The sequence below is a fragment of the Planctomycetia bacterium genome (assembly GCA_021413845.1).
In the GTDB taxonomy this organism is placed as follows: Bacteria; Planctomycetota; Planctomycetia; order Pirellulales; family PNKZ01; genus PNKZ01.
In genome coordinates, this window is sequence record JAIOPP010000067.1 from 1 (window position 1) to 85313 (window position 85313).

Annotated in this window: 72 protein-coding genes; 24 read left to right on the forward strand and 48 right to left on the reverse strand. The window is 61.4% G+C overall.

Going from position 1 to position 85313, the window contains the following annotated elements; genetic code table 11:
* A partial coding sequence (locus K8U03_11775) for an alkaline phosphatase family protein (protein MCE9605562.1) occupies nt 1-1383 on the reverse strand: 1383 nt, incomplete at its 3' end.
* A 170-nt stretch (nt 1384-1553) separates the two neighbouring features.
* Between K8U03_11775 and K8U03_11780 the strand changes: the two genes are divergently transcribed.
* Both K8U03_11780 and bfr read left to right on the forward strand, forming a co-directional pair.
* Nucleotides 1554-2840, forward strand: a complete 1287-nt coding sequence (locus tag K8U03_11780) for a PQQ-like beta-propeller repeat protein (protein MCE9605563.1) — start codon at nt 1554-1556, stop codon at nt 2838-2840.
* A 386-nt stretch (nt 2841-3226) separates the two neighbouring features.
* Nucleotides 3227-3712, forward strand: coding sequence for a bacterioferritin (gene bfr, locus K8U03_11785; protein ID MCE9605564.1), 486 nt, complete (start codon nt 3227-3229; stop codon nt 3710-3712).
* 156 nt (nt 3713-3868) lie between these two features.
* Here bfr and K8U03_11790 read toward each other — a convergent pair whose 3' ends face one another.
* The 5 genes from K8U03_11790 to K8U03_11810 all read right to left on the reverse strand — a co-directional run bounded on the left by K8U03_11790 (nt 3869) and on the right by K8U03_11810 (nt 10053).
* Nucleotides 3869-4156, reverse strand: a complete 288-nt coding sequence (locus K8U03_11790; GenBank protein ID MCE9605565.1) for a (2Fe-2S)-binding protein — start codon at nt 4154-4156, stop codon at nt 3869-3871.
* A 193-nt stretch (nt 4157-4349) separates the two neighbouring features.
* Entirely contained in the window at nt 4350-5372 is a 1023-nt protein-coding gene (tdh, locus tag K8U03_11795; protein MCE9605566.1) for an L-threonine 3-dehydrogenase, read from the reverse strand.
* Nucleotides 5373-5505: 133 nt separating this feature from the next.
* Entirely contained in the window at nt 5506-6696 is a 1191-nt protein-coding gene (locus K8U03_11800; GenBank protein MCE9605567.1) for a glycine C-acetyltransferase, read from the reverse strand.
* Between the two features lie 28 nt (nt 6697-6724).
* Entirely contained in the window at nt 6725-8509 is a 1785-nt protein-coding gene (locus tag K8U03_11805) for an Nramp family divalent metal transporter (GenBank protein MCE9605568.1), read from the reverse strand.
* Between the two features lie 173 nt (nt 8510-8682).
* Nucleotides 8683-10053 carry a Gfo/Idh/MocA family oxidoreductase gene (locus K8U03_11810; GenBank protein ID MCE9605569.1) on the reverse strand — a complete coding sequence of 457 codons (1371 nt, stop codon included), beginning with the start codon at nt 10051-10053 and terminating at the stop codon, nt 8683-8685.
* A gap of 303 nt (nt 10054-10356) precedes the next feature.
* Here K8U03_11810 and K8U03_11815 point away from each other — a divergent pair, with 303 nt between their 5' ends.
* Nucleotides 10357-11868: a Gfo/Idh/MocA family oxidoreductase gene (locus tag K8U03_11815; GenBank protein ID MCE9605570.1), complete on the forward strand. Its 1512-nt coding sequence runs from the start codon at nt 10357-10359 to the stop codon at nt 11866-11868.
* A 163-nt stretch (nt 11869-12031) separates the two neighbouring features.
* Here the strand turns inward: K8U03_11815 and K8U03_11820 are convergent, their stop codons facing one another.
* A complete protein-coding gene (locus K8U03_11820) occupies nt 12032-13042 on the reverse strand; it encodes a Gfo/Idh/MocA family oxidoreductase (GenBank protein ID MCE9605571.1) in 1011 nt (336 codons plus the stop codon).
* Nucleotides 13043-13433: 391 nt separating this feature from the next.
* Between K8U03_11820 and K8U03_11825 the strand changes: the two genes are divergently transcribed.
* On the forward strand, nt 13434-13844 hold the full coding sequence (locus K8U03_11825) for a thioredoxin family protein (GenBank protein ID MCE9605572.1): 411 nt from the start codon (nt 13434-13436) through the stop codon (nt 13842-13844).
* A gap of 99 nt (nt 13845-13943) precedes the next feature.
* Here the strand turns inward: K8U03_11825 and K8U03_11830 are convergent, their stop codons facing one another.
* Nucleotides 13944-15044, reverse strand: a complete 1101-nt coding sequence (locus K8U03_11830; GenBank protein ID MCE9605573.1) for a Gfo/Idh/MocA family oxidoreductase — start codon at nt 15042-15044, stop codon at nt 13944-13946.
* Between the two features lie 146 nt (nt 15045-15190).
* Complete coding sequence (locus tag K8U03_11835) at nt 15191-17221, reverse strand: sigma 54-interacting transcriptional regulator (protein ID MCE9605574.1); 2031 nt, start codon at nt 17219-17221, stop codon at nt 15191-15193.
* Between the two features lie 391 nt (nt 17222-17612).
* Here K8U03_11835 and K8U03_11840 point away from each other — a divergent pair, with 391 nt between their 5' ends.
* Entirely contained in the window at nt 17613-18437 is an 825-nt protein-coding gene (locus K8U03_11840; protein ID MCE9605575.1) for a hypothetical protein, read from the forward strand.
* A 360-nt stretch (nt 18438-18797) separates the two neighbouring features.
* Nucleotides 18798-20189 carry a DUF1598 domain-containing protein gene (locus K8U03_11845; protein MCE9605576.1) on the forward strand — a complete coding sequence of 464 codons (1392 nt, stop codon included), beginning with the start codon at nt 18798-18800 and terminating at the stop codon, nt 20187-20189.
* Here K8U03_11845 and K8U03_11850 read toward each other — a convergent pair.
* Together K8U03_11850 and K8U03_11855 are read right to left on the reverse strand one after the other, a co-directional pair.
* Nucleotides 20186-20827: a hypothetical protein gene (locus K8U03_11850; protein MCE9605577.1), complete on the reverse strand. Its 642-nt coding sequence runs from the start codon at nt 20825-20827 to the stop codon at nt 20186-20188. The genes K8U03_11845 and K8U03_11850 overlap by 4 nt on opposite strands.
* A gap of 1 nt (nt 20828) precedes the next feature.
* Nucleotides 20829-22877, reverse strand: a complete 2049-nt coding sequence (locus tag K8U03_11855; protein MCE9605578.1) for an ATP-grasp domain-containing protein — start codon at nt 22875-22877, stop codon at nt 20829-20831.
* Nucleotides 22878-23019: 142 nt separating this feature from the next.
* Between K8U03_11855 and K8U03_11860 the strand changes: the two genes are divergently transcribed.
* The gene (locus tag K8U03_11860) at nt 23020-24093 is read left to right on the forward strand and encodes a hypothetical protein (GenBank protein MCE9605579.1); all 1074 of its coding nucleotides are present in this window, start codon (nt 23020-23022) and stop codon (nt 24091-24093) included.
* A gap of 46 nt (nt 24094-24139) precedes the next feature.
* Here the strand turns inward: K8U03_11860 and K8U03_11865 are convergent, their stop codons facing one another.
* The 8 genes from K8U03_11865 to K8U03_11900 all read right to left on the reverse strand — a co-directional run bounded on the left by K8U03_11865 (nt 24140) and on the right by K8U03_11900 (nt 31201).
* The gene (locus K8U03_11865; protein MCE9605580.1) at nt 24140-24712 is read right to left on the reverse strand and encodes a metal-sulfur cluster assembly factor; all 573 of its coding nucleotides are present in this window, start codon (nt 24710-24712) and stop codon (nt 24140-24142) included.
* 260 nt (nt 24713-24972) lie between these two features.
* The gene (gene sufD, locus K8U03_11870; protein MCE9605581.1) at nt 24973-26325 is read right to left on the reverse strand and encodes a Fe-S cluster assembly protein SufD; all 1353 of its coding nucleotides are present in this window, start codon (nt 26323-26325) and stop codon (nt 24973-24975) included.
* Nucleotides 26326-26400: 75 nt separating this feature from the next.
* Entirely contained in the window at nt 26401-26814 is a 414-nt protein-coding gene (locus K8U03_11875; protein ID MCE9605582.1) for a hypothetical protein, read from the reverse strand.
* Nucleotides 26811-27131, reverse strand: a complete 321-nt coding sequence (locus K8U03_11880) for a hypothetical protein (GenBank protein ID MCE9605583.1) — start codon at nt 27129-27131, stop codon at nt 26811-26813. The genes K8U03_11875 and K8U03_11880 overlap by 4 nt, the downstream gene beginning before the upstream one ends.
* Nucleotides 27132-27317: 186 nt before the next feature.
* Nucleotides 27318-28733, reverse strand: a complete 1416-nt coding sequence (gene sufB, locus K8U03_11885; GenBank protein ID MCE9605584.1) for a Fe-S cluster assembly protein SufB — start codon at nt 28731-28733, stop codon at nt 27318-27320.
* A gap of 92 nt (nt 28734-28825) precedes the next feature.
* On the reverse strand, nt 28826-29680 hold the full coding sequence (gene sufC, locus K8U03_11890; protein MCE9605585.1) for a Fe-S cluster assembly ATPase SufC: 855 nt from the start codon (nt 29678-29680) through the stop codon (nt 28826-28828).
* A gap of 150 nt (nt 29681-29830) precedes the next feature.
* Nucleotides 29831-30448, reverse strand: coding sequence for an NADH-quinone oxidoreductase subunit B (locus K8U03_11895; GenBank protein ID MCE9605586.1), 618 nt, complete (start codon nt 30446-30448; stop codon nt 29831-29833).
* Between the two features lie 135 nt (nt 30449-30583).
* On the reverse strand, nt 30584-31201 hold the full coding sequence (locus tag K8U03_11900) for a MarR family transcriptional regulator (GenBank protein ID MCE9605587.1): 618 nt from the start codon (nt 31199-31201) through the stop codon (nt 30584-30586).
* Nucleotides 31202-31356: 155 nt separating this feature from the next.
* On the opposite strand from K8U03_11900, the gene K8U03_11905 reads away from it, so the two are divergent.
* Genes K8U03_11905 through K8U03_11915 form a run of 3 tightly spaced genes read left to right on the forward strand, consistent with a single transcriptional unit; the run spans nt 31357 to nt 33574 of the window.
* Complete coding sequence (locus K8U03_11905) at nt 31357-32916, forward strand: sodium-dependent transporter (GenBank protein ID MCE9605588.1); 1560 nt, start codon at nt 31357-31359, stop codon at nt 32914-32916.
* Nucleotides 32917-32924: 8 nt separating this feature from the next.
* The gene (locus tag K8U03_11910; GenBank protein MCE9605589.1) at nt 32925-33089 is read left to right on the forward strand and encodes a hypothetical protein; all 165 of its coding nucleotides are present in this window, start codon (nt 32925-32927) and stop codon (nt 33087-33089) included.
* A 56-nt stretch (nt 33090-33145) separates the two neighbouring features.
* A complete protein-coding gene (locus tag K8U03_11915; protein ID MCE9605590.1) occupies nt 33146-33574 on the forward strand; it encodes a universal stress protein in 429 nt (142 codons plus the stop codon).
* Here the strand turns inward: K8U03_11915 and dusB are convergent.
* Entirely contained in the window at nt 33495-34670 is a 1176-nt protein-coding gene (gene dusB / locus K8U03_11920) for a tRNA dihydrouridine synthase DusB (GenBank protein ID MCE9605591.1), read from the reverse strand. The genes K8U03_11915 and dusB overlap by 80 nt on opposite strands.
* Before the next feature lie 189 nt (nt 34671-34859).
* On the reverse strand, nt 34860-37661 hold the full coding sequence (locus K8U03_11925) for a hypothetical protein (GenBank protein MCE9605592.1): 2802 nt from the start codon (nt 37659-37661) through the stop codon (nt 34860-34862).
* 184 nt (nt 37662-37845) lie between these two features.
* Here K8U03_11925 and K8U03_11930 point away from each other — a divergent pair, with 184 nt between their 5' ends.
* Nucleotides 37846-38475, forward strand: a complete 630-nt coding sequence (locus tag K8U03_11930) for a hypothetical protein (GenBank protein ID MCE9605593.1) — start codon at nt 37846-37848, stop codon at nt 38473-38475.
* Between the two features lie 19 nt (nt 38476-38494).
* Here K8U03_11930 and K8U03_11935 read toward each other — a convergent pair whose 3' ends face one another.
* Both K8U03_11935 and K8U03_11940 read right to left on the reverse strand, forming a co-directional pair.
* On the reverse strand, nt 38495-39202 hold the full coding sequence (locus tag K8U03_11935; protein ID MCE9605594.1) for a (5-formylfuran-3-yl)methyl phosphate synthase: 708 nt from the start codon (nt 39200-39202) through the stop codon (nt 38495-38497).
* Nucleotides 39199-39756 carry a hypothetical protein gene (locus K8U03_11940; protein MCE9605595.1) on the reverse strand — a complete coding sequence of 186 codons (558 nt, stop codon included), beginning with the start codon at nt 39754-39756 and terminating at the stop codon, nt 39199-39201. The genes K8U03_11935 and K8U03_11940 overlap by 4 nt, the downstream gene beginning before the upstream one ends.
* 325 nt (nt 39757-40081) lie before the next feature.
* Here K8U03_11940 and K8U03_11945 point away from each other — a divergent pair, with 325 nt between their 5' ends.
* Nucleotides 40082-41680 (forward strand): sodium:proton antiporter, encoded by a 1599-nt coding sequence (locus tag K8U03_11945; protein ID MCE9605596.1) that lies wholly within the window; start codon nt 40082-40084, stop codon nt 41678-41680.
* Between the two features lie 93 nt (nt 41681-41773).
* Nucleotides 41774-42961: an HRDC domain-containing protein gene (locus K8U03_11950; GenBank protein ID MCE9605597.1), complete on the forward strand. Its 1188-nt coding sequence runs from the start codon at nt 41774-41776 to the stop codon at nt 42959-42961.
* A gap of 68 nt (nt 42962-43029) precedes the next feature.
* Here K8U03_11950 and K8U03_11955 read toward each other — a convergent pair whose 3' ends face one another.
* Nucleotides 43030-45690, reverse strand: a complete 2661-nt coding sequence (locus K8U03_11955; GenBank protein MCE9605598.1) for a DUF11 domain-containing protein — start codon at nt 45688-45690, stop codon at nt 43030-43032.
* Nucleotides 45691-45955: 265 nt separating this feature from the next.
* Complete coding sequence (locus tag K8U03_11960) at nt 45956-46531, reverse strand: hypothetical protein (protein MCE9605599.1); 576 nt, start codon at nt 46529-46531, stop codon at nt 45956-45958.
* 194 nt (nt 46532-46725) lie between these two features.
* Here K8U03_11960 and K8U03_11965 point away from each other — a divergent pair, with 194 nt between their 5' ends.
* On the forward strand, nt 46726-47079 hold the full coding sequence (locus K8U03_11965) for a hypothetical protein (GenBank protein ID MCE9605600.1): 354 nt from the start codon (nt 46726-46728) through the stop codon (nt 47077-47079).
* A 57-nt stretch (nt 47080-47136) separates the two neighbouring features.
* Here the strand turns inward: K8U03_11965 and bioB are convergent, their stop codons facing one another.
* Nucleotides 47137-48204 carry a biotin synthase BioB gene (gene bioB / locus K8U03_11970; protein MCE9605601.1) on the reverse strand — a complete coding sequence of 356 codons (1068 nt, stop codon included), beginning with the start codon at nt 48202-48204 and terminating at the stop codon, nt 47137-47139.
* Nucleotides 48205-48625: 421 nt separating this feature from the next.
* Here bioB and K8U03_11975 point away from each other — a divergent pair, with 421 nt between their 5' ends.
* Nucleotides 48626-49165 (forward strand): hypothetical protein, encoded by a 540-nt coding sequence (locus K8U03_11975; protein ID MCE9605602.1) that lies wholly within the window; start codon nt 48626-48628, stop codon nt 49163-49165.
* Nucleotides 49166-49215: 50 nt separating this feature from the next.
* A complete protein-coding gene (locus K8U03_11980) occupies nt 49216-50589 on the forward strand; it encodes an amidase (protein ID MCE9605603.1) in 1374 nt (457 codons plus the stop codon).
* Here the strand turns inward: K8U03_11980 and K8U03_11985 are convergent.
* The 10 genes from K8U03_11985 to K8U03_12030 all read right to left on the reverse strand — a co-directional run bounded on the left by K8U03_11985 (nt 50586) and on the right by K8U03_12030 (nt 60513).
* On the reverse strand, nt 50586-51323 hold the full coding sequence (locus K8U03_11985; protein MCE9605604.1) for a lamin tail domain-containing protein: 738 nt from the start codon (nt 51321-51323) through the stop codon (nt 50586-50588). The two genes, K8U03_11980 and K8U03_11985, sit on opposite strands and share 4 nt — an antisense overlap.
* Before the next feature lie 192 nt (nt 51324-51515).
* On the reverse strand, nt 51516-51839 hold the full coding sequence (locus tag K8U03_11990; GenBank protein ID MCE9605605.1) for a hypothetical protein: 324 nt from the start codon (nt 51837-51839) through the stop codon (nt 51516-51518).
* A gap of 134 nt (nt 51840-51973) precedes the next feature.
* Nucleotides 51974-53002 carry a hypothetical protein gene (locus tag K8U03_11995; GenBank protein ID MCE9605606.1) on the reverse strand — a complete coding sequence of 343 codons (1029 nt, stop codon included), beginning with the start codon at nt 53000-53002 and terminating at the stop codon, nt 51974-51976.
* Nucleotides 53003-53114: 112 nt separating this feature from the next.
* Nucleotides 53115-54245, reverse strand: coding sequence for a c-type cytochrome (locus tag K8U03_12000; protein ID MCE9605607.1), 1131 nt, complete (start codon nt 54243-54245; stop codon nt 53115-53117).
* A gap of 228 nt (nt 54246-54473) precedes the next feature.
* Entirely contained in the window at nt 54474-55067 is a 594-nt protein-coding gene (gene leuD / locus K8U03_12005; GenBank protein ID MCE9605608.1) for a 3-isopropylmalate dehydratase small subunit, read from the reverse strand.
* 18 nt (nt 55068-55085) lie between these two features.
* Complete coding sequence (locus K8U03_12010; GenBank protein MCE9605609.1) at nt 55086-55994, reverse strand: hypothetical protein; 909 nt, start codon at nt 55992-55994, stop codon at nt 55086-55088.
* A complete protein-coding gene (locus K8U03_12015; protein ID MCE9605610.1) occupies nt 55995-56438 on the reverse strand; it encodes a hypothetical protein in 444 nt (147 codons plus the stop codon).
* A 15-nt stretch (nt 56439-56453) separates the two neighbouring features.
* Complete coding sequence (gene leuC / locus K8U03_12020; GenBank protein ID MCE9605611.1) at nt 56454-57875, reverse strand: 3-isopropylmalate dehydratase large subunit; 1422 nt, start codon at nt 57873-57875, stop codon at nt 56454-56456.
* 195 nt (nt 57876-58070) lie between these two features.
* Complete coding sequence (locus K8U03_12025) at nt 58071-59735, reverse strand: serine/threonine protein kinase (GenBank protein ID MCE9605612.1); 1665 nt, start codon at nt 59733-59735, stop codon at nt 58071-58073.
* A gap of 238 nt (nt 59736-59973) precedes the next feature.
* Nucleotides 59974-60513, reverse strand: a complete 540-nt coding sequence (locus K8U03_12030) for a class I SAM-dependent methyltransferase (GenBank protein ID MCE9605613.1) — start codon at nt 60511-60513, stop codon at nt 59974-59976.
* A gap of 279 nt (nt 60514-60792) precedes the next feature.
* On the opposite strand from K8U03_12030, the gene K8U03_12035 reads away from it, so the two are divergent.
* A complete protein-coding gene (locus tag K8U03_12035) occupies nt 60793-61206 on the forward strand; it encodes a hypothetical protein (GenBank protein ID MCE9605614.1) in 414 nt (137 codons plus the stop codon).
* Between the two features lie 70 nt (nt 61207-61276).
* Here the strand turns inward: K8U03_12035 and K8U03_12040 are convergent, their stop codons facing one another.
* The gene (locus K8U03_12040; GenBank protein ID MCE9605615.1) at nt 61277-62314 is read right to left on the reverse strand and encodes a hypothetical protein; all 1038 of its coding nucleotides are present in this window, start codon (nt 62312-62314) and stop codon (nt 61277-61279) included.
* Between the two features lie 15 nt (nt 62315-62329).
* The gene (locus tag K8U03_12045; protein ID MCE9605616.1) at nt 62330-63454 is read right to left on the reverse strand and encodes a Xaa-Pro peptidase family protein; all 1125 of its coding nucleotides are present in this window, start codon (nt 63452-63454) and stop codon (nt 62330-62332) included.
* 173 nt (nt 63455-63627) lie between these two features.
* Between K8U03_12045 and K8U03_12050 the strand changes: the two genes are divergently transcribed.
* Nucleotides 63628-63783 carry a hypothetical protein gene (locus K8U03_12050; GenBank protein ID MCE9605617.1) on the forward strand — a complete coding sequence of 52 codons (156 nt, stop codon included), beginning with the start codon at nt 63628-63630 and terminating at the stop codon, nt 63781-63783.
* Between the two features lie 169 nt (nt 63784-63952).
* On the opposite strand, the gene K8U03_12055 is transcribed toward K8U03_12050, so the two are convergent.
* The 6 genes from K8U03_12055 to K8U03_12080 all read right to left on the reverse strand — a co-directional run bounded on the left by K8U03_12055 (nt 63953) and on the right by K8U03_12080 (nt 71193).
* Entirely contained in the window at nt 63953-64633 is a 681-nt protein-coding gene (locus K8U03_12055; protein MCE9605618.1) for a transposase, read from the reverse strand.
* 161 nt (nt 64634-64794) lie between these two features.
* Nucleotides 64795-66714, reverse strand: coding sequence for a B12-binding domain-containing radical SAM protein (locus tag K8U03_12060; protein ID MCE9605619.1), 1920 nt, complete (start codon nt 66712-66714; stop codon nt 64795-64797).
* A gap of 3 nt (nt 66715-66717) precedes the next feature.
* Complete coding sequence (locus tag K8U03_12065) at nt 66718-67494, reverse strand: DUF1080 domain-containing protein (GenBank protein ID MCE9605620.1); 777 nt, start codon at nt 67492-67494, stop codon at nt 66718-66720.
* 207 nt (nt 67495-67701) lie between these two features.
* Nucleotides 67702-70017, reverse strand: coding sequence for an FdhF/YdeP family oxidoreductase (locus K8U03_12070; protein MCE9605621.1), 2316 nt, complete (start codon nt 70015-70017; stop codon nt 67702-67704).
* 33 nt (nt 70018-70050) lie between these two features.
* The gene (locus K8U03_12075) at nt 70051-70608 is read right to left on the reverse strand and encodes a Uma2 family endonuclease (protein ID MCE9605622.1); all 558 of its coding nucleotides are present in this window, start codon (nt 70606-70608) and stop codon (nt 70051-70053) included.
* 27 nt (nt 70609-70635) lie between these two features.
* Nucleotides 70636-71193 (reverse strand): Uma2 family endonuclease, encoded by a 558-nt coding sequence (locus K8U03_12080; GenBank protein ID MCE9605623.1) that lies wholly within the window; start codon nt 71191-71193, stop codon nt 70636-70638.
* Nucleotides 71194-71401: 208 nt separating this feature from the next.
* On the opposite strand from K8U03_12080, the gene K8U03_12085 reads away from it, so the two are divergent.
* The 3 genes from K8U03_12085 to K8U03_12095 all read left to right on the forward strand — a co-directional run bounded on the left by K8U03_12085 (nt 71402) and on the right by K8U03_12095 (nt 76268).
* A complete protein-coding gene (locus K8U03_12085) occupies nt 71402-71866 on the forward strand; it encodes a transposase (protein MCE9605624.1) in 465 nt (154 codons plus the stop codon).
* Between the two features lie 146 nt (nt 71867-72012).
* Nucleotides 72013-74754 carry a PSD1 and planctomycete cytochrome C domain-containing protein gene (locus K8U03_12090; protein ID MCE9605625.1) on the forward strand — a complete coding sequence of 914 codons (2742 nt, stop codon included), beginning with the start codon at nt 72013-72015 and terminating at the stop codon, nt 74752-74754.
* A 56-nt stretch (nt 74755-74810) separates the two neighbouring features.
* A complete protein-coding gene (locus tag K8U03_12095) occupies nt 74811-76268 on the forward strand; it encodes a DUF1501 domain-containing protein (protein ID MCE9605626.1) in 1458 nt (485 codons plus the stop codon).
* 170 nt (nt 76269-76438) lie between these two features.
* Here the strand turns inward: K8U03_12095 and K8U03_12100 are convergent, their stop codons facing one another.
* The 3 genes from K8U03_12100 to surE form a co-directional block, all read right to left on the reverse strand.
* Nucleotides 76439-76738, reverse strand: coding sequence for a hypothetical protein (locus K8U03_12100; GenBank protein ID MCE9605627.1), 300 nt, complete (start codon nt 76736-76738; stop codon nt 76439-76441).
* Between the two features lie 157 nt (nt 76739-76895).
* The gene (locus tag K8U03_12105) at nt 76896-77396 is read right to left on the reverse strand and encodes a hypothetical protein (protein ID MCE9605628.1); all 501 of its coding nucleotides are present in this window, start codon (nt 77394-77396) and stop codon (nt 76896-76898) included.
* A 63-nt stretch (nt 77397-77459) separates the two neighbouring features.
* A complete protein-coding gene (surE, locus tag K8U03_12110; protein ID MCE9605629.1) occupies nt 77460-78239 on the reverse strand; it encodes a 5'/3'-nucleotidase SurE in 780 nt (259 codons plus the stop codon).
* A gap of 474 nt (nt 78240-78713) precedes the next feature.
* Here surE and guaA point away from each other — a divergent pair, with 474 nt between their 5' ends.
* Both guaA and K8U03_12120 read left to right on the forward strand, forming a co-directional pair.
* Nucleotides 78714-80297, forward strand: a complete 1584-nt coding sequence (gene guaA / locus K8U03_12115; GenBank protein MCE9605630.1) for a glutamine-hydrolyzing GMP synthase — start codon at nt 78714-78716, stop codon at nt 80295-80297.
* A 314-nt stretch (nt 80298-80611) separates the two neighbouring features.
* Nucleotides 80612-82576: a hypothetical protein gene (locus K8U03_12120; GenBank protein MCE9605631.1), complete on the forward strand. Its 1965-nt coding sequence runs from the start codon at nt 80612-80614 to the stop codon at nt 82574-82576.
* A 24-nt stretch (nt 82577-82600) separates the two neighbouring features.
* Here K8U03_12120 and K8U03_12125 read toward each other — a convergent pair whose 3' ends face one another.
* Nucleotides 82601-83428 carry an FkbM family methyltransferase gene (locus K8U03_12125; protein ID MCE9605632.1) on the reverse strand — a complete coding sequence of 276 codons (828 nt, stop codon included), beginning with the start codon at nt 83426-83428 and terminating at the stop codon, nt 82601-82603.
* 374 nt (nt 83429-83802) lie between these two features.
* Here K8U03_12125 and K8U03_12130 point away from each other — a divergent pair, with 374 nt between their 5' ends.
* Entirely contained in the window at nt 83803-84801 is a 999-nt protein-coding gene (locus K8U03_12130; GenBank protein ID MCE9605633.1) for a hypothetical protein, read from the forward strand.
* Nucleotides 84802-85313: the final 512 nt, after the last annotated feature.

Here is an 85313-nt window from a genome sequence, read left to right on the forward strand (position 1 = left end):
GTCGAACTGCAATTGCAGCAGCATTCCTTTGACGTCGGTCATCGCGACGGCGTCGCGTTCGAGTGCGCGATGTGAGGAAATGAACACCGGGCCGTCGCTCGCCTCGCGGCCTGCGATCGGCAGACGGCCGTGGCTGCCGCGAACGATCGAGGCATCGAGGCCGATGACGTCCATGTAGTAGCGGAAGCCGAGCAGCTTGCGCGCGAGTCGGCGGGCGACCTTCAACTTCGGGAACTTCAACGTCGGATCGACGAACAGCTCGACCGGATCGTAGCCCGGCTTCCGATGGATATCCACGGTGCGGGCATAATCGGGAGCCACGGCATCGTCGAGCCAGAAGTAGTAGGTGAACCAGCTCCGGGCGTCGGCGACGACGACGAGCTCGCCGCTCCGCTCATGGTCGATGCCGAACTCGCGCTGCGCCGCGCGATCGAGTACTATTTCGACGCCCGGTGTCTTGCGCAGCAGCTCCGCGACGGGGCGCACGTCTTCCGCACGTTGCACATAGACGTGCGCCACTTGATGATCGGCGACCGCGAACGCTCGGCTCGCTCCGCTATCGAGCGTTTCCCAACCGAGCATCTCGTTGCGAACGGTCAGGTAGCCTTGCTCGCGCAGTACGCGATTGAGATGCACCGGTCGATCGACGGCTGTGATGGCGTACTCCGAAAGCACGACCACCTCGGCGCCGCGCGCGAGCGAAGCGTCGATCAACCGGCCGGCTTCCGTGTCGACTTCTTGGAGATCGCGCCGACAGCGAGCATCGTCGGGCCCGAAGCGCTGGAAGTTGTAATCCAAGTGCGGGAGATAGACGAGCGAGAGGGTCGGCGCATGCTCGCGCTGTGTGTCTATTGCCGCGTCGACGATCCAGCGCGTGCTCGAAATATCGGTCCCCGGTCCCCAGAACTTCAAGAGCGGGAAGACGCCGAGTTTCGCTTGCAACCGGTCTTTCAAGTCGGCCGGGTTGCTATAGCTATCGAACACCTTCCGGCCGTCCGACGGGTAGCTCGGCCGAGGCGTGAGCGACCACTCGACCGGTGCGTACATGTTGTACCACCAGAAGAGTTTCGCGGTCGTGTAGCTCGGGTCGCGGCGGCGCCCTGCTTCGTACACGCGCTCGCCGGCGACCAGGCGATTCGATTGTCGCCAGAACATCGTCTCGGCGAGATCGCGCAGGTACCAGCCGTTGCCGACGATCCCATGGTCGCGCGGCATTAAGCCTGTGAGCAGGGTCGACTGAGCGGAGCAGGTGACGGCGGGCAAGATGGTCCCGAGCGGACGCATAAAGCCTTGCTTCGCCAGTCGCGAAAGATTCGGCGTAAGCTCGCCGACCTGGCTCGGAGCAAGGCCGACGACGTTGATAACCACAAGCGGCTTGGTCATGGAGTCGAACGTAGGATTGTGGTTAGAACGGCGATGACGAGACGAGTGTGGAGCGGACCCAGGCCCGCTCCGTACGGCTTTTGTAGCATACTCGGGGGCGAACTGTCCTTGTCTACGAAGCCCGCTCCCCCAACAATACCCTGAAGTCTATCTGCTGGGGGGAATCGAATATGGCTCGCGCAAACGTCGGCATCTCGTTGCTGTTGCTTTCGTGGTCGCTCGTTGCGCAAGCCGGATGCGACACGACGCAAGCCGATCCGGGCCGCGTGCGCGAAGCGGCGGCCGCGAGCGCTCCGCCGGCGACGATCGATTGGCCGGGCTTTCGGGGCCCGAACCGCAACGGCATCTCGACCGAGACCGAGTGGTTGAAGCAGTGGCCGGCCGAAGGGCCGAAGCGACTGTGGTCGGCGCAGGTCGGCCTCGGCTATAGCAGCGTCGCCGTGGCCGACGGCAAGGCGTATACGCTCGGCAACCGCGACGGCAACGAAACGGTTTACTGCTTCGACGCGGCAACGGGACGGGAGCTTTGGAAGTATTCCTATCCTTGCGACTTGGTCGCGAACCTGCATCTCGGCGGGCCGGGGGCCACGCCGACGATCGACGGCGACCGCGTGTACACGGTGAGCAAGCAAGGGCAGCTGCATTGCTTCGCGACCGGGACCGGCAAGCTGCTCTGGACGGTGCTGCTGACCGAGGCGCTCAGCGCCGTTCAGCCGGAGTGGGGCTTCACTTCGTCGCCGCTGGTCTACGGCGAGCTGTTGGTTCTCGACGCCGGAGGGCTCGTCGCGTTCGATAAGCTGACGGGGAAGCAGGCCTGGCGCTCGATGCACTATCGCGCCGGCTACGGTTCGCCGGTCGTCTACACGGCGCCGACCGGCGAGACGTTGATCGCGGCGATTACGAACGACGCTTTCGTCGTGGTCGAGCCGCGCAACGGCCGCGAGGTCGCGAAGTATCCGTGGGAGAGTCAGTATACGACGGCGAGCACCACGCCGGTCATCAGCGGCCGAACGTTCTTCCTGAGCACCGGCTACGGCGGCGGTTGTGCGCTCGTGGAGTTGGTCGGCGAGAAGTTTCGCGAGCTGTATCGCAACGAAGAGATGTCGAACCATATGTGTACGTCGGTGCTGCGCGACGGCCGGCTGTACGGCATCCACGGCAACTCGCATACGGCTCGGCAATGCAAGCTCGTCTGCCTCGACTTGGCGACCGGCAAGCGACTCTGGGAACAACGCGGCTTCGGCTGCGGAGCGCTGACGATGGCCGACGACAAGTTGTTGATTCAGAGCGACGAAGGCTTCCTCTCGGTGGCCGAGGCTTCGCCGAGCGGGTACGTCGAGCTGGCGCGGACGCGCGTCTTCGACGGGCCGACTTGGACCATGCCGGTGCTCTGCCGCGGGCGGATCTATTGCCGCAGCGAAGCGGGCGAAGTCGTCTGCATCGACGTGCGCAAATAGCCCACAGCCGGCCGCTTCGCGATTTTCGCGAAAGATTTTTTCGTGCGGCTCCGCGTGCCGTTCGCGGAAGCGATTATTGAAGTTCGCTCTCAAACCGCGTAGTCGCAGCGGTTTCCTTGCTCTCTCGCACCGTTCTCTTTTGCCGCTCGGATGAGACGTGCCGACGGTCTGCGGTCGCTCGGCTTGTAATCGCGTATCAACTAGCGATTTCGGGCATTTCGAGATGGCCGGCTCGAAGGGAACGTCTAGACGAACCCTACGCGGCCCACCTAGAATCGTTCGCAGCGGCCGACATGCCGCGACTTCCCGAACAAGTATGAACCCGACATATCCACTCGCCCGCCGGCCTCGTTAGCGGGGTCTGCCGAACACAATAGGAACCCGCCATGAAGGGCAACCAACAAGTCGTCGACGCTCTGAACGCCGCGCTGACGATCGAGCTGACCGCGATCAACCAGTACTTCATTCAAGCGAAGATGTGCAAGAACTGGGGCTTCTACAAGCTCGGCCAAAAGCACTACCACGAATCGATCGGCGAAATGAAGCATGCCGAAATGCTCATCGATCGGATTCTCTTCCTCGACGGCGTGCCGGAGATCGCCCGCTACGATGTGATTCGCGCCGGCTCCGACGTGAAGGAGCAGTTTCAATTCGATCTCGCGCTCGAATCGAGCGGCGTGAAAGCCTACAACGAAGCGATCAACCTCTGCATCCAGGTGAAAGACGGCGGCAGCCGGGAACTAATGGAAAAGATCCTCGTCGAAAGCGAAGAGCACGTCGATTGGTTGGAAACGCAGCTCAACGTGCTGAACGAGATCGGCCTAGCCAACTACCTGCAATCGCAACTCGGCGAAGGGGAAGAAGGACACTAGGCCCGACGAGGGCTCGCAGCTCTATTTAATACCGGCGCTTCTTAAAACCGCGGTCGTGAACACGGCTGCGGTTTTTTTATGCGCCTTTTTTCATGCGCTGTGCGAGCGAGAACCGGCTCGATCTAAGAACCGCCAATATCTAAGAACCGCCAATATCTAGGAGCCGCACTTATCGGCGGCTTGCTCGAGGGCCGCGTGGCGGCGATCGGCGAAGTATTGCCGCAGCTTGCGATGGCAGGCGGTGCAGCCGCTTCCAGCTCCCGTGCTGCAAGCGAGTTGGCAAAGCGACTGGCAGCCCGACACTTCCACGGCTTCGACGACGGCCGACTCGCGCACTTGCAAGCAACGGCAAATCACCGGATCGGCCTCGCTCACGGGGCCGACGAGCGGCGCGGGAGCGAATACCTCGAAGACCAGGCTCTCGATGTCGTAAGAGACAACCATCGGCGTGATTTGTGCGGAGGGCGTGTCGACTGGGCGGGAAGCGGAACTGTGAGACTGAGTCTCATTCCGTGGAATTGAATCTAAACGCTCGGGAGCCCTGCTGTCAAGAATATTCGTAAGAATCGGCGAAGTCCCCGGTGGCGCGAACCCGCAGGGGGCTCTTTCCGGGGCGAGCGGGGCGCCGTGAGGCCCCCTACCACTCCAGGATCACTTTGCCCGACAGGCCCGAGCGCATGACTTCGAAGCCGTGCTCGAATTCGTCGATCGGGAAGCGGTGGGTGATGACGCCCGAGATGTCGAGGCCGCTTTGGAGCATGCTCGTCATCTTGTACCAGGTCTCGAACATTTCGCGGCCGTAGATCCCCTTGAGGTGCAGCCCTTTGAAGATGATCTGGCTGAAGTCGATCGACACCGCCGAAGGGAAGATTCCCAAGATCGCGATGCGGCCCCCGTGGTTCATCCCTTCGAGCATCGATTGAAAGGCCGCGGCACTGCCCGACATTTCCAGACCGACGTCGAAGCCTTCGGTCATGCCGAGGTGCTGCATCGCTTCTTGCAAGTTCTCCCGTTTCGGGTTGATGACGTAGGTCGCGCCGATCTTCGCCGCCAGCGCCAAGCGATAGTCGTTCACATCGGTCACGACGACGTAGCGCGCTCCGACATGCCGTGCCACCGCGGCCGCCATGATGCCGATCGGGCCCGCGCCCGTGATCAGCACGTCTTCGCCGATCAAGTCGAACGAGAGGGCCGTGTGTACGGCGTTGCCGAACGGATCGAAGATCGCCGCGAGATCGTCTGAGATGACGCTCGGAACTTTGAACGCGTTCCCCGCCGGCAAGCTGAGATACTCGGCGAACGAGCCGGGCCGGTTGACGCCGACGCCGAGCGTCTTGCGGCAAAGGTGGCGTCGGCCTGCGCGGCAGTTGCGGCAATGACCGCAGGTGATGTGCCCTTCGCCGGTCACGCGGTCGCCGGGCTTGTAATCGACGACATCACTGCCGACCTCTTCGACGATGCCGACGTATTCGTGCCCGACGACCATCGGCACCGGGATCGTCTTCTGCGACCATTCGTCCCAGTTGTAGATATGGACGTCGGTGCCGCAGATCGCGCTCTTCTTGATGCGAATCAAGACGTCGTTCGCGCCGATCGTCGGCACGGGGACTTCCTGCATCCAAAGGCCCGGCTTTCGCTCGGCTTTGACCAAGGCTTTCATCGTGCGGGGCATGCTATAGATCTCTCGATAGATTCGACCGGGGGCTAACGCCCCGCGGCTGATGGGTCCATTAGCCGCAGGGCGTTAGCCCCCGGTTAATAACGTCGGCGACCGGACCACTCAATTATACGCATCACGAAATCACGCCGAGCGAGCGCCCGACCTTCGCGAACGCAGCGACGGCGAATTCGAGATCCTCTCGCGTGTGCGCCGCCGACATTTGCGTTCGGATGCGGGCTTGCCCCTGCGGCACGACGGGATACGAAAACCCGACGACATAGACCCCCTCGGCGAGCAACGCCGCCGCCATGCGACCGGCCAGCTTGGCATCGCCGAGCAGCACGGGAATGATCGCGTGGTCGCGGCCGAGCAGCGTGAAGCCGAGCGCGGTCATCGCTGCGCGGTAGAACCGCATGTTGTCTTGCAACTGGGCTCGGAATGCATCGCCGTGGGCCAGCATGTCGACGACGGCGATCGAAGCGGCTGCGATCGGCGGCGCGAGCGAGTTCGAAAAGAGATACGGCCGCGAGCGCTGCCGGAGCCAATCGACCACGGTGCGCCGTCCGGAAGTGTAGCCGCCCGAGGCTCCGCCGAGCGCTTTGCCGAGCGTGCCGGTGAGGATGTCGACCCGCTCGGCGACGCCGCACAGCTCGGGCGTGCCCCGGCCCTGCGCACCGACGAAGCCGACGGCGTGCGAGTCGTCGACCATGACGAGCGCTTGATACTTATCGGCCAAGTCGCACACGGCGGCTAAGTCGGCGATGATGCCGTCCATCGAGAAGACGCCGTCGGTGGCGATCAAGCGGAAACGACAATCGGCCGCGGCTTGCAACTGCCGCTCGAGGTCGGCCATGTCGTTGTTGGCATAGCGTAGCCGACGGGCTTTGCAGAGCCGCACGCCGTCGATGATGCTCGCATGGTTGAGCGAGTCGCTGATGACGGCGTCTTCTGCACCGAGCAGCGTTTCGAAGAGGCCGCCGTTGGCATCGAAACAGGAAGAGTACAGGATCGTGTCTTCGGTGCCGAGAAATTGCGAGAGCTTCGCTTCGAGCTCTTTGTGAACCGATTGCGTGCCGCAGATGAAGCGGACACTCGCCATGCCGTAGCCGTAGCGCTCGAGCGCGGCCTTGGAAGCGGCGACGACGTCGGGATGATCGGCGAGGCCGAGGTAGTTGTTCGCGCACAGGTTGACGACCTTGCCGGCCTGCGCCGTCGCGATCCAAGCGTTCTGCGGCGTCGTGAGGATGCGCTCTTCCTTGTAGAGCCCGGCCTCGCGTACTTGGCGGAGTTCGTTTTCCAAGTGGTCGAGAAAGCGTGCGTCCATTTCATCGCTCCCGGTTGCCGCGGTCGCCCTATTGCGGGTGCTGCGATTTGTATTCCGCTCGGGCCTCGGGCGTGGCCGCGGCCTTGTATTTGTTGTCGGCGATCATGCCGACGACTTGCGCCGTCGAGACGCACATGAAGAACACGCCGGCCAGCACCATCATGATGCGAACCTTCCACGTCGGTCGCAGCTCACGCGGCAGCAACGCCAAGTTCAAGTAGAGGACGTGAAAGCAGCTGAATCCTAGTGCGCAATTATAGATCGTCGTCGCGATCGGCAGGATCTTATCGCCTTTGACCACGGTGAGCATGATGAGCCCCCCGCCGACATAAACGCAGAGGAAGCCGAAATAGATTTGGCCGGCGCGACGTGGGTCCCAATTTCGCAAGGCGGGGAGACCGGTCCAGACGACGTCGACCCAACGGCGGAAGTAGCCGTCGGCGGTCGTCGTGTTGCTTAGGGCTAGAATGATGAAGCCGCAGAAGAGAGTGAGGAACCAGAAGGTCGGACCCCACGACGGCCCGATCGCGTTCTCGACGCCGACGGCGGTCATGCCGGCCGCGGTCCAAGTGCTCGCTTCCAGACCGCGCGGCAGGAATTGCACCGAGAGCATGCTCGGGAGCGCCAGGCCGACGAAGCAAGCCGGCATCCAGACGACAAGCTGATCGCGCAGCACATGCCGATACCAACCCTGAAAGCGGGCGATCGAATCTTTGTTGATCGGAAAGACCATCCCCATGTGCGAGAGCTTCACGGAGTGGCCGCCGAAGGCGCTCGGGATTGCGCCGACGTGCGCTCCCATGCCCCAGCCTTGATCGCGCGTGTAGCCCGAGATGTTCGTATTCGTGAGGCCGCCGGTACCGGCCAAGCCGGCCATGGCGCCGAGCACGGCGAACATGCTGAGATCCATCGCGGGAAACGGTTGCCCAGCCCACCAGCGCTCGAAAATGTTGGCGGTTCGGAAGCCGTCGTAGCGACCGTCGCCGTCGACATCGACGAAGTCCTTGGGATCGTTCGTCCAGCGTTTCTCGACTCCTTCGGCACGGCCGTCGCCGTCCCAATCGGATTCGCCCGGATCGAACTTGCCGTTGCCGTTCAAATCTTCGGCTTCGACGACGGGGAACGTGCCGAACTTGAAGAAGCCGGAGCTGATGTCTTTCCAGGTCGCGGCGCTGGAGTAGCGGGCCGCGATGAAAATGAGAAAGCCGATCACGAACACGAGCTTGAACGACATCGCGGCCTTGAGCGAATTATAAACCTTGCCGCCGAAGATGAGCGGGATCACGGTGAGCAGGAAGATCGCGTAGCTCAAATAGAGCAGCAGCATCTTGTGCTTGACGGGGTCGAGAGTCTCACCGTGCATATTCAGATAGACCATCGCGACGGGGGTCGCCGCCGAGGTCGCGAGATACGGCAAGATCGAGCCGAAGTCGAGCACCAGATATACGAACATCCAAAACAGCGGCCCGGGAAGCGAGCGAAATTTGCCGGTGAAGATCGGCTCGCCGCTATAGAGCGTGTAGCGGCTGATCTCCATGTTGTAGATCACTTGGCCGAAGATGCTCATCGTGGCGAGCCAGAAGAGCGCGCCGCCGTACTTCGCCGTGACGAGCGGCCCGGTGAGCCATTCACCGCCGCCGATCGCCGACGCGCCCGACACCAGGCCCGGCCCGAGAAACGCCAACCAGTTTTGCCATCGAAACAACGGCGGCGCGGGCAACTCTCCCCCTTGCCATCGGGGCATGATCTTCGAGCCCGGATGCGGTGGGACGAAGTCGGACTTCGCAGGAGGTGCGTCGTGGGTGGCGGACATGAGCGAGCATCCGGGCAGGAGAGAGACAGTGCGTGGCCCTCCATGATGCCGTGGTCGCCGGCTGCTTGCAAGCGTCGAGAAAGCCGAACGACCGCGAAACCACGCAGGGCTCGGCGGTCGTTCGGCGAGTGGCAATCCGTTTCCGCAGAAGCGGGGTCGATTAATGGAGTCGACTAAACCGTGTCGACGGCCGGCAAGATGTACGGCTTTCGGTACTCGGCGCGAGTTCGGAACTTCTCCGCCTCGGAGTCGCCGGTGAACTTGTAGGCGTCGTAATCGAACTTCACCGTCCGGCCTACGCGCCACGCGATGTTGCCGAGGTGACAGAGCAAGCTCGACACCCGGCCGACGTTTTCGAGATCGGCATTCGGCTTCCCGCGGTTGCGCATGCAATCGAGGAAGTTGTTCACGTGAGCCATCTCGGCCGCGGTGCCGCGCGGCACTTCCTTGACCAACTCCGCCTTACGGCCGGCATAGTGGCGCCAGCGCTTATTGCCGACGATGACGTAGCCCTTATCGCCGAACACGGCTGCCCCTTCGTCTTCGCCGTCGATCGGATACGGCGCCCAGACGCGCATTTCGTACGACAGCAGCCGGCCCGGATAGTCGTAGGTGACGAGCATCGTGTCGGGCCATTCTTGGGCATCGTCGAAGTAATACTTTCCGCCCGAGGCCGACACGGAGCGCGGTAGCCCGATCGGCTTCTCGCCCGACGCTTCGACCGCGGTCTCGAGCATCCAGCGAGCGATATCGAGCCGGTGGACGCCGTCGTTGCCGAGGTCGCCGGAGCCGTAGTCGAAGAACCAGCGCCAATTGCCGTGGAACCGCAAGGGGTTGAACTGCCGCTTCGGCGCGGCCCCGAGCCACACGTCGTAGTCGATCGTCGACGGCGCTTCGGAGTCGGGCGGGTTGCCGAGGTTTTTCTGCGGCGAGCTTTCCCAAGCCTTCGCCATCACGACGCGACCGAGATGCCCTTGCTTGATGTATTCAGCGAGCTCAAGCAGTTGCGGGTCGCTACGGGCTTGCGTGCCGAGCTGCACGACCCGGCCGTATTTCTTCGCGGCCGCCGTCATCACTTGGCCTTCTACCAAGTTGTGGCCGTCGGGCTTTTCGCAGTAGACGTCTTTGCCCCCTTGGCAGGCATGGATCGTTTGCAAGGCGTGCCAATGGTCGGGCGTGCCGAGGACGAGCGCGTCGATGCTCTTGTCGTCGATCAGGCGGCGATAGTCGGCGACCGGTTCGGGACGACGATCGAAGCGTTTTTCGAACTCGCCGTTGCGCCGGCCGAGCACTTCCGAATCGATATCGCAAACGTACTTCACGTCGACCTGCTCGCTTGCGAAGCCGAAGTGGTTGAAGAGCGCATTGCCACGCCCTTTCACTCCGACGCAGCCGACCGTGATCTTGCCGTTCGCGAGGTCTTTGGCTTGCGCTCGGGGCCGGGGCAGTAAACTTGCCACGGTTAGAGCCGCTCCGGCTTGCGATGTTTGCGCGAGGAAGTCGCGACGATTCAAACCCTTCGTATCCGTATGTTTACCGCTCATGCGACGTTATCTCCCGCTGATGAATTCACTCCGATCGAACGGGCGGGCGAAGGGGATTTCGCTCGACCGTGATCTGCCTGACGAAAGCCTATGATGAACGTGCGGCGAGCGGGAGGCAAATAAAATAGAATCGCACATTGCGGTCGCCGGAGAGTGCGTGCATTTCGCTGAGTCGCCGGGTAGAATACTGCTCCGCATCCGTCAGGCCTTTGCGCGCTCGAGCACGGCACCTTTTCTAACGCCGTGTCGTGTTGCAGACCTGACGATCGAAAATTCAATCACGCTCGTTAGGAGATCTGATCCATGCCTCAAGACGCCGGTTCTTCGGATAACGTTTCACGCCGCAACTTCATGAAGACCTCGGCCGCGACCGCTGCTGCCGCGGGAGTCGTGTCGAGTTTCGCGGCCCCTGCTCCGGCGAGCGCCGCCGACGCCAACGGTCGGATTCGGATCGGCTTCATCGGCCCTGGCGGACGAGGCTTCGGCGCGCATGTGAAGTCGCTCGCGAAGCTGCGCAGCGAAGGAGCGAACATCGATCTCGTTGCCGTCTCCGAGGTTTATAAGAACCAAGAAGACATGGTTTGCGACTACATCAAGAAAGAGACCGGAGTCGAAGCGAAGCGGTACGTCGACTACAACGACTTGCTCGCCGATCCGACCGTCGACGCCGTGTGCATCGGCACGCCCGACCATTGGCACCATCGGCAGATCATCGACTCGCTCAAGGCCGGCAAGCATGTCTATTGCGAAAAGCCGATGACGAAGAAGGTCGAGGAAGCGCTCGACGTCGTGAAGGCTTGGAAGTCGTCCGGCAAGGTGATGCAGGTCGGCGTGCAATCGACGAGCCTTCAAGTGTGGGACCAGGCTCGCAAGTTGATCGATGAAGGCAAGCTCGGCAAAGTGCTCGGTTTCCAAACCGAATACTTCCGCAACTCTAGCGTCGGCCAATGGCGCTACTACAAGCTCGACAAAGATATGTCGCCGAAGACGGTCGACTGGAAGCGTTGGCTCGGCGTGAAGGAAGGCTTGGCCGAAAACATGGATTTCGATCGGGCCGTCTACGCTCAATGGCGCTGCTATTGGCCGTTCGGCTCGGGCATGTTCACCGACTTGTTCGTCCACCGCACGACCTCGATGCTCAAGGCGACGGGCCTCCGCTACCCGGCGCGCGTCGTCGGCGCCGGCGGCATCTATCTCGAACTCGACACGCGCGAAGTGCCGGACGTCGCGACCGTCGTGGCCGATTACAACGAAGGCTGCCAAGCGATCATCACCGCGACGATGTGCAACGAAAACTCCCGCATCAAGCAAGTCATTCGCGGGCACAACGGCGCGTTCGAGTTCGGCAACGGCGAACAGTTCAGCGAGTTCAAGTTCATGGCCGAGCGTCCGCAAGTGACGTTCGATAGCGCGCTGGTCGACGAAACGATCAAGACCGACTTGAACCCGGAAGACTTGAAGAAGTACGACACGACGTACCTGCACTTCAAGAACTGGCTCACCGCGATGATCGACAATAAGCCGGAAGCGTGTAACAACACGCCGGACCTCGGAGCCGCGGCCGTGGCGACCGTGATCCTCGGTGCGCAGAGCTACCGGACCGGCAAGGTCTTCCACTTCGATGCCGAAAGCGGCACCTACAAAGACGGCGACTCGTCGTGGGCCACGAAATGGGAAACCCTCTCGAAGCAACGCGGCAAGCCGACGCAAGTGCCGGGCTGGGCCGCCGGCGACAAAGGAAGCACGCTCCGACCACCGGAGTACATGTCGCTCGCCGGCCCATGGAAAGACGGCGTCGATCCAGCGGGAGCGTAAGTTGCTCGCGGTTGGTTGATCGATTGAGATAGAACAACGACGCCCGGCATTGCGAGATGCCGGGCGTTGTTTTTTTTGAGCGGCGAGTAACTGCGACGAGTATAAGCGGTGAGGAACCGGCCGGCTTACACCGGCCGCTCGCCTCGGAGGTTTTCGTCGTGCGCTAGAACTCTAAGAACACGCGGCGGTTTTCGGTGAAGCTGTCGTTGGCTGCGCGGACGACGGTGAGTGCGCGGTAGGTGTCTTCCAGGCCGCCGGCGTTACGCACGAGGCTCGTTACCGCGCGGTGGAACTGGCCGATCATCATCTCGCCGACCGGCCGCTCGCTTTCGAGCGACTCTTGATGTCGGCCGGCGTTGTCGAACCAGACGAGCGTCGACGGAAGATCGATGAACGCGATGCCGTTTTCGCACGCGACCTGCAGCGCCGCCGGCGGGCGGTAGGCCACGGCTTCGGCCCAGGCCGAAGGCATGTAGCGCCCGCAACTGATCTGCGCCGTGGCCGACGTGCCGGGGCCGTTCTTCAGGTCGCCGAAGTCGAGGCTCATCATCTGGTAGTCGTCGTGCTTCGGCTCTTCGCCCCGATAATGCCGCACGCCGACGACCGAAGTCGGCTCGCTGCCGACCACGTAGCGGCACCAATCGATCAACTCCATCAAGTCGTTCGACGGCGACTGGTTCGAGCCCGGCTTTCCTTGCTGATGTTCGGCCGGCACGCGGGCATGGCAGAACAACAGCTTCGGCTTGCCGAGCCGTGTGGCGATCAGTTCCTTAAGCCGCAGCGTGGCCGGGGCGTGGCGGCGCGGGAATTCGGTCATAAACGCGACGCCCGACTCATCGACCCGCTGCTTGACGAGCTGCGCCTGTTCGGGATCGAGTTGCAGGCTGTTTACGCAGTAGATCGCCTTCCCGGCATCGCAAGCGGCGAGAATCGGCAGATAGCCGTACCATTGCGGAGCGAGCATCAGCACGGCATCGATATCGGGCCGCTGAGCGAGCGAGCGGAAGCCGTCGCAAGCCTGAGCGTTCCATTCGCGCGCGGCCTGCTCGGCCCGGAGCGCAATCTGGTCGCAGACGGCGCAGACCTCGAACCGGTCGCTCAGCGTACGCAACGCAGGCCGGTGGCGCGACTCCCATTGGTTGCCGAGCCCGATAAGACCGACGCGAAGCTTCATGCTGGTTGCCGTGATAAGGTGCGCCGGCTCGGTAATTCCCTGGACATTCGTGCGCGATCGACTCGGGCGAACGGGAAACCCTAGGCTCAGCTTGGTTCGACGTCGGGGCGGATTATAGCCGGCAGAAGACGTAAAGCCAAAAGGAAAAATAGTTTCGCTCGATAACTCGCGCCCGAAAGTTTCCGGCTTCAGCGGCAGCGCTAAAACAAATCGATCGGAAATACCGAATCGGTTGCGGACACGGACGCTTGCACTGTCAAGCGATGCCGGTAAACTGGCGAACTCTTGTCGATCGCGCAGATTTTGACGCTCCGCTTTTATGCGGGTCGATCTTCGCCGAACGAGGCAAGTTTTCCTCCGTTTTCCAACGTTTTCCGAACAAGGAACAGACATGATTCACGCGGCATTGGCGGCCCTTTTGCAAACTGCGGTCCTTTCGGCGAGCCCGCTCACTTACGAACAAGCCTTCGAAGAAAACGCGAAGACCGGCAAGCCGCTCGTCGTGTTGATCGGAGCCGAATGGTGCCCGGGCTGCGTGACCATGAAGCGGTCGTCGATGCCCGCGGTCGCCAAAGATGCCGTTTTCGGCGAAGTCGCCTACACGGTGCTCGACACCGACAAGCAGACCGCGATCGCGCAGCAAATGATGCAAGGGGGCTCGATCCCGCAACTGGTCATGTTCCACAAGACCGCCGCCGGCTGGCAGCACGACCGACTCGTCGGAGCCCAAAGCCCGACGGCGATCATCCAGTTTTTGCGCAAGGGGATTAAAGCCGCGACGGGAAAGATCGCGTCGAACTAGCTCGCGCAGCTTCGATGGCGCTACCGAGCTAATGTTTCTAAAGACCGAGAGCCGCGAGATGAAACTCGCGGCTCTCGGCGTTTACTGCTCTCGGTGTTTTTAGAGCAACGTGAGCGGGTTCACGCGCGTCTTGAGCGGCAGCGGCACCGGCCCGCCGACTCGTTGCGACTCGAAGATCGCGTTGATCATTTCGATCGTGCCCCGTCCGTCATACGCGCTGCAGAGCGGTTGCCGATCTTGTTCGATCGCGGCGACGAGGTCTTTCACCGCCGCGACGTTGCCGCCGTGCATATCGCTTACGTCGGTTTCCGGCTTTCCGATTCCTTGCGTCGAGACCGGAACCCACTTCGAGCCGGTTCGGCCCGGCGACCAAGCGCCGTCGTCGAGATAGTTGGTCGTCGGGTGATAGCCGGTCGTCATCTCGAAGATGCCGGCCGAGCCGAGGATCTGAATAGCGAAGCGCGACTTCTTCGCGCCCACACCGCGCTGTGAGCCGAAGTATGCCGTTGCGCCGCCGGGCAAGCCGAACATTCCCGCGACGTTGTCGCCGCAGAGCGGGCCGATCTGCTCCGGGCCATCGATCACATCCGACTTCGTGATCGCATGCCCCCCCTGCTCCACGCGGCCGAAGCACCACGTGGGATCACCGCCGAAGGTGCGGACCAGGTTGAAGAGGTGTGAGCCGAGCACCCACATGTCTTCGGCACCTCCCCGATGATCCTCTTTGCCCCGTGCGCGGATTTCCAAGAGCTTCCCGATCTTGCCGTCGGCGATCGCCTGCTTCACGACGTCGATCGTCGGGCTGTAGCGCGTCTGATGCGCGAGCGCCAGCTTCACGTGTCGCTGTTCGCAGGCCGCGATGATCGCGTCGGCCTCGGCGAGCGACCGGCAAAACGGCTTCTCCATATACATATGAATGCCGCGCTCGGCGCAAGCCAAGGCCATCTCTTGATGACGATCGAGCCAGCGCGGCCCGATGCCGACGATCTCGGGCTTCGCTTTGTCGAGCATTTCGCGATAGTCGGTGAAGCTCTCTTTCGCGTGCGTGAGCTTCATCATCTTCGGGATGGCGGCCTTGTTGTCTTCGGCCAAGGCGACGACTTCCATGCCCGGCACGTCGTGCCACACGGTATCGACTCCGTGGCCGTAGTTGCCGCGGCCGGTACTGCCGATCACGGCGACGCGATAAGTTTTCGCCATCAGTGAATCTCCGAAACGGTGGGGTGTGCGAGGCGGGATGAGCCGGGCCGGCAGAGAGAGAGGCGGCGTCAGAGAGGCTCAGTGTAGCTAAGAGGGCCGGCCGACACCAGAATTTTGCGTCGCACCAGGCGGAGAGTTGCGCGAGCCTACGACACGCGGTTCGGCGGCTGATCTTGCAACTCGTAGCGACGAATCTTCCGATCGAGCGTCGAGCGCTCGATGCCGAGAATGGTCGACGTTTGGCTTTTGTTCCAGTTCGTGCTCTTGAGCACCGCGAGGATATGTCGGCGTTCCATCTCGGCGAGCGAGCAAGGCTTGAAGTCGGGAGCCGAGCCCGGCACGTCGATCGTATCGCCCGACGTGGGCAGCTTCGAGAGGAGCAAATCCCCTTCTTCGATATACTCGCCGCTGCAGAGCACGATCGCCCGCTCGACGACGTTCTTCAACTCGCGCACGTTGCCGGGCCAGCGATAGCGGACCATCTGCTCCATCGCCTTCGGCGTGAAGCCCTTCAGCTTGCGACCGGTCTCGCCCGTAAAGCGATTGAAGAAGTGATACGCGATTTCGGCGATGTCTTCCGGTCGCTTGCGCAACGGCGGAACGAGGATCTCCAACACATGCAAGCGGAAGTAAAGATCGCGGCGGAAGATGCCGTCGGTCACGGCTTTCTCGAGATCGCGATTCGTCGCCGCGATCACGCGGACGTCGACCTTCACCGGCTCGCTGCCGCCGACGCGCTCGAACGGATGGCCCTCGAGTACGCGAAGGAACTTGGCTTGAATCGCCGGACTCATCTCGCCGATTTCGTCGAGCATGAGGGTCCCTTGGTTCGACGCTTCGAACTTGCCGATCTTGCGCCCGACCGCTCCGGTGAACGCCCCCTTCTCATGGCCGAAGAGCTCGCTTTCGAGCAGCGTTTCCGAGAGCGCCGCGCAGTTTAAGCAGACGAACGGACCTTTGCGTCGAGGGCTGGAGAAATGGACGGCCCGCGCGACGAGCTCTTTGCCGACTCCGCTTTCGCCGCGGATCAAGACGGTGGCGTTGTTCGGTGCGGCCCGCGCGATTTCATCGGCGACGCGCTGCATCGTCCGGCTCGTGCCGACGATTTCGCTTTCCGCACCGAGGCGTTGCCGGAGCTGCACGTTTTCATCGCGCACCGTACTGAGATTTTCGGCGAGTTCTTGCCGCCGCTTCAAATTCTGCAGCGCGACGCCGACCGTATCGGCAACCGCCAGCGTAAACTCGAGGTCGTCCGGGTCGGGCATCCGTTCCGGCTTCGTCGAATATAAATGGATGAGCCCGACGATCTTATCGTTGCGACGAATCGGAGCGCACATCACGCTCACGGCGTGAATCTCTCCTTTGCTGTCGCGGCTCGTCACCGTGCTGTCGCCGATTACGTTGCGCGCGAGCACCGCCTCTCCTTCGCGCAACACCGTGGCCGCGAGGAACGGTGAAATGCGATGATACGGCAATTCGGTCGTGCTTTCCGAGGCGACGACTTCGAGATCGGCATCGCGCGGCTCGTTCGAAGCGTTGCGCCGCAACAGTAAGACGGCCCCGGCATCGACTCCCGCACTCTCGAACACTCCGGCCAAGGCGAGCTGCGCCACCGAAAACGGATCGGTCGCCTTCGCCAGCTCGAACGCCAAGCGGCAAAGCTTCGCTGCGGCGCGGCCTACCTTCGGGATGTTCTCCGGATCTTCTTTGTCGGGATCTAAGAACTTCGTCTGCATCCGACGATGCGTGATCATCGTCGGCTCGTGGATATTGAGCGACGAATCGCTATCGCTGAGCGGGGCCTGCGTGATCGCGGAGCCGACGAGCGGCAGCGTCCGCACCATCGGGCTCGATTCGGGAAACGCTTTCGTCAGATCGTAGACGAAGGCGAGTTGCGAGTTGCCGATCCGAATGACGTCGCCGGGATTGAGCAATTGCTCGGAGCGAACCGTGGCCTCGCCGAGTAGCGTGCCGTTGCGGCTCTCTAAGTCACGCACGAACCAATGGTCGTCGCGGAAGAACACTTCGGCGTGGCAACGACTACACCGATCGTCTTTCATGACGATCTGGTTCGTCGGCGCTCTGCCGATCGTGGCGGTTTGCCCCGGCACCAAACGAAAGACGTCGGTCCACTTCGCCCCTTCGCGGATTACTAAGTAGGCAAGACTTGGGGGCATAACGCTCAAAGAAGGGCCCCGAGGGTTCGTTCGTTTAGGTCGGTTTTTCGGCACTTCTCGGTGAAGATCGAGGGTCCGACCGCCGAAAACCGCTCCATTGTTACCTTAGTCTTCGCGACCCCGGACATGCAAGCCTACCCCCGAGTTCCGACAAAAAGCCGAGGAAGTGCCCGCAAGAGCCCCCTTTCTTGTTCGTCGTATCACTATGGAAATCGAGGCTCTGTAAGGGATATTCGGGTTTTTCGCGATGCTTCGGTTTGGAACATTACGTTTTCCGAAGCCGAGTCAAAGTTAACGTAGAAAGAATTGTTGGCCGGCGAAGAGTGGGTATCATGGGATGTAAGTAACGCCGGTCGGCCATTCTCAACACCTCTTTTCGTGCTGAATCACCATGAGCTTGCTTCGTCATTGCGGTCTGGCGTGCGTCGTGTTCGGGCTCTCGGTTTTGGAGTTCGGCGTAAGCTCCAGTGCTTTCGCGCAAGCCGACGCGAACAACCCTTATAAGCAATTGGAATCGACGAAGGGGGTCTGGCCTCCTTTCTATAAGCCCGATCCGCAAGACGAGACCTATACGAAGTTGATGGCCGAAGGCTGGTGCAAGCCGAACGGCAAGCGCGCCCAAAATTACTATCTCTCGAAGATGGTCGACGTAAACAAGCTCCCCGAGTTTGCCTTCGAGGGGAAGATTACGGGCATGCACAAGGGCTCGATGTCCGCCACGGACAGCCGCAGCGGCGAGTCGATGCTCGTCATGATTCACGAAGATCCGTCGATCAGCCAAGTCATCGTGCATGGCAAAGGGACGAAGGAAATGCTCACGACCGGCAAGTTCGTCCGGTTCGTAGGCCGGGTCGATGCGACCGGTGCCTGCGCGGAAAAGATCGAAAGTATCGAGCTCACCACCCCCGGCGTTTCGCTGATCACTCCGGTCGAGCCGAACAAGACGCAAAATCTATTCGGCAAGATCGTGCGTCGCGACGGCGAGCGCATGGTCGTCTTGGCCCCGACGGGCAAAGTTCATCGCCTCACCTTCGAGCTGGCTCCCGAGGCGGCGGTGGAAACGCGCGTTTCCGACTACCGTTCCGCCGGAGTAGGCGACACGATCAAAGTGAAATGCCGAATCTTCCGGTCGACGACCCCGGTACAGGCTTTCTGCTTCGCCGACGAACTCGATGTCGTGGCAACCACGAAGGTTCAAGTCGCGAAAACCAAATAGGACTTCCGGCGGCGGCTATGAAGGTCGAAGCAGCCTCTTAGCGACCCTGGCCGGATTGCCGGCAAGGAGCCCGCTCGGTGCCGTCTGCTTGGGGAAATCGGCTGCAAACCGGCCTGACTTACCGAATAAAGTGATTGCAGCGAGGCCGCCGGCACCACCTTTTCGGCACATAAGCTGCGGAAGCGTCTTCTCGCTCGAAGCGGTCGGATTAAAGTGGTAAGGATGCTAGACGTATCTGTAGCAGTCGTCTTTAATCCGGCGTTTTTACTTGCCTGATCGTAAGCTTCATCCGACAATCGATAGAGATAGTCGCTGCGCATTTCTACACACGCGATTCCGTCCACCCTTCTCATGGTCGTTATGCCGATGTTTTTAGCTCGCTTATTCCTCGACCGTCGCACTCCTTACGCCCTCTTTGCCGCCGCTATGGTAGGAGGGCTGCTCTTCCTAGAAGGTCCGCAAAAGGAGTTGCCGCGTTCGGCAGGATGCTTTAATCAACAGCAAGCGGTGGGAGGCGTGCGCGTCGACGCCTCGGGTGCGATCCGTCGTTTGGAGTTGGACGGTTTGAACGCGTTGGCTCGTGAGCGCGCAGACGTGGCGGCGTCGATCGCTCCGGAGATGAAGCGTGCGCACGGGATGCGTAAGATTTCGTTACGGGCGTTGGAAGCGGCGGTGGCGAAGAACCTGAAGACGGGGAATCCGATCTCGGACGAGATGAAGCTGTTGGCGGGCCTGCAAGAGATCCGCTACGTGTTCGTGTACCCGGAGCAACAAGACATCGTGTTGGCGGGCTTCGGCGAAGGCTGGAAGATCACGGCTCGGGGAGACATCGTCGGAGCGACGACGGGTAAGCCGGTCATGTTTCTCGACGATCTGCTGACGGCGCTGCGGCACGCGGAGCAAGCGGCGCAAGGGGATATCTCGTGCTCGATCGATCCGACCCCCGAAGGGCTCGAACGTCTGCGTCGTCACGTGGCGACGTTGACCGAGATCGGCGATCCGCAAGCGACGAGCCAAGGAATCGAGAAGGTGTTGGGTCCGCAGATGGTCACGGTGTCGGGCTTGGCTTCGACGTCGCACTTCGCGCACGTCATGGTGGCGGCCGACTATCGGATGAAGCGGATCGGGATGAACTTAGACCCGAGCCCTGTGCCGGGCCTGACGAGCTACGTGCAATTGTTGAGCGGCGGCGGTCGAGGCATGTCGGCGGTAGCGCCCCGTTGGTGGCTGGTGCCGGACTTCCAACCGGTGCTGACGGACGAAGCGGGCTTGGCGTTCGAGTTGCGCAGCAAGGGGGTGAAGTGCCTGACGGAAGACACGGTGTTCACGGCCGGCGGCGTCAAGGCGCAAGCGGGCAAGTCGAGCCCTGCGGCGCAACGTTGGGCGGACATGCTGACGACGAAGTACGCGGAACTCGCGCAGAAAGAACCGGTGTTCGCGGAGTTGAAGAACGTGATGGACTTGGCGGTGGTGGGGGCCTTGATCCACAAGGAAGAGTTGGCACGCAAGGCGGGCTACAGCTTCCCGCTGTTACTGAACTCGACGGAATTGCCGACGGACAAGCTCCCTGAGGTGAAGCAGACGGACAGCGTGGCGAGCATGTTGAAGAAGGGTACGAACTGGATCATCTCGGCCTCGGGCGGGGTGCAGATCAACGCTTGGGCATTGGCCTCGGAGAAGCAAACCGGCCCGGAACTCGACTCCCTCCGCCCCAAACTCGCCGAACCCGCCAAACATTGGTGGTGGGATTAAGCGAACGAGGATGTCGCGCGATAACGCGTCTCGGGGAAACCCGGCTCGCGAAAGTTGACGAACCGCACGTGAGGAATCCCTCGCGCCGCCGTATTGAAATAGTGATCGACGTAGTCGTTCGCCGTGGCTGAGTGAAACGTTGAAGCCGGCGTCGTCGACTTCAGCAGCACGAGCTCCTCGGCACCCAAGAGCGTTGCGGCCCGGGCGGCGATCGAATCGCTCGACACGCTCCAATCGGCCGGCAAAGGATCGCAGCCCTCAACCGCTTGCGAGCACGTCGCATCGTGCTGCATGAAAGCCCAAGGATCGATCCATGCCAGACCGGGGCTCGACGCGCGCTCGCTGGTCGTGCGAGCGTCGAAGCTAGTGATCCTCGCGCATTGCGGCATGAGCGCCGCCAGCATTTCGTAGTGGATCTGCATCGCGCGAATGCAAAGCCAATGCGCGGCTCGGTCGTCGAAACCGAGCGTTCGTTGTTGCTCGGCAATGGCATCGACCAAAGCTCCGCCGCCGGCAAGAAACAGCGTCTGCGCGGGAACTTGCTCGGCGGTCCAGCGTTGAAGATCGTCGACGAGCGTCGGGCTCGTCAGCAAGCTTCCGCCGACTTTGACGATGCGGCGCATCACGTCGCGCGCCATGCTAACGATCCTCGCCGATCAAGCGGGCCAGCGCATACGCCGGGCCGACCGTGGACGCATCCGTTCCCAGTTCCTCGGCCAAGGAGATGATCGCGCCGGCCCAGCCTCGGCGCGCGAGCACTTCGCGCGCGAGGAACTCTCCTTGTCCGCAGACGACGAACAGATCCGTCGTCGACGAGCGTCGTTGCTCCACTTGATCGAGCGCCGCGGAGATCGTCCGCACTTGCGCTTCGCGCACCGCTTGCGCCATGGCTTGTGCATCGTGAGCGTCGAACGACGTGCGATCCGCGCAGACCATGCGCGCCAAGCGTTCCAGTGCGAATTCCTTCGTCGCAGGTCGGCCGTCGGCCGTGGCGACGTCGTCGCCATCTTCGGCGAGGTTGCCGAGAATCAAATAGGCATCGCGTGTCGTGGCGAAGAGCTCTTGAGCGGTGCCGCAAAGCCGGCCGCTCCAAGGCAGCGCCTGCGCAACGGCGCAAATCGGGCTTCGCACGACTCCCGTGTAGACCAATTCGCCGCTTGCCAAGCGATCGGAGTCGGTGCGTCCTTCGACTTCGGGCTTGCCGGCGACGAAAGGAATCAGATCGGTCGTGGTCGAGCCGATGTCGATCAAGATCCCCGTCAGCTTCGAGAACTTTCGCGCCGCAAAAGCCGCCGTGGCATACCAATTCGACGCCGAGGCTTCGAGCCACCGGAGCTTCGCCTCTGCCGGCGCGACCATCGCGCCATCGGTCAACAAGACTCGCACCTCGACCGCCTTTCCCGTTCCGGAGAACGCCGTTTCGACGGCGTCGACGATCGCCGCGACCCCTGCTTGTTTCGTGCGAAAGCAATCGGCAAGCTCGCCGGTCATCGTCACGGCCACGCGTCTAAACTCGGGCGCGTCGGCAAGGAGCGCGATGAGCGCTGCGGTCAGTTGTGCCGGCCGTTGCCACAACGGAAACGCTTGCGAGCGCACGAAGCCGGCGCCATCCGAGGCCTTGAGGTTCGCTCCGCCGATATCGAGTGCGAGCACGCGCGTCGTGGCGTCGCGCACGTTGCCGTCGGCATCGAACTCGACGACCTCGGAGCGAAACGATAACGTCGGCGGTCGTCCTTGCGCCACGTCGAGCATCGCGCGGGCCAGGCTCGCCTCGGCGAGGGCGCGCAGTCCGACGTACGAAGTGGTCAGCCGCGGGTTCACTTCGATCACGTAATCTTCCGAGCCGTCTTCGGCCGCGCCGAGAACGAGATCGAGTCCGATGAAGCCGGTCCATGCGGGCATCGCGTCGCCGGCCGCGAGCGCTAAGCGTCGGGCACGCGCGGCGAGGTCGGTCGTCAGCGGAACCTTGCCGCCGAGATATTCGAAGCGCCCTTCCTCTTTGATGCGCTGAGTGCAGGCCGGCAGTGCGAAGGTGCCTGCAGGGCCGCGCAGCAGGCCGATGCTCGCCGCTTGCCCGACGACGTAGCGCTCGAGCCGCCAAGTGCGCGGAGATTCGCCGCGCGCATCTTGCCGGGTTTCATTCAAGCGGCGTACGTCGACGGAGCCGCAACCGTCGATCGGCTTGAGCACCGCCGGGGCCAGGAAATGCTTCGGCCACAAGTCGTCGGGGGTCAGCCGGATGCCCGTCGGGGTCGGGATATTGCCGGCGCGCAACGTCTCGGCGACGGCGTGCTTGTCCGAGGCCCAAGCGATGAACTCGGCCGAAGGGGAAGCCAGCCGTCCGTTCAGTTGTTCGACGCGGCGCGCGAGCCCAGCAAGCACGCCATCGGTTTCCGGCGCAATCAGCAGCGCAAGGTCGGCCGCGGCCGCCAGGCGATCGAACGCTTCGGCCCGTTCCGCTTCGGAGTCGACGAGAATCGCGTTTTGAAAGTCGGGCGTTTGCGCGGCTAGCGCGGAGTCGAGCAGCCAGGAGACTTCGATCCCGTCGAGGGCTGTGAAATCGGCGACCAAGGTGTGGCGCATCGCCGCGGCTTCCGCCAGCAGCGGGCCGTGGTCGTCGAGTTCTCCCGTGTGCCGATTCGCGATGAGCCCGCCGCCGGTGACATGTTCGTAAACGAAGATTCGCATGGAAACGAGACCGAGTCGGGGCGTCGGGCGGAGCGTGGTCGTGTGGGTAAACGGCCGTCGAAGGGGCAAAATTCGACGGCGGAACAGGCATCGGTTATCATCGAAAAGGAAATTGCCCGCAACCTCGCTCTCGAGATCGATCGTGCTGCGCTTAAATCCGATATTCCTGTTCGCCGCGATCGTGTGCGGTGGATCGTTCGCCGAACGGCCCGCGCACGCCGCGGAAGACGGCAAGCGCACGGTCGACGTGCCGCGCTACGGCGTGCGAACGCGCGTGCCGCAAGCATGGAACCTCATCGATTGGGGGACCGACGATCGGGCTTTCGAGTTGCAGTTGCCGCAAGACCGCGGGTCGAAGGTCGGGCATGTGCGCTGCACGTTGAGCATTGCCCCGGCGAGCTTGGAAGATGTGCAAAGTCGGGCTCGCGTCGCGATCGTCGACCCGAACGCCAAGCCGAAAGTCACGCGGAAGTTGCGCGTCGACGAGATTGCCGCGCTCGCCTCGCCGGCTTGGCCGGAAGAGTTGGTAAAGAAGTTTGCGCGGCGCTTAGTGATCGAATGGGAATGCGAAGACAGCGAAGGACGGCGCTGGTTCGAGCGGAGCGTGCATGTCATCGGCGACGGCATGATGTACGTGTTTTCGATCGACTCCGATGAAGCTCACTACGACGCTTTCTCGCTCGACTTTACCGACATGTGCGCCGAGTTGAAGATCAAGACGCCTGACAACAAGCTGCAACCGCTCGAAACGGGCCACTGGCTGCAACGCGACTTCCGCTTCGGCTTCAAGTTGCCGGAGAAATGGCGGCCGGTGTTCAGTTTAAACGCCCGCGTGCTGTTTCTGGCGACGGGCACGGCGCACGGCACCTTCAACGACGCACTGACCGTACATGCTTCGTTGCCGCAGCCGTTGAACCTCGAACAGCTCAAGCTCGACATTCCGGAGCAAGTCAAGAAACGAGACGCCGCCGCGACGGTCGAGTGTCGCATCGTCGAGCAGGGGAACATCAAGATTTTGGAAACGCTCGTCCGCTCGAAGCGGCGCGACTTGGAAATCACGACGCTGGAACGTCGCTTCCAGACCCGCACGCGGAACTACGACGTGAAGCTCAGCTGCGCGACCGAGGAGTTCCAACGACGCGAAGCGGAATTTCGGGCCGTACTCGACAGCTTCATCGAGTTGCCGCCGAAAGACCTAACCGGCAACGCCACTTAAGCCGCACGTGGCATAACGGCGGCGGCTCTTAATGCAGCCGCGTTATTTAGAAGATGCCGAGCTGGTCGCGGGCCGCTTCCGTCATTCGGTCGGGTGTCCACGGCGGGATCATGACGAGCTTCACTTCCACTTCTTCGACCCCCTCGATCCGCTTCAAAACATCCTTCGAGTTTTGAATCAACTGCGGGCCGGCCGGGCAAGCCGGGCTCGTCATCGTCATGTCGATCGCGATGTGCGATTTGCCTTCCGGCCGTTCGTTGAGCGTCACGCCGTAGATCAGCCCGAGATCGACGATGTTGACGAACAGTTCCGGATCGATCACTTGCTTGAGGGCCTCGCGAATCGAATCTTCGCTGATCGCGGTCGAGCCGGCTTCGCCGGGCTCGGCGATCGTCGGGACGGGCGAAGCTTCCGAAGCGTTGACCACCGTGGCTTGCGGCGCGGTCGCCGCTGCGGCGGAGCTATCGGGAACCGAGCGCTTCGACTCGACCGGCGCGCCGGCCGTGGCCGGAGTCGGGGGCGCGGAGGCAACGGACGTCGGGCCGTGGCCGATGCGAACGAAGATCCCCTGCCCTTCGACCTTCACTTCGTACGAGCCCGTGGCTCGGGTCGCGGGCATGGTTAGTGCGTGGCCGTTGCGAATGTCGAACTTCGCGCCATGGCGCGGGCAAGCGATGGAAAAACCTTCGAGCGTGCCGTCGCTCAGGGGGCCGTCGTCGTGTGTGCAGACATCATCGATCGCGAAGATCTGCCCGTCGACGTTGAAGAGCGCGAGTAGTCGGTCGTCGAGCTCGCAGATGATGCGCGCGCCGGGCGGAAGCTCGGCGAGGACGGCTGCTTTTTGCCACGTTTCTTGCGTAATGGTATCGCTCATATAAGTTAGGCGTATTCTCGAATGCGGCGGCTGATGGCGAGCCCGAGGGCTTCGCGAACGCTCTCGATCTCGATCCGATCGAAGACTTGTTGAAAGAATCCGGAGACGATCATGCGAACCGCTTCTTTGCGCGTGAGGCCCCGCGAGCGGGCATAGAAGATCTGATCTTCATCGACCCGCCCCGCCGTGGCTCCGTGCGTGCAGCGGACGTCGTCGGCTTCGATCTCGAGGCCGGGAATCGAATCGGCGCGGGAGTTGTCGGAGAGCATCAGGTTGTCGTCGCGCTGATAGGCGTCGGTCTTTTGCGCGTCTTTGTCGACTCGGATCATACCGCGCCACACGAGCCGGGAGTCGTCTTGCAGAGCCCCCTTATAAAGCAGATCGCTCTTGCAGTTCGGTTGTTCGTGGTGTTGGAGCGTGTGGTACGACAAATGTTGCCGGCCTTCGGTAAACATCACGCCGTTCACTTGTGCGCGAGCATGCGAGCCGGCGAGCGCGACGTGTTGGTTCACCTTCGCCAAGCGTGCGCCGAGTGCGCCGATCGTCCATTGCAGATCGCCGTCGTCGGCGACCGTCGCCTTTTGATGGGCGAAGTGCCAAGTGCCCGAGCCCCAGTGTTGCAAGTTGACGTACCGCAGCCGAGCGGCGCGGCCGACGAAGAGCTCGATCGAACCGCAATGCAGCGCGAGGCTGTCGTCGCCGGCGGTCTCGGAGAGGAACGTCGCTTGCGCGCCGTCTTCGAGAATGACGAGCGTCTTACCGAGATCGACCGTGGCGAAATTGCTCGTAGCGGCATCGGCCGCCATGACGGAAAGACTGTGCAGCGGCAGGCGGGCCGTGACGTTGCGCGGGACGTACAGCAACGTGCCGCCGGTCCAGAACGCGGCATGCAACGCGGCGAATTTATCGGCCCCGATGTCGACGAGCTTGCGCTCGAAATAAGGACGGAGCAAGTCGCCGTGCTCGACGACGAGCGCATCAAGACTGCCGAACAGAATTCCTTGCTTAGCCATTTCGTCGGTCAGAAAGCTCGTGACGTGTCGGCTGTTGGCAACCGTCATCGCGCCGCCGAGCTCGACATCGGCCGAAAGCCGGGCCGCGGTGGAAGCGTAGTTCGCTAAGTCGGGGCTCGTCGTCGCCGCGGCCGAATCGGCGAGGCGGGCGAATTTATCGAGCTTGAACATGCGAATGTCGGTTCGCATCCACTCTTCTTCCTTGCGCGACGGCAGCGGCAATTCGGAGAACTTCTGCCACGCGCTGCGGCGCAGGTCGACAAGCCAAGCCGGCTCACGACGTTCGGCGAGAAACGCTTCGAACGAAGCGGCGGTAAATCCAGTCGGCATCATCGTGGTTGACATGGGGAAATCAGCGGAAGTCGAAAAAATAGAAGGCAAACCGGCGACGCATGCGATCGAATTCGATCGGACGTTCTTCTACGATCCGGTAGCGGAATTAGGGGCGGAGTTCGCGGACGAATGCGTCGGCATCGGAATCGAGGATAGCGGGTCTTGCGCGACGGAGATGGGTAATCCTAAGACACAACGAGTTTGAACTAAATCGCTCCCGCTGCCCGACAGTGAAAGCCGGCCGGTCATGCCGGAGCCCAACTCCTTGAGATCATGCTCGTATGCCGTGATCGCTTTGATTTCGAGTCGGATCGGCTGAGGATCAATTCGAGTTGCGGTTTCGCTCCCGTCTTTCGAGGTGTTGAAGGAATAGCGATACATCGATTCGAAAACATCTCCGATTCGTAGAGCGACATCGCCGCACCGGCCGACCACATGCAGGAACTCCGTCGGACCTTCGTCGACAAGGCCGCTTACGGTGAACTCCAGGTTGCGATTCATGATCGATCGTCTTCGCTGGAAGACGCCTCGCGATTAAAAAAGTCGATCTGCTCGTCGGTCAGGTAGGAAAAAGCGGTCGTGACTTGTCCGAAGTCGTCTTGAAGGTAATTTTGCAGTCGGGTGTTGTTGGCGATGGTTTGCGGCAACTCAAACTTCAGACGCGATAATATTTCCTTCGCTCTTGTTGCGGAGAGCACGATCACATCGGGATTCGCAGCAAACTCACTCGGAACCATCGGAAGAACGACTTCCTTCTCGTACTCCTTCATGCAATTCGATTCGTTCAGCGGAGTCGGCAACGATTCGATCGGTGCCATATACAACACGCCTTGACCGAAACGGGAAGCGGCAACGGCAAATAACGTTGCAACTAAAGGATCCGTCGATGTCGGCGTATGCCTTAGTGCGACTAAACCTGGATTGCCGGGCCAACCAAGCGAAGTACCTCGGTAAAGATATCTAGAAACCGTCATGCAAATAAAGAGAACGTGGCAGCTGCGGCGTTAGCCGACCGAGCCTTCCATTTGCAATTCGATCAGCCGATTCATCTCGACGGCGTATTCCATCGGCAGCTCTTTCACGAGCGGCTCGATGAAGCCGTTGACGATCATCGTGCTGGCCTCGGTCTCGGAAAGGCCGCGGCTCTTCAAGTAGAACAGTTGTTCTTCGCCGATCCGCGAGACGCTCGCTTCGTGGCCGACGGAGACGTCTTGATTTTCGATTTCGATGTACGGATACGTGTCGCTCCGGCTCTTCGAGTCGAGTATCAACGCGTCGCACACGACGCTCGACTTCGACTTCCGCGCATCCTTTTCGACGCGCACCAAGCCGCGGTAGCTGGAGCGGCCGCCGTTCTTCGAGATCGACTTCGAAATGATCCGGCTCGACGTGTTCGGCGCACAATGCACGACCTTCGCCCCGGCATCTTGGTGTTGGCCGGCCGAAGAGAACGCGATCGAAAGGATCTCGCCCCGCGCGCCGGGCTCCATCATGTACACGGCCGGATACTTCATCGTGAGCCGGCTGCCGAGGTTGCCGTCGATCCATTCCATCGTCGCGTTTTCATACGCCATCGCGCGCTTCGTGACGAGGTTGTAGATGTTGTTCGCCCAGTTTTGGATCGTCGTGTAGCGGCAGCGAGCATGCTTCTTTACGCAGATCTCGACGACGGCCGAGTGCAGGCTTTCGGTGCTGTACATCGGAGCCGTGCAACCTTCGACGTAATGCACTTGCGAGCCTTCGTCGCAGATGATCAGCGTCCGCTCGAACTGCCCCATGTTCTCGGCATTGATGCGGAAGTAGGCTTGCAGCGGGAACTCGATCTTCACCCCCTTCGGGATATAGATGAACGAGCCGCCCGACCACACGGCCGAGTTCAACGCGGCGAACTTGTTGTCGGTCGGCGGAATAATCGTGGCGAAGTATTGCTTCACCAAGTCGGGATACTCGCGAACCGCGGAATCGGTGTCGGTGAAGATCACCCCTTGATTGCTGAGCTCTTCGCGCAACGAACCATACACCACTTCGCTTTCGTACTGCGCCTTCACGCCCGAGAGAAATTTCTTTTCCGCTTCGGGAATGCCGAGCTTGTCGAAGGTGCGCTTGATGTCGTCGGGCACGTCGTCCCAACTCCGGCCTTGGCGATCGGAGGGCTTGATGTAGTAGAAGATCTCGTTGAAGTCGAGGCTGACGTCGCCGCCCCACTTCGGCATCGGCTTCGAGTTGAAGATTTCCAAGCTCTTGAGCAGGAAGTCGCGCATCCATTGCGGCTCGTTCTTCATGTCCGAGATCATATGCACGATCTCGGCATCGAGCCCGCGACGGCTCTTGAACGAATACTTCTCTTCGTTGCGGAAGTCGTATTTATTGATTTCGCCGACGACGCTGGAGAAGTCGTCGGTCTTGATGTCGGTTGCCATATCGTTAACCGTTTCTGCTGGTCGATTCTTACAGTTCTATGCGTGCCGAAGTCTTCTCTCGTCTCGAAGCCGAACGTCCTGCGTTCGCTCGCTTACACGGCTGCCGCTTGTCGCTTCTCCGTCATCTTGCGTTCTTCTTCGGCGGCGTCGGGATACGCGGCGCGGATCCGGTCGTAGCCGCTGCGGTGTAGTTCTTCGGCGAGTTCGCGACCGCCGGTTTCGACGATCCGTCCGCCGAGCATCACGTGCGTGAATTCCGGCACGTTATGCTCCAGTAGTTTGTCGTGATGCGTGATGATGATGATGCCCATGTCGGCCCCGCCGATTTCGGCGATGCTCTGGCTCGCCAACCGCACGGCATCGACGTCGAGACCGGAATCGGTTTCGTCGAGAATCGCGAACTTCGGTCGGAGCATCGCCATTTGCAGGATCTCGGCCCGCTTCATTTCGCCGCCGGAAAAACCTTCGTTCACGTAACGGCGGGCGAACTCCGTATCCATGCGCAGCTGTTCCATCTTCGCTTTGAGTTCCTTGCGAAACTCGCGCATCGGAATCAGTTCTTCCCCTTCTTTGCGATCGGGCCGGCGCACGTTCGTCGTGGCGTGCCGCAAGAAGTCGGCCAGCTTCACGCCGGGGATCGTCATCGGGCGTTGGAACGCGAGGAAGATTCCGCTCCGCGCACGCTGGTCGGCTTCGAGCGCGAGCAGATCGTGTTCGACGCCGTCGACCGTCAGCGCGATCGAACCGCCGGTCACTTCGTAGCCCGGATGGCCGGCGATCGCATAGCCGAGCGTGCTCTTGCCGGAGCCGTTGGGGCCCATCAGCGCGTGCGTTTCTCCGCGGCGAACGAGCAGGTCGACCCCCTTGAGGATCTCCTTCCCTTCGACGCTCACCTGGAGGTTCGTGATCTTCAGCGTGTCGCTTTTAACCGTATCGTTCTTTTGCATCGCGTTCTTCGTAGTGGAAACCATGGCTTTGAGTGGCAGTTTCTAAGAAATGACTAATGACCAATGTCTAATGACTAATAGGATGACTTCGATGTTCGATGGATTGCGCCCCACACTCCTCTTAGTTATCAGGATTTAGGCCTTAGTCATTTACCCGGTGATCTTCTGGTGGTCGAACAGCGGTTGTTTTTCGTCGACGGCGACGTAGCCGCTGTGGTGCGGCAGCGGGAGATCGTCTTCCATCGTCGGGCCGGCTTGCAAAAACGCCGCCGAGCCCCGTTGCTTCGCGATCTTTTGACCGCGGATCTTGTCTTGGATGCGCATCAAACCTTCGAGCAGCGCTTCCGGGCGAGGCGGGCAGCCCGGCACGTACACGTCGACCGGGACGACGAGATCGACCCCCTTCACGACATGGTAGCCGTACTTGAAATAAGGGCCGCCGCCGACGGTGCAGGCACCCATCGCGATGACGAACTTCGGATCGGGCATCAAGTTGTAAAGGCGGCGAACGCGGCTCGCCATTTTGTAGGTCACCGTGCCGGCGACGATCATCAGGTCGGCTTGCCGCGGCGTGGCGCGAAACGCACCGGCGCCGAAGCGGTCCATGTCGAAACGGCTCGCGCCGGTCGCCATCATCTCGATCGCACAACACGCCAGGCCGAACGTCATCGGCCAGATGCTCGCTTGGCGAGCCCAGTTGATGGCCTGTTCGACCGACGTCATGATCATGTTTTCTTCGAAACGGCCTTCGATCCAAGGCTTCGTCATAGCAGTAATTCCATTAACGACTTACGATTTCTTCGGTCGGGGTTTTGCAACGCCACGTCGTTGCAGCCAAGCCGACTATTGTAATGTTCCGGCCGCAGTGTTGAAGCCCTGCCGGCGGGTTTAACCTCTTACTTGCTAACGAGTTTGAAACTGACAGCATTCATGGCCGTCGAGGCGGCATTGCGAGAGCCGCACCGGCGTCTCCAGCAGCTCCGACAACATCATCTTCTCCATCGAGCAAACGCTCCGATCGCGGGCCGCTAGTTCAGGGTACGGGCAGGCCATCACGGTGAGCACCGGCAAGGCGTTGATCTCGCCGACCGTCGCCGGAACGCGCCGCTCGTCGAGCAATTCCTTCACCGATTCCAGTCGCGCCAGAGGCGTTGAACCGGTCACTTCCCCGCGGTAAAGCTGTGTGAGGTGGTCGGCCACGCGCTGCAATAGCCCGCGGCGAACTTCTTCATCTTTCAAGTTCCGTAGCTCGGTCCAAAGCACCTGGGCCAAGTCGGCGTAGTTGTTTCCCGACTGGCGACGGGCCTTGTCGGTAAGCGAGTAGCGGTGTTCCGGGCGACCGCGACCTTGCGAGTTCTTGATTCGCTGGATAAGCCCTTGCTCCATCAGGCGCGTCAGCCGTTGGCGCACGGCCGTGGCGGTAACTCCGCATTCCTGAATGAGATCGGCAATGCTCAGCGATTCGCGGCGACCGATGAGGTCGAGCAAGCGAGCGTCGGAGATTTCTTGGGGGCTACTCATGGCTACCTGCATCATACCGGTGGGAAGGGTTTTGACAATTGTAAATGTCAAAAAGAAGGCCGTTCGCGTCGTGAGTCGTAAGTTATTGACAGCTTATGACTTTGCGCGATAGCCTAGCGGCCGAAACGGCCCTGCTAGCAGGATTTAGGTGCGAGATGGCGAAACCGGAAAGTTGGGGATCGCGAATCGGCGTGATTATGGCCGTGGCCGGGTCGGCCGTGGGGCTCGGCAACTTCCTCCGCTTTCCGGGCCAAGCGGCTCAAAACGGCGGCGGGGCCTTCATGCTCCCCTACTTCACGGCCCTCTTCCTCTTGGGCATCCCGCTCTGCTGGGCCGAGTGGACGATGGGGCGCTACGGCGGCGTGCGCGGCTTCAACTCGGCACCCGGCATCTATAGCGTGCTCTGGCGCCGCCCGATCGCGAAGTATTTCGGCGGGCTGGCGCTCTTGGTCCCGTTGATCATTTACATGTACTACGTGGTCATCGAGTCGTGGTGCTTGGCTTACGCTTGGCACTATGTGACCGGCGAGCTGATGCTCGGGAGCGATCCGGCCGCTTATTCCGCCTTCTTCGATCGCTTCGTCGGCAAAGAGGCCGATGGGGCCCTGCTCGGCTCGTCGGGCCGAGGGCTGCTCGCGACGATCGCGATCGTCTTCGCCATGAACTTTCTGTTGATCTACCGCGGCGTGAGCAGCGGCATCGAGCAGTTTTGCAAATACGCGATGCCGCTGATGGCCGTCTTGGCCGTCGTCGTGCTGGTACGCGTCCTCTCGCTCGGCACGCCCGACCCGGCGCACCCGGAGCGGAACGTGCTCAATGGGCTCGGCTTCATGTGGAACCCGAACTACGAGGCGCTCCGAAGCCCGAAGACCTGGCTCGCCGCCGCGGGGCAGATCTTCTTCAGCCTCTCCGTCGGCTTCGGCATCGTCATCAACTACGCGAGCTACTTGAAGAAGAACGACGATGTCGTGCTGAGCGGGCTCACGGCCTCGACGATGAACGAATTCTTCGAGGTTTGCCTCGGCGGGCTTATCACGTTGCCGGCCGCCTTCGTGTTCCTCGGCGCCTCGCTCGGCACGATGACGACCTTCGGGCTCGGCTTTCAGGCTTTGCCGAACGTGTTTGCGGCGATGCCCGGCGGCCGAGTGTTCGGAGCGCTTTGGTTTTTCATGCTCTTCCTCGCCGCCATTACGAGCAGCATCGCGATGTTGCAACCGGTGATCGCGTTCTTCGAGGAAGGGCTCGGGCTCAAGCGGCGTTCGTCGGTGGCTCTGCTCGCGGCGCTGACAGGAATCGGCTGCGGATTCGTCGTCTATTTCTCAAAGGGAATGGAAGCGCTCGACACGCTCGACTTTTGGGTCGGCAGCTTTCTCATCGTCTGCCTCGCGTTCTTTCAGGCGATTCTCTTCGGCTGGATCTTCGGCGTCGAGCGCGGCACGGAAGAAGCCCATCGGGGAGCGCACATGCGGATTCCGAAGTTCGTACAATGGATATTGAAATACGTTGCGCCGGTTTATCTCGGGGCGATGCTGATCGCGTTCCTCTTGGAAGACGTGCCGGCGTATGCTGCGAAAATCGGTGGCAGCCCGGTCGCGCAGCTGAGCATCGCAGTCGTCGCGGCGATCGGGTTGCTGCTCACCGTGATGATCGCCGTGGCAAGCAAGCGTTGGAAAGCCGAAGGTCGTCTCGATCGAGCGTCGCGTACTACGGAGTGAGGTCGCAGATGAATGCTGCCGGGTGGGTGATTATGATCGTGTCCGTGACGACCGTGTTCGTCGGTTGTGCTTACTGCGTTTATCGCGTACTAGCGCTGCCGCCGCTCGACGCCGAGGCTCATCTGCACGCCCCGCTGGAGATCGATTCCGGCAAGCAGTCCGCTCGCGATTGAAGTTCGTTTTCGCTCCGGCTTATCTTTCTCCGGCTCATAATTAAGGAGCAGCTCGCATGCCCTGGCTTCCAAAGAAGTTCGTCGTCGTTCCGGTCGACTTTTCCGATGAATCGTTCGCCGCCATTCAGACGGCGTTGCAATTCGTGGAAGAGCCGGCGCAGTTGCATGTGCTCAACGTGTTGCCTCTGATCGAGCCGTCGGATCCGGAGTATCTGTGGACTTCGGCCGATGCCCCCGCGCGGGAGATGCACGCCGTGCAGGCGCTCAACGAGCGACTCGCCGCGCTGAAGATCACCGGCGTAAGCATCCACACGGCCGTCGGCGATCCCGGGCACAAAGTGGCCGACTTCGCCGCCGAAAACCACGCGGAGCTGATCATCTTGCCGTCGCACGGACGAACCGGCATCAGCCGACTACTGATCGGCTCGACGGCCGAGCGGGTCGTTCGACTGGCACACTGCCCGGTTCTAGTCCTGCGGAAATAGGGGCCGACAGCCGTTCGTCGGTCGGCACGGGATCCGTATCGCGCGGGAAATAGTTCTCGACGATTTCGTAGAACTCGGCCGGAGTGGAAACCTTGGCCGCGTAGGTGCGGAAACTCCGTGCTCCGCGCCGGCCTTGCGCATAGCAGCAGGCGAACTTGCGCATCAGGAACGTCCCCTTCTCGCTGCCGAAGCGGCGCAGGACGAGCTCGAAGTGATGCAGCAGGATTTTGCGTTGTTCTTCCAGCGATGGGTCGCTCGGCACCGGCTCGCCGCGCAGCGCGATCGCCGACTGTTGAAACAACCACGGCTTGCCGAGCGCGGCTCGCGCGATCATCACGCCGTCGACGTCGTACCGCTCGAACGCCGCAACGACTTTCTCGGCCGAGTCGATATCGCCGTTGCCGATGAGCGGGATCCGTTTCAGATGCGGCTTGATCGCGGAGATCAGGCTCCAATCGGCGGCGCCGCTGAAGAAATCGGCGGCGACTCGGCCGTGGCAAGTGAGTGCCGAGGCGCCGGCCCCTTCGACGACCTGCGCCACGTCGATCGCGTTGATGCAGTCGCGCGCGCAGCCGAGACGGATCTTCGCCGTCACCGGCACCGGCGCGCAAGCGGCGACGACCCGTTCGATGATCCGGCCGATCCGGTCGGGATCGCGCAGTAGATACGAACCGCTATGCGCATCCTTCGTGATCTGCTTCACCGGGCAGCCGAAATTGATATCGACGACCGACACCTTGAACTCATGCGCCAGCCGCGAGCCGACTTGCGCGAGCGTCGCAGGATCGTTGTCCCAGATCTGCACGGCGAGCGGACGGGCTTCGTCCTTCACCCCCCAGAGCCGATCGGGAAACTCGCTGTGGTTCTCTTCGATCGCGATAAAGCCGCGCGCGCTGATCATCTCGGTAGCTTGCAGGCCTGCGCCGCCGAATTCGCGCACGACTTGGCGATAGACGTAGTTCGTGAAGCCGGCCATCGGGGCTTGTAAGATCGGCGGATCGATCGTGAGGGGCCCGATCTTCAGCGGCTTGACTTCCGACAACGCCCGGCGCGGCTTTTCGGGAGCGGTCTCGACGGCGGAAAATTCAGTGCTCATATCCACGTTCGTCGGCCGCTTCGTAACCCTTCTCCCGACGGGAGAAGGTGGCCGAAGGCCGGATGAGGGGCATAGTTCTTCCAGGACGCGGGCTGCATCCCGCTTCGTAGTCGCCCCTCATCCGTCGGCTGCGCCGCCACCTTCTCCCGACGGGAGAAGGGTTGAATGCGGCGCTCCGCTGGAGCGGGGCTAGCGGCGCGCCGTCGTGCGGTTCACGACCAGCGCCCCGACCAGGGCATCGCGCGGCGCGCTTCCGGGAAGCACCGCCAACGCATACTCGGCAATGTCCAGATTATAGCGGGTCACCGTCGCCAGCAAGTCGTGCGTCGTCCGAGCTTCGCGCGAGAGAGCGTTTAAGGCCGTGGCGACGGTCGTTTGGCCGGCGGCATACTTTTGCAATACCTGATCCGAAGCCGCATCGGCCGACGTTACGGCATCGGCTCGCAGCAGCATCGTTTCATGCAAAACCGGAATCCGCTCGGCCGCTTCTTGCAGTCGGGGCGACTTCGCCGAGCCGGCGGGCAGCCCTTCCAGTTGGGTCTTATAGCTCCCCGCGTGCGGCAACGTCGAAGGAATGATCCACGCCGAGTCGAGCGGGCGACGGGCGTCGTTCGTCAGGTTCCATTGCGCGATCGCCAGGTCGGCCATCGTCGAGAGGCGATTCGCTTCGACCGACAGTTTCGCGGCGCGGATTTGCAGCATCGCGATGCTCCCGGCAGGCTTGTCGCGAAATTGCAGCGCCGATTGCCCGAGCGCGTCGAGTCGTTCGAGCTTTTGCGTCCAAACTCGATAGCGGGTCGCATACTCGGCGGTTCGCCAATAGGCCTGAATGATCTCGCGTCGATGCGACGGCTCCGAGCCGGTCATGCATTCGTCGAGCGTGGCGGCGTGGAATTGATTCGCCGGCAATGCGCGGGTGCCGTGCAGCAACTCGACGAGCTCTTGCGTCCGTCGCGCGGCGGGGAGTTGCGTGAGTTGGGTGTAGTATCCAGCCGGCTCGACTTCGGGATCGAACCGCATCTCGCCGGTCTTTGCTTCGACCGGCGAGGCCTTGATCGATTCTAACGCTGTTGATTCTGCCCCGATGAGCGTGCCGGTGCGCGGTTCGCTCAGTAGCGGCGCGGTCGCTGCCGGAGCGCCGGCCGTGTTCTCCGGCTTCGGCTTCTTTTTCGGATGCGTGCCCGAGGAATAGGGCGACTGCGGATTGAGCGGCTGGGCTTCGTGTTGCACATAGTCCGGCAGTTGCCGCGGTGCGCGCTGCGCGTCGAAGTCTTCCGTCGGCAGTCGATTGACTTTGAACTTCAGCGGCGCGTCGCCGGCCGGCTTTTGCGGCGGAGCGAGCGTCGGCTCGCCGCGCACCGGTGCGGCTGCGCCGGAGTTCGGGAACGGCGACGGCGGGCCCGGCATCGGCATCGCCGCAGGAACGGGCTGAAAGAAACTCGGCGGCACGCCGACGGTCGGCAGCGCTTGGGGGATCGGTGTTTGCGGAATCACTGTTTGCGGCATCGCCACGGGCAGATCACGCGCTGGAGGAACCGGCGCACCGGCGCTCGTCTCATCGACGTTCGCGATCGGCAGCGTCGCCGACATCAGGTTGATCGTGCTCGGCTTCGTCGCGGCTTGCGGTGGGAGGAGCGTCGGCTCCGCCGCCGGCAGTTCCGTCGCACGTGCCGCGGGTTCCGAGTTCGAGAACGCTTCTGCGGAGATCGTGTTGCCGAACTCGTCGACGTAGGTCACTTGCTCGATCTCGCCGCCGCTATTGGGAACGATGGCTCGTCCGAGCTTCGGCGTATGCGAGTTCTTAATCAACATGCCGACGAGCGTCTCGCGGCTCGTGCCGTCGGGAGCGCTGGTCAGAGCGTATTCGGCGATCTCTTCGTTGTAGCGCCGCACGGCCCCGATGAACTCGCTGCGTCGTTCGCGCAGTTCTTCCACGGCGATGAAGACGTCGTCGACTTCGAGTTGTCCTTTGCGATAGGCGTCGAACGCGGCATCGTAAGCGTCTTGCGAGGCCCACACCGTTTCGGCTCGCATCGCGATAATTTCGCGCCAGAGCGGCAACGTGCGGTTCAGCAAGTAGGCCCGAGCCGGAGGGGTTCGTTGCGCATAGACCTTCTCGAAGTGGGTGTTGTAGACGCCGACATGCGGCAAGTCACGCGGCAGCGGTTGCCGATTCGCCGTCGGCAACGAGGCCCGATCGGCGAGTTCGTGCTGTGTGGCGGCCAGCCGCAGCTCTGCTTCGCGCCGGCGAGCTTGCGCTTCGGCGTAGCGCGACGTGGTTTCCGTTTTGGCTCGTTGTAGGTCGGGCCCCTTTTCGACACTGTCGATCACTTCGCTGAGCAACTTGAGAAACTGCGTTTGTTGCCAAGCGAAGTGATAGTCGGCGACATCGGCCGTTAGTTTCCAGTAGGTGCGTACGGCATCGATCTGCCGCCGCCGATCGCCGACGTAGCCGAACAACTCATCGAGCGACGTCGTCCGGCCAGGGAGCGCGAGCGACTTCGGCAACACCAGCGACTCGCGCACTAAGTCCCCTGCCCCGGACTTGTCTTCGTTTTGCGCGGGCGGTGCCGAGGCAGCGTTGTTCGAAGCGGGAACGGTTTCGTAAGTCGGCGTGGAGTAGCCGGGCTGCGCGTTGTTGGAGAATGAGTTCTTCGGGAGCGTGTTGCTCGGCAGTGTATTACTGGGCAGCGCAGTGTTTATCGGCGGAGTATTAGGTGCCGCGTAGCCTGACGGAGCTGCGTAGTTCGGCGTGGTCGGCGCTTGGGGTTGTTGCGTTTGTGCGTAACGTTCCGTCGGCGCGCCGGCCGGGCGATCGGCGAAGCTCGGCGGCGGCTGCATCGGTTGTCCGTTTGCAGGCGCGGCACCGTAGCCGGGACGCGCAGAAAGAGGAGCCCCGGCCGTGGGAATCGGCGGCGAAGGGGCTCCGAGCGAATCGACCGAAGTTTGGCCGATCAGACTCCACATCATTACGAACGACACGACATCCATGACGATTCCCCCGATACGAATCCTTTCGTAACGAGGGTAAGTTGACCTTTCGCGACGTTTGAGTCAATCTCGACCGCCGATGGCGCGAGACGTCGTGCTTCGTCGATGTTCGCGCTCGCATTGCTAGCGTCGCGGTGCGTGGTAGACTGCGACGAGATTCTCTTTCGTTGAGTTCATTGCGTTTATGAAGCGCTTGCTTAACTTCGTCGCGCTCGTCGGTTTCTCCGCGATTTCGCTGGCGGCGGTAGTGCGCGTCGTGCGAACTGAGCTGGCACCGCAAGACCCTTTCGACCACGCGGCGCTCGAAGCGTGGCTGATTGGCGGCGAGGCCGGAGCGGAAGATGTCGCGCTCGCTACGCCGAAGGCGCGCCGTGCGGCCAGGTTGCTCGAGCGCGACTTTCACGACGATTTCGATTGGCGGCCGTTTTACGAGCAACTCGACCCTGCCGCGCGGGATCGCTTCAATGCCCACGTCGCGGCCCTCGGGCTGCTTCTCTTCGAGCAACGAGCCGAGCGGTACGCGTCGCTGCCGCGGCACGATCGCGAGCGCTATCTCGACGGCCAACTCAACGACTTCGCCCATTGGTACCTCTTCGCTCCCGACGGCCGCAAGATCCAAGGGATCGAACTTTTTCAATCGAGCGCATTCGCGTCGACCTTGCGCGCCGAAAAGTCGAGCAACGAGCAAAAAGGTTCACCTGCGCTACGGAGCGCATCGGCGGCGTTGTTACGCGATTTGCAAGCGCGCGTCGTTTCCCGAGCGCTGCAAAGATTCGTTCCCTCGGCTCGCGAGAAGAAACGGAGAGAAGATTAAGCGAGCACGATAGCTTCGCTTAACGGCGGACCGTGAGTTGCGGTAGCAGTGCGCGAATGGCGCGAATGCGGTCGGCAGCGATCTTCGCGGTTCGGCCCCCTTGGCAAGCCGCGCCCCGAACGGCGACGTAATCCGCTCCGCAATCGACGACCGTGCGGATCGTTTCCAATGTCAAGCCTCCGCCGACGACGGCGAGCATTCCTCGTGCCTGAACCTCGACGACGAATCGACGCAGCCGCTCGACGTTCCAATGGTCGAGCAACGTCCGGCCGTCTTTCACTCCGGTGTCGACCAGCACGGCGCGGGCTTCGAGCGAGATCGCTTCCGCGACGATCTCGTCGGTTTCCGGTGCGGCCGTGGCATCGGCGTCGGCATACGCGACCGCTACGAAGTCGACGCCGGCGGGTAAGCTGCGCCGCCACGTGCGCAACTGGGCGGGCCATTCCGTGCGTGTGCGGCAGCCGGCGAGGCCGACTTTGACGAACGCGATCCCCTCGGGCACATTCGGCAACGCATCGGCGAGCTCGCCGAGCGCCATGCTCAGCGGAACGTGGCGCCGTTCGCCGTGGCTCTCGTCGCGCAGCCGTACGATCTCGGCGGCGGTTTGGAAATCGACCGCACCGAGCGCTCCGCGCGTCGGTTCTTTCAGATCGATCAGGTCGACGCCGGCTTCGAGCGCGATCCGGGCTTCCTCGACGTCGCGTACGCTGACCAAGAGCCGCGTCACGTCGCGCCCTTCGCGCCGGCCTGCGCTTGCTTGAGGTCGTAGAGGCGTTGATTGAGGCGGTTCACCAAGTCGACGCCGAGGGGCTCGGTCCAGGTCCCCCGAAGCGTGGCGAAGTTGCCGCACCAAGCGGCGAGCAGCGGCGCCGTCTCGACGTGCGAAAATTCTTCCGCCTTCTCCGCGATCCGGACGACGAGCGTCGTCGTCTCTTTGGTTTCGGTGCGATCGTCGGTGAAGAAGATCGGGCCGCGCCCCAAAAGAAACGCCTCGACATGCTCCAGCGGCACTTCCACCGGCGGGCCGAAGCGAACGTAGAACCGCACGCGACCGTCGTGATACGAAATGCGCGGGAGCCGCGCGATCAGCAGCAAAACCACGCCCCCGACGAGCGCGACGGAGAATGCGGCCAGCAGCACGTAGAAACCGGTCGAAGTTCCGGTTTCCGAACGACGCCCGAGGGAAACGGCACCGATCACGCAAGCTACGGCGACGACGGCCGCCGCCGCGATGGGCAGCGCGAACGCGCGTCGATTCGCCTGTAACCAGGTTTCGGCCATATTAACGGGTTCTTAACTGAGGGCGGTGTCCGTCTGCGAGGGCTGAATTTAAGCGAATTGCCGATCGTATCAAAGGGGCTGCCACGGTGCGGCACCTTGGAATCGGGCATTGCTCCGTGGGAATCGGACGCTTGGAGTCGGAGCGACCCGATTGTTTTTGTCGACCGGTCGGCCCCTCTAGCCCATAGCTTCCCCGCAACCAGATCGATAAGCTATCGCTGCATGTCGATCGCTGGAACGACCGTTGGTCTCCTGAGGTCCGGTCGGCTGCCCCTATGGTTCTAAAATCAGATTGATCTCGCGCACTCGGCAATAAGGTTTTTCCATGTCCGATCATCCCGTCTCCGGTAGCGCGCCCTCTCCGAAAGGGGTCGTGGCGGCAATCTTGGTCGTGCTCTTGCTTTATATCGTCGCCGCCGCGATGGGCTGGCCGCAACTCGGCACGGAGCTCTCGAACGGCGTCGGCCACGATGCCGCGGGGCACGCGCTGCCGCACGATCCGGGCGTCACGGCCACGGCCCGAACCAACGCCGGCCATTTCGACGCCGACGTCGAGCATGGCAACATGGAGCCGCACCCTGCGGTTTTCATGGTCTTGCCGTTCTGCTTGTTGCTCGCCGCGATCGCCATCTTTCCGTTGTCGCATAAGACGGAGCACTTCTGGGAAAGCAACCTCAACAAGTTGCTCGTCGCCGGCGGGCTCGGTCTGCTCACGCTGGCCTACTACGCGTTCGTCTATAAGGCTCCGCTCGATCGCCATTTTCTCGGCCATGCCGTAATCGAGCAGAGTACCTTCTGGTCGTTGCCGTGGGTCATCATTCAAAACTCGATCTTCAACGACTTCGTGCCGTTCATCATTTTGCTGTTCGCCCTCTATACGATCTGCGGCGGCATTCGCATTAGCGGCGACTTGCCCGCGCATCCGATCACGAACACCGCATTTCTTGCGGTCGGTGCGCTTTTGGCGAGCTTCATCGGCACGACCGGCGCTGCAATGCTTTTGATCCGACCGGTATTGGAAACCAATGCCGAGCGCAAGAAAGTCGCGCATACGATCGTATTCTTCATCTTCATCGTCTGCAATTGCGGCGGCTGCTTGCTGCCGATCGGCGACCCGCCCTTGTTCCTCGGGTATCTCAAGGGGGTCGACTTCCTCTGGACGCTCCAACTGTGGAAGCAATGGGCGCTCGTCAACGGTGCGCTGCTCGCCATCTATTTCGTTTGGGACACCTTCGTCGCGTATCCCAAGGAGAAGTTGCAAGACGTCCGCCGCGATGAAACTCAAGTCCGCAAGCTCACGTTCGAAGGGCTCTGGCCGAACGTTCTTCTCTTGCTCGGCATCGTCTTCGCCGCGGCGCTCTTGAGCCCGTCGAAGCTGTTTCCCGGCACCCAGTGGTATCCGTGGCTGTTCTTGCGCGAAGCGGTGCAACTCGGCTTGGTGTTGCTCTCGCTGGTCTTGGGCTCGTCGCGCGTACGAGAAAAGAACTCGTTCAACTACGGCGCGATCGTCGAAGTCGCGGCGTTGTTCATCGGCATCTTCATTTGCATGCAGCCCGCGTTGCAGATTCTCGACATTCGCGGCGGCGAACTCGGCGTGACGAGTGCCGCGCAATACTTTTGGGCGACCGGATCGCTTTCCAGCGTGCTCGACAACGCCCCGACGTATGTCGTCTTCTACGAGCTTGCGAAGATCGATCCGTTGCACCTGAGCGAGCAAGCGGCGAAGCTCTTGGCTGCGATCAGCCTGGGGGCCGTCTTCATGGGTGCCAACACCTACATCGGCAACGGTCCGAACTTCATGGTGAAGACGATCGCCGAAAAGTCGGGCATCAAGATGCCGAGCTTCTTCGGCTACATGGCCTATAGCTTCGGGATCTTGATTCCGCTGTTCGTCGTGATCACGTTCATCTTCTTCCGCGGCTAAGGCCTCGGGGAGGAGCTTGCTACAGGACCGTTTCAGTGAACACAGTTTTTGCGAACACCGTTTTTGTGAACGCCTAACGATCGGACGAGCGAAGTGTCAGCGGACGTCATCACCACGCAATCGGAGCTCGACGCCTTTGCCGGCCGGCTGCGCAAAGCCGATCGGATCGCTTTCGACACCGAGTTCGTTTCGGAGCATACCTACAAGCCGGAGCTCTGCCTCGTGCAAGCCGCTTCGGCCGACGAAGCGCTCTGCGTCGATCCGCTGGCGGATATCGATCTGACGCCGTTGTGGGAAGTGCTGACTTCGCCCAACCACATGGTTATCGTCCACGCGGCGCGGCAAGAGCTGCTGTTCGCGCTCGATGCCACGGGGGGCAAGCGGCTCGGCAACTTGTTCGACGTGCAACTCGCGGCCGGCATGATCGGCATGGAATATCCCGCCGGTTACGGCAACCTAATCTCGCGCCTGCTCGCAGTCGTTCCGCAAAAGGGTGAGACCCGTTCCGATTGGCGGAAGCGCCCGCTCACCGATCGCCAAATCGAGTACGCGGTGGCCGACGTGCGCCACTTGCTGCCGTTGCACGACAAACTGAAGGGGAAGCTCGCGAAGTTGAATCGGGCCGCCTGGTTCGACGTCGAAATGGAAGCGTTTCAAGTCGACTTGGAGAACTCGCTGACGCGCGATCGTTGGCGCCGCGTCGCCGGCAGCTCGGGCATGTCGAGCCGGAGTCAAGCGGTGTTGCGCGAGTTGTGGATGTGGCGCGAGCGCGAAGCCGAGCGGCGCAATCTCCCGGCCCGCTTGGTGCTGCGCGACGATCTGCTCGTCGAGATGTCGAAGCGGAAAGTATCCGATCCGAAACACCTCGGCGCGATCCGCGGCATGGAACGGCCGGAGCTTCGTCGCGCCGTGCCGGAGTTTTCGCAACTGATCGAGAAGGCGCTGCGACTTCCCGATGAAGCCTGCCCGCCGATGGTTCGCACGGATACGAACCCGCAGCTTTCTATGCTCGGGCAGTTCCTCTCGTCGGCGCTGACGAGCATCTGCCGAGCCGCCGAGATCTCGCCGAGCTTGGTCGGCACGGCGAACGACGTGCGCGAGCTGGTGAACTATCGGCTCAACGGCGTCGCCGATTCCGAAGGAGAGATTCCGATCTTGGCTCGCGGCTGGCGCGCCGAAGTGGTCGGGCATCTCATCGAAGAGCTCTTAGCGGGCCGGATGTCGATTCGCATCGCCGACCCGAATTCCGAACACCCGCTGGTGTTCGAGCCGCAGAAGTAGAGTCCGCTGCGGGTTTTCATACTCCGGTTCACACGGAGTTCGTTAGCAGAGTCGCTTAGCAGTGTTCTTTAGCGAAGCCCGTTCGTGCGATGGCGTTGTGGGACGGCGGCCGGGAAGACGGTGCCCGGCGCGTTCGCCGCGCCGACCGAAGCGGCCGGCCGAACGGGTTCGGCCATCTGCGGAATGTTGGCGGGAATCGCTTGCTCGGCGTTGCCGTAGCGATTGTCCGAAGCCGGCGTCGCACCGGTGTTCGCCGGCGGAACGCTTTGCAGGCTTGCGCCGTTGCTGCGCGTCGTCGAACGTAAGGCCCGAGCGTGCTCGACGGTCGAATTCGTCGAGCTGCCGTTCGCCGAACCATTCGACTGCGAGTTGCTCGAGGTCGAGCCGTTGGAAGGCGTCCCGTTCTCGGAGACTGTGGAGTTCGGTGCCTCGTCGAGGTAGAAGAACGTGGCGTCTTCGTGCGACAACTGCGTTTGCGGAGTCCGGCTGTGCAACTCGACGCGCAACCGATGGTTGCCGGCCGCGGTCGCCCGAGCGGTGACGCGAAGCACGCGGTCTTGTCCGGCTCCGACGATCGAGAGGGACTTGAACACGACCATGCCGGGTTGAAGCTCGTGCGCTTGGCCTTCGGCCTTTTCCGGCTCGATGCCGTCGGAGAAGTAAGCCACGATGTCGACCCCTTCGGCACTCTTCATGCCGCGATTCTTGACATGGATTTCGTACGTGACCGGTTGCCCGACGGCGACCGGCCCCGGCGTGTCGATGACGTCGAGCGCGAGATCGGCGACCGATTGCACGTCGGTCGAAGCCTGGGCGGTCTTACGCAAGTCGCCGTCGGCCGAAGTCGTGGCGGTCAGCTGTTGTGCGCCGCCGCTTTCGAGCGAGCAACGAAGCGAGAAGACTTGCTCGGCACCTGGAGCGAGGCGTTCGATCGTCCAATGGGCTTGGTTTCCTTTGACTTCCGTTTTCGGTGCGGGCAAGGCCGTGAGCAGCTTCGTGCCGTGCGGCAAGTCGACCGTCAGACGGAGATTGCGAGCTTGGTCGTCGCCCGTGTTGCGGACGCGCACTTCGTAGTTCCCCGGCACACCGGCGAAGACGACCTTCGGAGCGACGATCGCGACGTCGAGCGCCGCGCGATGCACGACGACGTCGGCCGCGGCTTCCGTCTTGAGATTACCGTCGGCCGAGGCCGCGGTGCGGATCTTCAAGTTACCGGCTTGGCGAGCCGTGAGCTCGACTTCGACGGAAGTGTCTTGCCCGGCCTTGAGGTCGCCGATCTTGTGGCTCACGGCTTCACCGTCGTTCGGCGACAGCGGCATGAGATGCAACACGACGTTTTCGGCCGTCCCCGTGCCCGGATTCGACACGGTGAGCTTGTAGAGGCGTTGTTCGCCGAACGAGACTTCGCTCGGGCCGTTGATCGCCATCTGGAGCCGCGGTTCTTCGACTTCGATCGCCGTAGCCACGGCGGCCGGCGAGCAGGTCCAGCGCACACCGAGATCGAAGGTCTCGCTCTTGCGCGGGATGAGAACGAGCGTAAGCTCTTCTTCGCCACCGCCGTCGAGGACGTCGAGTTGCCATTGAAGCGGCGTGTTGGCTTCGTGTTCGTCGGCCGATGTGGTGTTGCCCGACGTGCCGTGCATCTCGACGACTTCGGCCCACACCGGGATGTTCAACGAGACGACGACTTGCTGCGCCGCAGACTTGCCACGATTGCGCACTTGCACCCGATACGTGGCTTCACGCCCGATCGAAATGCGGCGCGGGCCGACGGTCTCGACCGTCACTTCCGGGCTGGTGAACGCCGCGAGCACGGCCGAGCGATCGACTTCGGCGCTCGCCGGAGGAGTCGAAGTGGCGACGGCGGAATCTCGCATCGGCGATGGCGCGGCCGGCGGAGCGGATGGAGTGGAAGCCTTCGGCTGGGCGGCGAGCGGACGCGAAGCGGTCGTCGTCGTCTCGACCGGCAAAGTAGCCGGAGCGTTCGAGGTCGAACTCTTCGACGAAGCAGTGTTCGAGGAGGTCGTGTTCGGCGAAGTCGGTGTCGACTGTGTCGGGATCGACGAAGGGGTGCCGCTCGCACGTCGATCGGCCATCATCGGGATCGAAGGAACGAAAACTTCTTCGGCGGCCGGAGTCGGCTTCGCGGTTGAGTTAGCAGTTGTATTCGGAGCGCTCGGCGTTGTGGCTACCGGGACTTCTTCGACCGGCGGGGCCGCATTTTCCGTGAGCGGTTCGGTCGTCGTTCGTTGCGAAAGCGGGCGGCGTCGCGAGCCGTTCACCGGGGCTTGCATCACCGGGGCATTCTCGGAAGCCGCTTCGCTTGCGGCGGTGGGAACCGGTGCGGCGGCGGTCGTCGGCTTGTTGGCCGCAGGTCGAATCGCCGGCGCGGCCTGGCCTGCTCCGGCACGCGATTGCATCAAGATGCTCGACTTCGGAGCCGCTTGAGTGTCTTGCGTGTCCGGCAGCGGTTCTTCTGCCGGCGTGGCGGGAGTTTGCGCTGCGCCGTTGTCGCGGCGCGGCACCGGCGGTTGCACACCGCCGCTCGAGTAAGCCGCGTTGTGCGGAATGCTCGACGTGTTCGCCGGTTGTTTGCCGTTCGGCACGGTCGTGTGTTGCGGTCGGCGTTGGCCGTAGTTCGGTGTGTTCGGCGGTGGTGGCGGCGGCGGAGCGTTGGCGCCTGTGTCGACGAGCCCGAACATCGAGTTCATCCGTTGCCCGAACGTCATTCGGGAACCGGGCTCTTCTTTGCCGAACACGGCGGAGCAAATGAAAACGAATCCCAAGCCGCTTATGCAAACGATCGCTGACTTACGCATTACCACGTTCCTCAAAAAGGAAATGCCGACCGAGGTGCGAATCCTCCGCACGTCGTCGATCGTAGTAATTCGGCTGGGGGGACTTTGCGGGTTGAGAAAACCTTGTCGAATGTTCGGAAAATTCCGTGGCGCGACGGCGCTGCGGTCGCTGCCGGCTATGTGAGCTCGACGAATGCTACTGCTTCGTCGAATGTCGTTCCGCGGCGCGCCAGGCTTTGGCGGTGACTTGCAAGCAGCTCGCCGCGAGGAAGCAGAGAAACGCGCCGATGATCGCCGAAGAGAACGCCGCGAGCCCGAGCGCCGGCCAAGCGAGCGTGCGATCGTTGTGAATCCAGACCAGCGACGTGCCGATGATCGAGCCGCAGACGCCGCCGCCGGCGACGATCATCGCCAGGCGCATGCCGAGGGCTCCGTTGGTGCCGAGCGTCGTCGTCGGTGCGGCCGCGCCGCGCGCGTCGACCGGTTGCCCGGCGGGAATCGGCGGGGCTTCGTCGCGCCGGCGTCGGCCCGAGACGTAGGCCGTGGCGCGCGAGCCCAGTGCGTTTCCCAGCACATGCCCGGCCACGAGCAGAGAGACCCAAATGACGATCGCAGCCCAAACCCCGCCGACGCGCGACAGTACCGCGAACAAGATCGCCGCGAGCATCATCGTCGCGAGCAGCGTCTTGAGGCGGAATTGAATCGGCGGAGGGCCGGGATCGAGATCCTCGCTCGTTTTTCGGGGGGCGTGATTTTCTGCCGGCAGGTTCATCCGAAACATTTTTTCTGCGGGTTCGCGCAAGTAGCGACGCTATGAATCATAGCGAGGCGCACTCGTTCGGCAAAAAAAGCGGCGTGGTAAAACCGCTGCTTTATAAAAACACTTTACAGAGTCGATGCCGAGCGGCTATGTTTGCCTTCGCTACCAGGGACTAGGTACGCCACTTCTTCACGGAGGTCTCGGCCATGAAAGCCGACACGACCCACGCTGCTGTCTGTAGTTCCGCAGCCTGCAATTCTGCGGTCTGCGGCATTTGGATTGAGTTTTTAGACGAGAGCGGAAACACGCTCGCTCGCCACATCGTCGACGAATGGCACGGCCGCCCCGTACCTGCGCGCGGTGATCGATTCCATGTCGCCGACATTATCGGCGTCCGGAATCATCAAGGGATCGTCGTCGACCGACGCTACGAACTGCAACATACGGCCGAGGGTGAGCCTCGCCTATGGGTGCAACTCGTCGTCCGCGTGCTGACCGGCGTCCGGCCGAGTTCGCTGGCGATGAGCTACTCGAACGCGCTGCTCACTTCGCCGAACTAGCTAGTCACCGAACTAGGCTAGCCAACTCGCCGAGTTAAGCCGGGTGACGTGTCGTCGTTATACGGCCTCGGCATTCGCCGTTGTTGCTTCGAGCGCCGAGAAGCGGATCGCCGCTTCTTCTCCCTTGGTTACGACGAACCCGAGGTCTTCGATCATCTTATAGTCGGCGTCGGGGGCTTGCCCCTTCGTCGTGAGATAATCGCCGACGAAGAGCGAATTCGCGGCGTACATGCCGAGCGGTTGCAGCGACCGGAGATGAATCTCGCGCCCGCCCGCGATGCGTAGCTCGCTCGTCGGGTTCGCCAAGCGGAACAAACAGAGCACCTTCAAGCAGTACCGCGGGTTCAGGTCGGTCTTGCCGGCCAGAGGCGTGCCGTCGATCGGGTTCAAGAAGTTTACCGGAATCGACTCGACCTTCAGATCACGCAGCGAGAAGCACATCCGCACGACATCGTCGTCGGCTTCGCCCATGCCGATGATGCCGCCGGAGCAAAGCTCCATGCCGGCCGCTCGAACCGCTTTCAGCGTGTCGACGCGGTCTTGATAGGTATGCGTCGTGCAGATCGTGCCGTAATGCTCTTCGCTCGAGTTGAGGTTGTGGTTCACCTTATCGACGCCGCACGCTTTCAAGCGCTGGGCCTGCTCGGGCGTGAGCAATCCGAGGCAGGCGCAGATGCTCAGGCCGTATTGTGCTTTGATTTGCGGCACGATCGTTTCGACCGCTTTGATCTCGCTTTCGTTCGGGCCGCGGGCCGAGATGACGATGCAGTAGGTCTTGCTTCCCCGCTCGGCTGCTACGCGGGCCCCGTCGAGCAGCTTGTTCTTGTTCAATAAGTTGTAGCGCGGAATTTCGGCGTCGGACACTTTCGACTGCGAGCAATAGCTGCAATCTTCCGGGCAGAGGCCGCTCTTGGCGTTCATCAAGAAATACAGCTGCACCGTGTTGCCGAAGTACCGACGACGGACCCGATAAGCCGCCGCGAGCAACTCGGGCAGATCCTCATCGGGAGCCTTGAGAATCGACAGGGCTTCGGCGTGCGACAGGGGGTGCCCGTCGAGCACGCGCTCGGCCAAGTCGTGCCAGCAGGGAGACGCAAGCTGTTCGGTTTCGGTTCGTTGAATCATAACGCTCACTCAAGCTCGGTAGGCAAACCCGGTAGGCGGCGCGCGACGGCCGCTCGTTCGTCAGTGTCTCCGACCTGCGCATCGCAGCCGAAGTCGGAGACCTCTAAGTATCGTCAGGTCGGGCGGTCGCACAAGACGTTTTCATTTCGGCATCTTCCGCTCGAATCGCCGTGGCACGGCCCGAAAACCGTTCCGCGAGCGGATCGGCGCAACTTGGCAGCAACCCTCCCTGCTGCAACAATGTCATTGCCGTCTGCTTCACCGTCTCAAACCCTTCTCTATCGGGAGAAGGTGGCGGCGCAGCCGACGGATGAGGGGCGCACCGCGATCCGCTTCGCCCCTCATCCGCCCTTCGGGCACCTTCTCCCGGCGGGAGAAGGATCACCGTCACACCGTCCGGAGCGTGCCCCTAATGACTGCCATGCATCACGTTCGTTGGGGAGCGCTGGGGTTCGTTGCTTCGTTCGCCGCTGCCGATTCCGTTCGCTATCCGCGCGGCTCGCGCGTCGTCGTCCGGACGCAACGCGGGCTCGAGCTCGGCGAAGTGCTTGCCCCGCACGACGACGCCGTCGGCGCACCGCGCCAGGGGCAGATCTTGCGCGGCATGACCGACCAAGACGGCCTCCTCGAAACGCGGCTGCTGAAGAATCGCGACGATGCGTATCAGGCTTGCCTTCGCAAGATCGACGAGCATGGGATGGACGCGATCCTCATGGATGTCGAGCACCTGTTCGACGGCCAATCGTTGATCTTCTACTTTCTCGGCGAACAGCCGGCCGGTTGGGACGACGTCGTGCAGGAACTCGCCGAGACCTACGACGCGCAAGTGCAGTTTCGCGCCTTTACCGATGCCGTGGTGCAAGGTTGCGGGCCCGACTGCGGCTTGGAGAGCGGCGAAGGCTGCGGCAGTTGCACGACCGGCTGCGCGGTCGCCGAATTCTGTTCGACGAAGAAACACTAAACGCATCACAACGTTAAGCGACTGCGGTCTAAGCATTGAAGGTGTCTCCCTTGAGTTTTCCGACCACGATCGCCGAGGCTGCCCGACAACTTCGCGCCGGCACGGTTTCTTCCGTCGACTTAGTCGAAGCATGCCTTGCGCGCATCGCAGCGCTTGAGCCGCAGGTTAGGGCCTGGGTCTTGGTCGACGAAGCGGGCGCCCGCCGTGCCGCCGCCGAAGCCGATAAGGAACTCCAGAGCGGCATCGACCGCGGATCGCTGCATGGGATTCCGATCGGCGTGAAAGACATCATAGATCTGGCCGGTCGGCCGACATTGGCCGGCAGCCGCGTGCGCCCGCCGGTCGCTGCCGAGCGGAATGCGCTGGTCGTCGATAAGCTGCTTGCCGCCGGTGTCGTCGTGCTCGGCAAAACCGTGACGACGGAGTTCGCCTCGTTCGATCCGCCGCCGACGCGCAATCCTTGGAACTTCGAACGGACGCCCGGCGGTTCCAGCAGCGGCTCGGCCGCGGCATCGGCCGTCGGCATGTGTTTCGCCGCGCTCGGTTCGCAAACCGGCGGCTCGGTCATTCGCCCGGCGAGCTACTGCGGCGTCGCGGGGATCAAGCCTACCTACGGCCGGCTCGGGCTCTCGGGCATCGTGCCGCTCGCGTATCATCTCGACCATCCGGGAGTGCTCGCTCGCACGGTCGATGATCTCGCCGTCACCTATCGCGCCATGCAAGGGGTCGACCACGCCGATCCGTGCTTCGTGCGCAACCTTACGGAAACCGATCGCCGGCCGTTCGTTGCCGGCCGCGACGATGCGCAAGCGCCGGCCTCGCTACGGCTTGGGCTCGTGCGAGGTTATTTCCACGAATTCGCCTCCGACGACGTGCGCACGGGCATCGCGCGCGCGGTCGAGCGTTTGCGCAGCGCGGGAGCCGTGGTTCGTGAGATCAAGTTGCCGGAGTCGTTCGTCGGCGTACCGGCCGCGCATCGGATCATCATGGCGGTCGATGCCGCGGCGTATCATCGCGAGGTGTTCGCCGCGCGCCGGGCCGAGTATGGTCCGCGGGTCGCTTCGCTGCTCGACGAAGGGCTGGCCGCGAGCGCCGTCGACTACGCGCAAGCTTTGCATTTGCAGCGCCGTTTTCGTCGCGAGATGGAAGCGCTCCTCGCGGCCGCCGACGTCGACTCGCTTATTATGCCGGCCGTCGGCAACACGGCCCCGCCGCGCGAAACGACCGGCGACGTCCGGTTTCAGGCCCCGTGGAGCCTCGCCGGCTTGCCCGTAGTCTCGCTGCCGTGCGATGTGGCGAGCGACGGCCTGCCGGTCGCCATCCAATGCGTCGGGCAAGCGTGGTGCGAAGACTCGCTCTTGCGCACGGCCGCCGCTTGCGAACGGGCCATCGCGTTCACGGCCCGCCCGCCGATCGCGGTTTAAGGCTTCGGCTTGTAGTTTCCTTTCAACGGGCTGCCGACCGACGGCTCGTTGTTGCCGCCGGTTTCTTTCGACTTGTAGAGGAAGCCGCTGAGTTTTTCGAGCGCCGAAACGTCGGACTTATACGCACCCGCTTCGTTCGTGTCGTCTTGGCCTTCGTAGCCGATCACGGTGCCGTCGAGTCCGTGACGATTGATCGAGGGCTTCGCGACGGTGCCGTAGTTGCGGACGTCGAAGTTGCTCATCGCCAGATAAGTCGAGTAGCCCCCGCCGCCGTCGGCCCGATAGCCGAGCAGCCAGATGGGAACCTTGCGGCGGTTCATCAGAATGATTCCGTCGGCGCGATCGAGATATAAGCGATTGTCGACGCCGATCACGCGCGGGTCGGCTTTGCCGCCGAGCCATTCGGCCTCGAAGAGTTTCTTGCGTTCGTCGCCGAAGCGATTGAAGTCGTGGCCGATGACGATGATCGCGAAGTCGCCCGGTTTGATCGTGGCTTCGGGAATCAAGACGAGATCGTCCTTGCCGTCGCTGATCGAGAACCCTCGGAGATCGACCGGTTCCTTGCCGAAGTTGTAAAGCTCGATCCAAGTCCGACCGTCCGATTCGCCGATCGGGGTGTTCATGAACTCGGTGATCGCCACGGTTTCATACACGGGCTGAAATTGCGCACTCGCGAAATCCGCAACGCCGAACACCGCAAACGCGGCGATGATCGCCGGAAGAAACCGACTCATAACGGGAACTCCTCGAAATGCGCGGGGGTGAGATGCTGCGAATGCAGAAATCATTAGAGCAAAACAAGCGACCGTTTCCAGCGCCGGCCGTGGTCGCGTCGTGCTTATGCGGCGCGCTTTAACGAAGTTTTAACGGCCGACGAGCGGCGATGCTTCGTTCGCTCGGTGATTCGAGAACCCCCATCGATCGGGTTACTCGCCGAGGTTGCCGAGGCCGGCGAGAAACTCGCTCATTTCCCCGGCTGCATGCGAATTTCCCTGGCGGCGGGCTTCTTCGATCCCATCGCGAAGTACGCCGCGGGCCTCGACGACGCGGGCCAGTTTCGCGAGCTGTTGCGCCTGCATGAAGTACGCCGCGACATACGGCGGCGAGTCTTTCGTAAGGCCTGCGAGCAACTCCAAGCTCCGGTCGTGTTCGCCGGCTTTTTCGAGTTCTTGCGATAAGCCGTAGCGTAGGAACGAGTCCTTCGGATCGGCGGCGAGCATGGCTTCGAGTTTTTCGCGGCGTGATGCCATTGCGTGGTGCTCTCGTATCAAGAGGTGACGGAAATCAAACAGGGCGGAACGTAAGCCGCAGCCGACTTACGTTCCGCCCTGATGGTTCATCGCGCCGGAGCAATCGCTCGCGGCGGACTTTCAATATCGGCGCTTTACAGGTCCCCTTCGACCTTCACGAGCTTGCCCGGTCGAACGTCCGACCCTTCGGCTTTCGTGCCGAACACCGAGATGTACAGCTTGCCGTCGGACCCGAACGCCATAGCGGCCGGCTTGTCCAACGAGGCGAGCTTCTCGGTCTTCACGGTCGCGGCTTTCCCTTCGCCGCTGAGCTCGATGCTGTAGAGACCGCCGGCCTTCGGGTCGACCCACGAGAAGTCGACGCCGTAGAGCTTGCCGGTGCGCGGGCTGTAGGCTAGGCCGACGAGATCACTGAGACCGGTCTTCACGCTCGTGACCAGTTCGCCGCTCTTGGCGTCGTAGATCGTGAGCAAGCTATCGCCGGCGACGTTGACTTCGCCCATCTGGCCGACAATCAAATGTCCTTGCTTGTCGACCGTGATGGCGGCGGGAGCGTCGGTTTCGACCTTGGTCTTGGTCGCGATGAACGGCTTGAGCGCGCCGGCTTTCCCGTCCTTAATGTCGGCCTTGAGGATCCAGCCCTTGGTGTCGTCGCCGTTGCTGGTGACGTAGATCGCGTTCTGAGTGGCTGCAACGCCGAAGAAATTGCCTTCTCCCTTGCCGGTGTCGGGGCCGGCCGGAATCGGGCCGAGGGTCGTCCCCTTGTCGGCCGTGATCGATTCGCCGTGCGGAGGGAGCGTGTAGATGTGCATCACTTCCTTGCCGTCGACCTCTTCACCGCCGCCGACGACGAGTTGGTTCTTGCCCATGAAGGCGAGCCCTAGAGGGCCGATGTCGTACATCGGACCCTTGCCGTAAACGTCTTTGCCGAACTTCGTGATGACCTTTTCGTATTCGCCCCCGTTGGTGTGGAAGCACAAGATGCGACCCGCACCGCTATCGGAAACGAGCAAGTGCGTGGTGCCCGGCTGAGCGGCCAAGCCGCTGGGGTTCAAGAGCCCGAGCAACACTTCCGTGACCTTCACTTTATCTTCCGCTTGCACCGAGCCGACGCTCGGAACGGCGAGCGACGCGGCAAGCAATAACGACAACGACCACTTCATAACTCTCTCCTCAATGAATGAACATCAATCCTTGAAACGTGAATCGTAAGCAACGAGAAATCGACAAGACGCCGGAGCGCCTTGATACAGGCAACTTCTATTCGGGCAGCTGCTATTCGGGCAATTTCGGCGGCGCGACCATCGGATATTTCGACGACGCGAGCCCGTCTTTCAGGAACGTCACGAGATCGGCCTTCTCTTCTTTCGTGAGTTGCAGAGGGAAAATCTCTTCATCAAGTTGCGGATTGGGCGTTCCCCCTTTGTCGTAATGGTCGACGACCGCTTCGAGCGTCTTCAAGCTGCCGTCGTGCATGTAAGGGTGCGACTTGGCGATATCGCGCAAGCCGGGTGTTTTGAACGAGCCTCGATCGCCGAGCAACTTGCTGATGATATACCGCCCTTCGTCCGGCTTCTCTCGCTCCATGCCGACGCCGATGTTGTGGAACGCGGCATCGCTGAAGTTCGAGCCGGAGTGGCATGCGCTGCAATGCGCTTTGCCGAAGAAGAGGTCCATGCCGCGCTTCGCAGCCGGCGCTAAGGCCGTTTGGTCGCCGGCTTTGAAACGGTCGTACGGCGCGTCGCCGGAAAGGATCGTGCGCTCGAAGGCCGAGATCGCCTTGGCGATCGTGTCGTTCGTGGCGTTGCTACCGAACACCGCTTGGAATTGTTTCTTGTAGCCGTCGATGTGGTTGATGCATTCGACGCACGCTTCGAGCGTGTGCCCCATTTCGATCGGGTTCGCGATCGGGCCGAGCGCTTGGCCTTCGAGATGCGCCGCGCGCCCGTCCCAGAATTGCAGCGGGAAGTAAGCGGCGTTGAGGATCGTCGGCGAGTTGCGACCGCCCCGTTGTCCCTTGATGCCGGTGGCGAAGTTGTCTTCGTTGCTCCAGCCCTTGGCGGGGTCGTGGCAGCTGGCGCAACTGATCGTGCCGTCGTACGACAGGCGCTTGTCGAAGTAGAGCTGCTTGCCGAGCTCGACCTTCGCCGCCGTCTGCGGATTGTCGGCCGGAATCGCGACCGGTTCGAGCCCGAGCGGCGGCTTCGACGGGTCGAAAGTTTGCGACGGAGCGGGCTCTTTCGCGGCAACCGGCTTGTCCGCTTTCGTCGCGGCCGGCTTCGCGGCATTCGGCTTTTCTACGGTTGGTTTTTCTACAGTCGGCTTATCGGCAGCACCGGCCAACCCGAACGCCAACGCAACCAACGCGGACGGTAAGCAACATCGAACGACGGATCCAAAACGCATGGAGCAAACTCCCTCGGCAGGGCCGCAACAAGAAACCGCAACGCTTGTTCGGCGGCATGCGCCAAGCAAGTCGTTCGGTATTGTTGCCGATGCCGTGATGCGCGGCAAGTCGCCGGACGCATCGCAGAGAGATTCGGTTCCGATCCGGTAAACAGGCCGCACGCCGCGCTAGGGAACTAACGCGACGGCGTTACACGTCGTACTTCCGGGGCTCACATGCGGCTTCGTTTAACCGATGCCGTGCGCGAGTTCGTACCGCGTGATCTCGGCTTCGTTTTCCAACGTGAGGCCGATGTCGTCGAGACCGTTGAGGAGGCAATGTCGGCGGAATGGATCGACTTCGAATTTCCACGACAAGCCGTAGTCGTCGCTGAGCGTGCTGGTTTCCAAGTCGACCGTGAGCCGGTAGCCCGCGTGCTTAGCGCAGCGTTGAAAGAGCTCGTCGACCTGCTCTTCGCTGAAGCGGAGCGGGAGCATGCCGTTTTTGAAGCAGTTGTTGTAGAAGATGTCGGCGAAGCTCGGGGCGATGACCGAGCGAAAACCATAGTCTTCCAAGGCCCAAGGAGCGTGCTCGCGGCTCGATCCGCAACCGAAGTTGCGCCGCGCGAGCAGGATGGTCGCTCCCTTCGACTCGGGCCGATTGAGCTCGAAGCTCGGGTCTTCCGAACCATCGGGCTTCTTACGCCAATCCCAAAACAGGAACTCGCCGAAGCCGGTTCGCTCGATCCGTTTGAGGAACTGCTTCGGAATGATCTGATCGGTGTCGACGTTGGCCCGGTCCATCGGAGCGACGAGACCGGCGAGCTTGGTGAAGGCTTTCATGGATGGATAATCTTGTTTTCAGGCGGCAGTTGAGAATGCCGAGGAGTTGATTGAAGAAAGTGTTTCTCGAACGAGTACTAAAAGTTCGTCTCGTGAATGGCCGCCTTTGCCGCGGCTAAGTAGGTCGTGAAGCTTGTTGGCGATCTCGCTCGTCCGATCTAAACGCAGTGAGTATTCACAAGCGGCCATCGCTTCATTAGACATTTCGAGTTGGTCGTAAGCCATGCTGCGCCACACGTTGGCGGCAACATCTGCTTTTGGAGCGATGGTCGTTGCGATTGGGTCGCGAAAGATGTTTGCGCTTTCAACGCACTTAATGGACGCTTGTAGTAGTTCGACGTTCTTCGATCCGGAATGGGAAAAAGCACAACGAAATAGAATCATTCCCGCGAAGTACAAAAGTAAGGGATTCTTGTCATTGCGTGCGATGGAGAGAGCAATGCTTTTCCCCTCCTCGTGGCGATCCGTAAGTAGAAGTGCCTGCAAAAAAACGTACTCATGAAGACCATTGTCCGGGTCTATTCGTAGCGCTTCCTTGAAAAACGGAATGCCGGCATTCGGGTTCTGCAGTGTCGCCCAACAAAGTCCGCGCCAGTGGGCCAAGAAAGCCGACGGGAGATTCGCCTTATTGTTTCGGAGAATAGCAAGAACTGCGGGATAGTCATCGTCGCGCGAAGCTGATTTTATTTCGGCTTCGATTTGATTGGGTATCGTATTCACTTGATTCGGAGCCGCATCGATCGTGTATAGATCTTCGGAAAGACCGCCAACAAGTTCTTGCTCGTCATCCGACATCTCGTACCAAGGCTTTTCAGAGTCCGCACGAAGGCAGTTCGTTTTCGTGTCTTCGCCCCTTCCAACTCGCATTAACTCGTGGACGCGGAGAACCAAATCGACCGATTCGTGGAAGGCAGTGGAATATGGCATCTAAAAAGCCTCCTTGGAATCACCTTCGGCCATTGACCATGAGTCGCGCGTTGCGGCTAAGGATGACTGATATGCGATAAGCGGCATGGAATCAATCGGCTCTATCGTGCCATGATGACTCGCGCCCCAACGTAAGAAAAGTCCATTTGAAATGGCTTCGCTGCCGTATTCGCGTTTGCCGAACCGAAAGATCGCGTATGTATTTGATCCGCGTGCTTTGGGAAATAGAGGACGCAGCCGTTCCGGAATTAATAAGACAGGCAGTGTCGTCCAGTCTTTGGAAACGGATACTCCCCCTTTCCTTTTCTGGTTCGGGTGAACTGTCTGCACTTCGTTATGGTCCGGTTCGATGTCGATTGGCACACGCGCGCCCAGCATGTTTCGATCCGTCCCTACCACCGGCAATCCGCCGTCACTAATCATTGAACGAAAGACGTTTGGCATTGTTAGAAATAGGTCCTACGCTTGATATTCCCAGCCGCGAATATCGACGAAGTGCCCCGCCACGGCCGCCGCGGCCGCCATTGCCGGGGAGACGAGGTGCGTGCGGCCACCCTTGCCTTGCCGGCCTTCGAAGTTGCGATTCGAGGTCGAAGCGCAGCGTTCGCCCGGCTCGAGCTTGTCGGGATTCATCGCGAGGCACATGCTGCAGCCGGCTTCGCGCCAGTCGAACCCGGCGGCAATGAAGATCTTATCGAGCCCTTCGGCTTCGGCTTGCCGCTTCACTTGGCCTGAGCCCGGCACCACCATCGCGCCGACATGGCTCGCCACGTGATGCCCCTTCGCGACGGCCGCCGCGGCCCGCAAGTCTTCGATGCGGCTATTGGTGCATGAGCCGATGAAGACGCGATCGAGCTTCAAATCGGTAATCGGGGTGCCGGCCTTGAGGCCCATGTATTCCAGCGCGGCCGCGGCGGTCTTGCGCTCCGATTCGTCTTTCATCGAAGTCGGGTCGGGAACCTTGTCGACCACGGCGGTCACTTGGCCCGGGTTCGTGCCCCAGGTGACTTGCGGCGCGATGTCTTTGGCTTGCAGGATGAGTACCTTGTCGTAGATGGCGCCCGGATCGGAAGCGAGCTGCTTCCAACGCGCCACGGCTTCGTCGTACTTCGCATCCTTGGGAGCGAACTCGCGCCCCTTGAGGTAGTCGAACGTCGTTTGATCGGGAGCGATCATCCCGGCTCGTGCGCCGGCTTCGATCGACATATTGCAGACGGTCATCCGCTCTTCCATGCTCAGGTTGCGGATCGCTTCACCCGTGTATTCGATGCAGTAGCCGGTGCCGCCGTCGGTCGTGAGCTTCCCGATGACGTAGAGCACCAAATCTTTCGCGGTGACGCCCGGCAGCAACTTCCCTTCGATGCGGATCTCGAACGTCTTCGCCTTCGATTGCAAGAGGGTCTGCGTCGCGAGCACATGCTCGACTTCGCTCGTGCCGATGCCGAACGCCAACGCGCCGAACGCGCCATGCGTCGCCGTGTGGCTATCGCCGCACACGATCGTCATGCCGGGTTGCGTCAGGCCGAGTTCCGGGCCGATGACGTGGACGATTCCCTGTTGCGGGTCGTTCAAGTCGTACAGCCGGATGCCGAACTCCTTGCAATTGTTCCGCAGCGTGTCGATCTGTTGTTTCGAGATTGGGTCGGCGATCGGCAGCCGGCGATCAGAGGTCGGAATGTTGTGGTCGGGCGTGGCGACCGTAAACTCCGGCCTGCGCACCTTGCGCCCCGCGATGCGCAATCCCTCGAAGGCCTGAGCGCTCGTCACTTCGTGAACCAAGTGGCGATCGATGTAGAGGACCGCTTGCTTCCCTTCTTCGGCGAGAACCACGTGCTGGTCCCAGATCTTGGCGAACATCGTGCGTGGGGTGCTGCTGACCATATTCGTTCCGATAAAGCTGCGATGGAGACCGCCGGCAAAAGCGAGCGGCGAAAACAACGAGACACGCGGCCTGGCTCCGACGTTCGGAGCCGTGGCTGCGAGGAATATCTAATAATACTCCACGGCAATTCTTTTGGGGAGTTCGCGCAGCCGCTCCCTAGCGAAAGTTTTAGCTCGTCTCGGCTTACGTCGAGCCTAGGTTACGACCGGTTCGGCGACTTCGCGGCCGGCCGCAGTCCACCACCGGGCCGCATCGTCGCGCGTCCATTTGCCGCTACAATCGCACTCGCGCAGGGCGTGCCGCAGCGCCATGGCGCTTTGGTAACGGTCGCCCGGCCGCTTCGATAAGCAGCGGAGGATCACTTCTTCCAAGTCGGCCGGAATGCCCGAGTGCAGTTGCGACGGCGGCACGACCGGATCGTTGGCGTGGGCAAACAGCACCCGCAACGGCTTCTCGCTCTCGAACGGGGGGTGTCCGGTCAGCATGAAATAAGCGACCGCTCCGAGCGCGTAAATATCGCTGCGGGCGTCGGGCTCCCCTGCCCCGCTGGCTTGCTCGGGCGACATATACAGCGGCGAGCCCGTGATCGTGCCGTCGAGCGTGAGATGCATCCCTTCGTTTTCATCGGCGGATTTCACCAAGCCGAAATCGAGCAACTTGGCGACGTCGTAGATGCCGCCGCGCTTCGCCGCGAAGATGTTGCCGGGCTTTACGTCGCGATGCACAAGCCCGATGTTGTGCGCTTCGCGCAGCGCATCGCAAACTTGTTCGAGCAAGTAAGCGACGCGCGCCGGCGGCAGCGGGCCATGTTGCTCGATCAGGTCCGAGATGCTCAGGCCGGGCAGATACTCCATCACATAGTAGAACGTGCCGTCTTCGGTTCGGCCGTAGTCGAAGATCTCGACCGTGTTCCAATGCGAAAGCGTAGCGATGCTTTGCACTTCGCGCTCGAAGCGGGCCAGCGTGCGCGGGTCGTCGGCCTTCGAGGCGCGGATGAGCTTCAGCGCACAAGGCCGCTTGAGAAATCGATGTTCGGCCAGATAGACCTCGCCCATACCGCCGGAACCGAGGAGCCGCTTGAGTTTGTATTGGCCGAACTCACGCGCCTCGAACGCTTCTTGTCGCAACGAGTTGATCAGATAGGTGCCGTACACGCTCGTGCCGTAGCCGATGGTTCCCATCAAGAGCATCGACGAGAACGGTTCGTGTTGCAGCGCGATCTCGCTGATCCGCGAGAATTGCACGAGGTCGAACACATAGCCGCCGACGGCAGCCATGAACATGCCGCCCATGACGAGCGCCGCGCGTTGCCAAGTGTTCGGAATATAGATCGCGTAAGTGAAGATCAGCACGAACCACAGCCCGACCGTGCTGGGAATGTAGTTGCGCAGGCTCGCCGTGAAGATGATGTCGAAGTGCTGCACGTTGACGAAGAACGTGGTCGTGAGGCCGAAGACGCCGAGCTCCATCCAACGGAGCGTGCGTAAGCAGAACGAGCAAGTGCGCCAGAGCATGAAGGTGAACACGCCCAGCCCGATCATCTGCAGCAGATGACACCACTTGAGCACGGCTCGTTCGTCTTCGAGAAACTCATGGCCGCGATAATCGAGCGGGCCGCGGAGCCAGCCCCAGATGAAGAAGGCCGCCGAGCCGAGAAACAACACCAACGCAGCGCTGCGCAGCCGGACGCGCAAGAGCGATTGCGTTTGCGAGCCGATGCCCGACTCGCTCCCTTGCATGAAGTGGAGATGGCACCCCGGCCCCTTCGCGTTCAACGGCGCAGCGGTCGGCAAGCTCGCCGCATCGAGCGTTTGGTCCTGCGGTGAAATCGGCACCAACTTACGTCCGGGCCCGGTCATCGACCGCCCCTTTTCGCATTAAAGAGAAGCGAAATTTCGTTGCCCCCATGATACCCCGACGGTCAACAACTGGCGACTGTCGAGGCCGAAAAGTAATCTTTGCCGATGCGCAGAGCGACCAGCGCCGGACCTCGGTTTCGGCCGAGAAAGCCTTCGATTCGCCTTGCCGGCGATAGCCGACCCCCTCGAATGTCGAGGGTTCGGCCGGCGAACGCAAAACCCTGTTTCCCGAAGGGGATTATGCCGCGCGGCGGCCTTTTCCGGGCGGCTGTGCGAGTTTCGCGATCTCGTCGTGCGAGACAGTGCGCAAACTCGAAACTCCCTCGCTCTTTTCTTCCAGCAAGACCGTCGTGGTTTCATGCAGCATGCGCGGCACGTAGAACCACGCCTTCGCGAGCGATTCCCGATCTTGATCGGCCGAGATGATCACCAAGTCTTGCTTGCCGATCGCGTTGGCCGAGCGCGAGAGCGCCCCGAACGGATCGCCGGGCACCAAGCGAACCTTCGCCCCCGAAGCAGCCAGCAACTTATGCGCGGCCTTGAGCGACAGGCCCGCACCATCTCCGTTTTGCCGCGCCTCGAACAAGTCGATCCCGGTGTACGACGTTTCGTCGCTCGCGGGGCAATGTTCCAACACGCGCAGGGTTCGCTCGCCGGTGCCGATGCCGAGCTCCAAAAACTTCCGCACCGGCTGCTTCTTCAGCAGCTTGTAAACGGCCCGATCGGCCTTCGGCTGCGAGAAATAACGGAGATAAAGCGAACGAAGGAAGCCGGCCATGGTAGTGCTGCAAACCAGTGGGAGGTGCGCTGCCGGCAGACATCGGAACAGACGCAAATGCGTCGGATAGTCCGCCTAACAACACCATCGGCATCACGAGTCCGGCTCTGCGGAAAATTCGTCGCTTAACATTTGGGTTAGGACAGGTGAATTTCGGGACGTCATGAGCCGATAACATTCAGGTAGGACTGCGCTTCGAGCGCTCGACGCGCGGTTGCTCGGCCCTGCTTGCGACTTCGCCCACGAAACGGCAGACGCCCCGAAATGCGCGATCGACGAATGCCCGCCGCAGTTCGTAAGACGACGCTCGCGTCGGCGGCCTGGCTCGCGATGCAGTTGGTCGCCTCGGCCGAGGCTCCTCCCTCGTTGCCGCCGCTGCCGTTCGAGCCGTTCGGGTTTCAGCAGCAACTCTTGCCGGGAGCCGGCAATCCGTCGTTTCAACAGCCCCGGCCGATCGGGTCGATGAACTCTCTCTTCTCGCTCCCGGCCGAACCGTTCGGCGAGCTCGGGCACAACCTTTCAGGAAGCCCGACGCAGTCGGTGCCGCATCGCCAGCCGATTCCCACCGGCTCGACACTCGGCGGCGCCGGCAAGAAGGTAGCAGGCGCAGCCGCCGGCGGGCGCGGCCCGATCTCGGTGCCCGACCCCGGCTATACGAAAGTCCCGTTTCATCGCCGCCCGCTAGGCTGGTAGCTCCGGGACCTTACTCCTGCGCGTCTGCCTCGCGTGAGAAGTGCCCGAGAGTGATGAAGGGGCGAGTCGCCTATTGCTCGACGGCCGCCGGTGCCGCTGTTTCCGCCGTGGCTGCTTCCGCCGCGGCTGCGGCTGCCGCAGCTTGAGCAGCCGCTTCGCCGAGAGTCGCGTCTGTCAGATTGGTAAGATTGTCGAATTCTTCCGCCGACAGTTCGCTGCCGTGGTACGTCGTGCCGTCGGTCGTCGCCCAGGTATGGCCCGAGGGGAAGGTGACGAATCGTCGCAGGGTGGCGTCGGCGGGACCGTAGCGATGGTCGGCGCCGGCGGCGATCAGTTGAAACGAATCGCTCTTGCTCCAGACCGTTTCTTGCGGCTTGTCCGGCGTGAACTTTTCGAGATACGGAAGCGCTTGGCCCCATACTTCGACCAGCGCGCTGCCGGTGGCCGGATAGCGGATCGTGCCGAGCCTCGCGACATCGAAGGCAACCTCTTTCGGCGGCTCTTTAGGAGGCTTACCGGCAGCGGTTTTGGCAGGGCTCTCGACAGCGCCTTTCGCCGGCATGCTTATCGCCGGCGTGCTCGTCGTGGCTCGATATGTGGCGGCATCGAAGTAGACGAACGGCGCCGAGACCTCTTCGTGCGTGAAGGCGTATTCCAGCCAGCCGTCGCCGTCGCGATCGACGAGGCGGCTTTCATCGAATGCGTACAACGGCTCCGTGCGAAACCGAAGCGGGTCGCCCCCTTCTTCCTGCCGTGGATCACGTCGGAAGATCGTGGCGCTGTCGCGATAGAAACCGAAGAGCTTGCTGGTATGAATCGGCACGCCGGAAGTGTCGTAAGGAGTCCCGTGGCTGAGGCGAAAATTTCTCGCGATCAGATGCCGCATGAGCCGCACGCGCCGCTCGGTCCGAGCTTCTTCGCCGAAACACGGAGGATACTCGACATACATATCCTGATAGGCTTGCATCGCCAGTTCGATCGGCTTCGTCTCGGCGATCGGCTTCGCGGCGGTGGAACCAAAATTACCGTCGACCGCGAGGTACAGTAAAAGCATGCCCGCGAGCAGGCTGAACACAGCGACGACCGTGATGAAGAGAAAGCTGCGCATCGGTCGATGAGTCTCCTAAGTCAACCCGAGCGGGAACGGGCTCAGCAGCTCGACCCCCGTTTCGGTCACGACGTAATCGTTCTCCAAACGAATCCCGCCGCGGAGCGTCGGATCGTAGAGCCCCGGCTCGCAGGTGAACACGTCGCCGACTTCGAACACGTCGTCCCATTGCGAATTCAAGTGGGGCGCTTCGTGCGGGAACAGCCCGATGCCGTGGCCGAGATGATGGAAGAATTTCGCCTCGGGAAACGTATCGAGATGGGTCTTCACCTGATGGAATAGCGCGCGGCAGCTTGCGCCGGGCTTCACCGTTCGTTCGACGAGCGGAAACACCTCGGCGATGTGCTTCCAGCAATCGAGTTGTCGCGGAGTCGGCCGGCCGTCGACGGCGATCGCGCGGCAGTTGTCGGCGAAGTAGCCGCGGAAAGCCGGGCCGAGATCGAGCACGTACAACTCGCCGGCTTCGATCTTGCGATTGCGCGGCGGCCCGCCCGGCTCGCCGCTGGCGTAGTCGTTGCCGGTGCCGGTCAGCATCTCGCCGAGATATTCGACCGCCGTGGCTTGAAGCGTGTTGAACATCTCGAGCTCGTTCAATCCGGGCCGGACGATCTCGCGGGCCTTGGCGTACATCGCACCGGTCGCGCCGATGGCATGCTTGATCCGCGCCAGTTCGTCGGCATCTTTGCGACGCCGGAGCTTGAAGAGCGCCGGCTCGATATCGATGAGCTCGATCTTGCCGTCGCTCTCTTGTCGCAAGGCTTCGGCATAGTGTTGCGGAAAACAAGAGAACTCGACGCCGATCCGCCGCGCCTCCCCTTGGCCGGCGAGCGCCTTGCGCATGGCATCGACCGCGGCCTGACGCTGGTCGTTGCGAAGCGTGCAGAGCCATTGAGCTTCGTATGTCGCCACGGCGTCGGCTGCGTGAACCGCCGGCGCTTCGTTCGGAGCGACGAGCGTGAAGGAGCCGTCTTTCCACAACGCCCCGAGCGGCTCGAACACCCAGCCGAATCGCGGGCCCGCGAGCCATTGCACATGCTCGGTGCGCGCGACGATCACGAGATCGAGATCGCGCTTCCGCATCTCGACCTGCAAGCGTTGTTGACGATGACGGCACGCGGAAGGATCGATTTCGAAAGCCATGTGGTTCACTGTTCGGAGAGTGAGAAATAGTCGCCCGCGAGGGATTCGCTTCGTCAAAGAATAATAAATGCAAGCGAGTAGGCGTAGTCCTCAGGCACTATTCTTGCTACGAGCAACGGAACGTCGCTAGCCGCGTGATGAATATCCGCGGCGAAAACCCTACAATAAGATCCATGCAAGCGCTCATCGAATGGATCGAAACGGCTCCCTATCCGCAGGCGATTGCGGCGCTGCTGGTCGAGAATCTGATCGTCTTCTTCTTCGCATTCGGCACGCTGCGGCACGACTACTGGAAGACCTTCGGCACGTTGCCCAGCGATAAAAAGTAGTAGGCACGTTCCACGTGCCGTAACCAAGCGGGCCGTGGAAGCGAAAGCGAGGTGCGAGCCGCCGTCTGTATTTAGCGACCGAAGGATTTTATCTGCGGGCCGTAAACCTACCGATTCCTTCAGAGCGGGGCCATCTCCACCGTGGCGGACGGCACGTGGAACGTGCCTGCTACTTTGTCGGACAGCGATAGTGAATGTAATCGCCTTCGGGAAGCTTGGCTTTAAGCGGATTCTCGGCGATGTAATTTTGCAAATAGTCGAACTGCTCCGGACTGCGCACCAGATGGTCGAAACTCTCTTCTTGCCAAAATCGACCTTTTCGGCCCAGGCATCGATTGATTCGTTTGGCGGTATAAGTCTTCCAAGAGAAGCATTGTCGTTCGATCTCGGTGTTGCCGATCAGCCCAACGAGTAAGTGAACATGATTCGGCATCACGACGAAATCGCCGAGTCGATAGCGGTCACCGTCTCCGCTTCGTAAACTTTCGGCGACGATCCCGTTGAACTCCGGTTTTCGCAACACGCACTCGCCGAGACCTCGGTCCAGCCACTCCATGAACTCGGGAATGAATTTTGCTTGAAATTCTTTTTCCAAGTCACGGTCGGCTTTGAGGCGATGATTCCAGTCGGCGCTTTCGGGACTAATGCCCCGTTCTCGAAGCCAAGAGTCGCGCCGCAATCGCCAGCCTCGCGAAAGCTCCGCAGGGACCGAATCCGCGGTTCGGAACGTTACGAAGTAGGTGACGCCCGGCTGATACCAATGCGGCATGTTGCCGGAGCGAACATCGAACTCAGCTTTCGGATCGAAAAGCTCGAATCCCAAATCAATCGCCTTTAAAGTAGTAGGCACGTTCCACGTGCCGTAACCAAGCGGGCCATGGAAGCAAAAACGAGGTGCGAGCGGCCGTCTGTGTCCGGCGACAAACTGCTTTAGCTGCGGGCCGTAAGCCTACTCTATCCTTTTCGGCGGGGCGTTCTTAATTGTGGCGGACGGCACGTGGAACGTGCCTGCTACTTTACGAGCATCTCGTAGGCGTCGAGGTCGAATTCTTCGGCTTGGTCTTCGCCGGCTTCTCCTTGCCACACGAGCGTGGCGAGTTCGCCGAGCGCGTCGGCCCAGTCGCGGCCGAGTTCCGCGCGGAGATGTTGCGGCAATAAAACGATGAGCCGCTTCGCCCCTTTCGGTCGGCCTGGCATCACAGCGTAGAACCGATCGAGATACGACGTCGATTCCAAGGCCGCGCGCAGGAGGTCGTCTAAGATCATGGGCGACAGGGCCGCGTGTCGCTCGGTCGGCTCGAGGATGATCTGGAAAGTTCCATGCGGATTGTTCCGCACTGACTCGCCGACGATCTCGATCGCCCGCGCACGCCCCGCTGCGAAGTCGCCGCTCCGAAGCCAGATCGTGAACGCCTGCGACATCCGCGCCGCCGGCGGAGCAGCTTGCTGCTCACCAGTCGTAGCACGCATCGAATCCAAGTCGACAAGCCGACAATGCACCAGTCCATCGTGTACCAGTCCATTGTGTACCAGTCCATTGTCGCCGCTTGCGGGTTCGCGAGCCGTCGAGCCCGCCCCTGCGCCGACTCCGTCCACCCAAGTCTCCTCCGGCGAAAACGTCAGCAACGGTTCTTCCCAAGGGTCGAACTCGATGTCGAACATCTCTTGCGCTTCGGTCATCAGTTCGTACATCTCGCCGATGTCGAGCGTCGGCGTCTTCATCACGTAATATGGCGTGCGGGTCTGGTACTGTAGGCCGAGGATTTCCGCTTCGCTCCGGAACGCCGTGCCGGGAAGAATCGCGAGGTTGAAGACTTGGATCGAGCTGAAGAACCGGTTGGCGTGTAGATAGTCGAGCCCGCGGCGCACGCTATCGACCGTGTCGCCCGGCAGGCCGATGATGAGATCGACCTTCACGCGAATGCCGACGTCGAGCAGCGACTTCACGCCGCGCTCGAACGCCTTCATGTTGTTCTTACGGTCCATCAATTCCATCGCGAGCGGATCGACCGACTGCAAGCCGATTTCGACTTCGGTGAAGTTCGCCTCGCGCAGCAGCTTCGCGGTCGACTCTTTGATTCCCTCGGCGCGTAGCTCGCCGAAGTAAGTGAACTGCTTGTCGGGGTTCTCGCGCGCGAGCAGCCCGACGAATTGATCGAAGTTGCGGCCTTGGTTGAGCGTCGGATCGAGCAGCACGACCTCGCGCACTCCCCGCTCGCGCGCGTGCCGCAAGTTCGCGACGATCTTCTCTTCCTCGACGTAATACAGCGCGTCGTAGCTCTTCGGGTAGTAGCAAAACTTGCACTTATAGACGCAGCCGCGGATCGTTTCCAACAGCAGCATCTTCTCGTCGCCGGCGTCGAGAATGCCCGCCAGATACGGCGACGAAATATCGTTCAGGTGCGCCAGCGGCTTGCGAAACAGCGGCCGCGACGTCATCCCCCGCACATGCAGTCCCGCGATTGCGCTCAGGCCGTGAACGATCGGAATCGCGTCGTCGACGGCCAAAGCCGCGAGCAGCTCGACGAACGTCTGTTCCCCTTCGCCGACCGCCGCGTAATCGACCGCCGGATGGCGCAGCGTCCAATCGTTGTCGGCCGTGATCTCGGGCCCGCCGACCACCACGATCAGTTCCGGCCGGCGCTCCTTGAGTCGTTCGAGAATCCAGAGCGTGCGGTCGATGTTCCACAAATAGCAAGTGAACCCGACCATCCACGGCTCGCGCGCGAGAATGGCTTCGACGAGCGCCGCATCGCCGAACGTGTTCGCTTCGTGCGTCGGCAGAATGTCGATGCGGTAGCGATCGCCGAGGCCGCGCAGCTCGGCATACATCTTCAGATAGCCGGCCGCGAGCGGCACGTTACCGTGGACCGGCGTCGGCCCGACGGGCGGGATCGGCAGCTGACAAAGAAGTACGCGGCGCATGGACATCGGTTACTTCTTTTTCGGCGCGAGAGGCGCCAGCTCTTGGATCTCGATGTTGCGGAACTGCACGAGCGACGGCGGGCTCGTCCATTCCCCTTGCGCGTTCTTGCTGCCGTGGTGCTGCAGGCCGATCGGGCCTCGCGCCGGCAGGCCGGGCAACTCGGCGTATTGCAACACCTGCCGGCCGTTGAGCACGACCGACACGCGGCTGCCGCGCACCGTGATCTCGAACTTATTCCATTGGCCGATGTTCTTATCGGCGTTCACGCGCGGCACGACGTCGGCCCGCGTCGCGGCCGGCATCGTCGGATCCATGCGGTAGCCGTACACCTCGCCGGAGCCGCAAGGCCAGCACCAAATGTTGATCTGCGATTTCATGTCGCCGCGCAACAAGATGCCGGAGTCGCTGTCGGGCACGGTGATCGTGATCGGCTTGCCGTCGGCATCGAGCTTGTGCGTGCCGTCGGCTTGGATGATCGGTACGCGCGGGTTCAGATACGGCGTCGACGTGATGCGCCACTCGCAGCGGAAGACGAAGTCGCCGTATTGCTTGTCGGTCCAGAGATGCTTGTCTCCCTTGGCCTCGGTCTCGGCGTCGTAATCGATCACGCCATCGACGACCTTCCAGTGCCCACCATCACCCTCGGGCACCAGCCAACCGGAGAGATCCTTACCGTTGAAGAGGGAGACGAAGCCTGTGTCGTCGGCGCAAGCGAACGGCAGGCCTACGCCCAGCGCAATAAAAATGCTCGAGAAGAAACCCGCGCAACGGCGTAGCGACGACATGACGAAAGTCTCGGCAAAAGCGAAGGGAAAGCGTAAACAGAGGAACGTTCCATCCTAACTACGCTTCGCCGGCTTGGCGAGCGGCGAGTAGTGAGGGCTCCCATTCGGTTCTCCGCATGCGAAGTCTCGCAATTCCTTCCGGTTACGAAGAAACGAGGGCCTCGCGGTCCCCCGCTCTCCTCGGAGGATCGGCGTAATCGGGAAACTTCAGCAAGCGTTCTGCTTGCTGTGTACCGCGCCGTCGCCGGCCGTGCGGCCATTCGCCATTAGAGCCGCCATCGGCACGAATCGCTCGTCGCGCTTCAACGCCGCTGCCGGGACTACGGTGATGAGCACGCTCTTGAAAGCCGGCGTCTTCGACGAAGGATCGCTCGAGCGCGGCACCAAGACGTTCGCCTCCGGATAATACATCAGCGCGTTGCCGGCCTTGATCTTGTCGAACGCCGTGACGACGACGTTGCGCATCTCGCCGGTTTCGTTCGCGATGTGGCAACGTCCGCCGTCGGTAAGGCCGAGCCGTGCAACGTCGTCGGGATGCAGCGCGATGATGTCGCGCCGCTCGATGCCGCGATAGAGGTCGTAGTCTTCGTAGACGACCGTGTTGAATTGTCCTTCGCTGCGCACCGTCATCATCCGCAGCCGGCCATCGCTCACCCCTTCGGCATCGCAGCCCGGCAGGTCGGGCAGGTCATGCACGAGCATCTTCGCCTTGCCCGACGACGTGGGGAAGCGGGGTGTGTAGAACGTTCGCCCATCGATCTGAAACTCTTGCTTCGTCTTATCGATCTCGGCCATCTTGTCGAAGCCCGGCACGACCGCGGCGATGGTCTCGCGAATGCGCCGCGCGCTCTCCATGCCGCGCCAGTCGATGGGGCCGGTCGCTTCGGTGCCGAGCACGCGCTGCGCGAGGTGCGCGATGATCTCGATCTCGCTGCGCGGGCCTTCGTGGCGGCGCGGGCCGCCGTCGCTCATGCGCACGTAGCTGAACATCGACTCTTGCGTCGTTGCTTGCGGCTCTTCGTCACGCGCAAGCACCGGCAAGATGATCGTCTCTCGGTCGGCCAGCCCGAAGGCGTGGCCGGTGTTGAGCGTGGTGTTCATGTAGACGAGCTGATCGACGCCGCTAAGCGACTTCTGCGCATAAGTGGCATCCGGGTTCGACCCGAACAAATTGCCGCCGAGACAAAAGCCGACGCGCATCCGTCCCGCATCGGCAGCTTCCATGCAGCCCATCGTGTCGAGCCCGGGGGTCGTCGGCAGGCTGACGTTGAAGTGCGTTTCCAAGCGTTGGAAGATCGCGTCTTTGAGTTTCGGAGTAACGCCGACGGAGCCGATCCCTTGCACGTTCGAGTGTCCGCGAATCGGCATCAGCCCTGCGCCCGGCCGACCGACCATGCCGCGCATCAGCGCCAGGTTCGCGATCGCTTCGACGTTTTTGACGCCGTACACATGATGCGTGATCCCCATCGTCCAAGAGAAGACGACGTTCTTCGCCGCGGCATAGCGCTCGGCGATGGCGTCGATGTCGGCTTTCGATGTGCCCGACTTGCGAATGATCTCGTCCCAAGTCAAAGTCTTCAGCCGCTCTTCGTATGCGGGCCAGCCTTCGCAATAGGCCTCGAGATACGGTCGGTCGATGGCGTCCATTTCGAGGATGCGCTTCGAGATGCCGGTGATGAGCGCGAGGTCGCCGCCGATGTCGGGCTGCACGTAGAGCGTGGCGATCTTCGTGCCGAAGAGCATGCTGATCGGATCGCTCGGCACTTTGAAATTGACCATGCCGGTCTCGACGACCGGATTGATGACGATGATTTCCCCTTTGCGCCGGCTCAGGTTCTTCAGCGTGGTCATCAAGCGCGGGTGGTTGCTGGCCGGATTGCCGCCGATCACGAACACGCAATCGGCCGAGTCGAGATCGTGAAGCTGAATCGTGCCGACGCTCGACCCGAGCACGTTCGTGAGCCCGACGCCGCTGGCTTGGTGGCAATAGAAGCTACAGTTGTTGACGTTGTTCGTGCCGTAGACGCGGGCGAAGAGTTGCAGCAGGAAGCCTGCTTCGGTGGAGCTGCGCCCGCTGAAATACCAAAACGATTCATCCGGCTTCGTGGCGCGCAGCTTGTCGCCGATGCGCGTCAGCGCGTCGTCCCAAGAGATCGGCTTGTAATACTGCGCACCTTTTTCGAGCACGACCGGCTGCACGATCCGGCCGCAGTATTCGAGCTCGCGCGGCGTGAAGGCTTGCAACTGCGGCACCGCGTAGGTGCTCCAAAACTCCGGCTTGATGGCTCCTTGCATGTCGGAGGCCATCGCCTGGAGCGACTTCTTGCAGACTTCGGGAAAGTGGCCGATCTCGTTGACCATCCCGCCCGACTGGCCTCCCATTCCGAGCGCGCAGGTCTTGCAGGCATTCTTGGAGCGCATCGCGGTCCAGAACTTCCAGATCTTCCACCCGCTCGATTCGTAGGCCTTGCGAAAGGTATAGCGAATGGCCTGCCAGCCGCCGCCGGACGTAAGTTTTTTCATAGATCGAAGGGCGTGTTGCGAGGTGGGCGGATGTTATTGGGCGTGGAAGAAGCGCGCGATCGGCACGGCGAAGTTCGGCAGCAAGTCCGGGAGCGTGAAGACGGCATCGGCTTCGAGTGTCACGACCTGCCGGTTCTCGAAATAGATCGTCACGGTTTCGTGTTCCGGATCGGCGACACAGGCGATCGACACGCCGGCCTGCAGATACTCGGACGATTTCGCGAGCAAGTCTTTCCAAGTTTCGCTTGGCGACTTGACTTCGAATACCAGTTCCGGCGGTTGCGTGGGGTAACCTAGAGGGACCTCGTCTTTCGGAAGTCGCGCGTAACTGTAATAGGCTACATCGGCTCCGCGTACGGAGTCGGGATCGCGATGCGTCACGACACCGGAATCATTTCCGCTGACCCGGCCGATGGGGTTCTTGCGAAGATAGTCGCGCAACTCGAACGCGATGTTGACGCAGACGACCCCGTGGCGGAAGTTCGGTACGTTCATCATCATGATCTGTCCTCGCACCAACTCCATCGGGCCTTGGTCGGAGCCGAGCTGCGCGAATTCTTCGGCGGTAAGTAAGGCGTTGGTCGTGGTCATGATGCGCATTACCCGAACTGGGCAACGTTACGAGGCATGAAAGAAACGTTGAATCGGCACGGCGAAGTTCGGCAGCAAGTCCGGGAGCGCGAAGACGGCGTCGCCTTCGAGCCTGACATCGCTGCGGTCGGAGGAATAAATCGTCACGATTTCGTCCTCTGGATCGACGATGCACACAATTGCGACACCTGCCTGAATATACTCACCGTTTTTCGTGTGAAGTTCTTTCCACGTATCGCTCGGCGACTTGACTTCAAACACTAACTCCGGCGGTTGTGCAGGATATCCTTTCGGCACCTCACCTTTCGGAAGGCGAGAGAAACTGTAGAACGACACGTCGGGACCGCGAACCGAATCTGGGTCGCGATGAGTGACGAAGCCGGCATCGTTGCAAAAGACGCGACCGATAGGATTTTTGCGCAGATAGTCGCCCAGTTCAAACGCAATGTTGAAACAGACATAACCGTGGCGAGCACCAGGTACGTTCATCATCATGATCTGTCCTCGCACCAACTCCATCGGACCTTGGTCGGAGCCGAGCTGCGCGAATTCTTCGGCGGTGAGTAGGGCGTTGGTCGTGGCCATAGATGGCTTCGCGAAGCGAGAACGCGGAAAATCGTGTCGCCGATTCAGTTCGATCGGCACTCTCCCGATTGTACCGCGCCGCCCCAATGGGTGTAGCCGAAAGCTTCGTGTGCGAGCCTGTAAATACGCAGATATCGAGTTCGGCTTGTTCGTTTCGGGCTCGGCGTGTTGTAATGGTCGTGTCGCGAAAACCTTTGAGGAAGCCAGCATGCAGCGCCGCGTTCATTCGACTTATGCTCGGCACACCGCTCAAGTCTCGTTCGGGCTCGTCGCCGGCGGAATCGGCTGTTTGGTCGGCGGCCTCATCGCCAAGTCGTTCGGGCTGCACGATCTTGTGACGGTGATGAACGTCGCCTTCGCGGTCTTCGCCATCGCGCTGGCGATCCGCTGGTTCAGCGCCGGCGAAACCACGACCTGTCCCAAGTGCGGTTCCGCGCTGACGGCCGACAAGGTCCGGACGCGCCGGCTCGGGCTCACGTTTCGCTGCCGCCCCTGCAATATCCTCTGGCTCACGCAACCGGAGCCGGGAGCGCTGGAGCAAACCGAGGACGACCCTGCCGACGAAGCCGAAGACCACGATCCCGACGCCGACGGCTACAACGGGGAAGAACTGGTCGACAACCACGACCCCTTCGCCCCAGCCGCGCACGACGAAGCGGAGCGGAAGGAATAGCCCTGCCGGCCGCGACGGTTGCAGATGCGTCCATTTTATTGGCGCGGATCGCTCGCCGGCGTACGATAGAGGGCCGCTCGCGTCTGCTGCGAGCCCCGCCTTTTACTTCGGTTTCCAGACCCCGCCACCCCGCCTTCGGACCTCTGATGTCTTTCGGCCGCCAGTTCGTCGTGTCGGCGCTTGCGCTCTTGTTCGCCCTGCCGGCGACCCCATCGGCAATTGGCGCCGAGGCGAAGCCCGCCGCTACGGCAACCATTGCAGCCAACAAACCGGCGTCTCAACCGGCAGCCGTGTCGGTTGCGATCCCTGCGATTCCTGCGACGTCGCCGGCCGTGGCTCCCGACTACGACAAGCAGATCCATCCGTTCTTGGTTGCCCACTGCATCAAGTGCCACGGTGCGGCGAAAGAAGAGTCGGGCCTTCGGCTCGATTCCGTCGCGGCGATGCTCAAGGGAGGCTATGCCGGCCCAGCCGTCGTGGCGGGCCAAGGGAAGACGAGTCGGCTGGTGTCGGCCATGCTTGGGAAAGACGATCTCTCCGTCATGCCGCCGGAAGGGCCGAAGATGAAGGCCGACGACGTGGCGATGATCACCCGCTGGATCGATGCCGGCGCGCGGGGCTCACAACTTGCCGCTATCGCCTCGCAACCGAATGCGACCGCGAAGCCCAACGACCATTGGGCCTACAAGCCGATCCGCGTCGGGGAGCTTCCTAAGAATGCGAACGCCGCTTGGGCTCGCAACCCGCTCGATCGCTTCGTGCTCGCGAAGCTCGAAGCGGCCGGCTTCGCTCCTTCGCCCGAGGCCGATCGCGCGACGTTGATTCGCCGGCTGAGCCTCGACCTGATCGGCTTGTTGCCGACGCCGGCCGAAGTCGAAGCGTTTGTCTACGACAACGCGCCGGATGCTTACGAGAAATTGGTCGAGCGCTTGCTCGCTTCGCCCCACTACGGCGAACGCTGGGGACGCCACTGGCTCGATGCGGCCCGCTATGCCGACTCGAACGGCTACACGATCGACAGCGGCCGCTCGATTTGGAAGTATCGCGACTACGTGATCAACGCTTTGAACGCCGACTTGCCGTTCGACAAGTTCACCATCGAACAAATCGCCGGCGACATGCTCCCCGGCGCCACGCAACAGCAGCTCATCGCCACCGGCTTCCATCGCAACACGCTCGTCAACGAAGAAGGTGGGACCGACAAGGAACAGTTCCGCGTCGAAGCGGTCATCGATCGCGTAAGCACCGTCGGCACCGTATGGCTCGGGCTCACGGTCGCCTGTGCCCGTTGTCACGACCACAAGTACGACGCGATTTCGCAGCGCGAGTTCTATCGGATGTTCGCGCTGCTCAACAGTTGCGAAGAGCCGATGCTTTCGTTTCCCACGGAGCATCAAGCGAAGGAAGAGCCGGCGCTGTTGGCCGAGATCGCGCAGGTGACGAAGCGTTTGGGGGATGTTGAAGCCAGTTCGCCGGGACGTCAGCGCGATTGGGAAAAGACGCTTCGGACCCAGATCGAGAAGTTGCGAACCGAAGGAGATCTGCCGGAAGTGGTCGGCGTCCTCGACGACGTCTCCAAGGCGCTGACGATTGCCGAAGAGAAACGCACCGAAGTGCAGAAGACGCTGCTGGCCGACAAGTGGCGGAAGTTCGATCCGGAACGCCGGCCGCTCGATGTGCAGCTGGCCGAGCTCAACGCCAAACATAAACAACTCAAGGCCAAGATCACGACGACGTTGATCGTGCGCGAGATGGCGAAGCCGCGCGAATGCTATATCCATATCCGCGGCGACTTCCTTCGCAAGGGAACCAACGTGGAGCCCGGCACGCTCGCGGTGTTGCCTCCGCTCTCGAGCGAGAAGCCGCAAGCGACCCGGCTCGACATGGCCCGTTGGCTCGTCGACCCGAAGAACCCGTTGACGCCGCGCGTGACCGTGAACCGGATCTGGCAGCAATACTTCGGCGTCGGGCTCGTCGGCACGGAGAACGACTTCGGCACGCAAGGCGATCGCCCGACGCACCCGGAGTTGCTCGATTGGTTGGCCGATCGCTTCGTGCGCGGCGACGGCTCGCAGACGGGCGCTTGGTCGCAAAAGGGCGTGCATCGGTTGATCGTCACCTCGGCGACGTATCGACAATCGTCGGCGATGCGGCCGGAGTTGCTCGAGCGCGATCCTTATAACAAGCTCCTCGCTCGGCAATCGCGGATTCGACTGGAAGCGGAAACGATTCGCGACGCCGCTCTTTCCGCGAGCGGGCTACTGACGCGCGAAGTCGGCGGACCGGGAGTTTATCCGCCGCAGCCCGAGGGAATCTATGCGTTCACGCAGAACAAGAAATTCTGGCCCGCTACGACCGGGACCGACCGTTATCGTCGCGGGATGTATACCTACTTCTGGCGTTCGAGCCCTTATCCGTTTCTGATGACGTTCGATGCTCCCGATGCGAACGCCGCCTGCACGCGCCGTGTGCGCTCGAACACTCCGCTGCAAGCATTGACGCTCGCCAACGATCCGGCCTTCGTCGAGATGGCCGCGGGAACGGCGAACCGCATTCTGCGCGAGGCCCCTGCTTCGAGCGATGCCGATCGTATCGCGTATGCGTTCCGAGTGTGCTTCGCGCGCGAGCCGAAGCCGATCGAGGTCGAGCGGCTGCACCGGTATTTGATCGCGGAGCGGAGCGCGCCGCCGGTGGTTGTGGTTTCTGCGGCGGCTTCTGCTAGTAAAACGGCTGCGCCCGCGAACCCGCAAGCGAACGTGGCGGCTGTTGCGACGACGGTTGCATCGGCTAGCGCGGCAGCAAAAGAGAAGCCTCCGGTTGATCTTGCCGCTTGGTCGGCCGTGGCGCGTGTGTTGCTCAATCTCGACGAATTCATTACCCGCGAATAGGCTCGTCGTTAGTAGGAATAGAACCCATGAACGAAGCCTCGGCCCAACTGCTGCGAATGCTCGACGATCGGCACGCGCTCGCCGCCACGCGCCGGCAGTTTCTCGAAGGAGCCGGTCTTTCGATCGGCGGGATCGCGCTGGCTTCGCTGCTGGCCGATGAAGGCATTGTCTCCAACGGTTTGGCCGCCGCACCCGCTATCCAAGGGAAGTCGCCGCTGGAGCCGAAGCCGCCGCACTTCGCTCCGAAGGCGAAGCGCGTGATCTTCCTCTTCATGGCAGGCGGACCGAGCCAACTCGAGCTGTTCGACAATAAGCCGAAGCTGCAAGAGCTCGACGGCCAAGTCGTGCCGCCGGAGTTTACCAAGGGAAAGCGTTTCGCGTTCATCAAAGGGACGGCGAAGCTCGTCGGCACGCGCCGTAAGTTCGCCAAGCACGGCCAAAGCGGGCTCGAACTCGGTGAGACGCTTCCGCACCTCGGCTCGATCGCCGACGACGTGACGCTGATCCGCAGTATGAAGACCGACGTCTTCAACCACGGTCCGGCGAAGCTCTTCTTGAACACCGGCTCGCCGCAGTTCAGCGGTCGGCCGAGCATGGGAGCTTGGGTCACGTACGGCATCGGCAGCGAGTCGCAAGACCTGCCGGGCTTCGTCGTGTTGCAGAGCGGCCCGCGCGGGCCGCGCGGCGGCTCGGCGCTCTACGCGAGCGGTTTTCTGCCGACGACTTATCAAGGGGTTCCGTTTCTCTCGGGGCCCGAGCCGATCTTAAACCTGAGCAATCCGCCGGGCGTCGATCGGGCGCGACAGGGAGATTTCTTCTCGGCCGTGCGCGATCTGAACGGCGCACATCTCGATGCCGTCGGCGATCCGGAAATCGCCACGCGCATCGCGGCCTACGAGATGGCGTATCGGATGCAAGCCAGTGCGCCGGACTTGATGGACCTGTCCGACGAAACCGAAGAGACGATGAAGATGTACGGCGCAGTACCGGGCAAGACTTCGTTTGCGAACAATTGCTTGCTCGCGCGCCGGATGATCGAGCGCGGCACGCGATTCGTGCAACTCTATCATTCCGATTGGGACCACCACGGCAATCCGACGACGCATCTCGGCGAGCCGCTGACGAACATTTGCAAAGAGGTCGATCAGCCGGCCGCGGCGCTCGTGCGCGATCTCAAGCAGCGAGGCTTATTGAAAGACACGCTTGTCGTGTGGAGCGGCGAGTTCGGACGGACGCCGATGGGCGAGCCGCGCGACCTCGTCGGCCGCGACCACCACATCGACGCCTATAGCTGCTGGCTCGCCGGCGGCGGCACGAAGCCCGGCCAAACGATCGGCAAGACCGACGAGATCGGCTACAACGTCGTCGAAGATCCCGTCCACGTGCATGACCTGCAAGCGACGATCTTGCACCTCTTAGGCCTGGATCACTTGAAGCTGACTTACAAGTTCCAAGGCCGGAATTTTAGGCTCACCGACGTGCATGGCAACGTGGTGAAGAAGTTGCTGGCGTGATAAAGCAGTGGTCGGTTGAAGAAGCAGATGCAGCGCGTTGATGTATCGCTTGGGGATGGAGCTGCTGCGTCGGCGCCCCTCATCCGGCCTATCGGCCACCTTCTCCCGCCGGGAGAAGGGTTCGCGCTTGGCCTTCGTCATTAGACATTAGGCCTTAGTCATTTCCTCACCTAGTATTTCGACGACGATTGGACCCAACTATCCCAGTTGTAGGTCTGATCGACGACGTTGCCGCCGACGCGCATGATGCTGCGCTGCAAACGGTAGCCGCTGTTCACGGCCACGCCGCGCGGGCCGGAGAAATACGGACCCGTCGGTACGCGATGCGCCGCCGGTCCGATCTCGACGGTCTTCGCCGGAGCGTGGCTGTAGTACGACCGCTCGAAGAGATAGTTGCCGGCTTCGGCGCGGGGGAGCGCGCCGAGCACGACGACGACGGCCAAAGCCGCCGCAGACAAGATGCGTGTCATGATGTGAATCTTGGGGAGGGAGATTTGAAACGGAAAAGTCGAAATGCAAAATGCAAAACGGGGAGACTTGAATCGCGTGCCGCACGAGGAACGGGGAGTTCGACGTGCGACGTAACGCGTTGTCTTGTTTCTACCGACGACTACTTGGGTTGCCCGGTTACTTGGGGTGCTCGACGAATAGTTCCGCTTTCTTCGGATCGTAAACGTAGCGATGCTCGGGCATGAGTTCGGGCAGCTTGATTCCTTGCTTGCGGATGATTTGTTCCATGAATTCTTCGTGCGAAGCCGGCTTGCGGTTGTTCGCGAGTTCGAAATACTGCATCGCCTTCGGAATCTGAACCTGATAAACGAGCTGATCCTTCACCGTGAAATAAGCGGTCAGCGGCGTCGTGATCAGATCGACTTCGTACTTTCCTTTCACGGTCATCGCCGCGCTCGCTTGGTGGCGTGCTACGTCGTCGGCCGGAGTGAGTTCGGTGTTCTTCTTCGTCGTTGTCGTCGTTGATAATGTCGGTTTCGGTTGCGGCGGCGGAGCGAAGACGGGTGCTTCGACGACCGGAGCCGGCGCCTTCGCGGCCGGAGTCGGTTGACTCGCCGGCTCGCAACCTGCCGCGGCCATTGCAGCCGAAATCATCATCGCCTGAGCGGTCCATCGCATGTCGTCGCTCCTTCGTGGTGAAGTGAGGAATCGAAAGGCAAAACCGTTTTACGCTTTCAACTTCTACACCTTCAGCTTCCAACTGCGCATTCGTTCCAGCCGCTCGTGCTTCGTAAGGTCGAAGTGGAGCGGCGTAAGGGTCACATATCCTTTCGAGAGTGCGGTCAGATCGGTTTCATGTTCGCTCGGTCGCGGCGGCGGATCGTTCGTCGCCCAGTAGTAGGCCCGACCGCGCGGATCGATGCGCTTCTCGTACGATTCGCCGTAGCGGTCCAACCCCATCGGCACGACATGCACGTCGCGCGATCCTCCCGGCTCCAGTGCGGCGGTCGGGATGTTGAGGTTGAAGAGTTGCGGCTCCGCTGGTTGGTGTCCGTCGTCCTTACGTTCCACAATTTGCTCGATCGCGCGCCGCGCCAAGAGCGCAGCTGAATCGAATTTCGCATGTTCCGAATATTCCAACGATACGGCCACGCTCGTCAGCCCGAAGAACGCCCCTTCGATCGCTGCGGCGACCGTTCCCGAATACAGCACGTTGATTCCGGCGTTCAGCCCGCCGTTGATGCCGCTCACGACCAAGTCCGGCCGGCCGGCGCAGAACTCGAACAGCCCGAGCTTCACGCAATCGGCCGGACTTCCTTCGACGGCCCAACCGCGGCGCACGTCGCCGTCGAACTCCTCGCGCGCGACCAGTGGGCTCAGAAACGTGATCGAATGCCCGACGCCGCTCTGCTCGACCAGCGGCGAAACGACCGTCACTTCGGCGATCTGCCGGAGTTCCCGTTCTAAGGCTCGAATCCCTGGGGCGTAAATTCCGTCGTCGTTCGTCAGCAGTATTCGCACGGTCGATCCTTCTTCGCGAGGCTTCCTAGCGGACAAAATTCCATCGTAATTAGCCCCTCGGGAACCGGCAATCGAAAACAAGGCCACGATTCAGGTTACGGCCGGCAAGACGCAGCGAAACCAAGAGCGAAACAGCCCGCGAACAGGCCTGAATCACGGGAATTCGTCGCCGTCTTGCCTCCTTGATGGGTTCGTCGAATAGGTGGATTATGGTCGTTTACCGTGAGCGGGTGATGAGGTGCCGGTGAGCGGCGCGTCAGCTTTCTCGCCGCTAGCCTTGCGGGGTGCGGATTTCTATAATCGCGGTTTGGTCGCCCGTCGACAGTGACCGACCGTACGGTCGTCATCGTCGACGGGTGCTTTGTTTTTAACGGCGGATCGAAACTTCGTTCCGCTAACTTGCTCCGCTTCGCTGCCTCTTTTTTTCGTTACGCTTCCCACGGCCCCGAGCCGTGGCTTTTAGAGAACTTCGCTATGCCCTCTCCGTCCGCCGCTTCTGCCGGTTCGCGTCGTTTGGTCGACGAAAAGGTGGTCGTCCTCGATTTCGGTTCGCAGTACGCCCAACTCATCGCCCGTCGCGTTCGCGAGGCGCATGTCTATTGCGAGATCGTGCGCCACGACATCACCGCCGAACGGCTGCGGGCCATCGCGCCGCGCGGGATCATTCTTTCCGGCAGTCCTTCCAGCGTGTACGAAACGACCGCGCCGAAGTGCGATGGCGAACTCTTCAAGCTCGGCATTCCCGTGCTCGGCATTTGCTACGGAATGCAGATCGCCTGCGAAACGCTCGGCGGCAAGGTCGAGAGCGCGCCGGCGCGCGAATACGGTCGGGCCAAGATCCATGTATCGGATTCCGGCAGCGAGTTGTTCGCCGACGCACCGACCGAGATGGAAGTCTGGATGAGCCACGGCGATCAGGTCTCGCGCGTCTCGGCGGAGTTCCAGCCGCTCGCCGGCACGAGCACCTGCCCGATCGCCGCGGTGCGGCATGTGTCGCTGCCGTTCTATGGCTTGCAATTCCATCCGGAAGTCACGCACACGCCGCAAGGCAAAACCATTCTGCATAACTTCTTGAAACGGATCTGCGGCTGCCTCGGCACTTGGAAGATGGAGCAGTTCGCCGCCGAAACGATCGAGCGCGTCCGCGAGCAAGTCGGCAACCAACGGGTGATCTGCGGACTCTCCGGCGGTGTCGATTCCTCGGTCGTCGCGGCACTTCTGTCGCGGGCCATCGGCGATCAGCTCTCGTGCATCCTCGTCGACAACGGCTTGCTCCGCAAAGACGAAGAAGCGGCCGTGATTCGCGAGTTCACCGGCCACTTCAAGGCCGACCTGCATGTGGTGAAAGCCGAAGATCGGTTTCTGAAAGCGCTCGCCGGCACCGTCGATCCGCAAGAGAAACGCCGTCGTATCGGCCATGCCTTCATCGATTGTTTTTCCGACGAAGCGGCGAAGATCAAAGACGCGACGTTTCTTGCGCAAGGCACTCTTTATCCCGACGTGATCGAAAGCGGCGCCGCCGCCGACGGACCTGCGGCGACGATCAAGCTGCATCACAACGTCGGCGGCTTGCCCGAAGATTTGCAGTTCAAACTGATCGAGCCGCTGCGAGATTTGTTCAAAGACGAAGTCCGCGCGCTCGGCCTCGAGCTCGGCTTGCCCGAGGAGATCGTCTGGCGTCATCCGTTCCCCGGTCCCGGCCTGGCGGTGCGCTGCCTCGGCCCGATCAATCGCGACCGGCTCGACAAACTGCGCGACGCCGACGCGATCGTCGTCGGTGAGATCAAGGCGGCCGGTTTGTATCGTGCGACGTCGCAGGCGTTCGCCGTATTGCTGCCGGTGCAGAGCGTCGGCGTGATGGGGGACGCGCGCACCTACGAAGAAACGATCGCCGTTCGCTGCGTGAACACGGAAGACTTCATGACCGCCGACTGGAGCCATCTGCCGTACGACCTCCTGGCCCGCATCTCGACCCGAATCATCAACGAAGTGAAGGGGGTGAACCGCGTCGTCTACGACATCAGCTCGAAACCCCCGGCCACGATCGAGTGGGAATGAAGTAAAGAAGTGAAAGAGGCGTGGCGCAGAAGAGTGCTTGTCGCGACGCGTCAAGAAAGGTGTAATTTCTCTCTCTTCTCGCTCGTTACATTCGCTTAGAATCGTCCTCACGTAATAAACGTGTAATGGCACAGGCATTACACCGATCGTGATTTCATTCGAGGCATTCATGGTAATGATTCCGTGTTCCGCGTGCGGTCGGAAGCTGAATGTTCCTCCGGAACGAGTCGGCACGCAGGCCGATTGCCCTGCCTGCAAGTCACGAATTACGCTCGCGATCTCGACCGCGATTCCGGCTCCGATGTTTACAGTCGATGCCGCTCCCGTTCGCGCCGGTCCCATTCCGTACGTTGAAAGAGCGTAACGAACCGGATACCGAACCTAAGCACGTTCAAATCGACGCTTCGCAATCCGGCCGCGAGCATCAACCGAATTGGCCGATGGTCTTGGTGATGGTCGGTACGCCGCTCGCGTTCTACGTTCTCATTCTGTGCCTGTCGCTGAACGGACGGTTTCAAGAAAATCGATTGATCGTTCGCGATCAAGGGGGCATCTTCGTTGTCACCACGAGTTGGGCGGCCATTAGTCTCGGACTTGCCTGGTTTTGGTATTCGCGAAGTAGGCCCCTCGCGCAACCGAGCAGCGCGTATGCGCAGCCAAATCAAGCGAACGAACCCTCGCTCGGCGAAAGTATGGCCCAAGTCGTGTCGTTCGGTTATGTGGCTATGACGGCACTCATCGCGCTGATCGTGGTTTCCATTACGGCCATACGGATGAACGGCGATAAGCTTGCCGGGCCGCGGCCGCGACCGACTCCTGCCGTTCCCCGTGCGGCGCGTTCCGAACCGCCGAAGGTGCGATTTCATCCTCAAGGCATCTCCGAAGAAACTTGGAAAAGCTTCGAGACCGAGCACGGTAAGTTTTCGATCGCGATGGTCATCTTGGAGAACGTTCCCTCAAACGATCGAATTCGACAATCGATCGAACGAAACTTAACGAAGGGGATGCAAAACCGCCAGTCTAAGCGCCTCGATCAAGAAACGCTGCAATGGCTTCTTGCAATAAAAAACTTGCAGCAATTCGCGGCCAACGTGAAGTTCACCGATGTTAAGGACATCGACCACGCGACCCGTACGATCACGTTGAAGTTCAACCATGAAAAGATGCGGCGGTTTATGGAGGCGGAAGACGAGGAACGAGGCGTAACGGCGTTCTTGAGATCGAGTAAGGCTCCCCAAAATATCGAACTCGCTAAAAACTTGTACGATCGTTATGGCGAAAAGTCAGTCGTGTTCGTTGTCTTTGAAGGTCTTTCTGGTGCGGTAGACACTTCCGTCATTTTCCATTCTCTCCGAAAGAATCAGTCTCACAACAGAATGAATTGGTTGATTTATCAGAAGTCGGGCGAATCCGTTTATGCACCGGTCGGCGACATACATGCCTTAGCCGCGACATTCGAGTTTGCCAAGTCGACGAAAATCGACGAAGCGAATCATAGAATCACGATCCACGTCGATCCGGAAAAGGTTCTCCGAATGGCTGAACTTCGTAAGGATGCCGAAGCGATCGAGGCTTATAAAATGACGTTACGGCACGGTAGTAGACACATCGATCAGGATTTTGAGGATCTGCGGCGGATACACGGCGACCGGCATGTCGCGATCATCAACGTCGCCAATCGGATTGCAGGGTTTGGAGCCAAGCCGAACGCGGTCTTCCTGTGGTTAAGAAAACGAGTACCGATTCTTTACTCCAGCTCACTGGGTCGGCAAGGCGAACAATTCGTAGTTAAAGTCGACGACTTCAAGACTTTCACAGCTTCGATCGATTTCGGGAGGATCGTGAGTGTCGACGAATCGTCTTCCACGATCACGATCGATCTCGCTACGAAAAAAGTAAATCCTATCGATGTGAATGGAGTCACCAAAACCGATCGTTATGAGGCCATCAACGGAGATGACTCACTTTTCTGGGATCATTGTCGGCTAAGCAAAAAACACGGAGAGACGCAGGTCGCTATTGTGAAGGTCGGGGGAATGCCCACGGACGACGTCGCTCGAACCGCCGTTCGCGAGGCGCTTCGCGATGGAAGAGAGGCGTTTAGGGTGTATGTCCTTGACAACAACGCGGAAATGTTTCTGGTAGCGCCGATAGAGCAATTCGATCGTTACGTGGAAGGGATTTATTTTTCCGAAAGTATAAGTAAATCTGGATCTCATGTTGATATCAGCTTAAGTCCGGCAAGTGTGGAGCGGCTGTTGCTTAAAAAATCAAAATAGTTTCCGGTCGAGCCGGACGACCGCTTACGAAGCGGCCGCAGCAGGCGAACCTTTCGGAACGAGCACTGCGTGGTAACGGGTGAGGCTTGGTGGGAACTCCGTTCCTTCGAGCGGTTCCAGCGTGTATCCGAGCGGGACGATCTGTTCGCGGCAATACGCTAGGAATGCGTCGCCGATCCAATGCACTTCGCACATCACGATCGGGCGAAACTCGCGGAGCGTTTCTTGCATCCCTTTCAGCACCTCGATCTCCGCTCCTTCCACGTCGATCATCACGAGCGTCGGGCCGCGCGGTCGGCGCGTGCGTACGAAGTCGTCGATCGTCGTGACGGCGACTTCGATGCCGTCGCGGTTCGGATCCTTCGGCGTGGTCGTGCTGTGGCCGGTCACCGCGGCTAAGTAGAGCCGCGTGCGCCCGGTCGTCGACGCGACGGCGGTCTCGACCGTCTCGACGTTGGCAAAGCCGTTCAGGCCGGCGTTCTTCTTCACTTGAGCTACGCACGCCGGGTTCGGCTCGAACGCAACCACATGCCCTTTCGGCCCGACCAGCCGGGCTCCGAGCGTGGTGTAGAACCCGATGTTGGCGCCGATCTCGTAGAAGACTCCGCCGGGGAGCAGATACCGGCCAAGCGCGTCTTGTTCGTGAGGTTCCGACGTTCCCAGCAGGTAGCCCGCATTCCCACCGCGCGCATCGAAGCGCAGGCCGGCGCCGATGCCGTGTTTGATCACCCCTTCCTTCGCCAGCAACCGCTGATTGGCCCAACCGAGCCACGGGCCGACGAGGGGAAGTCGATATTGCAGCGCCGCGATCCAGCGCAGAACCCCGATCGGCAACCAACGTAGCAACCACATCGAATTTACCTCTCCCGCGAACCGTTCGTCGCCCAGCAGAAGCCCACCGGCCAGACGCTTTTCATCCCGTTACCCATCATACTACGAAGGCCTCGCATCCGACGGCAAGTATTTGCGCCAAAGTAGCAGGCACGTTCCACGTGCCGTCAGCCACGTGCGCCGTTCGAGCTAATTGCAAGATCGCGACGCACGCAACCTCCGTTCACACACAGCTTCCGTTCAATAGCCCCGGATGCATATCCGGGGCCGCACCGCACGATCGTTCCGTATCAGCTGTGGCGAACGGCACGTGGAACGTGCCTGCTACTTTGTAGACAAACGTGTGTATGATAAACACCGTTCGCGCACCCCTGGGGAAACAGCGAGGCTCGCCGATGCGCAATTTTCTGATCGCGTCCGCTCTCGTCATCTTGCTGCTGTTGGCTTATGTGAGAAACATCATTCTCTCATGCGGCCATCCGTACTATGCCCAAACGGAGATCAGCCAACTCCATTCCGCGATGCGAGGTTATCAAGAGAGATACGGTGAGTTCCCCCCTTGCCTCGCCGACGCGAGCCTCGTCGCGCGACAAGAACGGTTTATGAAGCACTTAGCAACCGCTTTTCCCGGGAGCGCGTATGGGAAAACGGTGCAAGACTACCAACGCTTGCGCGAGCGACTGCTCTCGACTCCTGCGCCTGACGAGCAAGCGTACCTTTTCATCAATCGCTCGGGCCAACCCGAGCCGCTCAACTTAGACATGCTGGATCCGGCCGAGTCGCTGGTGTTTTGGCTGGGAGGCTTTCCGGCTCCGTTCGATGCCGAAAAGTATACCGACCGTAAGAGTCTCTTCGGCTTTCATCGCGACCGCGACAATCCGTTCCGGCGCGACTCGCTGCAGGCGGAAGGAAGTGATGCATTTCGTTTCCGCACCGACCCGCTTCACGACTTCCGCAACGAAGGATTTACCGACAACGATGCCGACGGATGGCTGGAATACTCGTTGTATCTTTCTGCTACTGAGGAACTCAATACTCCTGTCGTTTATTTCGATGCCGCGACGTACCAAGCTTCGTCGCAACATGCGGCGCTGCTCGGCACGGTGCGCTATCCGGCCGACGGAACGCTTGTGAAAGCATGGGGCTATGCGATTCCTTATCTCGAAAAGTTTTCTCCCGCTCAGCCGGAAACTGCGGTTTGGAGAGAAGCCGACTCCTTCCAACTGATCGACGCCGGCAAGGATAATCGCTACGGCCCCTCCGCGCATCCGGATACCCGACGCATGGTCGAACTCCCTTCCGGCCGAACGTACACGACGGTTTATCCCGGCCCGTATGTCGAAAGCGAACTTTCCGCCGAGGAAAAAGACAACCGCACCAGCTTCGTGAAATAAAGTGACGCCAAGGTAGCAGGCACGTTCCACGTGCCGTCCGCCACGGAGGACTTTTTGCAACCGACACGGCTTCTTCGCTAAACGGCGCACGTGGCGGACGGCACGTGGAACGTGCCTGCTACTCAAACAAAGCACGGCCGTGATCGCGCCGGCTTGCGACTCGAAAAAAAGTTCGTGCGTCGTCGCCCGAGCGGGCTTGGGCTTCTTGTCAAACGATTCTCTGCGCAGAGCATTCCGCCCGAACCGGCTTGCTTCGCGGGAAGCAAGGCTGGCTCAGGCGACGACGCACCGGACGACGCCCAGGGCAGCGAAGCGGTCCCTGCGATGTTGCAACTTCGCAGAGAACGTCGTGCAAGTTTCGATCCTCGTTGGTTGTCGTTTTGCGTTTCATCCACGAACGCAAGACGACCGAGGATCGCGCTGCGTGCGTGTTTGCCGAAGCAAACCCATACCCACCGCAGGCCGGAAAGAGACACCGAACGATTTGCTTTCTCGTTCGATCGACCATCGTC

Bases quoted from the DNA above. Each gene is read 5' to 3' on its own strand.
- K8U03_11880 (MCE9605583.1), bottom strand. From the start codon at position 27,131: ATGGCACCGATCGAATCGTTGCCGACTCCGCTGAACGAATCGAATTGC.
- K8U03_12090 (MCE9605625.1), top strand. From the start codon at position 72,013: ATGTCTTTCGGCCGCCAGTTCGTCGTGTCGGCGCTTGCGCTCTTGTTC.
- K8U03_11995 (MCE9605606.1), bottom strand. From the start codon at position 53,002: ATGAAGTGGTCGTTGTCGTTATTGCTTGCCGCGTCGCTCGCCGTTCCG.
- tdh (MCE9605566.1), bottom strand. From the start codon at position 5,372: ATGAAAGCCTTGGTCAAAGCCGAGCGAAAGCCGGGCCTTTGGATGCAG.
- K8U03_12130 (MCE9605633.1), top strand. From the start codon at position 83,803: ATGCGCAATTTTCTGATCGCGTCCGCTCTCGTCATCTTGCTGCTGTTG.
- K8U03_12125 (MCE9605632.1), bottom strand. From the start codon at position 83,428: ATGTGGTTGCTACGTTGGTTGCCGATCGGGGTTCTGCGCTGGATCGCG.
- K8U03_11910 (MCE9605589.1), top strand. From the start codon at position 32,925: ATGAATGCTGCCGGGTGGGTGATTATGATCGTGTCCGTGACGACCGTG.
- K8U03_11945 (MCE9605596.1), top strand. From the start codon at position 40,082: ATGTCCGATCATCCCGTCTCCGGTAGCGCGCCCTCTCCGAAAGGGGTC.
- leuD (MCE9605608.1), bottom strand. From the start codon at position 55,067: ATGAAAGCCTTCACCAAGCTCGCCGGTCTCGTCGCTCCGATGGACCGG.
- K8U03_12030 (MCE9605613.1), bottom strand. From the start codon at position 60,513: ATGGCCGGCTTCCTTCGTTCGCTTTATCTCCGTTATTTCTCGCAGCCG.
- K8U03_11985 (MCE9605604.1), bottom strand. From the start codon at position 51,323: ATGAGTCGGTTTCTTCCGGCGATCATCGCCGCGTTTGCGGTGTTCGGC.
- K8U03_11955 (MCE9605598.1), bottom strand. From the start codon at position 45,690: ATGACGTTCGGGCAACGGATGAACTCGATGTTCGGGCTCGTCGACACA.
- sufB (MCE9605584.1), bottom strand. From the start codon at position 28,733: ATGGCAACCGACATCAAGACCGACGACTTCTCCAGCGTCGTCGGCGAA.
- K8U03_12105 (MCE9605628.1), bottom strand. From the start codon at position 77,396: ATGCGATGGACCGCTCAGGCGATGATGATTTCGGCTGCAATGGCCGCG.
- K8U03_12095 (MCE9605626.1), top strand. From the start codon at position 74,811: ATGCTCGACGATCGGCACGCGCTCGCCGCCACGCGCCGGCAGTTTCTC.
- K8U03_11830 (MCE9605573.1), bottom strand. From the start codon at position 15,044: ATGGCGAAAACTTATCGCGTCGCCGTGATCGGCAGTACCGGCCGCGGC.
- K8U03_11940 (MCE9605595.1), bottom strand. From the start codon at position 39,756: ATGGCCGAAACCTGGTTACAGGCGAATCGACGCGCGTTCGCGCTGCCC.
- K8U03_12100 (MCE9605627.1), bottom strand. From the start codon at position 76,738: ATGACACGCATCTTGTCTGCGGCGGCTTTGGCCGTCGTCGTCGTGCTC.
- K8U03_11815 (MCE9605570.1), top strand. From the start codon at position 10,357: ATGCCTCAAGACGCCGGTTCTTCGGATAACGTTTCACGCCGCAACTTC.
- K8U03_11915 (MCE9605590.1), top strand. From the start codon at position 33,146: ATGCCCTGGCTTCCAAAGAAGTTCGTCGTCGTTCCGGTCGACTTTTCC.
- K8U03_12045 (MCE9605616.1), bottom strand. From the start codon at position 63,454: ATGGCTTTCGAAATCGATCCTTCCGCGTGCCGTCATCGTCAACAACGC.
- K8U03_12060 (MCE9605619.1), bottom strand. From the start codon at position 66,714: ATGTCCATGCGCCGCGTACTTCTTTGTCAGCTGCCGATCCCGCCCGTC.
- K8U03_11790 (MCE9605565.1), bottom strand. From the start codon at position 4,156: ATGGTTGTCTCTTACGACATCGAGAGCCTGGTCTTCGAGGTATTCGCT.
- K8U03_11835 (MCE9605574.1), bottom strand. From the start codon at position 17,221: ATGCCCCCAAGTCTTGCCTACTTAGTAATCCGCGAAGGGGCGAAGTGG.
- K8U03_12050 (MCE9605617.1), top strand. From the start codon at position 63,628: ATGCAAGCGCTCATCGAATGGATCGAAACGGCTCCCTATCCGCAGGCG.
- K8U03_11805 (MCE9605568.1), bottom strand. From the start codon at position 8,509: ATGTCCGCCACCCACGACGCACCTCCTGCGAAGTCCGACTTCGTCCCA.
- K8U03_11965 (MCE9605600.1), top strand. From the start codon at position 46,726: ATGAAAGCCGACACGACCCACGCTGCTGTCTGTAGTTCCGCAGCCTGC.
- K8U03_11895 (MCE9605586.1), bottom strand. From the start codon at position 30,448: ATGACGAAGCCTTGGATCGAAGGCCGTTTCGAAGAAAACATGATCATG.
- K8U03_11845 (MCE9605576.1), top strand. From the start codon at position 18,798: ATGCCGATGTTTTTAGCTCGCTTATTCCTCGACCGTCGCACTCCTTAC.
- K8U03_11900 (MCE9605587.1), bottom strand. From the start codon at position 31,201: ATGAGTAGCCCCCAAGAAATCTCCGACGCTCGCTTGCTCGACCTCATC.
- K8U03_11990 (MCE9605605.1), bottom strand. From the start codon at position 51,839: ATGGCATCACGCCGCGAAAAACTCGAAGCCATGCTCGCCGCCGATCCG.
- guaA (MCE9605630.1), top strand. From the start codon at position 78,714: ATGCCCTCTCCGTCCGCCGCTTCTGCCGGTTCGCGTCGTTTGGTCGAC.
- K8U03_11800 (MCE9605567.1), bottom strand. From the start codon at position 6,696: ATGGACGCACGCTTTCTCGACCACTTGGAAAACGAACTCCGCCAAGTA.
- K8U03_11810 (MCE9605569.1), bottom strand. From the start codon at position 10,053: ATGAGCGGTAAACATACGGATACGAAGGGTTTGAATCGTCGCGACTTC.
- K8U03_11905 (MCE9605588.1), top strand. From the start codon at position 31,357: ATGGCGAAACCGGAAAGTTGGGGATCGCGAATCGGCGTGATTATGGCC.
- K8U03_11875 (MCE9605582.1), bottom strand. From the start codon at position 26,814: ATGAATCGCAACCTGGAGTTCACCGTAAGCGGCCTTGTCGACGAAGGT.
- K8U03_12000 (MCE9605607.1), bottom strand. From the start codon at position 54,245: ATGCGTTTTGGATCCGTCGTTCGATGTTGCTTACCGTCCGCGTTGGTT.
- K8U03_12085 (MCE9605624.1), top strand. From the start codon at position 71,402: ATGCAGCGCCGCGTTCATTCGACTTATGCTCGGCACACCGCTCAAGTC.
- K8U03_11930 (MCE9605593.1), top strand. From the start codon at position 37,846: ATGAAGCGCTTGCTTAACTTCGTCGCGCTCGTCGGTTTCTCCGCGATT.
- K8U03_11960 (MCE9605599.1), bottom strand. From the start codon at position 46,531: ATGAACCTGCCGGCAGAAAATCACGCCCCCCGAAAAACGAGCGAGGAT.
- K8U03_11850 (MCE9605577.1), bottom strand. From the start codon at position 20,827: ATGGCGCGCGACGTGATGCGCCGCATCGTCAAAGTCGGCGGAAGCTTG.
- bfr (MCE9605564.1), top strand. From the start codon at position 3,227: ATGAAGGGCAACCAACAAGTCGTCGACGCTCTGAACGCCGCGCTGACG.
- K8U03_12075 (MCE9605622.1), bottom strand. From the start codon at position 70,608: ATGACCACGACCAACGCCTTACTTACCGCCGAAGAATTCGCGCAGCTC.
- K8U03_12040 (MCE9605615.1), bottom strand. From the start codon at position 62,314: ATGCGCAGCTTTCTCTTCATCACGGTCGTCGCTGTGTTCAGCCTGCTC.
- K8U03_11975 (MCE9605602.1), top strand. From the start codon at position 48,626: ATGCATCACGTTCGTTGGGGAGCGCTGGGGTTCGTTGCTTCGTTCGCC.
- K8U03_12080 (MCE9605623.1), bottom strand. From the start codon at position 71,193: ATGGCCACGACCAACGCCCTACTCACCGCCGAAGAATTCGCGCAGCTC.
- K8U03_12120 (MCE9605631.1), top strand. From the start codon at position 80,612: ATGCCGCTCCCGTTCGCGCCGGTCCCATTCCGTACGTTGAAAGAGCGT.
- bioB (MCE9605601.1), bottom strand. From the start codon at position 48,204: ATGATTCAACGAACCGAAACCGAACAGCTTGCGTCTCCCTGCTGGCAC.
- K8U03_11840 (MCE9605575.1), top strand. From the start codon at position 17,613: ATGAGCTTGCTTCGTCATTGCGGTCTGGCGTGCGTCGTGTTCGGGCTC.
- K8U03_11855 (MCE9605578.1), bottom strand. From the start codon at position 22,877: ATGCGAATCTTCGTTTACGAACATGTCACCGGCGGCGGGCTCATCGCG.
- K8U03_12010 (MCE9605609.1), bottom strand. From the start codon at position 55,994: ATGCCATATTCCACTGCCTTCCACGAATCGGTCGATTTGGTTCTCCGC.
- K8U03_11780 (MCE9605563.1), top strand. From the start codon at position 1,554: ATGGCTCGCGCAAACGTCGGCATCTCGTTGCTGTTGCTTTCGTGGTCG.
- K8U03_12070 (MCE9605621.1), bottom strand. From the start codon at position 70,017: ATGAAAAAACTTACGTCCGGCGGCGGCTGGCAGGCCATTCGCTATACC.
- leuC (MCE9605611.1), bottom strand. From the start codon at position 57,875: ATGGTCAGCAGCACCCCACGCACGATGTTCGCCAAGATCTGGGACCAG.
- K8U03_12025 (MCE9605612.1), bottom strand. From the start codon at position 59,735: ATGACCGGGCCCGGACGTAAGTTGGTGCCGATTTCACCGCAGGACCAA.
- K8U03_11925 (MCE9605592.1), bottom strand. From the start codon at position 37,661: ATGGATGTCGTGTCGTTCGTAATGATGTGGAGTCTGATCGGCCAAACT.
- K8U03_12065 (MCE9605620.1), bottom strand. From the start codon at position 67,494: ATGTCGTCGCTACGCCGTTGCGCGGGTTTCTTCTCGAGCATTTTTATT.
- K8U03_12035 (MCE9605614.1), top strand. From the start codon at position 60,793: ATGCCCGCCGCAGTTCGTAAGACGACGCTCGCGTCGGCGGCCTGGCTC.
- K8U03_11865 (MCE9605580.1), bottom strand. From the start codon at position 24,712: ATGCCCGCGACCCGAGCCACGGGCTCGTACGAAGTGAAGGTCGAAGGG.
- K8U03_11825 (MCE9605572.1), top strand. From the start codon at position 13,434: ATGATTCACGCGGCATTGGCGGCCCTTTTGCAAACTGCGGTCCTTTCG.
- dusB (MCE9605591.1), bottom strand. From the start codon at position 34,670: ATGAGCACTGAATTTTCCGCCGTCGAGACCGCTCCCGAAAAGCCGCGC.
- sufC (MCE9605585.1), bottom strand. From the start codon at position 29,680: ATGCAAAAGAACGATACGGTTAAAAGCGACACGCTGAAGATCACGAAC.
- K8U03_12015 (MCE9605610.1), bottom strand. From the start codon at position 56,438: ATGCCAAACGTCTTTCGTTCAATGATTAGTGACGGCGGATTGCCGGTG.
- K8U03_11820 (MCE9605571.1), bottom strand. From the start codon at position 13,042: ATGAAGCTTCGCGTCGGTCTTATCGGGCTCGGCAACCAATGGGAGTCG.
- sufD (MCE9605581.1), bottom strand. From the start codon at position 26,325: ATGTCAACCACGATGATGCCGACTGGATTTACCGCCGCTTCGTTCGAA.